Source organism: Sorangium sp. So ce296 (genome assembly GCF_051529605.1).
GTDB lineage: Bacteria > Myxococcota_A > Polyangia > Polyangiales > Polyangiaceae > Sorangium > Sorangium cellulosum_D.
Map to the genome: position 1 here is coordinate 863,975 of NZ_CP150325.1, position 115,343 is coordinate 979,317.

84 protein-coding genes and 1 pseudogene (2 of these 85 running past the window's edge) are annotated in these 115,343 nt (G+C 71.9%); 44 read left to right on the forward strand and 41 right to left on the reverse strand.

Going from position 1 to position 115,343, the window contains the following annotated elements:
* The 9 genes from WME98_RS03275 to WME98_RS03315 all read right to left on the reverse strand — a co-directional run.
* Window positions 1-388, reverse strand: partial view of a SpoIIE family protein phosphatase gene (locus WME98_RS03275; RefSeq protein WP_437949917.1) — the beginning only. It extends 2,087 nt beyond the left edge of the window; only the first 388 of its 2,475 coding nucleotides appear in the window; its start codon is at window positions 386-388; the stop codon falls past the left edge of the window.
* A gap of 17 nt (window positions 389-405) precedes the next feature.
* Window positions 406-783, reverse strand: coding sequence for a hypothetical protein (locus WME98_RS03280; RefSeq protein ID WP_437949918.1), 378 nt, complete (start codon window positions 781-783; stop codon window positions 406-408).
* Between the two features lie 223 nt (window positions 784-1,006).
* On the reverse strand, window positions 1,007-3,484 hold the full coding sequence (locus tag WME98_RS03285; protein WP_437949919.1) for a SpoIIE family protein phosphatase: 2,478 nt from the start codon (window positions 3,482-3,484) through the stop codon (window positions 1,007-1,009).
* Between the two features lie 16 nt (window positions 3,485-3,500).
* Complete coding sequence (locus WME98_RS03290) at window positions 3,501-3,878, reverse strand: hypothetical protein (protein WP_437949920.1); 378 nt, start codon at window positions 3,876-3,878, stop codon at window positions 3,501-3,503.
* Window positions 3,859-4,377 (reverse strand): hypothetical protein, encoded by a 519-nt coding sequence (locus tag WME98_RS03295; RefSeq protein ID WP_437339544.1) that lies wholly within the window; start codon window positions 4,375-4,377, stop codon window positions 3,859-3,861. Before WME98_RS03295 ends, WME98_RS03290 begins: the two co-directional genes overlap by 20 nt.
* Window positions 4,378-4,449: 72 nt before the next feature.
* Window positions 4,450-6,954, reverse strand: a complete 2,505-nt coding sequence (locus tag WME98_RS03300; protein WP_437949921.1) for a SpoIIE family protein phosphatase — start codon at window positions 6,952-6,954, stop codon at window positions 4,450-4,452.
* A gap of 16 nt (window positions 6,955-6,970) precedes the next feature.
* Window positions 6,971-7,348, reverse strand: a complete 378-nt coding sequence (locus WME98_RS03305; protein WP_020738257.1) for a hypothetical protein — start codon at window positions 7,346-7,348, stop codon at window positions 6,971-6,973.
* A complete protein-coding gene (locus WME98_RS03310; RefSeq protein WP_437332102.1) occupies window positions 7,345-7,854 on the reverse strand; it encodes a hypothetical protein in 510 nt (169 codons plus the stop codon). The genes WME98_RS03305 and WME98_RS03310 overlap by 4 nt, the downstream gene beginning before the upstream one ends.
* A 195-nt stretch (window positions 7,855-8,049) precedes the next feature.
* Window positions 8,050-12,696, reverse strand: coding sequence for an nSTAND1 domain-containing NTPase (locus WME98_RS03315; RefSeq protein ID WP_437949922.1), 4,647 nt, complete (start codon window positions 12,694-12,696; stop codon window positions 8,050-8,052).
* A gap of 127 nt (window positions 12,697-12,823) precedes the next feature.
* Between WME98_RS03315 and WME98_RS03320 the strand changes: the two genes are divergently transcribed.
* The 3 genes from WME98_RS03320 to WME98_RS03330 all read left to right on the forward strand — a co-directional run bounded on the left by WME98_RS03320 (window position 12,824) and on the right by WME98_RS03330 (window position 15,968).
* Window positions 12,824-13,411, forward strand: coding sequence for a Uma2 family endonuclease (locus tag WME98_RS03320; protein ID WP_437949923.1), 588 nt, complete (start codon window positions 12,824-12,826; stop codon window positions 13,409-13,411).
* A 177-nt stretch (window positions 13,412-13,588) separates the two neighbouring features.
* Window positions 13,589-14,812: a sigma 54-interacting transcriptional regulator gene (locus WME98_RS03325; RefSeq protein WP_437949924.1), complete on the forward strand. Its 1,224-nt coding sequence runs from the start codon at window positions 13,589-13,591 to the stop codon at window positions 14,810-14,812.
* Window positions 14,700-15,968, forward strand: coding sequence for a protein kinase domain-containing protein (locus WME98_RS03330; protein WP_437949925.1), 1,269 nt, complete (start codon window positions 14,700-14,702; stop codon window positions 15,966-15,968). Before WME98_RS03325 ends, WME98_RS03330 begins: the two co-directional genes overlap by 113 nt.
* A 50-nt stretch (window positions 15,969-16,018) precedes the next feature.
* On the opposite strand, the gene WME98_RS03335 is transcribed toward WME98_RS03330, so the two are convergent.
* The 6 genes from WME98_RS03335 to WME98_RS03360 all read right to left on the reverse strand — a co-directional run bounded on the left by WME98_RS03335 (window position 16,019) and on the right by WME98_RS03360 (window position 22,712).
* Entirely contained in the window at window positions 16,019-16,204 is a 186-nt protein-coding gene (locus tag WME98_RS03335; RefSeq protein ID WP_437949926.1) for a hypothetical protein, read from the reverse strand.
* 26 nt (window positions 16,205-16,230) lie between these two features.
* Complete coding sequence (locus WME98_RS03340) at window positions 16,231-16,530, reverse strand: hypothetical protein (protein ID WP_437949927.1); 300 nt, start codon at window positions 16,528-16,530, stop codon at window positions 16,231-16,233.
* A gap of 327 nt (window positions 16,531-16,857) precedes the next feature.
* Window positions 16,858-17,115 carry a hypothetical protein gene (locus WME98_RS03345; RefSeq protein WP_437953954.1) on the reverse strand — a complete coding sequence of 86 codons (258 nt, stop codon included), beginning with the start codon at window positions 17,113-17,115 and terminating at the stop codon, window positions 16,858-16,860.
* A 55-nt stretch (window positions 17,116-17,170) separates the two neighbouring features.
* A complete protein-coding gene (locus WME98_RS03350; RefSeq protein ID WP_437949928.1) occupies window positions 17,171-17,491 on the reverse strand; it encodes a hypothetical protein in 321 nt (106 codons plus the stop codon).
* 208 nt (window positions 17,492-17,699) lie between these two features.
* The gene (locus tag WME98_RS03355) at window positions 17,700-20,807 is read right to left on the reverse strand and encodes a PKD domain-containing protein (RefSeq protein ID WP_437949929.1); all 3,108 of its coding nucleotides are present in this window, start codon (window positions 20,805-20,807) and stop codon (window positions 17,700-17,702) included.
* 690 nt (window positions 20,808-21,497) lie between these two features.
* Window positions 21,498-22,712 carry an FAD-dependent monooxygenase gene (locus WME98_RS03360; protein ID WP_437949930.1) on the reverse strand — a complete coding sequence of 405 codons (1,215 nt, stop codon included), beginning with the start codon at window positions 22,710-22,712 and terminating at the stop codon, window positions 21,498-21,500.
* Between the two features lie 194 nt (window positions 22,713-22,906).
* Here WME98_RS03360 and WME98_RS03365 point away from each other — a divergent pair, with 194 nt between their 5' ends.
* Window positions 22,907-23,845: a TetR/AcrR family transcriptional regulator C-terminal domain-containing protein gene (locus WME98_RS03365; protein ID WP_437949931.1), complete on the forward strand. Its 939-nt coding sequence runs from the start codon at window positions 22,907-22,909 to the stop codon at window positions 23,843-23,845.
* Window positions 23,846-23,892: 47 nt separating this feature from the next.
* Here the strand turns inward: WME98_RS03365 and WME98_RS03370 are convergent, their stop codons facing one another.
* Together WME98_RS03370 and WME98_RS03375 are read right to left on the reverse strand one after the other, a co-directional pair.
* Window positions 23,893-26,253, reverse strand: a complete 2,361-nt coding sequence (locus WME98_RS03370; RefSeq protein ID WP_437949932.1) for a hypothetical protein — start codon at window positions 26,251-26,253, stop codon at window positions 23,893-23,895.
* A gap of 242 nt (window positions 26,254-26,495) precedes the next feature.
* Window positions 26,496-27,155 (reverse strand): glutathione S-transferase family protein, encoded by a 660-nt coding sequence (locus WME98_RS03375; RefSeq protein WP_437949933.1) that lies wholly within the window; start codon window positions 27,153-27,155, stop codon window positions 26,496-26,498.
* Window positions 27,156-27,247: 92 nt separating this feature from the next.
* On the opposite strand from WME98_RS03375, the gene WME98_RS03380 reads away from it, so the two are divergent.
* The 4 genes from WME98_RS03380 (at window position 27,248) to WME98_RS03395 (ending at window position 31,939) form a co-directional block, all read left to right on the forward strand.
* Window positions 27,248-27,748, forward strand: a complete 501-nt coding sequence (locus WME98_RS03380; protein WP_437949934.1) for a winged helix-turn-helix transcriptional regulator — start codon at window positions 27,248-27,250, stop codon at window positions 27,746-27,748.
* A gap of 274 nt (window positions 27,749-28,022) precedes the next feature.
* Window positions 28,023-28,325 (forward strand): hypothetical protein, encoded by a 303-nt coding sequence (locus WME98_RS03385; RefSeq protein WP_437949935.1) that lies wholly within the window; start codon window positions 28,023-28,025, stop codon window positions 28,323-28,325.
* A gap of 168 nt (window positions 28,326-28,493) precedes the next feature.
* On the forward strand, window positions 28,494-30,101 hold the full coding sequence (locus tag WME98_RS03390) for a serine/threonine protein kinase (protein ID WP_437949936.1): 1,608 nt from the start codon (window positions 28,494-28,496) through the stop codon (window positions 30,099-30,101).
* A gap of 476 nt (window positions 30,102-30,577) precedes the next feature.
* Window positions 30,578-31,939, forward strand: a complete 1,362-nt coding sequence (locus WME98_RS03395; protein ID WP_437949937.1) for an SGNH/GDSL hydrolase family protein — start codon at window positions 30,578-30,580, stop codon at window positions 31,937-31,939.
* Between the two features lie 87 nt (window positions 31,940-32,026).
* Here WME98_RS03395 and WME98_RS03400 read toward each other — a convergent pair whose 3' ends face one another.
* Window positions 32,027-32,482: a GFA family protein gene (locus WME98_RS03400; RefSeq protein ID WP_437949938.1), complete on the reverse strand. Its 456-nt coding sequence runs from the start codon at window positions 32,480-32,482 to the stop codon at window positions 32,027-32,029.
* A gap of 154 nt (window positions 32,483-32,636) precedes the next feature.
* On the opposite strand from WME98_RS03400, the gene WME98_RS03405 reads away from it, so the two are divergent.
* Together WME98_RS03405 and WME98_RS03410 are read left to right on the forward strand one after the other, a co-directional pair.
* On the forward strand, window positions 32,637-33,626 hold the full coding sequence (locus WME98_RS03405) for a helix-turn-helix transcriptional regulator (protein ID WP_437949939.1): 990 nt from the start codon (window positions 32,637-32,639) through the stop codon (window positions 33,624-33,626).
* Window positions 33,627-34,035: 409 nt separating this feature from the next.
* Window positions 34,036-35,988, forward strand: coding sequence for an ATP-dependent nuclease (locus tag WME98_RS03410; RefSeq protein WP_437949940.1), 1,953 nt, complete (start codon window positions 34,036-34,038; stop codon window positions 35,986-35,988).
* Between the two features lie 104 nt (window positions 35,989-36,092).
* On the opposite strand, the gene WME98_RS03415 is transcribed toward WME98_RS03410, so the two are convergent.
* Window positions 36,093-39,425 (reverse strand): protein kinase domain-containing protein, encoded by a 3,333-nt coding sequence (locus WME98_RS03415; protein ID WP_437949941.1) that lies wholly within the window; start codon window positions 39,423-39,425, stop codon window positions 36,093-36,095.
* A gap of 753 nt (window positions 39,426-40,178) precedes the next feature.
* Here WME98_RS03415 and WME98_RS03420 point away from each other — a divergent pair.
* The 6 genes from WME98_RS03420 (at window position 40,179) to WME98_RS03445 (ending at window position 46,998) form a co-directional block, all read left to right on the forward strand.
* On the forward strand, window positions 40,179-41,900 hold the full coding sequence (locus tag WME98_RS03420) for a multicopper oxidase family protein (RefSeq protein ID WP_437949942.1): 1,722 nt from the start codon (window positions 40,179-40,181) through the stop codon (window positions 41,898-41,900).
* A gap of 19 nt (window positions 41,901-41,919) precedes the next feature.
* Window positions 41,920-42,627: an SCO family protein gene (locus WME98_RS03425; protein WP_437949943.1), complete on the forward strand. Its 708-nt coding sequence runs from the start codon at window positions 41,920-41,922 to the stop codon at window positions 42,625-42,627.
* A complete protein-coding gene (locus WME98_RS03430) occupies window positions 42,624-43,007 on the forward strand; it encodes a copper-binding protein (protein WP_437949944.1) in 384 nt (127 codons plus the stop codon). The genes WME98_RS03425 and WME98_RS03430 overlap by 4 nt, the downstream gene beginning before the upstream one ends.
* A 186-nt stretch (window positions 43,008-43,193) precedes the next feature.
* The gene (locus WME98_RS03435; RefSeq protein WP_437949945.1) at window positions 43,194-43,517 is read left to right on the forward strand and encodes a hypothetical protein; all 324 of its coding nucleotides are present in this window, start codon (window positions 43,194-43,196) and stop codon (window positions 43,515-43,517) included.
* Window positions 43,514-44,845, forward strand: a complete 1,332-nt coding sequence (locus WME98_RS03440; protein ID WP_437949946.1) for a hypothetical protein — start codon at window positions 43,514-43,516, stop codon at window positions 44,843-44,845. Before WME98_RS03435 ends, WME98_RS03440 begins: the two co-directional genes overlap by 4 nt.
* On the forward strand, window positions 44,842-46,998 hold the full coding sequence (locus tag WME98_RS03445) for a hypothetical protein (protein WP_437949947.1): 2,157 nt from the start codon (window positions 44,842-44,844) through the stop codon (window positions 46,996-46,998). The genes WME98_RS03440 and WME98_RS03445 overlap by 4 nt, the downstream gene beginning before the upstream one ends.
* A 16-nt stretch (window positions 46,999-47,014) precedes the next feature.
* Here the strand turns inward: WME98_RS03445 and WME98_RS03450 are convergent, their stop codons facing one another.
* Window positions 47,015-48,334: a sigma-70 family RNA polymerase sigma factor gene (locus tag WME98_RS03450; protein WP_437949948.1), complete on the reverse strand. Its 1,320-nt coding sequence runs from the start codon at window positions 48,332-48,334 to the stop codon at window positions 47,015-47,017.
* Window positions 48,335-49,002: 668 nt separating this feature from the next.
* Between WME98_RS03450 and WME98_RS03455 the strand changes: the two genes are divergently transcribed.
* The 4 genes from WME98_RS03455 to WME98_RS03470 all read left to right on the forward strand — a co-directional run bounded on the left by WME98_RS03455 (window position 49,003) and on the right by WME98_RS03470 (window position 53,782).
* Entirely contained in the window at window positions 49,003-49,515 is a 513-nt protein-coding gene (locus tag WME98_RS03455; protein ID WP_061627216.1) for a hotdog fold domain-containing protein, read from the forward strand.
* A gap of 366 nt (window positions 49,516-49,881) precedes the next feature.
* Window positions 49,882-51,348 carry a VWA domain-containing protein gene (locus WME98_RS03460; RefSeq protein ID WP_437949949.1) on the forward strand — a complete coding sequence of 489 codons (1,467 nt, stop codon included), beginning with the start codon at window positions 49,882-49,884 and terminating at the stop codon, window positions 51,346-51,348.
* A gap of 14 nt (window positions 51,349-51,362) precedes the next feature.
* Window positions 51,363-53,039, forward strand: coding sequence for a glycoside hydrolase family 1 protein (locus WME98_RS03465; protein ID WP_437949950.1), 1,677 nt, complete (start codon window positions 51,363-51,365; stop codon window positions 53,037-53,039).
* A gap of 44 nt (window positions 53,040-53,083) precedes the next feature.
* A complete protein-coding gene (locus tag WME98_RS03470; RefSeq protein ID WP_437949951.1) occupies window positions 53,084-53,782 on the forward strand; it encodes a hypothetical protein in 699 nt (232 codons plus the stop codon).
* An 80-nt stretch (window positions 53,783-53,862) separates the two neighbouring features.
* On the opposite strand, the gene WME98_RS03475 is transcribed toward WME98_RS03470, so the two are convergent.
* Window positions 53,863-54,105: a hypothetical protein gene (locus WME98_RS03475; RefSeq protein ID WP_437949952.1), complete on the reverse strand. Its 243-nt coding sequence runs from the start codon at window positions 54,103-54,105 to the stop codon at window positions 53,863-53,865.
* Window positions 54,106-54,571: 466 nt separating this feature from the next.
* On the opposite strand from WME98_RS03475, the gene WME98_RS03480 reads away from it, so the two are divergent.
* Window positions 54,572-55,618, forward strand: a complete 1,047-nt coding sequence (locus tag WME98_RS03480) for a right-handed parallel beta-helix repeat-containing protein (RefSeq protein ID WP_437949953.1) — start codon at window positions 54,572-54,574, stop codon at window positions 55,616-55,618.
* Window positions 55,619-55,725: 107 nt separating this feature from the next.
* Here WME98_RS03480 and WME98_RS03485 read toward each other — a convergent pair whose 3' ends face one another.
* On the reverse strand, window positions 55,726-57,042 hold the full coding sequence (locus WME98_RS03485) for a DUF5690 family protein (protein ID WP_437949954.1): 1,317 nt from the start codon (window positions 57,040-57,042) through the stop codon (window positions 55,726-55,728).
* Between the two features lie 150 nt (window positions 57,043-57,192).
* Here WME98_RS03485 and WME98_RS03490 point away from each other — a divergent pair, with 150 nt between their 5' ends.
* Window positions 57,193-57,693 carry a hypothetical protein gene (locus WME98_RS03490; RefSeq protein WP_437949955.1) on the forward strand — a complete coding sequence of 167 codons (501 nt, stop codon included), beginning with the start codon at window positions 57,193-57,195 and terminating at the stop codon, window positions 57,691-57,693.
* Between the two features lie 138 nt (window positions 57,694-57,831).
* Here the strand turns inward: WME98_RS03490 and WME98_RS03495 are convergent, their stop codons facing one another.
* Both WME98_RS03495 and WME98_RS03500 read right to left on the reverse strand, forming a co-directional pair.
* Window positions 57,832-58,239: a hypothetical protein gene (locus WME98_RS03495; RefSeq protein WP_437954174.1), complete on the reverse strand. Its 408-nt coding sequence runs from the start codon at window positions 58,237-58,239 to the stop codon at window positions 57,832-57,834.
* A gap of 65 nt (window positions 58,240-58,304) precedes the next feature.
* Window positions 58,305-58,628, reverse strand: a pseudogene (locus WME98_RS03500) (class I SAM-dependent methyltransferase); the annotation flags it as partial.
* Between WME98_RS03500 and WME98_RS03505 the strand changes: the two are divergent.
* Entirely contained in the window at window positions 58,566-58,760 is a 195-nt protein-coding gene (locus tag WME98_RS03505) for a hypothetical protein (RefSeq protein WP_437954176.1), read from the forward strand. The pseudogene WME98_RS03500 and the gene WME98_RS03505 overlap by 63 nt on opposite strands.
* Window positions 58,761-59,141: 381 nt before the next feature.
* Here the strand turns inward: WME98_RS03505 and WME98_RS03510 are convergent, their stop codons facing one another.
* On the reverse strand, window positions 59,142-60,422 hold the full coding sequence (locus WME98_RS03510) for a hypothetical protein (RefSeq protein ID WP_437949956.1): 1,281 nt from the start codon (window positions 60,420-60,422) through the stop codon (window positions 59,142-59,144).
* 117 nt (window positions 60,423-60,539) lie between these two features.
* On the opposite strand from WME98_RS03510, the gene WME98_RS03515 reads away from it, so the two are divergent.
* On the forward strand, window positions 60,540-60,971 hold the full coding sequence (locus tag WME98_RS03515; RefSeq protein WP_061627223.1) for a BON domain-containing protein: 432 nt from the start codon (window positions 60,540-60,542) through the stop codon (window positions 60,969-60,971).
* A 222-nt stretch (window positions 60,972-61,193) separates the two neighbouring features.
* On the opposite strand, the gene WME98_RS03520 is transcribed toward WME98_RS03515, so the two are convergent.
* From WME98_RS03520 to WME98_RS03530, 3 genes are read right to left on the reverse strand one after another with little or no spacing between them, the layout of a single operon-like run.
* On the reverse strand, window positions 61,194-62,531 hold the full coding sequence (locus tag WME98_RS03520) for a hypothetical protein (RefSeq protein WP_437949957.1): 1,338 nt from the start codon (window positions 62,529-62,531) through the stop codon (window positions 61,194-61,196).
* Window position 62,532: 1 nt separating this feature from the next.
* Window positions 62,533-63,576 carry a hypothetical protein gene (locus WME98_RS03525; protein WP_437949958.1) on the reverse strand — a complete coding sequence of 348 codons (1,044 nt, stop codon included), beginning with the start codon at window positions 63,574-63,576 and terminating at the stop codon, window positions 62,533-62,535.
* 58 nt (window positions 63,577-63,634) lie between these two features.
* Window positions 63,635-65,098 (reverse strand): serine/threonine-protein kinase, encoded by a 1,464-nt coding sequence (locus tag WME98_RS03530; protein WP_437949959.1) that lies wholly within the window; start codon window positions 65,096-65,098, stop codon window positions 63,635-63,637.
* Window positions 65,099-65,329: 231 nt separating this feature from the next.
* On the opposite strand from WME98_RS03530, the gene WME98_RS03535 reads away from it, so the two are divergent.
* Window positions 65,330-65,587 carry a hypothetical protein gene (locus WME98_RS03535; protein ID WP_437949960.1) on the forward strand — a complete coding sequence of 86 codons (258 nt, stop codon included), beginning with the start codon at window positions 65,330-65,332 and terminating at the stop codon, window positions 65,585-65,587.
* Window positions 65,588-65,651: 64 nt separating this feature from the next.
* On the opposite strand, the gene WME98_RS03540 is transcribed toward WME98_RS03535, so the two are convergent.
* Complete coding sequence (locus WME98_RS03540) at window positions 65,652-66,269, reverse strand: hypothetical protein (protein ID WP_437949961.1); 618 nt, start codon at window positions 66,267-66,269, stop codon at window positions 65,652-65,654.
* A complete protein-coding gene (locus WME98_RS03545; RefSeq protein WP_437949962.1) occupies window positions 66,259-73,008 on the reverse strand; it encodes an RHS repeat-associated core domain-containing protein in 6,750 nt (2,249 codons plus the stop codon). The genes WME98_RS03540 and WME98_RS03545 overlap by 11 nt, the downstream gene beginning before the upstream one ends.
* 663 nt (window positions 73,009-73,671) lie before the next feature.
* Between WME98_RS03545 and WME98_RS03550 the strand changes: the two genes are divergently transcribed.
* From WME98_RS03550 to WME98_RS03560, 3 genes are all read left to right on the forward strand, one after another.
* Window positions 73,672-73,923 (forward strand): hypothetical protein, encoded by a 252-nt coding sequence (locus WME98_RS03550; RefSeq protein WP_437949963.1) that lies wholly within the window; start codon window positions 73,672-73,674, stop codon window positions 73,921-73,923.
* Between the two features lie 226 nt (window positions 73,924-74,149).
* Window positions 74,150-75,007, forward strand: coding sequence for a glycine zipper family protein (locus WME98_RS03555; protein ID WP_437949964.1), 858 nt, complete (start codon window positions 74,150-74,152; stop codon window positions 75,005-75,007).
* 145 nt (window positions 75,008-75,152) lie between these two features.
* Window positions 75,153-77,381, forward strand: a complete 2,229-nt coding sequence (locus tag WME98_RS03560) for a hypothetical protein (protein ID WP_437949965.1) — start codon at window positions 75,153-75,155, stop codon at window positions 77,379-77,381.
* 311 nt (window positions 77,382-77,692) lie between these two features.
* Here WME98_RS03560 and WME98_RS03565 read toward each other — a convergent pair whose 3' ends face one another.
* From WME98_RS03565 to WME98_RS03575, 3 genes are all read right to left on the reverse strand, one after another.
* The gene (locus WME98_RS03565) at window positions 77,693-79,084 is read right to left on the reverse strand and encodes a hypothetical protein (RefSeq protein WP_437949966.1); all 1,392 of its coding nucleotides are present in this window, start codon (window positions 79,082-79,084) and stop codon (window positions 77,693-77,695) included.
* 411 nt (window positions 79,085-79,495) lie between these two features.
* The gene (locus tag WME98_RS03570) at window positions 79,496-81,106 is read right to left on the reverse strand and encodes a DUF1552 domain-containing protein (protein ID WP_437949967.1); all 1,611 of its coding nucleotides are present in this window, start codon (window positions 81,104-81,106) and stop codon (window positions 79,496-79,498) included.
* A complete protein-coding gene (locus WME98_RS03575) occupies window positions 81,103-82,851 on the reverse strand; it encodes a DUF1592 domain-containing protein (protein ID WP_437949968.1) in 1,749 nt (582 codons plus the stop codon). The genes WME98_RS03570 and WME98_RS03575 overlap by 4 nt, the downstream gene beginning before the upstream one ends.
* A gap of 720 nt (window positions 82,852-83,571) precedes the next feature.
* Between WME98_RS03575 and WME98_RS03580 the strand changes: the two genes are divergently transcribed.
* The 4 genes from WME98_RS03580 to WME98_RS03595 all read left to right on the forward strand — a co-directional run bounded on the left by WME98_RS03580 (window position 83,572) and on the right by WME98_RS03595 (window position 91,135).
* Window positions 83,572-87,261, forward strand: coding sequence for a hypothetical protein (locus WME98_RS03580; RefSeq protein ID WP_437949969.1), 3,690 nt, complete (start codon window positions 83,572-83,574; stop codon window positions 87,259-87,261).
* A 321-nt stretch (window positions 87,262-87,582) separates the two neighbouring features.
* The gene (locus WME98_RS03585; RefSeq protein WP_437949970.1) at window positions 87,583-88,446 is read left to right on the forward strand and encodes a fumarylacetoacetate hydrolase family protein; all 864 of its coding nucleotides are present in this window, start codon (window positions 87,583-87,585) and stop codon (window positions 88,444-88,446) included.
* Window positions 88,447-88,491: 45 nt separating this feature from the next.
* On the forward strand, window positions 88,492-88,770 hold the full coding sequence (locus tag WME98_RS03590; RefSeq protein ID WP_061627642.1) for a hypothetical protein: 279 nt from the start codon (window positions 88,492-88,494) through the stop codon (window positions 88,768-88,770).
* A 193-nt stretch (window positions 88,771-88,963) separates the two neighbouring features.
* The gene (locus WME98_RS03595; protein ID WP_437949971.1) at window positions 88,964-91,135 is read left to right on the forward strand and encodes an OmpA family protein; all 2,172 of its coding nucleotides are present in this window, start codon (window positions 88,964-88,966) and stop codon (window positions 91,133-91,135) included.
* 202 nt (window positions 91,136-91,337) lie between these two features.
* Here the strand turns inward: WME98_RS03595 and WME98_RS03600 are convergent, their stop codons facing one another.
* Together WME98_RS03600 and WME98_RS03605 are read right to left on the reverse strand one after the other, a co-directional pair.
* Window positions 91,338-92,099: a trypsin-like serine protease gene (locus WME98_RS03600; protein ID WP_437949972.1), complete on the reverse strand. Its 762-nt coding sequence runs from the start codon at window positions 92,097-92,099 to the stop codon at window positions 91,338-91,340.
* A 534-nt stretch (window positions 92,100-92,633) separates the two neighbouring features.
* Window positions 92,634-93,239, reverse strand: coding sequence for an AraC family transcriptional regulator (locus tag WME98_RS03605; protein WP_437949973.1), 606 nt, complete (start codon window positions 93,237-93,239; stop codon window positions 92,634-92,636).
* 113 nt (window positions 93,240-93,352) lie between these two features.
* Here WME98_RS03605 and WME98_RS03610 point away from each other — a divergent pair, with 113 nt between their 5' ends.
* The gene (locus tag WME98_RS03610) at window positions 93,353-93,760 is read left to right on the forward strand and encodes a nuclear transport factor 2 family protein (RefSeq protein ID WP_437949974.1); all 408 of its coding nucleotides are present in this window, start codon (window positions 93,353-93,355) and stop codon (window positions 93,758-93,760) included.
* Window positions 93,761-93,808: 48 nt separating this feature from the next.
* Here the strand turns inward: WME98_RS03610 and WME98_RS03615 are convergent, their stop codons facing one another.
* Window positions 93,809-93,970, reverse strand: coding sequence for a hypothetical protein (locus WME98_RS03615; protein WP_437949975.1), 162 nt, complete (start codon window positions 93,968-93,970; stop codon window positions 93,809-93,811).
* A gap of 400 nt (window positions 93,971-94,370) precedes the next feature.
* Between WME98_RS03615 and WME98_RS03620 the strand changes: the two genes are divergently transcribed.
* The 7 genes from WME98_RS03620 to WME98_RS03650 all read left to right on the forward strand — a co-directional run bounded on the left by WME98_RS03620 (window position 94,371) and on the right by WME98_RS03650 (window position 103,109).
* Window positions 94,371-95,189: a class I SAM-dependent methyltransferase gene (locus tag WME98_RS03620; RefSeq protein ID WP_437949976.1), complete on the forward strand. Its 819-nt coding sequence runs from the start codon at window positions 94,371-94,373 to the stop codon at window positions 95,187-95,189.
* Window positions 95,182-95,841 (forward strand): class I SAM-dependent methyltransferase, encoded by a 660-nt coding sequence (locus WME98_RS03625; RefSeq protein ID WP_437949977.1) that lies wholly within the window; start codon window positions 95,182-95,184, stop codon window positions 95,839-95,841. The genes WME98_RS03620 and WME98_RS03625 overlap by 8 nt, the downstream gene beginning before the upstream one ends.
* 24 nt (window positions 95,842-95,865) lie before the next feature.
* Window positions 95,866-98,172, forward strand: a complete 2,307-nt coding sequence (locus WME98_RS03630) for a hypothetical protein (RefSeq protein WP_437949978.1) — start codon at window positions 95,866-95,868, stop codon at window positions 98,170-98,172.
* Between the two features lie 162 nt (window positions 98,173-98,334).
* Entirely contained in the window at window positions 98,335-100,203 is a 1,869-nt protein-coding gene (locus WME98_RS03635; RefSeq protein ID WP_437949979.1) for an amidohydrolase, read from the forward strand.
* A gap of 60 nt (window positions 100,204-100,263) precedes the next feature.
* Window positions 100,264-101,205: a pseudouridine-5'-phosphate glycosidase gene (locus tag WME98_RS03640; protein ID WP_437949980.1), complete on the forward strand. Its 942-nt coding sequence runs from the start codon at window positions 100,264-100,266 to the stop codon at window positions 101,203-101,205.
* A complete protein-coding gene (locus WME98_RS03645; RefSeq protein WP_437949981.1) occupies window positions 101,202-102,092 on the forward strand; it encodes a carbohydrate kinase family protein in 891 nt (296 codons plus the stop codon). Before WME98_RS03640 ends, WME98_RS03645 begins: the two co-directional genes overlap by 4 nt.
* A gap of 195 nt (window positions 102,093-102,287) precedes the next feature.
* Entirely contained in the window at window positions 102,288-103,109 is an 822-nt protein-coding gene (locus tag WME98_RS03650; RefSeq protein WP_437949982.1) for an alpha/beta fold hydrolase, read from the forward strand.
* Between the two features lie 15 nt (window positions 103,110-103,124).
* Here the strand turns inward: WME98_RS03650 and WME98_RS03655 are convergent, their stop codons facing one another.
* Window positions 103,125-104,087, reverse strand: coding sequence for an alpha/beta hydrolase family protein (locus WME98_RS03655; RefSeq protein ID WP_437949983.1), 963 nt, complete (start codon window positions 104,085-104,087; stop codon window positions 103,125-103,127).
* A 284-nt stretch (window positions 104,088-104,371) separates the two neighbouring features.
* Between WME98_RS03655 and WME98_RS03660 the strand changes: the two genes are divergently transcribed.
* Entirely contained in the window at window positions 104,372-105,154 is a 783-nt protein-coding gene (locus WME98_RS03660) for a helix-turn-helix domain-containing protein (protein ID WP_437949984.1), read from the forward strand.
* A 43-nt stretch (window positions 105,155-105,197) separates the two neighbouring features.
* Here the strand turns inward: WME98_RS03660 and WME98_RS03665 are convergent, their stop codons facing one another.
* Window positions 105,198-105,773: a hypothetical protein gene (locus WME98_RS03665; RefSeq protein WP_437949985.1), complete on the reverse strand. Its 576-nt coding sequence runs from the start codon at window positions 105,771-105,773 to the stop codon at window positions 105,198-105,200.
* Between the two features lie 346 nt (window positions 105,774-106,119).
* Between WME98_RS03665 and WME98_RS03670 the strand changes: the two genes are divergently transcribed.
* Window positions 106,120-106,476, forward strand: a complete 357-nt coding sequence (locus tag WME98_RS03670; RefSeq protein ID WP_437949986.1) for a hypothetical protein — start codon at window positions 106,120-106,122, stop codon at window positions 106,474-106,476.
* Window positions 106,477-106,527: 51 nt separating this feature from the next.
* Here the strand turns inward: WME98_RS03670 and epsC are convergent, their stop codons facing one another.
* Together epsC and cysK are read right to left on the reverse strand one after the other, a co-directional pair.
* A complete protein-coding gene (gene epsC / locus WME98_RS03675; protein ID WP_437949987.1) occupies window positions 106,528-107,490 on the reverse strand; it encodes a serine O-acetyltransferase EpsC in 963 nt (320 codons plus the stop codon).
* Entirely contained in the window at window positions 107,487-108,476 is a 990-nt protein-coding gene (cysK, locus tag WME98_RS03680) for a cysteine synthase A (protein WP_437949988.1), read from the reverse strand. The genes epsC and cysK overlap by 4 nt, the downstream gene beginning before the upstream one ends.
* Before the next feature lie 372 nt (window positions 108,477-108,848).
* Here cysK and WME98_RS03685 point away from each other — a divergent pair, with 372 nt between their 5' ends.
* Entirely contained in the window at window positions 108,849-109,022 is a 174-nt protein-coding gene (locus tag WME98_RS03685; protein ID WP_437954177.1) for a hypothetical protein, read from the forward strand.
* A 72-nt stretch (window positions 109,023-109,094) separates the two neighbouring features.
* On the opposite strand, the gene WME98_RS03690 is transcribed toward WME98_RS03685, so the two are convergent.
* Window positions 109,095-112,031, reverse strand: coding sequence for a DUF4215 domain-containing protein (locus tag WME98_RS03690; RefSeq protein ID WP_437949989.1), 2,937 nt, complete (start codon window positions 112,029-112,031; stop codon window positions 109,095-109,097).
* A 486-nt stretch (window positions 112,032-112,517) separates the two neighbouring features.
* Here WME98_RS03690 and WME98_RS03695 point away from each other — a divergent pair, with 486 nt between their 5' ends.
* Window positions 112,518-115,343, forward strand: the 5' portion of a protein-coding gene (locus tag WME98_RS03695; RefSeq protein WP_437949990.1) for a DNA repair ATPase. Its footprint extends 2,526 nt past the window's final position; 2,826 of the gene's 5,352 nt are visible here — the first part of the coding sequence; the start codon lies at window positions 112,518-112,520; its stop codon lies beyond the right edge, outside the window.

Below are 115,343 nucleotides of genomic sequence, written 5' to 3' on the forward strand. Positions count from 1 at the left end.
GGTCGTCGAGCAGGTGGCCCGCCGCCATCTCGATCCCGAGGGCGTTGTCGACGAGGATGCTCGGCACGCCGGGGATCGGGATCCCGATGCTGCACACGGGCAGCGGCGCGTAATAGTCACAGAAGCGCTGCACCCCCTCGACGCCGACATAATTGCCGAGCGTCGGCGAGGCGATCACGACGCCGTCGACCGCCTCCGGGCCGACGAGGTGGTAGATGGTCCGCTGGGCGACCTCGGAGGGGCTGTGGCCGGTCAGCACCTCGCCGACGGCGATCACGAGATTGACGTCGTGCGCCTCGGCCGCGCGCTCGATCGCGACCCGCATCGCGGACTGGTACTCTCCGCGCAGATAATCCATCACGAGGGCGATCGTCCGGCGCTTCGTCATGTCCTCGGGCCCCCGGCTCAGGCGTCCACGATCGAGACCAGCTCCGGGGACATGCGCTCGATCGCCGCCAGGCACCGCCGCTGCCAGCCGAGCCGCGCGTCCGTGACGAACACCACCTTGCTCTTCGCGCCCTGGCCCGCGAGGCCGCAGATGAAGCTGATGAACGCCTTCAGACAGCTCGAGTTCAGGAAATAAAGGGGCCTCACGTCGAACTCGACGGCCGGGATGGAGAGGCGCACGACCTCCACCTGGAGGTCCTTGAGGCAGATGCCGAGCGGCGGCGCCGCCGCCATGTCGCCTGTCCCGCTGAGCCTGACGCTGAGGGCGTCGCCCCTCAGGCTCGGCTCGATCCCGAAGCTGTCCGTGACGACAGGCTCAACCCGCAAGCTGCTCATCGACCCTCCATCTCCCGACCGGCGCGCGCGGCGAGCGACCGCACCGCCGCGCTGGCCATCCGTTCACTCCGAAAGAGCGTGACGCGCGAGAACGGTGAGCGGCCCTGGCTCGGTCCGGAGGCTGACACGGCCCGACCAGCGTACGTGGTTCTCGCAGTGGAGCCAATCCCCATGGGTCCGCCGTACGATCCTGTGACCAAACCCGCGACCGCGAGCGCCGGGGCTACTGGGGCGCGCGGTACCTCGCCACGACGATGGTGATGTCGTCGTCCGGGCTCGGGCACCAGCCCTCGACCTCGTTCAAGATCCGATCGCGGATGGCCGAGACGGGCGCGGACTGGGCCGACTCGACGGCGGTGCAGAGCCGCTCGAGGCCGAACTGCTCATGGTGGGCGTCGCGCGCCTCCGTCACCCCGTCGCTGTACAGCACGAGGACGTCGCCGTCCTCCAGGAAGAGCTCGTCGTCTCTTGTCAGCGCGTCGATGGTGGGCAGCGCGCCGATCCAGACGCCCGTGCTCTGGATGCACACGCAGCGGCGGGTGCGCGCGCGGCACACGATGATGTCGTCGTGCGCCCCCGCGAACGTCACCCGGCCGCTCCGCTCGTACCGGAGGAGCAGCAGCGTCGCGTGCTCGTCCCGCAGCAGCCGGCCGCGGACGTTCTCGTACACCGCGGCGTTGACCGCCGAGATCAGCCGGGCCGGGCTCGCCCCCGGGTCCCGGCGCGTCAGGGCCGAGACCATGCTCTGGATCATCAGCATCACGAGCCCCGCCGCGAGCCCGTGCCCCGCGACGTCGCCGATCCCGAGCCACCCGCCCTCGGCGGTCGCGAGCACGTCGTAATAGTCGCCGCCGACCGCGGCCGCCGGCTTCATGACGGCGCAGAGCTCGAGCCCCTCGACCGAGAGCCGATCCGGGACCAGCGTGGTCTGGATCCGCGCCGCGACGACGCTCTCCTGGCGGACCTTCTCCTGCTCCAGCCGCTCGCGCAGCTCCACCTGCCGGATCATCTCCCGGTGCAGCGCCGCGGCCTTGACCGCGGAGCCGATCTGGAGGCGCAGCGCGTCATAGACAAGCTCGTGCGCGCCGCTGTTGAGCACCGCGACGCCGAACTTCTCGAGATCGCCGAAGGCGACCGGGATCGCGATCATGGTGTTGCGCTCTCCCCCGCTCAGGAACCCCTCGGGCGCGAGGAGCCAGGCCGGGAAGCTCGCGGGCGGCGGCTCCACCTCGCGGCCGCCCTCCATGAGGAAGAGCGCCTTCATGGTGGTCTCCTGCGCGTCCGGCGCGCTGTCGTACAGCGACACGGCGACGCGCGAGAACCCGAGGGCGGGCAGCTCCGACGCCATGACGCGCTTCAGGATCGGCAGGCTCAGGCAGGTCGAGAAGCTCCGCGCGCTCCAGCTGAGGTACGTCGACGCGAGCTCCACGTTGAGGCGCCGCTCGCCTTCGACGCGCACCGACGCGCTCCCGATGACGATGCGCGAGGCGTGCCAGAGCCGCTCGAGGGCGTCGTGGAGGGCGCCGCCGTCCTCGGCCGGCCGGAGGAGCCGCTCGCGGAGCACCGCGATCGCGCCCTGGAAGTGATCGAGGATCGCCCCCGCCCGCCCCGCCGCGTCGAGGAGCGCCTCGAGCGCGTACAGGAAGCGGCCCTCCTTCCCCGCGAGCTCGTCCTCCAGCGCCGACAGGAGATCGCCGGGCCAGCCGTCGAGCGAGCCGGTCGGGATCGACACGCTCCGCCGGAGCGCGCGCTCCAGCGACTCCCGCTGTCCGGCGATCAGCGACGCCCCGCCCCGCGTCGAGCTGCCCGGCGGCGGGAGCGAGGCGCTCGCCTGGACGCCGCAGCCGCAGGACTCGCGGCACGTCAGCTCGACCTCCAGGAGCCCCACGTCCTCGACCTCCTCGCCGTCGAGCATGCGCACCAAGCTGTCCACCGCGAGGGCCCCGAGCCGCTTCATGGGCTGGCGGACGGTGGTCAGCGACGGCTTGGAGAAGCGCGCGATGACCGCGTCGTCGAAGCCGGACATGAGGATGTCCTGCGGGACGCGGATCCCGAGCTCCTTGAGCAGCTCCATGGCCCCGAGGGCCATCTTGTCGTTGGCGGCGACCACGGCGTCCGGGTCGCCCCCGCGCGAGAGCAGCTCGCGCATGGCGGTCCTGCCGCTGTCGATCGTGAACGCGCCGAGCGCGAAGAGGCGCTCGTCGAGCGGCGCGCCGCGCGCCGCGAGCGCGCTCCAGTACGCGTCGGCCCGCGCCTTCGCCTCCTCGTTGTTGGCGGGACCGCCGATGTACGCGACGCGCCGGCGCCCGTGGGCGTCGACCATGTGCGCGACCGCGAGCTCGATCCCGAAGGCGTTGTCGACGATGAGGCTCGGGATGCCCTCTATCGCCATCCCGATGCTGAAGACGGGCAACGGCGCGTAAGCGCGGCAGAACTCCCGCATCCCCTCGATGCCGATGTGATGGCACAGGGTGGCCGACGCGATGATGATGCCGTCGACCGTCTGCGAGCCGATGAGGTGATAGATGCTGTTCTGGGCCGCGGCCGTCTCCCCGGGCAGCGCGAGCGTCTCGCCGAAGGCGACCAGGAGATCGACGTCGTGCGCCTCGGCGGCGCGCTCGACCCCGAAGCGCACCTCGGACTGGTAGTCCCCGCCCACGTAATCCATCAGGAGGGCGATCGTCCGGCGCTTCTTGCTCATGGCCCGCGGCTCTCGGTCAGGCATCGGCGATGGAGACGAGCTCCGGAGACATGCGCTCGAGCGCCGTCAGGCTCCGCCGCTGCCACCCGAGCCGCGCGTCGGTGAGGAACTCGATCTTGCACCTGAGCCCCTGGCCCGCGACACCGGAGATGAAGCTGATGAGCGCCTTGAGACAGCTCGAGTTCAGGAAATAAAGGGCCCTCACGTCGAACGCGACGGCGCCGACGCGCAGGCGCAGCGCCTCGGACTGGAGCTCCTTGAGGAAGAAGCCGAGCGGCGCGACCGCCGCCATGTCGCCCGTGCCGGTGAGCTTGACGGTGAGGGTGTCCTCCCTCAGGACCGGCTCGGCCCCGAAGCTGTCCGTGACGACGGGCTCAACCCTTAAGGCGCTCATCCCCCCTCCACCTCCCGACCGGCGCGTGCGCGATGATCGTCAGCTCGTTGCCCTCGATCTTGTAATCCACGTCGAGCCCGCCCTCGGCGCGCACCCGCGCGAGGCCGAGCCCCGACACCCCTTCTACCATCGCTGTCTCACAGATGAGGTCGTCATAATGCTTCACCGGATCCGTCGCTGTCTTCAGCTCGAACAGCCGCCTCTCCACCTCGCGCAGCCGCTCCGGAGAGGCCTCGTTGCGCGCGCAGATCTTCATGACGCACGAGCTCTCGCTCTCCTCCAGCGCGAGCTCGAGGCTGACCCGCGGGCCGGAGGAGTACTTGATGACGTTCTCCGCGAGCTCGTGCGCGGCCATGTAGAACCGCGAGCTCACGTTCGGGTCGTCGAGCACCATGCTGCAGAAGCTGGACACCAGGCGGAGCACGCTGCCCGCCATGCGCTCGGTCGGATAGAACGTGATGCACAGGAACAGTGACCCGCTGCTGCTCGGTTCGGACACTGGCACGATTGACGCATCCTACGTGGTTCTCGGCCCGAATCCAGTCCCTTCCGCCCTCGCGTGGGGTAGCGCTCATGTAGGAAAGCCGGCGGACTGGAGCGAGAGCGCCCGGGGCGCGCTGTACCTCGCCACGACGACCGTGATGTCGTCATCGGGGCTCGGGCACCAGCCCTCGACCTCCCTCAGGATCCGGTCGCGGATCGCGTCGGACGGGGCGTGCTGGGAAGACTCGATGGTAGAGCACAGCCGCTCGAGGCCGAACTGCTCCCGGTGGCAGTTGCGCGCCTCCGTCACGCCGTCGCTGTACAGCACGAGGATGTCGCCGTCCTCCAGGGAGAACTCGGCGTCTCGCGTCATCGCGTCGATGGCGGGCAGCGCGCCGATCCAGACGCCCGAGCTCTGGATGCACACGCAGCGGCGGGTGCGCGCGCGCCACACGATGATGTCGTCGTGCGCCCCCGCGAACGTCACCCGGCCGCTCCGCTCGTACCGGAGGAGCAAGAGCGTCGCGTGCTCGTCCCGCTTCAGCCGGCTGCGGACGTTCTCGTAGACCGCCGCGTTGACCGCGGAGAGGATGTCGCTCGGGCTGGCGTTCGGGTCGGTGCGCGTCAGGGCCGAGATCATGCTCTGGATCATCAGCATCACGAGCCCGGCCGCGAGCCCGTGCCCGGCGACGTCGCCGATCCCGAGCCACCCGCCCTCGGGCGTCGCGATGACATCGTAGTAGTCGCCCCCGACCGTGGCCGCCGGCTTCATGACCGCGGCGAGCTCGAGCCCCTCGACCGCGAGCTGCGCCGGCACCAGCGTGGTCTGGATCCGCGCCGCGACGGCGCTCTCCTGGCGGACCTTCTCCTGCTCCAGCCGCTCGCGCAGCTCCACCTGCCGGACGACCTCCCAGTGCAGCGCCGCGGCCTTGACCGCAGAGCCGATCTGGAGGCGCAGCGCGTCATAGACAAGCTCGTTCGCGCCGCTGTTGAGCACCGCGACGCCGAACTTCTCCGCGTCGCCGAACGCGACCGACAGCGCGATCACGCTCCTTCGCTCCCCGTCGCCCAGAAACCCTTCGGGCGCGAGGCGGCGGGCCGGGAAGCTCGCGGGCGGCGGCTCGACCTCTAGGCCGTCCTTCATCAGGAAGAGCGGCACCATGGTGGCGCGGTGCGGGTCGTCGTAGAGCGACACCGCGACCCGCGAGAACTGCATCCGCGGCAGCTCCGACGCCATCATGCGCCGCAGGACGGGCAGGCTCAGGCAGGTCGAGAAGCTCCGCGAGCTCCAGCTGAGGTAGAGCGACGCGAGCTCCACGCTGAGCCGCTGCTGCCCCTCGGCCCGCACGGACGCGCCCGCGACGAGCACGCGCGCGGCGTGCCAGAGCTGCTCGAGCGTCTCCTCCAGCGCCCCGTCGCGCCGGCCGTCGGGCCGGCGGCCGAGCCGCTCGCGGAGCAGCGTGACGACGCCCTGGAAGTGCTCCAGGTTCGCGCCCTCGCGCCCCGCCGCGTCGAGGATCGCCTCGAGGGCGCGCAGGAACCGGCCCTCCTGGCCGGCGATCTCGTCGTCCAGCGCCGACAGGAGCTCGCCGGCCCAGCCGTGGAGCGAGCCCGCCGGGATCGCGACGCTCTTCTCGAGGGCGCGCGAGAGCGCGTCGCGCTCGCCGGCGGGCGGGGGCGCCGCGCGGGGCCCCCTGCTCAGGGGCGCGCCCGCCGCGCCCACCGGGCTGCCGCAGCCGCAGGACTCGCGCAGCGTGAGCTCGACCGGGAAGAGGTCGCAGTCCGGGACCGGCGCGCCGTCGATCATGCGCATCAGCGTGTCGACGGCGCGCGCCCCGAGCCGCTTGATCGGCTGGCGGATCGTGGACATCGACGGCTTCGTGAAGCGCGCGATGACCGCGTCGTCGAAGCCGCACACGAGGACGTCCTCCGGGACGTCGAGGCCGCGCGCCCGGAGGGCGTCGATCGCGCCGAGGGCCATGGCGTCGTTGGCGGCGATCACGGCGTCGAGCTCCACCCCGCGATCCAGGATCTCGCGCATGGCGGCGCGCCCGGAGTCGATCGTGAACGCGCCGCACGCGAACAGGCGCTCGTCGGCGGGCAGCGATCGGGCGGCGAGCGCCCGCCAGTAGGCGCCGGAGCGCACGTCCGCCTCCTCGTTGCTCGCCGGCCCGGCGATGCACGCGACGCGCCGGAGCCCGTGGCGCTCGACCATGTGGCCGACCGCCATCTCGATCCCGAGGGCGTTGTCGACGACGAGGCTCGGGACGCCGTCGATCGCCACCCCGATGCTGCAGACGGGCAGCGGCGCGTAGGACCGGCAGAACCGCTGCATCCCGTCGACGCCGACGTGGTGGCACAGCGTGGTCGAGGCGACGATGACGCCGTCGACCGTCTCCGGGCCGATGAGGTGATAGATGCTGTTCTGGGCCGCGCCGGGCGACCCGGGCAAGGCGAGCGTCTCGCCGAAGGCGATCACGAGGTTGACGTCGTGCGCCTCGGCGGCGCGCTCGACCCCGAAGCGCACCTCGGACTGGTACTCACCTCGTACGTAATCCATCAAGAGGGCGATCGTCCGGCGCTTCTTGCTCATGCCTCTGGCTCTCGGCTCAGGTATCGGCGATGGAGACGAGCTCCGGGGACATGCGCTCGAGCGCCGTCAGGCTCCGCCGCTGCCAGCCGAGCTTCGCGTCGGTGAGGAACTGTATCTTGCACTTGAGCCCCTGGCCCGCGAGCCCGCAGATGAAGCTGATGAACGCCTTGAGACAGCTCGAGTTCAGGAAGTAGAGGGCCCGCACGTCGAACTCGACGGCGCTCACGGACAGGCGTATCACCTCCGCCTGGAGGGTCTTGAAATAGGAGCCGAGCGGCGCGGCGGCCGCCATGTCGCCCGTGCCGGTGAGCTTGACGCTGAGGGTGTCCTCCCGCAGGCTCGGCTCGATCCCGAAGCTGTCCGTAACGACCGACTCGACCTTCAAGCTGCTCAATCTGCCCTCCATCTCTCGACCGGCGCGTGCGCGGTGATCGTCAGCTCGTTGCCTTCGATCTTGTAGTCCACGTCGAGCCCGCCCTCGGCGCGCACCCGCGCGAGGCCGAGCCCCGACACCCCCTCGAGCATCGCCGTCTCGCTGATGAGATCGTCATAGTGCTTCACCGGGTCGCTCGCGGTCTTCAGCGCGAAGAGCCGCCTCTCCACCTCGCGCAGCTGCTCCGGAGAGGCCTCGTTTCGCGCGCGGATCTTCAGGATACAAGAGCTCTCGGCCTCCTCCATCACGAGCTCCAGGCTGACGCGGGGGCCGGTCGAATACTTGGTGATATTCTCGGCGAGCTCGTGCGCGGCCATGTAAAACCGCGAGCTCACGTTCGCGTCGTCCAGCACCATGGCGCAGAAACTGGACACCAGACGCAGCACCGCGGTGGCCATCCGCTCGCTCGGGAAGAAGGTGATGCAGAGGAAAAGCGAGGCACCCTGGCTCGGTTCGGACGCGGGCACGATGGGCGCAGCGTACGGCGTCCTCGGACGGGAGCCAATCCCTTCTGCTCCCTCGCGGCCCCGGAGGTGAGCGCGCGCCCTACAAGGTTTTTACCTTGGCGGTCCCAAATACCGCATCTTCATCCGTGACATCCGTGACATCCGTGACATCCGTGACATCCGCGCCATCCGTGACATCCGTGACGCGGGTCACGGTCATTCGTGGCGCGCCACGAGCCGCTTGCCCTCGGCCCTGAGGTTCGACACCGCCTCGCCCACGCGCTGGGCCAGCGGCAGGCCCCGGGGCACCACGACGCCGACCGGCCCGCCCACGCGGCCGAACGACCAGGAGAGCGCCGAGCCCTCGGCGTCCCACGCCGCGAGCCGCTCGCGGCCCTCCGACGGCATGGCGCCGACGATCTCGCGCCGCTCCAGGTCGAGCACCGCGATCCGGTCCGCCGACGCGAGCAGCATCGTCCTGCCGTCCGGCGCCACGGACAGGTCCTCCCACTCCGCCCCGCTCACGCCCTCGAGCACCCGCTCCGCGAGGCCGGCGCGGCGGACCAGGACGACGCCGGTCGCGTCCGCGAACGCCACGTCGCCCGGCAGCGGGCCGTCGGCGATCGCGGTCGCCCGCGGCGTCGCGTACCCGAGCACCCGCACCTCCCCCCGCGCCTCGTCGATGCGCGCCACCGCGCCCGAGCTGAACGCGAGCCACAGCCCCGGGCCCACGCCGCCGCGCGCGGGGCTCGGGCGCGCCTCGTAGACGTAGCCGTCGGTCACCGCGATCGTGCGCGACGACAGGTCGCGGAGCGACGTCGCCACGAGGTTGCCGTCGAGCTCCTGCGTGAACAGCGTCCGGCAGGCGGCGTCGACGCCGAGCACGAGCGCGGGCGCCCTCGGCACCGCCTCGACGGTCGCCCCGGTCGCCGCGTCGAACAGCGTCCACACCCCCTCGTCTTTGCGGTACGCGAGCAGGCGGCCGTCGTCGCAGGCGCGCAGCAGATGGCCCCGCCGCGCGGCCGTGCGGCGCCGCGACCCCTCGTCGTAGAGGCGCACCTCGCCGCCGATCTGGAAGGCCACCGCGCCCCCGCGCCGCAGCACCGCGGCGGCCGAGGCGCCCGGCTCGCGGCCCTCCGCGCCGCCCGCCGGGCCCTGCCCCTCGAACCGGAGGAAGCGCTCCGCGGCGGGCGGGCCCGGGCTGAACAGGATGAGGTCGCGCGTGAGCACGCGGCGGTCCGGCAGCCGCCACCCGCCGACGAGCCCGTGCGGGCCGACGTCGCGCTCGGCGATGTCGGCCGCGTCGCCGCGCGCGCGCAGCGGCCGCGGCGCGCGCTGGCCCGGGGGCGCCTCGCACGGCGAGCCCTCGGGCGGCGCGTCGCCCGGGGCGCGGCCGCCCTTCCGGAGGTAGTGCCAGACGCTGCCGCCGCCGCCGCAGACGCCCAGATCGAGCCCGCCCGCGTCCCAGCGCGCCGACGCGGGCGCCGGGTCGGTGTCGAGCTCGAGGAGCGGCGCCTCGGGCCGGTCGAAGGCGTAGATCGACGTCCTGCTCTGCTGCACGAGCGCGATCGCGGGGTCGCGCGGGCTGAAGCGCCCGAGCACGGCGGGCGCGCTCAGGGTGATCTCGGCGCCCGCGCCGCCCTCCGGCCCCCAGAGCAGCGCCCGGCGCCCGAGCACCGCCGCCACGCGGGCGCCGTCGGGCGAGACGCCGAGCACGTTGCCGCGGAACGGGTGGCGGTCGACCGCGCCGGCGCCGCCGCCGCGCCGCAGGTCCCAGCGCGCGATGCCGCCGTCGGTCGAGCACGCGAGGACGGGCGCCGCCTCGGCCGCGTGCACGGCGCTGCTGCACCGCACCGGCGCGATGGCGGCGAGCGCGACCGTGCCGTCCTCCCGCAGCCGGAAGACGCGGACCTCGCCCGTGACCGAGCGCGTCGCCACCGCCGTGTCGAACGCGAACGGCACGCGCTCGACGTGCGGCGCGTCGTGCGGCCGGAGCGCGATCACGCGCGGCGTCTTGGCGCGGTCGACGCTCTCCGGATCGACGTCGAGCGCGACGTCGTCGATGACCTCCGGGTCGGGCGGGCGCAGGTCGGCGACGAGCAGGGCGCCGCCGGGGCCGCCAACGACGACCCAGCGGTCGTCCCACGGCAGCGCCGGGCCCACCACGCTGTCGACCGTCAGGAAGTGCGCGCGCGGCAGGCCCATGGCCGCGGTCGCGAGGTCGAGCGGCAGCGCCGCGTCGTCCGCGCGCCGGGAGAGCGCCGCGGCGATCCACGCGGCGCGGTGGTACGGGTCCTCGGTGCGGCGCGCCTTGCCGATGAGCTCGGCGAGGTCGGCGCGCTCCTCGGCCGCGCGGCGCGCCGCCTCGGCGCTCGCCTGGCGCGCCGAGGCCCACCGCTCCGCCGCGAACGCCGACGCGGCGGCGAGCCCGAGCGCCGCGGCCGCGCCGAGCTTCTTGGCGCGCTGGCGGCGGGCGCGCCGGAGGCTCTCGCGCACGAGGGCCTGCTCGCGCCGCGGCAGCCGCGAGGCGAGGGCGGCGCCCGCGCTCACCTGGTCGAGCAGGTCGCGGCGCAGCAGGAAATCGGGGTTCTCGCCGGAGCGATCCCACACGTCGGCGGCCTCGCGGAGCCGCTCGAGCAGGATGAGCCGGTCCATGTGCAGCGCGCGGGTGGACGCGAGGTGCGGCCAGCCTGCGACGAGCGCCTCGTGGGCGAGCTCCACCCGGAGGTCGCGGCGGACGAGCAGGCGCGCGCGCTCGAGGGCGCCGAGGACCCGGGCCGTGTCGGCGGGCGGGGCGCCCACGGTCTCGACGAGCTCCGCCTCGACCCAGCGGACGCGCGACCCGTCGACGGCGCCGAGGCGGAGCAGCGCTTCGTCGGCGATCGCGCGGTCCTCCGGGGTGAGGGCCAGGGCGGCGGCGTCGGCGTGCCGCGCGAGGGCGCCGCGCACGCCGCCGAGGGCCTGCCACGCCTCGCCGGTGAGGGCGCCGCGCTCGTCGCGCGCGGCGGCCCACCAGTCGGCGAGGGCGAGCGCCACGAACGAGAGGGCGGCGCCGCCGCTCCGGAGCTCGCGCCGCACCTCGGCCTCGACCTGGGCGAGGCCGCGCACCTCGGCGCCGGCGAGCCTGGCGGGGCCGGCGACGAGGTCCTTCACGGCGGCGGCGGCCGGCGGCCCCACGTAGCGCAGCGCCGCCCGGAGGCCCTCGCCGGCCGGCGAGGCGAGGAGGGCGGCGGCGCGCTCGTCGGCCTCGTCGAGCACGCCGATGAGCCGGAGCCCGCGCCGCGCCTCGCCGGTCGCGAGCGCGCCCACGAGGGCGGCGAGCCGCCCGTCGCCGAGGGGCGCGATCGGGTCGACGACGAGCGCGACCCCGACGGCGGACGCCATGCAGAACCGGGTGAGCGCGGCGAGGTCGGCGGCCTCGAGCTCGGGGGAGACGGCGGCGAGCGCGCGGGCGAGTGCGCCGTCCGGGTCGCCTTCGGGGCTGACGCGCGCCTCGATCCAGTCGTCCTTGTGGTCGGCGTGGCGGCGGGCGAGGTGGGGCACGAGGCCGGCGGAGGCGAGCGACGACTTGCCGGAGCCGCGGGGCCCCTGGAGGACGAGGCACGGCTCGAACTCGAGCTCGCGCCCGAGGCGCGCGATGTCGTCGTCGCGCCCGAACAGGAGCCCCTCGTCGGTGGCCGAGAGGGGGGCGAGCCCCTTGTACGGCCGGTCCGGGACGCCGTGGGGGCGCTCCCAGACCTCGTCGAGCAGCTGCTTCAGCCGCCCCGGCGCGACGCGCCGGTGCGCGGGGTCCACCGAGAGCAGGCGCCGGAGGAGCGCGAGCAGGCCGCGCGGCAGGCGCGCCGGGTCGGCCGCGAGGTCGCGCATGGCGCCGCGCAGGGTCGCGGCGCGGAGCTCGGTCCACCAGGCGGAGACGCTCGCCGCGTCGGAGCCGTCGGCCGGCTCGTCGGGCACGGCGTGCGGGAGGCGCCCGGTCGTGAGCTGCGCGATGCAGACGGCGAGGGCGTAGGCGTCGGTGGCGGCGGAGGGCTCGGCCATCTCGAGCACCTCGGGGGCCATGAAGCCGGGCGTGCCGATGACGCTGCGCGCGGCGGCGGGGCTGTCCGCGCCGACGAAGGCGCGGCGGGTGGAGGCGTAGACGTCGCGCTCGGCGAGGAAGGCGGCGGTGCCGAGGTCGCCGCCGCCGGCGCCGTCGCTGCCGCCGTCGGCGCTGCCGGCGGCGCGGCCGCTGCCGCCGCCGACGCTGACGGCCGGGGGAGCGCCGGGGGCGCGCGAGAGGGGGCCGCCGGGCGAGGGGCCTGCGCGCCGCGAGATGCCGAAGTCGAGGACCTTGAGGGCGCCGTCCTGGGTGAGGAACAGGTTGGCGGGCTTGAGGTCGAGGTGGACGACGCCGCGCGCGTGGATGACGTCGAGCGCGCCGGCGACGTCACGGGCCCAGGCGACGACGCGGCGCCAGGGGATGCGGCGGCGGAAGCGGATGAGGTCGGCGAGGTTCCTGCCCTCGAGGAGCTCCATCGAGACGAACGGGGTCCTCGGGGCGCCGTGGAGGATGCCGGCGGCGTAGATCGTGACGAGCGAGGGGTGCCGGAACGAGGCGAGGAGCTTGGCCTCGTCGGCCCAGTCCGCGGCGTCGGCGAAGTCCGAGACGAGGAGCTTGAGGGCGACCTCGCGGAACGGGGCGCCGTCGGGCAGGAGCTCCTCGGCGCGCCACACGTCGCCGAAGCCGCCGCGGCCGAGCCGGACGCGGAGCCGGTAGCGGCGGTCGAGCACGTCGCCGGGGACGTGCGCGAGCCCGCCCGGGGGCAGCGGCACGACGCCCGGGTCGCGGGAGGAGCTGCCCTCGTCGACGAGCGTGCGGTCCATCGCCGGACGACGGTATCAAAAGCGGCGGGAGAGGTGGACGGTCCCGCGCCCTGCGCCCCGGCGCCCCCGCGGCGGCTCGCCCGGCTGCGCGTGGACATCTCCGGCCCGCCACGCGACACTGTCGCACATGGGCGTGGCGGCATCGCGACGGAAGCTCTCGCCGGAGGAGTACCTCGAGCTCGAGCGCGCATCGGAGGTGAGGCACGAGTACGCCGCCGGCGAGATCTTCGCGATGTCCGGCGGCACCTTCGAGCACAGCGCCGTCGCCGCGAACATCGGCCGGCTGCTCGGCAACGCGCTGGGCGAGGGCGGGTGCATCGCGCTGAGCTCCGACATGCGCATCAAGATCCCCTCCGCGGACCGCTACGTCTACCCGGACGGCTCCGTCGTCTGCGGCCGCCCCGAGTTCGAGGACGAGCGGCGCGACACGCTCCTGAATCCGGTCCTCGTGGTCGAGGTGCTCTCCGATTCGAGCGAGGCGTACGACCGCGGCGACAAGTTCGCGCATTACCAGACCGTGGCGTCGATCCGGGAGGTCGTCCTGGCGTCGCAGAAGGCGCCGCGCATCGAGGTCTTCGCGCGCCAGGCCGACGGGAGCTGGGTGCTTCGGGTCTATGGCCCCGGCGATCGCGCTGCGCTCTCGTCGGTGGGGTGCGACATCGGGGTGGACGACGCGTACCGGGGCGTGTTCGAGGCCGCCGGCGTGGCCCGCTGAGGCGGCCCCGCGCTCGACGGGGCTCGCGAGCGCGCGCCGGTCCCAGCGCGCCTGCGCTGGTGGTAGAACGACCCGGTGACATCGGATCGTTCAGGCCGTCATTCACCGGCCGGGGCGGCGCCCGCGGGCGATCGCCCCGCGGCCGGGGACCCGCGCTCTCCTGCGGCGCGGGAGCTCGTGGTCTTCGCCGGCGACGCCGTCGTGGTCCACCCGCTGCCGCCGGGCGGCTCGGTCTCGATCGGCCGCTCCTCCGAGAACGGCATCTGCATCAACCACGCGTCCGTCTCGCGCCGGCACGCCGTCCTGCACCTCGATCCCCCGCTCCGGATCGAGGATCTCGGCGGCACCAACCCGATCTCCGTGCGCGCCGCGCGCGCCGACCAGGCGCGCCTGCCCATCGAGACAGGGAAGACGGAGGACATGCGGCAGGTCTCCGGGCAGACCATCGAGATCGCGCCGGGCGACTGCATCACCCTGGGCTCCGCCCTGATCGTCGTCCGCCTGGCCGAGGCGGCCGTGAGCGCGCCTCCGGCCGGCCCTGGCCGCCCCGCCGCGCCGCCGGACGGCGGCGACCTCGTCCTCCGGGACCCGGCGATGCGCGCGCTCTACGAGCAGGCTTCCCTCGCCGCCCCGGGCCTCATCAGCGTCCTTTTGCTGGGCGAGACCGGCACCGGCAAGGAGGTGCTGGCCCGGGCCATCCACCGCCGCTCTTCGCCTGCCCGCGCGCGGGGGCCCTTCCTCGGGCTCAACTGCGCGGCCCTGTCGGAGACGCTGCTGGAGAGCGAGCTCTTCGGGCACGAGAAGGGCGCCTTCACCGGGGCGCTGCAGGCGAAGCCTGGGCTGTTCGAGGCCGCCGACGGGGGCACGGTGTTCCTCGACGAGGTGGGCGAGCTGCCCAAGGCCACGCAGGTCAAGCTGCTGCGCGTGCTCGAGGAGCGCCAGGTGCTCCGCGTCGGCGGCCGGGCCCCGCGCAGCATCGGCCCGAGGCGCGTCAGCCCACCTCACCGCTCCTCCCCTCACCCATCTCACCGGGTCTCCCAAGCGCTGCCGCGCCGCGCAGCGCGACCGTTGCCGGTCGAGCCCACTTTTCGGGTAGTCTGCGTGGTTGATCATGCCGCAGCACGAGCTGTCCGACATCCCGACCGCGCCCGGCGCCCCACCGGTCCTCGGCGCATCGACGGCCCCCCACGCGCCCCCCGCCCCCGGCGCGGCCGCCGTCGCCGCCCTCGTCCCAGGGCACGTCATCGCCGGTCGGTTCGAGCTCCGCGCCCAGCTCGGCGCGGGCGGCATGGGCGCCGTGTGGCGCGCCCTGGACCGCGCGGTGGACGAGGAGGTCGCCGTCAAGGTCCTCCTCGCCGGCGCGTCGTGCGAGCCGGTCGTGGTGGAGCGCTTCCGCCGTGAGCTGAAGCTGGCGCGGAAGATCTCCCACCCCAACGTCTGCCGCGTCTTCGATCTGGGCGAGGCCGACGGGCTGCGCTTTTTGACGATGGAGCTCGTCGAGGGCAAGACGCTGCGGGCCGTCCTCCTGGAGCGCGCCCTGGAGCCGAGGCGGGCGCTCTCGCTCCTCCAGCAGGTGGCGAGCGGGCTCGCCGCGGTGCACGACCAGGGGATCATCCACCGCGATCTCAAGCCCGAGAACGTGCTGGTGCGGCGCGACGGGCAGGCGCTCGTCGCGGACTTCGGCCTCGCGCGGGGCGCGCTCGCCCAGGCGTCCACCGACGGCATCGTCGGCACGCTCGCATACATGTCTCCCGAGCAGCTGCGCGGCGATCCGCTCGGCCCGGCCAGCGACATCTTCTCGCTCGGCATCCTCGGCTTCGAGCTGCTCACCGGCCGCTCCCCCTTCGGCAGCGGCGCCCCCGCCACGGTCTTGAGCGCCATCCTGCGCGACGCGCCGCAGCGCCTCGAGGGGCTGGCGCTGCCGGCCAGCGCCGTCCGCGCGCTCGACGCACTGCTCGCGCGCGCCATGGCCAGGCGCCCCGAAGAGCGCTTCCCGACCGCCGGCAGCTTCGCGGCCGCGCTCGCGGCGGTGATCGCCGATATGGACGCGGAGCCCCGCCTGGCCGCGGTGGGCGAGCCCCTGGACGCGGCGGGCACGACCCTGCCGCTCGGCCGCGAGGCCCCGCTGGCCGGCGCGACGAGCACGACGCTCCCGGGCGATCGGGCGGCGCTGTCGATCACGCTGGACTCCACGACCGTGGGCGTGCGGCCGTCGGTGCCGGCGGCGGACGCGGCTTCCGCGGGCGGCCGTGCGTCGCCCAGGCCCCGCTGGCGGCGGGTCGGTGCGGCCGTCACCGCGGCGTCGGCGATCGGGCTCGCCGCCGTGGCCTTTCGCGCCGGCGCGGGCGGGCAGGCCGCCTCGCTCCGGGTCGCCCCGCCCGAGGAGCAGGCGCAGGGCGCGCGCTCGGCCCCTCCCGAGGACACATGTTCAAATCCGGCCACCACCCGCGGCACCCGCGGCACCCCTGCGCGCGCCGCGCGGGGCGAGCATCGGCGTCGGGCCGCATGGCGCCCTCCGCGGCGTGATCGGCCGGAGCTCCTCCAGGCAATGCGGTGAGATCCGGCCACCCGGCCGCCCGCTGCCGAGGAGCGCTGTACCCGCGGTATCTACCGCTTCCCGTCGGCCTGCGCGGCGGTGCCGTAGACGACGCCAAGCCGCGGCGCCTCGCCGCGCGCGCCGCCGTGGAGCGACATCGAGACGTACCGCCCGCCCGGCCAGCTCCACGCCACTCTCCTGCGCGAAAGCGCGAAGAGCACGGCGGCGCACGAACCGAGCCAATACCCTCGTTCCATCGATCCCTCCTTGCGGCTCGCGCGCATCAATCGCACCTGTAATGCTGGGCCGTGCTCGGATCGCCGCAGAGGCTCTGCTTCAAGCTCTCACAGCTCTGGGACTCGATGGAGCTCGACATCATGTCGCAGGCGTCGTCCGTATACGTCTCCTGAAGCGCCTCCGCGCAAGCGTCGATCTCGGCGTCCCCCGAGGGACCTCCCAGACCGCAGCTCTGGGTCCTGCCGACGAACGTCTCGCAGACGTCGGCGCAGGGGGAGCTGCACCCCGCGCCGAGCGCGAGCGCCGCCGCCAGGGAGATCACGCCGAGAATGCTCTTGATGATCATCGATGATACCCTCGCCTTTCCACGCACACCGCGTTCGGAGCCGACAATTTCGCGCTCGCGCGAGCGCCGGAGACCCACCACGGTCGGGCCTCGCGCGGCGTTCATCTCGCGTCGTTCCTCTCGCGCCGGCTACCCGAGCACCGCGCGTGCCAGGCGGACGGCGTCACGCGGCGACGGCGGAGCGCGCGGGAAATGGGGCTCCCGGCAGGGCAGCGCTGAGCGGTTGGATCGATCCGATCGATCGAACGATCCAATGCGGGAGCCCGCGTGGGACCCACCGCGGGCGATCGCCGCCGGGAACGCGGCCGTGGCCGGAGCGCCTGCCGCCTAGTTCTTGTCCGATCCGAGCTCGTTCGCGGTTGGTACCCACCCCGTCCGTGGTGCTCTCACCTGCGCGCACGCGGGCCACGACAACGAACCCATGATTCCATTCCTGAGCTCGGTGCGATACCTGCTGTGCTCCCGACGGTTGCACGCGACACTCGACGAGACGAGCTTGGTCAGAACCGACCACAGCTCGCTGAGTGCATGCACGCTCACCACACCGTCGAGCGTCCCTTCGGACACTGCGCTCAGCCACACCATGGCGCGCGCATGATCCCGGTGCGAGGCGACCAGGGCCGCGGCGAGCACCGACGTGTCAAAAGCGACCTTCACCGGAGCCCTTTACGATCGCGTCGATGCGTTCGTCGCGTTCCGAGCGATGATCGGGGATGTCCTCGGCCGCGATCTCGCCGTTGAAGACGAGAAACCCGTGCAGCCGCACGAACCGCGGATCCAATCCTGCCTCGCCCGCTCCCGAGTCGCGCCCTTCGGCGATGCTCGGATCCGGCTCGGCGCAGAGCCGCTCGCGAAGCAGCCTCGAGGCTTCTTTCTCCGGGGTCGTGCCAAGCCGTTTCGCGCGGAGCTCGAGCTTCTCCACGATTTCCGGCTCCAGGTTGTCCAGAACGAGCTGCGCCATCCGTCCTCCGGCGTTCGACGTCACAGTGTACCGGATGTCGTCGCTGACGCGACCTGGATCGTCCCCTGACGATCCAGGTCGCCCTCACCCGAACGCGCAGGGCTCAAGCGCGCTCCCGGCCGAGGTCGACCGCGGAGGCGGCGAGAGCGGCGCGGCGCCCGGAGGCCCCGCGCCGCCCTCTGCCGCGCGTCAGCCGGTCACGAGCCGCTCACAGGCTCATGCACAGCGTGAGCTGGTTCGCGCTCTCGATCAGCACGTCGGTGCAGCCGGCGCCCCCCAGCATGGGGCCCGTCGAGAACGGGCCTGGCATGTTGCAAGCATCCCAATCCATGCCCCAGTCCTGGAGCTCGGTCGATTGCTCGCTGTGCGCGATGCAGCAGTTGCCCGACGGCTGGGTCTTGTACGTCTTGCCCGCGAACCGGTTCGCGATGCTGTTCAGCACACTCTGCGGAGCCAGCGTGTAGCCGGCCTGGCACGCGGCGCCCGAGCCATCCAGGTAATAGCAGCGCCCATCGAACTCGACCTCGGTCGCCGAGTCGCACAGGCCGCTGTCGCAGGGCGCGCACGGGCCGCCGCAGTCGACGCCCGCCTCGCCCTGGTTCTGGATGCCGTCGTCGCACGTGGGGGCGGAGCCGCCCTCGCCCGCGCACACGACCGAGATCGTCTGGCTCGGCGGGAAGCAGGAGTCGCTGTTCACCCCACCCCAGGCCTCCATGCCGATGCACGGCCGCGCGACGTACGTGCTGCTGCAGCTGCACTCGAAGCCGTCCGCCGTGAGCTCGACCACCCCCCAGGGGCCGCAGCCGATCCCGACGGTCCAGGTCCGGCCGTCGCACTCGATCGGCCCGGTGGGCGTCCCGTCGTGGAGCGCCTGGCAGAGCGTGTTCGCCGCCGCGCCCGTGCAGGTCACCCCGTCGGGATCCAGGCTGCCGCGGAGCGTGACGGACGAGTACGAGCCCGTGAGCGACGCGCGGAACGCGTCCCAGGCGCCGCACTGCTCGACCGGCGCCTCGCCCTGGGTGAACTGCTGCGAGAACTCGACCGTGGTGCCACCGCAGGGCGCGCACGGGCCGCCGCAGTCGACGCCCGTCTCGCCCTGGTTCTGGAGGCCGTCATCGCACGTGGGGACAGGACCGCCCTCGCCCCCGCACACGACCGAGATCGTCTGGCTCGACGCCCAGCAGGTGCTGCCGGCCACGCCGCCCCAGTTCTCGTTGCCGATGCACGGCCGCGCGATGTACCCGTCGCTGCACGCGCACGTATCGCCGTTCGCGGAGATCTCGACCACGCCGGGCGGACCGCAGTCCGTGCCGACGGCCCAGCTCCGGCCGTCGCAGTCGATCGGCCCGGTGGGCGTCCCGCTGTGGAGCGCCTGGCAGAGCGTGTTCGCCGCCGCGCCCGTGCAGGTCACGCCGTCGGGGTCCTGGCTGCCGCGGATCGTCACGAACGAGTACGAGCCCGTGAGCGACGCGCGGAACGCGTCCCAGGCGCCGCACTGCTCGACGGACGTCGAGCCCTGCGTGAACTGCTCCGAGAACTCGACCGTGGCGCCGCCGCAGGGCGCGCACGGGCCGCCGCAGTCGACGCCCGTCTCGCCCTGGTTCTGGAGGCCGTCATCGCACGTGGGCGCGGGGCCGCCCTCGCCCTCGCACACGACCGAGATCGTCTGGCTCGGCGGGAGGCAGGAGTCGCTGCCCACGCCGCCCCAGTTCTCGTTGCCGATGCACGGCCGCGCGACGTACCTGCTGTCGCAGTTGCACTCCGCGCCGTCCGCGGTGAGCTCGACCACCCCGTCGGGGCCGCAGTTGGTCCCGACGGTCCAGATCCGGCCGCCGCACTCGACCGGTCCGGTGGGCGTCCCGCTGTGGAGCGCCTGGCAGATCGTGTTCGCCGCCGCGCCCGTGCAGGTCACGCCGTCGGGGTCCAGGCTGCCGCGGAGCGTGACGGCCGCGTACGTGCCCGTGAGCGACGCGCGGAACGCGTCCCAGGCGCCGCACTGGTGGGTCGGCGGCTCGCCTTGCCTGAAGTCCTCCGAGAACTCGACCGCGGCGCCGCCGCAGGGCGCGCAGGGGCCGCCGCAGTCGACGCCGGTCTCACCCTGGTTCTGGATGCCGTCGCTGCACGTCTCGGAGCCGCCCGGGTAATCGAACTCGAGGGCCAGGCCGTTCGTGAGCGCCGGGCTCTGGCACGAGTACACGAGGCTGCTCGTATCGCCCGAGATCCCGGACGTCGCGCTCGCGCCGTGATCGACGGAGGCGTTGTTGACCGCGGTGTTCGCGTAACAGAAGCGGATGTCGTTCGAGCCCTCGAACAGCACCGCGCGGATGTCCAGCCGGTCGCCGCCCTCGATGTGCGGAGTCTGCCACTGCACGACGAACCGGCGCGACGGGGCCGTGCCCAGCGTCTCGTACCAGACGAAGCCGACCGGCGGGTAGAGGTCGTCCCAGAACGGCGCGATGGTCTGCGGCTCGAGGGTACAGCTGTTGCTGTAAGACGTCGTGCCCGGGAAGCCGAGCTTGCCGTTCGACACGATGCTCACGGTCGACTGCGGGGTCCCGTAGTAATTGAACTCGAAGGGGAGCGCGACGCTGCTGAGGCAGTCGTCCTCGTTGCAGGCGAGGTTTCCGGTGAACGAGATGTCATCGCACGACGGGACCTCCTCGACGCGCGAGCAGCCGACGTATCCGAACGCATCGGAGCCGAAGACCTGGCAGTCCGTCGAGCCGCAGTCCGAGGCCGAGACGTGGATGGGGAAGGTCAGCGAGGCGCTGCCGCCCAGGGCGTCCGTGGCCCTCACCCGCACGGTGACGTCGCCGGGGCCGTCCGGAGAGAAGGTCGCGGTGTTGCCGTCGCCGGTGATCGAGCCGGCGCCGGCGGCCAGCTCCCACGTGTACGAGACCGCGTCGCCGTCGGGATCCTCCGCGACCGCGGTGATCGTGGCCGTCTCGCACTGGGTGATGAACTTGCTCGGCGCGACGTCGATGTCCTGGAACGCCGGCGGATCGTTGAGCGCGACGACCGGGTCGAGCCCGCCGTTGCTCGCCCCGAGGCACTGGGAGACGAGGAAGAGCTCGGTCGTCGCCTCGGAGATGACGGTCGCGATCCCCTCGGCGGGCCCGCACTCCACCGACGGTCCGGCGTCGCCCATCGGGGTCGCGCAGACGCGGTAGTCGCCGGGCGGCACCACGAACAGGCCGTCGGCGCCGGCGTGGGTCCCCGAGCCCGGGGGGAGCGCGCCGCCGGGGAGCGCTTCCTCTTCGAGGGGGCTCGTGGTCTCGGCGATGGCCGAATCGCTGCACGAGCTGCTCGCGCTCACGACCTTGTAGTGGACGGCGGTGACGTCGTGTCGCGCGCCGCCGACGGTGAGCGCCGCCTGGATGGATCCGCTCTCGGCCGATTCTCTCGCTGTGGAACCCCCCTTGTCCGCGTCGCACGCGGAAGCTCCTAATGCCAGCGCAATGACCATCGATCCGCACGCGCCTGCGCGTGCATCAAACCGCTGTGCCATGGCTTCTCCTTGTCCAAGGATGATCGACTTAAGACGAGCGCCGCAGTCCCGCGGGGCTGCGGGCGGCTCGAGGCGGCTTCGTCGTTGCCGGGACGCCCGGCGCAGCTGCAAGCACCGTATGTGCCATGAAACCTTCTGGGAAGGTCCGGCCTGGTGCGCGGGTTGGGGGCGGGTTGGGGGAAGAGGGCGCGCGTTCTTGCGTCAGGGTTTTGCCGGATCCCGCAAAACGCTGCGCGGGGGGGCGGCGTGGGGGATGGCGCGGCGCTGGGCCGACGCCGGAGTTGATCCATGGGCGGGGTCGTGCGGTGCGCGCGCGCCGCGGGGCGCGGAGGATGACGCTCTCACCGGAATGGCCACGGTTCGCCGGCGCGCCGCGACGCGATGCGGTCGTCGCCGGGGGCGCGCCGCCTCGGGGCGGCGACGGCCTCGTCGGCGTCGGTGGTCGCGACCCGGATGCCCACGTCGTCGCTGCTGCCGCAGGCTGCGCCCACCGCCCGGTCAAGAGCTCACGAGCGCCTGCCTCCCGGGCGCCCACCGGACTGCATACTCGGGGAGCACGAAGTCGGTCGCCGCGTCCTTCACCAGGCGCTCGAAGAACCCGACCAACCGCGGCCCCGTGAGCACGCCATAGAGGGTGTTGCGGAGCCACAGGCCGGCGCCGGTCCGCGGGGCGAAGAACGAGCCGGCGCGCCGCGCTCCGGTCTGGCATCCCGTCGCGTAGGGGCGGAGCATCGATTCGTATCGCGCGAAGGCGGCGCCGGGATCGCCGGCGCGGGCGAGCTCGCCCGCGAGGACGTACGCGCCGACGATGGCGAGCGAGGTCCCCTGTCCGCCGAGGGTGCCGCCGTAGGCCGCGTCGCCGAGCAGCGCGACTCGCCCTCTGGAATAGCTCTCCACATGGACGGTGGCGATCCCGTCGACGTAGAGATCGGGCGCGCGGTCGAGCGCGTCGAGGACGCGAGGCACCACCCAGGACATGCCGGCAAAGGTCTGACGGAGCGACCGCTTCAGCTCGCCGCCGTCGCGGCGCTCGGCGCGCGTCAGCGGCCCACCCGCGTGGATGAGGAGCGCGCGCGCCCCCTCCGGCGATGTCGGAAATACGCCGACCGCGCGCCCGGGGACGCTGAGGATCTGCGCCTCGCGCGCCCCATCGAGGACGTTCGGCAGCGCGAACGTCGCAATCCGATAGCCGTGATGGCGGAGGAAGCGCGACTCGTCGCCGAAGACGAGCGCGCGGACGTTCGAGTGGAGGCCGTCGGCGCCGATCACGAGATCGAACGTCGCCGGCGCGCCCCGCTCGAACTCCACCGCGACCGCGTCGCCGCGCGCCTCGATACCGGTGATCTGATCCCCGAAGCGGTAGTCGACCGCCTGCCGCGTGCGCTCGTAAAGGATGCGCACGAGATCGCCGCGCAGGATCTCGACGTCGCCCGACGCCATCACCGCCGGCAGGGTCACGCGCGGCCGCGCGGCGGGATCGAGGAGGACGATCGCGCTCGCTCGGGTGCGGTGGGCGTGGATCGGCGCCCAGAGGTCGAGCCGCTCGAGGACGGCGCGGTGGACCGGGCCGCGAAAGTCGACCGCCTGCCCACCTTCGCGGAGGGCGGGCGCGCGCTCGACGACGGTGACCGCGAAGCCGAAGCGGTCGAGGCAGAGCGCGAGGGCGGGGCCGGCGATCCCTGCGCCGGAGATGAGGACATGGGGTCTGTTCATCGTGGTTCCTCCAGGACGCGTACGCTGTACCAGAATGTCCGTACACTGTGCGCATCGCCCTCGACTCCGCCACTCCCATGTGCGGCTCACGCGTCGATTTGCCGGAAATGTACTAGATCAGCGCTCGACACGCAGCTCGCTCGCGCGCAGAAGCTCATGCGTCTTCGGTCCATCTGTACTAGAACAGGCGCTCCATGGAACGAACAGGCGCCGAACCTCCGTACCGCCGCATCGCCGCCGAGCTCCGGCGTCGGATCGAATCCGGGGAGCTCCGCCCGGGCGATCGGGTGCCGTCGACCCGCGAGCTCGCGCGGGCGCACCGCGTCGCGACCGCGACCGCGGCCCACGCGCTCAAGGAGCTCGCCGACGCCGGCCTCGTCCGCGGCGTCGCGCGCGTCGGCACCGTCGTCGCGCACGTCCGCCAGCGGGCCCCGCGCGAGCACGAGCTGACGCGCGCGCGCATCGTCGAGGCCGCGATCGCGATCGCCGACGCCGAGGGGTTCGGCGCGCTGTCGCTCCGCGGGGTCGCGGCGAAGCTCGGCGCGCCGGTGATGTCGCTCTACCGCCACGTCGCCAGCAAGGAGGAGCTCGTCTCGCTCATGACCGACGCCGCGTTCGGCGAGGCGGCGCTGCCGGCGACGGTGCCGCTCGGCTGGCGGGCCCAGCTCGAGGCCTCGGCGCGCGTCCAGTGGGCCGCCTTCCGCCGGCACCCCTGGCTCGCGCGCGTCATCAACATGACCCGGCCCGAGCCGCTCCCGAACGCCATCGCGCACGCGGAGTGGATCCTCCGGGCGCTCGACGGCCACGGCCTCGACGCCGCGGAGCGGATGAAGCTCCACATCATCCTCTACGGTTTTCTCCAGGGGATCGCGACCAACCTGGAGGCCGAGGTCGACGCGACGAGCGCGACGGGGATGACGGACGACGAGTGGATGGCGGGGCGGGTCGCGCAGTTTCATGCCCTCGCGGCGTCGGGGCGCTACCCCGCGTTCGCGCGCGTCCTCGACGCGTTCGCCGGGACCGGGGGCTTCAGCCTGGACTTCGATGAGCTGTTCACCCTCGGCTTGCGCGCCCTGCTCGACGGGTTCGCCCGCGTGATCGAGCGCGCGCCTAAGGGAGCCCGCGCTCGCTGACGCAGGCGGAGCGCGCCGCCCCCCGTCGCCCCGGGGCCCTCAGGCCCTCACCCGCCCGCCGCGTCCACCATCGCCCGCAGGAGCGGCGGCATCCTCCGCGCGTCGCACGGCGCCTTCACGGCCCTTCCCGCCACGACCGCGCTCATCTGGCACATCCCCTGTCGCGGCAGGTGATCCATCCAGTACAGGTCGAACCTGTCCTCGTGCAGCACCCGCCGCACCATCGGCTCGAGCGGCAACATCAGCCCTTCCCGGAAGCGCGCCAGATACACCACGTTCGACAGCCGCACCGGCGAGTTCAGCCCGATGCGCCGCCGCGTCCCCGACGCGAACGGCCCGGTGTGATCGATGAACTCCACCGTCTGGAGATCGCCATAGAGATCCGGCTCGGTCTTCTCGACCGTCACCAGGGTCCACGCGCAGAGCGGCCGCTGCGCCCGCAGGAGCGCGCGGGTCATCTGCTCGAAATCGGGCAAATCCGCGGCCGCGCGCGCCTCGGTGTAGTGGCCGTGCGCGAACTGGTTGCGCTCGGCCTGCATCAGGTTCGAGAGCGTCTCGAACGTCTGGTTGTGCGACAGCTTGACGTCGAGCACCTCCCTCGCCATCGAGCCGATCGGATCGTCGCGATCCCCGAACGCCCGCGCGGCCGTGCGCGCGAGCTCGCGCCACGCGCCGAGCGCGAGGCCGTCGCGCGTGCGCGTGCGGCCGTAGAAGTCGAGCACCGCGCCCCACCCGGGCGGCGGCCCGCCCGCGCCGGCACCCCCGCCCGCGCCGCCGCCGCGCCCCGACCCGGGCGGCGCGCTGCCGCCGCTGAAGAAGGCCGACACGAGCACCGTCGCGATGAAGCGCCACGTGCCCTCGAGCACGTCGAACAGCATCTTCACCCGCTCGATCGCGCTTGACGCCCCGATCGCCGCCCGCACCCTCCCCGCGATCGGGTACGGCAGCCCGCCGCTCAGCGCCGAGAGCACCCCGTGCGGATCGCCGCACTCGCGCGCGATCTCCGCCGCCCGCGCGCCCGCGTCGGCGCCGTGCAGGAGCTCCCACGACAGCGTCCGCGCGTGCTCGACCCGGCCGTCCAGGATCGGCGGCCGAGCGTGCCAGTCGCACTGCACCGCGCTCGCCATCGCCGCCGGATCCGCCTTCCGGGGCACGCACGCGGCGACCACGCCGGGCGCGAGCGGCGCGATGAGCGCGCCGGCACCCGCGTGGCTCGCGACGACCGCCGCGAGCTCCTGCGCGAGCGCGCCGATGACGTGCGGGCCGACGCCGGACAGCGCGCTCTGCTCCTCGATGCCGAACAGGACCGTCGCCCGGCGCCCGCTCCGCGACGCCTCGAGCACCTCGACCGGCGCGGCGAACCGCGCGCTCGCCGCGCCGTCGCGGAGCTCCGTCACGGGGGTGGACGCCCCGGGGCCGCTCCGCTCGCGCTCGGCCGCGAGCGAGGCGATGGCGTGGAGGCCGAGCTCGACCTCGCGGCCGGCGACGTCCGCCTCCCCGGCGATCGCGAAGGTGCCGCACGCGAACGGCCCGAGCCCGGAGGCCTCCACGGCCTCCAGCGCGCGCCGGGCCGACGCCGCCGCCTCCGCGGCGCCGCCGCGCACGAGCGCCACCGCGGTGCCGTCCGCGTCGCCGACCGGCAGGTCCGGCCAGAGCCGGTGCACCGCGACGAGCGCGGCCGCGGCGCGCGGCGGCGCGCCCGCCCCGATCGGCCGGAGCAGGACGAGCGCGCCCTGGCCTTTGCGCGCGAGCAGCGACGCGCACTCCTGCTCCAGGCCGGCGCGCGCGAGCAGGCCCGTCGCCGGATCGACCGCGCCGGCGGGGACCGACAGCGCGGCGTAGCGGCGGTCGAAGAGCGTCGCGCGCATGCCGCCGACGCAGACGAAGGTGCCGTGCACGAGCGGCGACTCCTCCCCGCGCGCGAGGTGCCGCGCGCCGACCTGCACGGGCACGCTGCACTCCTCGCGGCGGCGCAGCCACCAGCGCACGCCGTCGTGGCGCAGCGTGGCCGCGAGCCGCGACGCGACGTCGGGGTAGACGAGCTCGTTGCGCTCGTCGCCGACGCGCTCCGCGCGGCCGAGCCGCAGCACGCCGACCGGCTCGAGCCGGAGCTCGTGGAGATAGCCGTCGTGCCCCTCGATCCGCAGCCGATCCGGCGCGGCCACCTCGCCGCGCCACAGCGAGAACCCGGGCGACTGCGTGAGCCAGAGCGTGGCGCCGCCCGCGGCGACCGAGCGCAGCTCGGCCCCGGGCGCGCCGTCGGGGGCGCTCGCCGCGGGGGGCGAGGCGCTCTCGGCAGGCGGGAGGCTGTCGGCGGGCGGGAGGCTGTCGGCGGGCGGGAGGCTGTCGGCGGGCGGGTTGGTCGCGCCCGCCGGGAGACCCCGGCCGCTGTCTCGTGCGCCCGTCACGCGTGCCTGTCCATGAGGATGCCCAGGGGCCGCGCCGTCCGAGCGCCCGGCGGGCCCTTCGAGCGATTACCGCACCGCGCCACGGCAAATTCAACGCAAATGTGCCGCGGCACATTCCGCGAGCGCTGCCCGCCCCCTGCCCGCTCGCCCGCATCGTCCACGGCGGCCGGCTGCCTCGACTGCGATTGACGCGCTGGAGGTGCGTCGACCGCGATTTGCGCCGACGCTCGCGGCGCGGAGCCTCAATCCCGGTCCGGCGCTCCCAGGGGGAAGAGCGGCCGGAACTGCCGCGCCTCCTCCACCGCGCGGGCGAAGGACGGGCGCGCGAGCAACCGCGCGCGGTAGGCGCGCAGCACGGGAAACGCCTCGGAGATCCGATGCGTCCAGTCCGCGTAGAACAGCGAGGGCGCGGCCGCGCAGTCCGCCATCGTGAAGTCGGCGCCAGCGGCCCAGGTCCTGCCGGCGAGCTGCCCTTCGAGCCAGCCGTAGGCGAGCTCCAGCTTCGTCGCGGCATGGGCCAGTCCTTCCTGGCGCTTCACCGGATCACCCGTCAACGCGCCGTCGACCGCGCGCTGCATCGGCGTCATGACGTGCAGGTCGAAGAAGCGGTCGAGAAAGCGCACGTCCAGCGCGGCCATCGGGTCCGCGGGCAGCAGGCGCGCTGGCCCGGGATGCGCGAGCTGCAGGTACTCGATGATGATGCTGGTCTCGACGACGTTGCGCTCGTCGTCCACAAGCAGCGGGAACTTGCGCAGCGGCCAGCGCTGCAGCCACTCGGCCGCGTGCTGCGGCGTATCCGGCCCGAGGCAGCGGAACTCGAAGGGTGTGCCGTTCTCGTACAGCGCAATGAGCACCTTCTGCGTGTACGAGGAGAAGGGGTGACCGTACAGCGCGAGCGACATCGTGGGACTCCTGGTTCAGGCCACTTGCAATTTGCAACTGGTCCGCACCCTACGCCTACCGCTTGCGGTTTGCAAGTACTAGTCTCAGGAGCATGGCCGTGCCGCAGACAGGACGATCCGGCTGCCCGATCAACCTGACGCTCGAACAGCTCGGCGACCGCTGGAGCCTGATCGTCATCCGCGACGTCATGTTCGGGAACAGGCGCAGCTACGGCGAGCTGCTCGCGCAGAGCGAGGAAGGCATCGCCTCGAACATCCTCGCAGACCGGCTGAAGCGCCTGACCGCGTCCGGCCTGCTGACGCGACGCTCCGATCCGAAGCACCGGCAGAAGGGGATCTACAGCCTCACGGAAGCGGCCATCCAGCTCGTGCCGCTGCTCGCGCACATGGGCGCCTGGGGCCGCCGCCACACGCGCCCGAGCAAGGAGCTGTCCGTGCGCGCGGAGCTGCTGGAAAAGGGCGGCGCGCCGCTCTGGGACGCCTTCATGGACGAGCTGCGCCACCTGCATCTCGGCGCGCCGCGTCCGGCGCGCTCGGTGTTCGGCGAGCTGCAGGCCGCCTACGAGAAGGCGCTGGCGCGCCGCGCCCGCTGAGGGACGTCGAGGGGGGGCCGCCCGCCGGCTGGCAGACCCCGAGCTTCGGCAGGCGCGTCGCCTCGGCCGCCGAGATCTTCGCGGGCCCTTCGAGCTTTTGCGCGTCGGAGATGAGCGCTCGGTTCTGATCGAACAACGTCTGGCAAGCGCGCCGGTGCGACACGACGGAGCCGGACCATTCCAGCTTCGCGTTCGTCCCGTCGATCTGGAGCTCGTAGCGCGTATCGGTCGAGCGCAGCGAACTGCCGTCGCGGGCTCGAGGAGCGGCCGCGGCGTGTGTCGGGGCGGCCACGGCGGCGTGTTCCGAGCGCGCCGGACGAACCGCGCTCGACTCCGGTCGACGCATCACGGCTTCGACGAGCTCGCGCTGCGGGTGCGCTACGACCGCGCTGCGGAGCACTTCGATACGCGGATCCAGGTGGCCCAGTACAACGCGAAGGTGGTGATGACGAGCCGCTCTCAGCACTTCCTGTCGGACCGGCAGGTCCCGATGGCGCTGGCCCAGCGGGCAGCGCTCATCCAGGGCCACCGCCTGACGAAGCTCTTGCCGTTCACGAAAGAGCAGATTCACCGTTAGATTGGGATCGCGCACGGGCCAGAAAGCCGTGCATGAAAGTTCGAGGGTGCTCGGCTCCTGGATTCAGGCCCTGCCTGAGCGCATCGAGTAAGCAGGGAACCTCGACCACGGAGACACCTGAACCCGTCGAGGTCGCTGGTGGCGCGGTCAGGAGCCAACGCCGCAGGTGTGGGCGGAACGCTGTTGCGTCCGGGCGCCCGCATCCTTTACGCTATCCATGTCTTGATCGGCCAGCTCCACGACGGGAAGTACCGGATTATCCGCTTGCTCGGGCAAGGCGGGATGGGCGCGGTCTACGAGGCCGAGCACGCAGAGACCGGTGAGCACGTCGCGCTCAAGTGCATGGATGGATCCCTCCTGGTCCCGGGCAAGAGCAGCGTGGAACGCTTCCACCGCGAGGCGAAAGCCATGGGCGCCATGGACACCGAGCACATAGTCCGGGTGCTCGATTCAGGCACGGATCCGGAGACCAAAGCGCCTTATCTGGTGATGGATCTCCTGGAAGGGGAGGACCTCCAGCAGCTGCTCGATAGGGTCGGGTGCCTCGAGCCCGACACCGCCCTCCGTATCGCGGCGCAGGTCTGCCTCGGCCTCCAGAAGGCTCACGAAGCGGGCGTCGTGCACCGGGATATCAAGCCTGCCAACCTCTTCCTCGCCCGGCACCGTGAGGGCGAGATCATCGTCAGGATCCTCGACTTCGGGATCGCCAAGATCAAGCGTGAGCCCCATCAGGTCGGCCCGACCACGGGCCTCACCCGCACCGGAGGGATCCTCGGCTCGCCGCTCTACATGTCGCCCGAGCAGGCCCGGGGGCTCAGCGACATCGACTACCGCACGGACATCTGGTCGCTCGGGATGGTGCTCTACCGTGCCCTCGCGGGGAAGCTCCCATACGAGCATATCGGCGGCTTCGGCGACCTGATCATCGCGATCTGCTCGCAGCCGCCGCCCTCGATCCAGGCGCTCGCGCCCTGGGTCCGAACGGAGGCGGCGTCCGTGGTGCACGGCGCGCTCCGGCTCGACACGGGCGAGCGATTCCCCACCGCGGCGGCGATGCTCGACGCACTACGATCGCTGCTGCCCGGCGGCTTCGATCTGCGGGACGAGCTCCTGGTCCCCGTCAGCGTGGCGACGCGCGCAGCGGTGACGGCCCCGCTTTCGACGGTGCGCACCGCGGACGACGCGGACCGGCCGCTCGTGAGCCCCGTCGTGCGCGGGGAGCTCGGCGACGACGACACGACCATCGTCGCGGAGTCTCCCAGCCTCGGCTCCAGCACGACGGTGCACGTCGAGCCCTGGCGCCTGGTCGCCCAACACACGGACTACATCCTGGCGAGCTGGCGCCAGATCTTCTGCGTCATCTGGCGCCAGGAGACGACCGAAGAAGGCGTTCGCCGCTTCTCCGACGCGTGTAAGAAGTTCTCAAAGCAACATCCGCGCGGCATAGGGCTGCTCACCGTCATCGAGCGCGGGGCGTCGTTCCCTCCGGCGCGTGTGCGCGAGGCGATTTCGGCGTTCCTCGCGGAGGCGAGCGCGTTCGTCAGATGCTCGGCAGTCGTCGTCGAAGGAGCAGGCTTCCAGGGGGCAGCGATGCGCAGCATCGTAACAGGACTCACTCTCGTAGCCCGCCAGCGATACCCGCACAGGGTGTGCGATCTGAGGAAAGCCGCGCTGATGTTCGCCGAGAGCTTGCCCGCGGCGACGGGCGTCGGCGTGAGCGACGACGCTTTCAGAGCGTCGCTCGACAGGCTGCGCGAGACCGTCGGCCGCCGGTGAGCCGTCGATGCTGGATCGACTGCTGAAGAGTGACGTGCCGGCAGTCGAGATCGTTGCGCTCGTCGACGAGCTCTATGCGTCGCTGCGGTGCCATGTAACGGCGTGCCCCCCCACACGGCTCCGGGCGGTGGGCTCCGCATCGGCCTGCTGGGCCGCGTCGGACGGGCTCCCCGCAGGCCGTGCGCCGGCGGCGGCTCCCTTGATACGGGCAAGGTTCGATACAGCGTCACTTTTCCAGCGTGGAGGGGTCAAATCGCGGTACGAACGCGCTGTCCACCCGGCGCCGCTCGCCCAGCTCGGGCTTGACGCCCCCGAGGCGTTTGCCTCTCCTGCTTCCCGCGCCGGCATCCTGCCCGCCGGGCGCGCCCATGGCGACAGCTCCGACCCAGCGTGTGCAGATCCGGGCCAATGAACCTGCATCCCCCAGAACCAGGGGGAGTTTCCCGCGTTCCACGCGAACCACCGAGAGAGAACCGATGGCAGATCGACAGACACCCCACGGAGTCACCCCAGAGCGCCGCAACACCGCGCGCACCTCGCTCAAGCTGCCGGGGCCGAAGCTCGGCCGCCCGCCGCGCGCTTCCTTCCTCGCCGCGGTGGTCGCGCTGATCGCCGGCGCATGGGGCCGCCCCGCCCTGGCCGCAGACCCGGCGGCCGACGGGCGGTGGGTCTCCTCATGGCACGCCAGCGCGACGCCCGGCGGCACGTTCAACTCGCAGGATTGCCCCTCGGACGTCGGCCTCTCCGGCCAGACGGTCCGGAACATCGTCCGCCTGAGCGCCGGCGGGAGCTCGGTGCGCGTGCGGATCTCCAACGCCGGCGGCAGCGAGCCGCTCCGGGTGGGCGCGGCGTCGATCGCCGCCTCCGCGGGCGGCGCTGCCACCGTCGCCGGGTCGTCGAAGCCGCTGCGCTTCGCGGGCCAGGCCTCGATCGTCATCGCCGCCGGCGGCGAGGCGGTGAGCGACCCCGTGGCCATGAACGTGCAGGCCCTCCAGACGCTGGCGGTGAACATCCACCTGCCGGCCAATACCGGGCCGGCCACCCAACACTACTTCGCGGCGCAGGACAGCTTCCTCGCCGCGGGCAATCAGACGGGCGCCGGCGCCGACAAGCAGTTCACGCGGAAGATCTCGTGCTGGATGTTCCTGTCGGGCGTCGACGTCAAGGCCGCACCGAACGTCGTCGGCACCCTGATCGCGCTCGGGGACTCGATCACCGACGGATACCTCTCGACCAAGAACACCAACCAGCGCTACCCCGACTTCCTCGCGCAGCGCCTGGCCAGCCGGAAGGGGCAGACCCTCTCCGTGGTCAACGCCGGGATCATCGGGAACGAGCTGCTCACCGTCCGCCCCCAGCTCCAGTTCGGCTACCCCGTCCCGGCCCGCCTCGCGCGCGACGTGCTGACCCAGCCGGGCGCGCGCGCCGTCATCCTGCTGGCGGGCATCAACGACATCGGCGACCGCTCCGCAAAGGCCGCGGATCTGATCCCGGTCTACCAGCAGATCATCCAGGCGGCCCGCGCCGCCGGGCTGAAGATCTACGGCGGCACCCTGGTGCCGTTCGCCGGCTCGACCGGGACCTACAAGGGCGATTATGGAACCGCCAAGGGCGAGCAGGAGCGGCAGAAGCTGAACACCTGGATCCGCACGAGCGGCGCCTTCGACGGCGTGATCGACTTCGACAAGGCGGTGCGCGACCCGGCCGACCCGAGCCGCCTGCTCCCGGCCTACGACGCGGACAAGCTGCATCCGAACGACGCCGGGTACCAGGCGATGGCGAACGCGGTGAACCTCGACGCGATCATCGGCGACGTCCTCAAGGGGACCTCGCCGTAACGTCACCCTTCCCGGCGCCGCGGGCGCCGCAGCTCCGAAGGCCGGCGAGCCGCCTCATCTGCGGGATGGGGCTCGCCGGCCCCCGACTCAGGCCCTCTTCGCGGCCGTGACCGGATCCACGTACAGCGCGATGGCGAGCTGCTCCCAGGTGTCGTGCAGCCCGTCGAGATACATCACCGGCACCCCGGTGAGGTCCGCGCCGTCGAGGCAGTTCAGGTTGACCGAGCAGTACTCTCCGCCGAGCTCCGGCAGGTTTCCGTGCCCGAAGACGCGGACACCGCAGGTCTTGCAGAACCGGGCGTGACCGGCCTCGGACCGCGAGCAGTCGCCGAGGACCTCCTCGCCGGCGACGAGGCGGAAGGCGCTCGGCTTCATGATGACGCCCCACCACCGCGTCTTCGTGCAGATGGTGCAATTGCACTGCGTCGTCCCGGCGCTCGGGTCGAAGTCGGCCTCGAAGCGAACGGCGCGGCAGGCGCAGCTCCCCCGGTAGGTGCCCATGCCGGGGGTCGTCGTGGTGTGCGCGGAAGCGGCGTTGCTCATGGCGATAGCTCCAGGGGGTTTGGGGGGCGGGACGCCTCCGAGCGCCTCGCCCGCGGGATGAGAGGAAGCTACACTCAATTGCGGACAGATTCGGTCCGCGATGTCGCGCGATGTCGCGCGACGTCGCGCGACGTCGAACGACGAGGTGCGGCGCATGATCCAGACCTCCGCGCGGCTGCTGAAGCTGCTGTCGCTCCTGCAGTCCCGGCGCTTCTGGACGGGCGGGGAGCTCGCCGGCGCGCTCGAGATCACCGAGCGCAGCCTCCGGCGCGACGTGGACCGGCTCCGGAGCCTCGGGTACCCGGTGCACGCGGCCCCGGGCGTCGGCGGCGGCTACCAGCTCGGCGCCGGCAAGGAGCTGCCGCCGCTGCCGCTCGAGGACGACGAGGCCGTCGCCGTGGCCGTGGGGCTGCGCGCGGCGGCGACCGGCCCCGCGCGGGGGCTGGAGGAGGCGGCGGTCCGCGCGCTCGCGAAGCTCGAGCAGGTGCTCCCGAAGCGGCTCCGGCGCAAGGTGAGCGCGCTCTCGGCCGTGAGCGTGCGGCTCGGCGACGGTGGGCCCACGTTCGACGCGGACGCGCTCGCCGCGCTCGCGAACGCGTGCCGCGACGCCGAGGTCCTGCGCTTCGACTACACGAGCTACGGCGGCGCGGCGAGCGCGCGCGCCGTCGAGCCCTACCGGCTCGTGCACACGAGCCACCGCTGGTACCTCCTCGCGTACGACCTCGATCGCGCGGAGTGGCGGACGTTCCGCGTCGATCGCATCGAGGGCAGGCCGAGGCCCGGGGGGCGGTTCAAGCCGCGCCCGCTGCCCGCCGAGGACGTGGCCGCCTACGTGTCGCAGTCGGTCTCGGTCGACGCGTACCGCTTCCGCGCGCGCGCGACGGTGCACGCCCCCGCGGACGTGGCCTCGGCGCAGCTCTCCGGCACGGCGTGGCGCGTCGAGCCGCTCGGGCCGGACCGCTGCGTGGTCCACACCGGCGGCGCGACCCTCGACGCGCTCGCGTTCCACTTCGCGTTCCTGGGGTTCGAGTTCGAGGTGCACGAGCCGGAGGAGCTCATCGACCTCCTCCGCCGCCTCTCCGAGCGCCTCGGCCGGGCCGCGGCGCGGGCCGGAGCGGCGACAGAGGGCGGATGCGCTCGGTGAGGCGGCGCGCTGGGCCCCACGCAAGGGGCGCGACCACCCGGACCAGTGCGGGCAGCGCCGGTGAGCGGGGCGCGATGTCAGATCCGGTCGCAGAACTCGAGCGAGTTCAGGTCGGAGGTGGCCTGGACTTCCACTTCCGAGCAGCCGACCGGCTCGCACGGGTCGAACTCACCGTCCGGCCCGTCAACACAGTTGCCGCAGCCGCTCCTGACCGGGAGGCTCCGGACCAGCCGACGCGCGGTTCTCCCTCCTCGGGTTGACCGTGGCGGATACGTCGAGCGCCGATCACGTCGCCAGAGTCGTCCGGGCGGTGGGGCTCCTCTCGGCGTCGTGTGCGGGATCGGCCCGCCGCTGCCCGAGCCTGCCCTCTCCAGCCGCCCCGCGGCTGTGCTAGCGTCGCGAGCCGTCGATGATCACCAAGCTCAAGCTCCAGCGTTTTCGCGGATTTCGCGCGCTCGACGTCGACCTGAGGCCGCTCACCGTCGTCGCCGGCCCCAACAGCTCAGGCAAGACGTCCATCCTGCATGCTGTGCGCATGGCGGTGGACGCGCTCACGATTGGCCTCGATGAGGCCAGCCCATACGCGGGGACCACAGACGGGTGGGTCGGGATATGTAGCGATCACATTGTCTGGGATCAGGAGCGACTCTGTCCCGTCGCTAACTGGGAGGAGCTGTTCACCGATAGGGAGGTGCGCGAGGGAGCATCAATCTCCATCGCCCTCCAATTCGAGGAAGCCGACATCATTCAGGGCTTGAACGTCGATCTCGCATATGCGCGCAACTACCAGCTGAAGATGACCGTGCGCGCGCGCAGCCGCTCCGCCCGCGAGCAGGTCGACGAGCTGCCGAAGAAGTCGAGATTCCGATCCCAGAGGCTCCGCGACATTCTGAAGGACGGTCTACCCAAGGCCGTCTTCGTGCCGGCGTTCTACGGCGTCACCCGCACCGAGGAATACCGGACGCGCGCCCTTGTCGATGGCTTGCTCGGCGGTGGCGATCAGAGCCGGATCGTGCGGAACCTGGTCGCCCGGCTGGAGGGCGCGGCCTTCGATCGGATGAACGATTTCTTGCGGCGCTCGATCGGTGCGATCCTCGTCCGCCGCACGACCGCCCAAGCCGCTGAGGACGTCCGTCACCTGGAAGTATACTTTCGAGATACCAACGGAGATCTCGAGCTTTCTTCCGCGGGCGCCGGCCTGATCAACCTCGTCGCACTGTATGCGGCGATGGAGCGATTTCGTCCCACCCGCCAAGCTGGCGGAGGCGGTCCCGTGATCTTCTTGCTCGACGAGCCGGAAGCCCACTTGCACCCCAAGCTCCAGGGTGATGTGGGCGAGGCGCTGGGGAGTATTCGAGCGGAGTTCGGCGCGCAGCTCGTCATCGCGACTCACTCGGTGGAGATGATGAATCGCCTCGGCCAACGCGCGGACACGCTGCTACTCGCCGTGGATCGCGCTGCTTCGACGGTCACGGAACTGGGCTCCGAAGCGGCGATGGTGCGCGAACTCGGGCGATGGTGTGACCTCACCCCCTTCTCGAGCCTGAACTTCCTCGCGTCGCGTCGCATCCTGTTTCACGAGGGCCCCAGCGACGCGGAGATACTGACACGGTGCGCTGCCCTCTACTACCGGAATGATACGCCGCGGCTACTCCGATTTCGCGCGTGGACCCTGGTCTCACTGGGCGGCGTGGGCAACGCCAGGGCGCAAGCAATGCTCCGCGCCGTCCTGACGCCAACGCTGTTTCCGTCATTGACAGCGACGCAGAAGGTCCGCGCTGTCTGCCTCTTCGATCGAGACGCCGAGCGGACGCCAGGTCTGAGGCAGATCCCGGAGATGACGAAGGACCATTTCGAAGGGTTCGAGATGGTGTGGTCGCGGTACAGCATCGAGTCGCTGTTCCTCACGCCTGCTTGCTTCGCGGCCTGGATATCGCTGGTTCTACCGGTTGGCGCGATCTCGGACGACGACCTCCGAAAACGCGTCGAGGAGGGGCTCGCGCTCGCCGACAAGGATCAAGAGTTGGAGGATGCGGCGATCACCGGGTTGTTGCAGGCAAAGCTCCGAACGCGGCCGGACCCGAGCGATCGTTCGAAGCGCGTCACGACGTCGCCCGAGCACGCGCTCAAGGAAGCGCGAGAGGAGGCAAGGAGTAACCCCGAAGTCTGGCAGCAAGGTAAGGGTCGCGCCAACGTCGTGCTCAAGCATGTCCGCGAAGGGCTGCCAGGCAATCTCCAAAACAAGGTACGCGGGAGCATCGCCGGGCTGGTGGACGCAGCATCCGTTGACAAGATCGGTGACCTCAACTTGCTGCTGCCCGACGAAATACGAGGGCTCCTCGACCACATGACCGCCGGCTGACGCCCTGGAACACAATGGCGTCGCAGCTGGAAGGCCCGTTTCTAGCACGGTCCGCTCGATCGCGTAAACGCTGATCCGGCTCGCTCCATCGAGCGCAACCCCGCTCAGTCCGAGAGCGCCGCCGCCACCGTCGCGTCGAGCCCGGCCTCCCGGCCCTCGGCGAGGCGCGCGTCGTGGACGGCGGCCCCGAGCGCCGCCCGCGCGGCGTCGGCGCACGCGGCGAGCGCCGGCCGCTCGATGGGCGGCACCGGCGTGCCGATGGCCTCGCGGAGCGCCGCCGCGCCGCCGAGCAGGCGGGCGCCGCGCTCCGGCCTCCCCGCCCGCACCGCCGCGCGCGCGAGCGCCTCCAGGACGCTCGCCGACCGCCAGAGATCGCCGAGCTCCCGGTGCAGCCTGAGGCTCGCCCGCAGCCGCCGCCCCGCGAGGGCGAGATCGCCGCGCTCGATCGCGACGAGGCCCAGGATGTTGCTCGTCCAGGCGATCCCCTCCTTGAACTTCACCGCCCGCGACAGGCCCTCGCTCTCCTCGCAGAGGCGGGACGCCTCGTCGAGATCCCCGCGGTAGAACGCCGCGCAGCCGAGGTAGAGCAGCGCCGTCGCGGTCCCCTCGCGATCGCCCCCGCGCCGGAGCTCGGGCAGCGCCAGGCGGCACGCGCCCTCCGCGCGCGCGGTGTCGCCCGAGAGCCACGCCGCGAACCCCGAGTAGCCGAGCGCGCGCGCCGCCTCGAGCGTGTCGCCGCGGCGCGTGGCCAGCGCCAGGCTCTCGCCGTGCAGCGAGAGCGCGCGCTCGTAGTCGCCCTGCTCGCGGGCGACGCTCCCGAGGATCTGGACCACCGAGGCGAGCCCGCGCTCGTCCCCGAGCTCGCGGTAGAGCGCCGCGCCCCGCTCGAGCAGCGCGCGCGCCTCGCGGTAGTCGCACTGGAGGAGCGCGAGCGTCCCCGCGCCCCGGAGCGCCGCGGCGACGTGCTCGGGCGCGACGCCCGCCGCGCCCGCGAGCGCCCGGGCGAGCCACGCGCGGCCCTCCTGGTAGTGCCCGTGGATGTACCAGAACCGCGAGAGCGCGGCCGCGAGGCGGACCGGCGCGCCCGCGCCGCCCGCGTCGCCGGGCTGGAGCGCGAGCTCCAGGGCGAGGCGGAGGTTGTCGTGCTCGAGCTCGAGGGCCGCGAGCCACGCGGCCTGCTCGGGCCCGCGCAGCGCCTCGGCCGCGCGCTCGGCGAGCTCCAGCGAGAGCTCCACGAAGCGCCGGTTGCACGCCGCGGCGGCGCCCTCCTCCGCGAGCCGGTCGAGGCCGTACTCGCGGAGGATCGCGAGCATCTGGAACCGGGGCTCCTCGCCCGCGACCGGGAGCAGGAGGCTCTTGTCGACGAGCGACTCGAGGATCGCGAGCGTGTCGAGCGCCGCGTCGCGGAAAGCGCACATCTGGTCCGCCATGGCCAGCGAGAAGCCGCCCGCGAACACGGCGAGCGTGCGGAAGGCGAGCTGCTCCTCCGGCAAGAGGAGGCCGTAGCTCCAGTCGATGGCGGCGCGCATGGTCTGCTGGCGCTCGGGCAGATCGCGCGCGCCGCCCGTGAGCAGGCGGAACGAGCCCGCGGCGGGCGAGGCGCGGCCGGCCGCGCCGCGGTCGCGGAGGCGCGCGAGCAGCGCCGCGGGGGTGAGGACCTTGAGGCGCGACGCGGCGAGCTCGATCGCGAGCGGCAGGCCGTCGAGGCGCGCGCAGATCTCCACGACGTCGGCGACGTTGTCGGGGCCGAGCTGGAAGCCGGGCTTGATCGCGGAGGCCCGGCGGCAGAACAGGCTCACCGCGGAGCTGGCCAGCGCCGCAGAGGCGGTGACCTCGCGCGGCTCGGGCACCTCCAGCGGCGGCACGACGTAGCGCCGCTCGCCCGAGAGGTTCAGCGCGGCGCGGCTCGTCACGAGGAGCGACAGGCGCGGGCAGCTCGCGGCGAGGTGCGCGACCACCGGCGCCGCGGCGGTCAGGTGCTCGAGGTTGTCGAGCACGAGCAGGTGCCGCCGGTCGCGGAGGAAGTGCGCCACGCGCTCCAGATCCGGCCGCGCGCCGCCCTCGCCGAGGCTGAGCGCCTGCGCGATCGCCGAGGGGACGAGCGCCGGCTCGCGCAGCGACGCGAGGGGGACGAAGCAGACGCCGCCGGAGAACGCGGGGACGAGGTCCTCGGCGACCTGGAGCGCGAGCCGGGTCTTGCCGGTGCCGCCGACGCCGGTGAGGGTGAGCAGGCCGGCCTTCGGCTCGAGCAGGAGCGAGGCGATCTCGGCGCGCTCGCGGGCGCGGCCCACGAACGGCGTGCGCTGGACCGGCAGGTTGTGGCGCGGCCGCTCGGTCGCCGGAGAGCCGCCCAGCGGCGGCGAGGCGCCCAGCGGCGGCGAGGGCAGGCCGGGATCCCGGGGGTTGCTGGCGACCTCGCGGAGCGTGCCGCCGGCGAGCGGCTCCGGGGGGGCCTCGACCGTCCCCGCGAGCTCCATCGTGTCGGTGCGGAGCATGTCCGTGGCCGCGGGGCCTCCCGGCGACCACGGCTCCCCCGCGCCGGGCGGCTCGGCGGGGGCGCCGGCCGCCGCGAGCGCGGCGCCCAGGGCGAGGCTCTGCTCGCGGACCGAAGGGAAGCGCGCGGCCGGGTCGCGGTCGCACGACCGCAGGAACCACGCGTCGAACGCGGGCGGGAGCCACCGCCAGCGCGACGACGGCGGGTAGAGCCGCATGACGAGCAGCGCCACCATCAGCTCGGCCATGCTGTTCGCGGTCCAGTAGATGTCGCCGGTCAGGAGGCGCACGGCGATGAGCCCGATCGCCCACACGTCCGCCGCGGGGCCGAGCTGGTCCGAGCGCCCGCGCGCCTGCTCGGGCGCCATGTAGATGGGCGTGCCGATGGCCGTGCCCGTCGCCGTGAGGCCGCCCGACGCGCCGAGCGCGCCGGGGTCGACCTCCTTGACCAGCCCGAGGTCGAGGATCTTCACGCGCTCCCGCCCGTCGTCGCCGATCGCGAGGAAGAGGTTCGCGGGCTTGAGGTCGCGGTGGAAGAGGCCCTGCGCGTGGGCGACCTCGAGGGCGTCGGCGACCTCGCCGAGCCAGCGCTGCACCTCGGCGGGCGAGCGCCTGCCGTGGGTGGTGACGAGGTGCTCGAGGTCGTGGCCCCGGAGCAGCTCCATCACCAGGAAGGGCGCGCCGTCGAGCTCGGGGGCGACGCCGGCGTCGAGCATGCGCACGAACCCGGGCGCGTCGAGGAGCCGCATCGCCCGGATCTCGCGCTGGAAGCGGGAGGCCGCCGCCTCGCCGGCCGACGGCGTCCGGAGCAGGACCTTCACCGCGACCCGGCCGCCTCCGTCGAGGTCATCGGCCATGTAGACCGCGCCCGCGCCACCCCGGCCGATCTCGCTCAGGAGACGGTAGCGGCCACCGAGGACGGTCAGGCGGTCTGGGGAGCGCATGGGGCGGCCGCGGTGGGGACGATTTCGCGAGGGCCGCGGCCTCGGCAGCCTACCACACGGCGCCGACGCGCCGCCCTCGCCGCTCCAGCTCCACGGCGAGGGTTGCTCGGGACGAGCCCACCCGCGGAGCCCCTCGCCGCGCGCTCGAGCGGCGCCTGGGGCGAGCCCGATCGCGACCTCGGTCGTGGAGCTATGAACGACCGCTCGGACCGGGCACATACGGGGCTCGCGGATGGAACCTCGGCCGAGCGTCGTCGGCGTGCAGCTCGCGAGGCGGCGGAGCCCCGGATGGGCGAGTTCGTTCCTCCGGAGCGGTGCTCCGACGAGGAGGCGAACCGCGAAGGCGCCGAGGAAAGCAACCGCAGAAGGCTCCGGGCTCTCACGGCGTCGTCGTCGCCGTTGGCAGCCTCCTCGTCCGAGCCGCCGCATCCGAACGAGCCGAGCGCCGCTCCGGACCAGACACCAACGACGCGTCGCGTCATTCCCCGACGTCCCGCGCTTATGTCAATTTGGTGCTATCTGCAATTCGGTTGCGAAAAATGCTTCACCACGAGCACCCATTGGCAGTATAGGAAGCGCGCACCTTAAAGCGTTAAACCACGAGATGGCGGGCCTCCGCATTCGCGCCCTGGCGAGCCTGCGTTCGGCCGCCGGGCATGCGTCGCAGCACGCTCCTGGCGCGTTATTGCCGCGCTCGGCCCGGATCGGCGGCGGACGAGTGAATCGCTCGTGTCGCCCGCTCAGGAGAGATGGATGCGACTGCTGAAATACAAACCCAGCAAGCTGGCCCTCATCGCCCGGAGGAACCGACAGGAGATCATCCAGGCCGGGCTCACCCGGCGCGATCTCGTCAAGATGGGGCTCATCGCGGGCAGCGGGTACCTGGTCACCAAGACCGGACTGAGCGCGCGCGCCAGCGAAGAGCCCGAGAGCCCGCCCACGACGCCGTGGTCTCAGCCGCTGGTCGTTCCGCCCGTTGCCTCGAACGTCACCTTGACGCCGGCGCCGGCGGAGCTCGCCGTGACCGGGGAAGCGGCGCGGGCGGCGCACCCGTTCTGGACCCGCTTCTTGCCCCAGAAGAGGTATGAGCTCCGGGCCCAAGTGTTCCAGCACAGCTACCACCCCGAGCTGCCCTTGAACACCGCCTGGGGCTGGGGCGGCACGCTGCCGGGCAAGACGATCATGGCGCGCTACGGCGAGCCCATCTCCGTGCGGTTTCGCAACGAATTGCCGGCGGTCTCGGCGCACTCGGGCTTCGGCCGGCCCGAGGTCTCGACCCACCTGCACAACCTGCACACGGCGCCGCCGAGCGACGGCTTCCCCAACGACTTCTACGCCACGGGCCTGTTCAAGGACCACCATTACATCAACGCGTACGCCGGCTTCGACACGCCCGCGTACTTCCCGCTCGGCGACCCGCGCGAGGCGCTCGGCACGCTCTGGTACCACGACCACCGCGCCGATTTCACGTCGCAGAACGTCTACCGCGGCCTCGCCGGTTTCTACCTGCTCTTCGACGACGTCGACTCGGGCGACGAGCAAGACACGAGCCCCACGGCGCTCCGGCTGCCGAGCGGCGAGTACGATGTGCCGCTCCTGTTCACCGATCGGGTCTTCGACGAGAACGGCCAGATCTATTTCGACATGTTCAACTTCGACGGCATCCTGGGGGACAAGTTCCTCGTCAACGGCAAGATCCAGCCGTTCTTCAAGGTCGCCCGACGCAAGTACCGGTTCCGCCTGCTCAACGGCGGACCGTCCCGTTACTACCGGTTCTACTTGAGCAACGGGGCCAACTTCAAGATCATCTCGAGCGACGGCAACCTGCTGCCGGCCCCCATCACCGCGCAGAGCGTGCTTCTCGCCGTGGCCGAGCGGGTCGACGTCATCATCGATTTCACGAACACGAATCTCGGCGACAAGATCATCCTCGAGAACCGCCAGGAGCAGGACGACGGCCGCGGGCCGGATGAAGATATCCTGCCGGCAGGGCAGGGCAATGCCGTCCTGCGCTTCGAGGTCGACCGCGACGCCCCCGACCCGAGCCAGGTGCCCGCCTCGCTGCGCCAGCTGCCGCCCATCAACCTGAGCGAGGTCGTCGCGACGCGCACGTGGGAGTTGGAGCGAACGAACGGCGCGTGGGCCATCAACGGCCAGTTCTACAACCCGAACGTCGTCCGGGCGAACCCGACCCGAGGCACCGCCGAGATCTGGACCCTGCGCAACTCGTCGGGCGGCTGGTCGCACCCGCTCCACATTCACCACGAAGAGTTCCGGATCCTCAGCATCGACGGCGCGCCGCCGCCGCCGCGCCTCGCCGGGCGGAAGGACGTCGTCGACGTGGGTCGGCTCACGGGCTCGGAGATCCAGATCTTCATGCGGTTCCGCGACTATGTCGGGCGCTACGTGATGCACTGTCACAACACGCTCCACGAGGACCACGCCATGATGCTCCGCTGGGACATCGTCCCCTGACCGGAGCTGGAGACGTCGCATGTCGAACCGTGTCCGGATACTTCGCTGGGGCCTGTACGCGCTGTGCGCGCTCGCCCCGGCGGCCTACGTCATGGCGAGCGAGGGGCTCCCGGCAAAGCCGCGGACGACGGCGCGCTTCGCGCCCACCCCGGGCGGCTTCGGCGCGGACTATTTTCCCAACGTGACGCTGCGCACGCACGAGGGCAAGGAGGTTCGCCTCTATGACGACCTCCTCAAAGACAAGGTCGTCGTCATCAACTTCATGTATGCGCGCTGCGAGGGGATCTGCCCGGGCACCACCGCCAACCTGCGCAGGGTGCAGAGCAGGCTCGGGGCCGCGGTCGGCCGCGACGTCTTCATGTACTCGTTCACCCTCAAGCCCGAGGAAGACACGCCCGACGTGCTGCGCACGTACGCGGAGGCCCACGGCGTCGAGCCGGGCTGGCTCTTCCTGACGGGGAGCGCGGGCGATCTCGAGCTCGTGCGGCGCAAGCTCGGCTTCGTCGATCCCGATCCGGAGATCGACGGGAGCGCATCCTCCCACATCGGCGTGGTCCTGTACGGGAACGTGGCCCACCAGCAGTGGGCCGCGTGCCCCTGCCTGACGAACCCCGACGTCATGCTGGAGCAGATCCTCTGGATGCTCCCGCAAGAGAAGCGCCCCGGCATCGGCGTCGCGCCCCGCGCGCCCTCCGAGGTCAGCCAGCTGCCGCCGGTCCAGCCGTGACGCCGCCCCGATGCGCCCTCGCGATGCTCGTGCTCGCCCCGCTCATGGCCGTGCTCGCCTGCCGCGGCGAAGGCGGGGACGGCACCCGGTATCACAGCCGGGGCGTGCTCCGCAACATCGCGCATCCGAACGGCCAGCGGGTCTTGCTCATCCATCATGAGCCGATCCCCGATTTCGTGAGCCGCGACGGCCGCAAGAAGGGGATGGCCTCGATGGCGATGCCGTTCGGCGTCGCGCCAGAGGTGTCGCTCGATGGCCTGGAGATCGACGACAAGATCGAGTTCACGTTCGCCGTCGACTGGGAGCGGTACCCCACGTCGTTCGTCACGGACGTCAAGGAGCTGCCGCCCGACACGCCTCTGCAGGCGTGGCCTCCGTAACACACGCCCTGCCGATCCGGACGCGGCGCCCCCGCTGCGCGACGCGCTCCCGCGCGCCGCGCGAAGCGGGTATGCTCGAGGCAGCGTGAAGGGACGGCGCCGAGCCCCCGGAAGCGCCCGCGCCCCATCCAGCGCGGCGCGCGTGCCGGGAGCCGGCGCCCCGCGCCGCTCGCAGGAGAGAGCGCCATGACCAGCACCGTTAGCACCGTTGACGAGAGCGACGTGTTCCTCATCCCGATGCCCGGCAAGCGCGTGGCGCGCGTCCCCGTCGCGGTCCTGGAGCGCTACGTCGATGAGGGGACGCGCGCCGTGCACGACCCCGGCGAGCCGGAGGACGACGTGACCGCCCACGGGATGTCCGTCGATCCCGCGACGGGCGCGAGCGTCTGGCACACCGAATGGGAGCTCGGCCCCTGCGACTACACGGACGAGAGCGGATTCCCGCAGAGCGCCTACGCCTGGCACCGCCACCCGCTCGGGACCGAGTACACCGAGATCTACCAGAAGTGATCGCCCCCCGACCGGCCGCGCCCCGCTCCTTCCCGCGCGCGCCCCGCTCCTCCCCGCGCCGCGCTCGCCGCCCGCGCCGGCCGCGAGCGCCGCTCCTCGCGGCCGGCGCCCTCGCGCTCGCCCTCTCCGCCGCCTGCATCGAGCGCGGCTACCCGCTCGCCGGGAGCGGGCAGGTCGAGCTCCGCGCCGACGTCGCCGGGCCGCTGTTCGCGGCCGACACGCTCGACGCGGCCGGCCGGCCAGTGCTGCCCCGCCAGAGCCCGTGGCGCACCGAGGTCTCGCTCAAGCTCACCGAGGCGAACGAGCCGGCGTACGGCGCCTACGTCGAGGTCCGCGTGGCCCCGAGCGAGGCGCTCGCGCTGCGCCCGGCGGGCGGCGCCGAGGACGACGGGGCCTCGTGCGGCGTGAAGGACGGCGCGTTCCGCTGCACCGCCGGCACGCAGGGCTACGCCCGCTTCACCGCCGCCTCCGAGGGCGACTGGTCCGGCGAGGCGCGCCTCGTCGTCGCCTGGGCCGACCGCACCGAGGAGCTCCCGATCACGGTGCTCCCCGCGGGCTTGCCCGGGGACGCCACCAACTTCGCGCTCATCGCCGGGGGCCTCGGGGACAGCGACCGGGTGCTCGCGACGTACGTGCCCCTCACGTGCACGATCGGGCCCCTGCCGGACGACCTCGGCGCCACCTGGCGGCCAGGCGCGATCCGGTCGCGCGAGGCGCGCGTCCGCGCGTCGCCCCCCCAGAACGCGCCGGGCGTGGTGGAGCACGCCCCCGTGATCGTCGAGTCGCTGCACAGCGAGGCCGCCCTCTCGCTCGACCCCCAGTGCCGCGAGCGGACCACGCGCCTGCGCGTGCTGCTGGGCGCGACCGGGGAGAGCCCGCCGTTCACCCTGTGCTTCAGCGACCTCGGCGGCGAGGTGACGCTCGCCGTGAGCTCCGGGCAGAAGGCGCTCGAGCCAAACCCCTCCCTCACCGTCGACCCCGAGCCGCGCCTGCTCCGCGTGCGCGCCCTCCGGAGCGCCGTGACCGCGGGGACCCCGGGCGATCTCTTCGAGGTGAGCGCCTACAACGCCGAGCGCGTGCGCATCGCCGTCCCCGTCGACCTCACCGTCGGCGACGACCAGGTGATCGCGCTCGGCGAGGCGTCCGTGACCCTGCGCGGCGAGGACAGCGAGGCGACGATCATCCAGGGCGTCGCCGTGGGGCCGGGGACGACGGCGCTCCGGGTGACGCCCCGCCTGCTCGCGAGCCCGGAGTGCTCGTCCGAGCCGATCACCGTGGTCGCGCCCGAGCCGAAGCCCGAGCCAGGAGACGAGGAGGGCTCGCCGTGAGCGCGCGCAGGCCCGCGATGCTCCTGTCGGCCGTCGCGCTCGCGCTCGCGCTTTCGGCGCCCGCCGCCGCGCCGGCGCAGGACGAGCCCGAGACGGACGCCGGCGAGGCCGAGAACGGCGCGCCCGCGGGGGGGCCGGCCTCGGCGCGGAGCGCTGCGCCGCCCATGGCCGTCCCCGCCGACTTCGGCGGCAGCCTCCAGGTGGTCCGCGCCCCGGCGGGCGCGGTCGGCGCCGCGACCTCGTCGGCGGGCGGGCCGGAGATCTTCCCGGACGCGCGCCGCGTCTGGATGACCGTCCGCGACACCGATCCGGTCCCGATCGAGGCCGCGCGCCGCGGCGGCCGCTGGCTGTGCAGCGGCGGCGGCTGCGCGGCGCAGACCGGCGACCCCGGGCAGAGCCCCGTCGGCGACCAGATCCTGCGCTCGATCAAGCTCCAGACCCCGACGCTGCCCCTCCCGCTCACGGTCTGGGGGCGGCTCAGCGAGGACGGCCAGCGCCTGCTCGACTTCGATCCGGTGCTCCTCGGCCGCCGCTCGTACCGGCACGTCTGCGCCTACCGGCCGGTCGCCGAGCCTGCGAGGTCCCCCTCGGGCGCGCCGGCCGCGCCGCCGCCCGAGCGCGTCGACGCGTGCCGCGACGGCCGGCCCGAGCCGCCGCCCGCCGACGCGGGCGAGCTCACGCTGGGCATGCAGTGGCCGAAGCAGTCGGAGATGGCCGACTTCCACTACCTCGCCATCGTCGACAGCTGCGGCAACGCCCGGGTGCAGCCGTTCCAGCGCACGTTCACGGTGCCGGTCCTCGAGGTCGCCTCCGGCGCCTGCGGGCGCCCCGACGGCAAGGTGCTCCGCGTGTTCCCGGGCGGCGGCTGGCTCCGCGTCACCGCCTTCAACCTGCACGCGCCCGCGGCGGGCAACGTGGTCAACGCGACGTACCGGGTCACGATCCCGCCGCTCGAGAACCTCGTCGAGTCGAACCCCGCGCGGCTGCTCTTCCCCGATCCGCTCGCCGACGACCTGAAGGTCGACTGCGGCCCCACGCCGATCGCGGCCCCCCGCGCCGAACCCGGGAGCGCCCCGCCGCCGGGGAGCCCCCGCCCGCCCGGGCCCCGCCCGCCCGCCGCCGCCCCGGCGGCGCCGCAAACGGGCCCGCCGGCGCCGCAAACCGCGGCGCAGGCCCCCTCCCCGGCGCCGCGCGCCGCCCTGCCGCGGCGGGCGCCCGCCGTGGATCCGTCGCGCCCCGGGCCGCAGCCGCTCGCGCACGGCGCGGTCGTCATCTCGCCGGCGCCGCTCCGGCTAGGCAACTGCCGGATCCGGCTGACCGGCCAGACCAAGCACCGGCTCGTGGCGCCGCTCGCGCTGCACGTCTCGCTGACCCGCACCGACCAGATGCGGGGCGGCGCGCCGATCGAGCTCCTCCGGGACGGCACGTGGATCGTCACGCCGAGCAGCGCGGAGTTCCCGCTCCCGCCGCTCGCCGACGATTTCGACGGGGACGCGCGGCTCCGGCTGGCCGTCTACAGCGATCCGCTGAGCCCGCAGGGCAAGGTCGTGCTCCTCTCCGACGCCGGCCGCGTCGCGAGCTCGCTCCGCTCGAACGAGCCCGGCGATCCGGAGCGCGCCCGGCGGCTCGTGGGCTCGGTGGCGATCCACTCGGTCCCGCTGTGCGGCGAGGACAACTTCGAGACGCTCGACGCGGCGGGGAACTGCTTCCGCGCCTACCTGACCGTCCCGGCGATGCTCGCGACCCTCCAGGTCACCCGCGCGCCGTGGGTCGAGAAGCCCCTCGTCACGCGGAGCGTGCTCAGCGCGGTCGGCGTGGCGCTCGCGATCGACCGGTACGATCCGGTGGAGCGCCGGGCCTTCCCGGTCGCGGCGCAGGTCGGCGGCTTCGTGCAGACGCTCGGCGAGGGGCGGGTCGGGCTGCTCGGCTACGTGGGCGTCGCGCCGACGGTCCCGATCCTCGGCTCGGGGGGCAACACCACGTCGTTCGGCTTCCTGGCGGGGCTCGGGCTGGAGTACATCACGAACGAGGCCGGGCCCGACGAAGGGCTCAAGCCGGCCGCGTTCCTCTCCGCGGTCGTGCAGGTGGGCCAGGCCGCCCCGCAGGTCTCCACGAGCGGCCGCGCGAGCTTCGGCACGTACGCGGGCGAGTGAGCCGCCGGGGCGCCGCTCACGGATCGGGCATGGAGTCGTCCAGCTCGTCGAGCAGGCGCCGATCGATCGCGGGATCGAGCCGGGCCTCGTCGAGCAGGGCGCGCGCCTCCGGGAAGCGCCTCGCGAGCACGAGCGCCTGGAGCCAGAGCACCTTCCGCTCCACCGCGAAGGCGCTCTGCGGCACCTCGCGCTCGTAGCGCTCGAGCGTCGCGATCGCCCGGTCGGGCTCGCGCCGCCGCACCGCCGCGCTGCACGCCTCGAAGAGGTCGATGTCCCGGCTGCTGCCGGGCACCCCGATCTCGAGCGCCGGCGCTTGGGGCGCGACCGGCGCCGGCGCGCGCTCCTCCCGGTCGGGCGCTCGCCGCTCCGGGGCGCGCCTCGGAAGCGGCGCCACGGGCTCCGAGCCCGGCGGCGAAAGCGCCGAGGGCGGCGCCGGCTCCGCGGGCGGCGGCGCCGGCTCCGCGGGCGGCGGCGGGGCCACGGCGGTGATGATCGCCGGCGCGACGTGCCTCACCGTCGGCGGTGGCGGCGGGTCCTCGGTCCGGAGCGCCAGCCAGAACGCCCCCGCGGCCGCGATGGCCGCGATGGGCGCCGCGACCGCGGCCCCCGCGCCCACGGTCGGCACCAGCTGCTGGACGAGGCTCACCACCCCCTTGAGCCAGGCCGCGGCGTCGTTCAGCGCCTTGCCGACGCCGGCGGCGGCCTTCTCGACGTTGCCCTCCTTGAGCGCCCGCGCCGACTCGTGGACGCCGCGGAGGATCGACAGCCGCACGTCGTCGGGCATGCGCGGCGCGAGCCTGGCGGTGGCGAAGAGCGCCGCCAGATCCAGGGGCAGCACGAAGCGCTGGCCCTCTTTCTTCCGATCCTCGCGCCGGCGCTTCGCCACGACGTCGTGGAACATGGCCAGGGCGCGCGCGCGCCACTTGTACGCCGTGGACAGCGGGATGCCGCGCTGCTGCGCGAGATCGGCCATCGGGATCCCGTCGAGGTCGTGCGCGACCAGGATCGAGTGCGCGTCCACGTCGAGGTGGTGCAGGAGCTCGAGCACCATGAGGCGCTCCTGGTCCGAGATCATCAGCTCGTCCGGGGTCTTGGACTGGTCGACGAGGGTCGGGAACTCCTCCTCGGGCACCAGCTCCTCGTAGCGGTGCTGGGCCCGCTCCCGGTAGTGCGCGGCGGTGTGCACCGCGATGCGGTTCAGCCAGCGCTCCGGACGGGAGATCTCGGGCTTGTAGTTGTCGAAGCTCAGGTAGGCGGAGAGCAGGACGTCCTGCGCGAGATCTCCGCGGTCGCGCAGAGGAACGCCCAGGCGCGTCAGCCAGCGCCAGATGAGCATGAATGTCTTTTCACGAAAGAGCAGCTCGAAGGCCCGCTCTTTTTCGGGTGGACCACCTTGGCCCGGGCGGCGAGGTCGCGTCATACACAACAAAAATTCCGGGCGCAGATGAGCGCTTGCCGCTCGCCGCAGCCCGCGAGCGGCGGGCGCACGGGCCTGTCGGCCGCTCCCCGGCGCGTGGGGAGCTCAAGACCGCGCGAAATCCTCGCGTCGGCGGCGCGCCGAGGCGTCCGTGGACCATCCGAATTTTGAATATATTTTTACCGGAGAATTCTCCTGGAGAATTGCACCCTCCTGCCCGATTCGGCGGTCTGAAGGAGGCCTTTGGGACGTGAGCGTCCACCCGCGAGAGCCACCGGATCGCCTTGTGACCGCCGTCCGGAGCGGGGCGCGGCGGACTGCCGCGGCCGCGCGGCCGCTCGCTCGAGCGCGGCACTGCCCACCATGCTCGCGGCGGCCTCACCGCGGCGCGGGGCTGCTCGGCGTGATTACGGGGCGTCTGCGCCGCTCGTGGCGCCGAATGCGCCGCTCTCGTGGCCCCTTGACGCGGCTCGCGGCGTGTCGGACGGGCTGTCGCCTCGCTGTGCGGCGGGAGCGCGGGGAGCAACATTCCGGGTGCGTGCGCGGGCGACTTGAGGCACGCTGCCGCTGCCACGCGGGTCCAGCGCATGAACCTCTCCGACTTCTCTCTCGCATCCATCGCGGCGACCTCGCGCCGCAACACCATCCGCGACCTCTGGGACAAGCTGCACCTCCTGCCCGGGGGCAAGCGCGTGTTCAGCCGGCTCATCGGCGCGATGGCGCCGTACACCGGGACGATCCGGGCCCACGTCGAGGTCCTCGAGCGCGGCCGCGCCGAGGTGTGGATGCGCGACGTGCCCGGGCTGCGCAACCACCTCCGCTCGGTGCACGCCGTCGCGCTCGTCAACCTCGCCGAGCTCACCGCGAACACGGCGCTGGCCTACGCGCTGCCCGACGACGCCCGGTTCATCGTCGCGGGCCTCTCGATCGAGTACCTGAAGAAGGCGCGCGGCACGATCCGCGCCGTCTGCGAGTGCCCTGTCCCGGACACGAGCGAACGCAGGGAGTACCCGATCCCCGTGAGCCTGCTCGACGCGACGGGGGCCGAGGTCGCCCGCGCCGTCCTCCGCAGCCTCGTGGGCCCGAAGAAGCAGCCCTGAGCCGGAAGCAGCCCTGAGCCGGAAGCAGCCCTGAGCCGGAAGCAGCCCTGAGCCGGAAGCAGCCCTGAGCCGGAAGCAGCCCTGAGCCGGCGGCATCGAAGCGCTCCAGAGCACCCCTGTGCTCCGGAGCAGCCCCGATTCGGGCGCTCGCCTCTGCGCCAGAGCACCCCGGGTGCTCCAAAGCACGCTGGCCTCGAGCCCTCCTGTGCTCCAGATCCCTCCTGCGCGCTGAACCACCCCTGAATTGCGGGGTTCCACGCACCTCGCCGGAAGACCTCTCACCCCGCACCACATCGGGCCAGATTCCAGACGAGCGTCGGATCGATGCGCTCGACAAGGACCGGTCAGGGTGTTTGGATTCTGCTCATGGAGAACCGCTCAACGATGGTGGCGCTCGCCGCGACAGGGATCTGCGTGATCTTCGCGGCGTGCGGTGGGGCCGATGGCGGCTCGGTCTCCGGCGGCGGGACCGGCGGCGCGTCGACGGGGGCCGGCGCAGGCTCGGGGACGAGCTCGGAGAACGGCTCGGGGACGAGCGCGTCGACCGGTTACGGCGACGAGCCGGGAGGGATCAACGCCGCGAGCAGCAGCGGCGCGGGCGAGGGCGCCGGCGGCGACGCCTCGTGCGCGGGCGAGACGAGCACCGCGGAGCTCGTGCCGCTCGACCTCTACATCATGCTCGACGCGTCGGGGTCGATGGACGAGCCGCTCAGCCGGGGCACCACCAAGTGGGACGCCGTAACCGACGCGCTCGAGGCCTTCTTCACCGACGAGCAGTCGGTGGGGCTCGGCGTCGGGCTCCAGTACTTCCCGCAGCCGGACGACGACGTGCCCCTGAGCTGCACCAGCAACGAGGAGTGCGGCGACAACGGGCCGTGCGCGCTCCGGGTCTGTCACGACTCGTTCTCCACGACGGTCACGGTCTGCGTCACCGACGCGGACTGCGGCGCGGGCGACACGTGCGTGGACCTCGGGGTCTGCTCCCGGAGAAACCGGCTCTGCGCCGACGTGGGCGAGAGCTGTGAGGGCAACGCGGGCACGTGCATGAAGGTGATCCGGAGCAACTGCGCGAACCCGGACTCGTGCGTCGTCGAGGACTACGCGACGCCCGCCGTGCCGATCACGCCGCTCGACGCCGCGTCGGCCGAGGTGCTCATCCGGTCGATCGACCGGAAGACGCCCGACGGGGGCACGCCCACCGCGGGCGCCCTGTCCGGCGCGCTCGCGCAGGCCCGCGCCCACGCCGAGCAGAACCCGACCCACCGGGTCGTCGCCGTGCTCGCCACCGACGGCATGCCCACCGAGTGCAGCCCGAAGGACGCCGCCGGCCTGGCAGAGCTCGCGGCCGGCGCGGTGGCCGGCTCGCCGAGCATCTCCACCTTCGTGATCGGCGTCTTCGACGGCAACGACGACGGCGCCCAGGCCACGCTGGACCGCATCGCCGTCGGCGGCGGGACCGAGTCGGCCTTCTTCATCGACACGAGCTCGGACGTGACGCAGGCCTTCCTCGACGCGCTCACCGAGATCCGCGGCAAGAGCCTGGCGTGCGAGTACCAGGTCCCGGCGCCGTCCTCGGGGCAGACGCTCGACTACGACACGCTCAACGTCCAGCACACGCCGACGGACGGCGGCGCCGCGACGACCATCTTCTACGTGGCCGACGAGGCGCGCTGCGACGCGGCCGCCGGCGGCTGGTACTACGACGTCGACCCCGCGACCGGCGGCACGCCGACGAAGATCGTGATGTGCCCCGCGACCTGCACCCGGTTCCAGGCGGGCGGGCAGGTCCAGCTCAACGTCGGCTGCAAGACCGAGATCCCGCCGGTCAACTGAGCCCCGTCCTCGCCATGCACGCCCGCGGCACGCGAGCCCACGACGCCCGCCGCGCCCGCGGGCTCCCTGCCCTCGCCGCGCTGGCGCTCGCCGCCGCGGCCTGCTCGTCCGAGGAGGCCGTGGCGCCGGCGCCGCCGCCGCAGCCCGACATCGCGTACGCCGGCCCCGGGCCGCTCGCCGGCGCGTCCGGCGCGGGCAGCTTCCGCCTGGGCGCCGCCAGCGCCGCGACCCAGATCGAGGACCGCAACCCGACCACCGACTGGTACGTGTTCACGCTCCCGAGGGCCGAGGGCGGCCTGGGCCGGGGCGCCGAGTTCGTGGGCGACGCCGCGCGCGGCTTCTCGAGGGCGATCGAGGACGTCGCGCTGCTCCAGGAGATGGGGCTCGACTCGTACCGGTTCAGCGTGGAGTGGGCCCGGGTCGAGCCGCAGCGGGACGTCATCGACGAGGAGGCGCTCGCCCATTACGACCGGCTCCTCGACGCGCTCGTGGCCGCGGGGATCCGCCCCGTGATCACGCTGCACCACTTCTCGAACCCGGTCTGGGTCGACGATCCGCGGCGCACCGACTGCGCGGATGGGCCGGGCGACGACAACCTCTGCGGCCTCGGGCACCCCGAGGGCGGGCCGCTCGTGATCGAGGAGATGGCCGAGCACGCGGCGCTGCTCGCCGCGCGCTTCGGCGACCGGGTGGACGACTGGGGCACGCTGAACGAGCCGTTCAACTACCTGCTCGCCGCCTACGGCGTGGGCGTGTTTCCCCCTGGGAAGGCGGCCCTGCTCGGCGACCTGCTCGGCGAGTTCGTCCCGGTGCTGCGCGACTACCTGCTCGCGCACGCGGCGGCGTACCGGGCGATCAAGGAGGCGGACGCCGTCGACGCGGACCGGGACGGCGGCGCGGCGGACGTCGGGCTGTCGCTCTCGGTCGGCGAGTGGGTCCCGGCGCGGAGCCACCGGGTGAGCGACGACCCCGAGGACGTCGCGGCGCGCGACCGCATGGCCTACGTCTACAACCACCTCGTGGTCGACACCGTCCTGAGCGGGCGGCTGGACGTCGATCTCGACGGCGCGCCCGACGTGGAGCTGCCAGGCCTGCGGGGCGCGCTCGACTGGCTCGGGGTCCAGTATTACTTCCGCGCCGGCGTGACGGGCGACGGCGGCCTCGTGCCGGTGCTGAACCTCACGCCGTGCGTGAACGGGCTCGATTTCGGCGCGTGCGTGCCGCCGGTCGACAAGACGTTCTGCGTGCCGGCGATGCGCTACGAGCACCACGCGCCGGGCCTGTACGGCGCGCTCACGGACCTCGGCGCGCGCTACCCCGGCCTGCCGCTCGTGGTCACCGAGTCGGGGATCGCGACGCGCGTGGGCGAGCGGCGGGCCGAGGTCGTCGTGCGGGCCCTCGAGCAGATCGAGCGCGCGCGCGGCGAGGGCGTCGACGTGCGGGGCTATTACCACTGGAGCCTCTACGACAACTTCGAGTGGGCCGAGGGGTTCGCGCCGAGGTTCGGGCTCTACACCGTGGATTACGGGTCTTACGAGCGCACGGCGACCGAGGGCGCGGAGGTCCTGGGCGAGATCGCGCGGGGGCGCGCGCTCACGGGGGCGCTGCGGGCGGCGTACGGCGGCGCGGGGGCGATGACGCCGGAGCCGGAGGCGGCAGAGGGGTTCGAGGGGTGCAGCGGGACCTGGTGACGGGGCGGCCAGGGGCGGGGTAGGCGGGGAGTGAGAAGAAAATGATGTTTGAAGGGCTTCCCATCCTGTCGGAGTACGTTATTTGCATCAGCACGGTAGCTCAGAAGCGTCCTTGCGGCTCGCTGGCGCTCGTCGTCTACCACCTGCTCGGGGACATGGTGAACGCTGCCGAGCACGCCCTGAGCCACTACTTCCCGCTCACGTTGACCGAGCCATTCCTTCAGAATTCTAGCCTCGGGAGCCCTTACCAGAAGTGGGCCAGATTCACGAACGAGGACTTCAGCATGCTCGACGCGTGCGCACGTCGCGTCGTCCTCGCAGGATGGAAAGCCTATGAAGAGGCTGTCGGCCCTCTCGAACCCGATCGGAGCAGGAAGGACGCTTGGCGCTGGTTTCACTCGGTATACACGCAATACGCCAGCTGCGTCATGAGCCGCGAGGAGCCCTCGCTGACGCTCTCGACCGTCAGCCTCATGGGCTGGGTAGAGCCGGGAGCACATAGGTTCATGAACGTCGCCAATCGGCCCGATCCGCCGGAGTCAACGCCGCCGATCGTCGCCCTCACGACGCGAGACATCTCGGACCGGACCGCGATCGCGGAGCTGCGCGAGGTCGGCCTGGGGAACCTCCGGGAGCTGCGCAGACTGAACCACCAGTTTGCGCTGTGGCTCCGCAGCAATTGCACGATCGAGGACCTAACCGCTCCCCACAGCGGCACTCTGTCGGACACGCCCCTCGAATGACGGCGATGGCCAGGTGAACGATGCGCGCCGCCATCTCATCCCCGAGCGCGACGGCGCGGGCCAGGGATGCGTGGCTCGGTTCACCCGTCGCGCACGAACTGACGTGCAGTGACGTGCGGCCACGACGTCATTGTCTCCGCGCGGGCGAGTTGCGTTTCTACATTGCGAGCATGCCTGTCCAGGCTTATCCTTGCTCCGCTCTTCGACATCTCCAGAGATTCGACGGATTCCACGAAGCGGTCTTCGTTCAAAACAGACGCGGATGTATCCGCCTCAGTGCCCGAGACGGCGTCGATGGCCAGGTCTGCGATATAGCGCGACACGACCTCTTCGCTGAACCGTCTACGGCGATGGGGTCTCGGACCGTGCTGAGCGCACGTCGAGCGCGACGCCGATAGCGCTCACCGCGCCGCTGGACGCCGGCGTCCAGGGACGCTCATGAGAGCTCGCTCGTCCGCGTACGTTCGCCCGTGACGTTCAACCTCCTTCGCAAGGAGCCAGAAGATGAATACGAACGGCGCTCTATCCCTGTTGACCTTCGTCGCAGTCGCCCTGACCCACGGGGCGGCGGCAGCTGCGACATTTTACGTCGATGACACCGGCAACGACACCAACAACGGCTTGACCCCGAGGACGGCATGGGCGACGCTCCAAAAGGCGGTCGACACCATCCGCCCTGGCGACACCATCAAGGTATTACCGGGGGTCTACGCGGGGTGTCGTATTCGAAAGTCAGGCGCGCCCGGCCGGCCCAAGACCCTGCGGGCAGAGCCTCCCTGGGGAGCCGTGGTGAACGCTCCCGGGCCGATCAACCGGCACGGCAGCAACATCGAGGTCGAGGACTCCGACGACGTCGTCGTTCATGACTGGGTGATCGACGGCTTCGAGCTCGCGAACGCCGCCAGATCCGGCGTCGACGTGCGCGTCACGCGCGACATCACGGTCCAGAACTGTCACGTTCACGACAGCGGGAGGACCGGCATCTTCACGGCGTTCAGCGACCACGTGGTCATCCAGCACAACGAGTCCGAGTTCAACGGCGAGCACGGCGTCTACACCAGCAACAGCGGCGACTTCCCCGTGGTCCGCGGCAACCTCCTCCACCACAACCGCTCTGCCGGCGTTCACATGAACGGCGACAGGAACTTCACGCCCGGCGATGGGCTCATCAGCTTCGCCGAGGTCGAGGGCAATATCATCTGGGAGAACGGGCTCGGCGGCGCCTCGGCGATCAACTGCGACGGGGTGAGCGACAGCGTCATCCGGTACAATGTCCTCTACGAGAACCACGCGAGCGGGATATCCCTCTTCGCGATCGACGGCAGCGAAGGCTCCAGCCGCAACAAGGTCTACAACAACACCATCGTGATGGCGGAGGGGAGCCGCTGGGTGGTCAACATCCCCGAATCGCCGGAGGGCATCTCCAACCCGAGGTGCAACAAGATCGTGAACAACATCCTCTATACGCCGCGCCTCGACAGGGGGTCTATCCTGATTTATGAGGGCGGCGCGGAGGACCCTTGCTTCTACAGCGATTACAACGTGGTCGTGGATCGCTTCAGCAGGGACAACGGGGAGACGATCATCAACCTCGCGACCTGGCGACGAACTACAGGGCAAGACAGGCACTCGATCCTCGCCCCGCCGTGGGCGCTGTTCGTCGATCCTGCGAGCGACGACTATCGCCTGAGGGGCGGCTCGCCGGCGATAGACCGTGGGCTCTTCCTCTGGGACGCCCTCCCGGACGCTCTGGAAGGGACCCCTCCGCCCATCGGCGCGACGCACGACATCGGCGCGTACGAGGCCGACACCTCGTCCGAGCACGGTCCACGTTGACGTTGAACGGCGGCGAGCCCCGCGGCCGGCGCCGCCGCCTCGCGGACCTGCTCTCTCGATCGGGGGGCAGGGCTCGGCTTACTGATCCTCCGGCGACGGGCGGCGGCTCAGGCGTCGAGCGCCGGCCGGGCGGCCGGGACCGGGGCGCGCGTGCGCAGCCAGAAGTACCCCGCCGACGCGGCGAAGAGCGCCGCGCAGAGGAACGCGGTCGCGTAGCTGAAGCCGAGGAAGAACTCGAGCCACGAGAGCTTCGCCTGGCCAAAGCTCTTGTAGAGCAGCAGCACCACGCTGCCGAGGTAGCCGAACGCGTCGGCCGCGGTGATCAGGAACCCCGCCGTCGCCACCGAGCCCACCGCCGCGATGAGCCGGTCGAAGAGCACGCAGTTGTAGGGGACGTACCCCACGTAGAGCCCGAGCCCGACGCTGATCATCCAGCCCACGGGCCCGATGACGCCCGCCTGGTAGAGCGCCGTGCTCAGCCCGGCGAGCAGCGCGCCGCCGAGCATGATGCCGTGCACCGCGAGCAGCGCCTTGCGGTTGCTCCGGATCCCCATCATCACCGCCACCGAGAGCAGCGCGCCCATGGCCACGGGGATCTCGGCCGTCGTCAGGATCGCCGGCTGGTCGGCGAAGCCCAGGGCGTCCCAGATCTCGCGGGCGAAGTTGTCCCGGAAATCGCGGTACGCGGTGAGCACGATGTAGCCGAGGACCAGCGTCGCGAGCCCGCCCGCGTTCGCCAGCACGAACGCCCGCCGCGCGGCGCGATCCATCGGCGCGCGCCGGGTCCGGTGCGCCTCGTCGGTCGCCGTGGGCGGCGGGATTTGCGCGAGCATCCACACCGAGGCGAGCAGCGGCGGAAAGAAGAGCGCGCCCGTCACCGCGGGCATCCAGACCTCCGGCACGCCCCAGCCGAGCGTGAGCTTGCCGACGGTCTTCACGAAGCCGCTGGCGACGATGAAGCTGGCGCACAGGCCGGCGCCGAGCAGGTCGCTCACGAGGCGGCCCTCGAGGAAGCCGAAGACGAGCCCCCAGACCATGCCGAGCGGCAGCCCGTTCAGCACGAGGAAGAGCGCCGCGTACGGGGCGGGGGCGAGCGCGAACAGGACGAGCGCGGCCTCGCTCACGCCGATGCACGCGAGGATCGCGAGGGCGCGCCGCTCGGGCCGCATCTCGGAGACGACCTTGATGCCGAGGAACTTCGAGGCGCAGTACCCGAGCACCTGCGCGATGATGTAGAGGCTCTTCAGATCGAGGTCCGGGAGCAGCGGCAGCGCGACCGCGCCCTTGAAGGTCCCGACCGCGAACGGCTTGCGGAAGGCGTACATGCAGAAGTAGGTCGCGAACGCGGCGAACACGGCGAAGGCCGTGAACACCGGGGCGGGCGCCCGTTCGAGCCATCTCGTCACGCTTCTCTGGGCCGTCATGGGAGCTCCGAGGAAGGCGCGAGGGTAATCGCGGGCGCGCGTCGGGCGCATGAATTTTCGGTGAGGCGCGCGGCCCGTTCCCTCCGACCCGCGTCCGTGCGAGACATGCAGCCTGCGCCGTGACCCGCGGCGCGGCCGGGAGGGCACGCCTTGGGAGATCGATCAGCGCTCGCCGCGAGGGAGATCGTGGACGACGCCGCGGCCGCGGCCCCTCTGCGCGGCCGGGACGAACGGCTGCGCGGCGCGGTCGCCCTGCTCGCGCTGGGCCTCGCCGCCGGGGGCGCGGGCGAGCTCTCGTACGACGGGCTGAAGCAGCGCTTCCGGAGCGCGATGACGCGCGACCCCCTCGACGCGCTGGCGGTGATGCTCGTCGGGTGCTCGACCCTGTTCTACCAGGCCGAGCACGGCGAGAACCCGCGGTGCGCGAGCTTCCTGGACGCGCTCCTGTTCATCTCGACGTGCGTGTCCGGCGGCTACGCCGACCGGCTCGCGCAGACCGCCGCGGGCAAGGCGATCGCCGCCTTCGCGATGACGATGGGCCCCGCGCTCGCGGCCTCCGCGCTCGGCGCGCCGCAGGGCGCGCACGACCAGGGCCGGGCGGTCGTCGAGCGGCTCGACGCGATCCTCGAGGCGCTGCGCGCGCCGAGGTGAGCGCGGGCGCCGGCGGGCCTCCGGGCGCTCACCCGCCCGGCTTAGGGTGGTGGCCCAATTTGCCCCGGAGCGATTCCCATGAAGGCGGGAAGGCAGGAAGATCATTGATCTTTTCCTCCCGCCTTCCCGCCTTCATGTTCAAATCCGGCCACCTCCCGGCTTCGTCCCCTCGACCGCGCGGAGGACCATGACCAGGCCCTCCGCGACGTCGCGGCAGAAGTCCGCGTAGTCGCGCCGCGCCTCGGCCTGCTCGGGCTCGGTGAGCGCGCCGGCCGAGATCATCGCGGGGCCGCAGCCGTCGATGACGTGGAGCCAGATGTCGAGCGCCGCCCCGAAGCCCGGGTCGCCCCGCCGGGAGCGCTCGTCCTGGTCCGTGACGCGGACGGCCTCGAGCCCGTGCGCCGCGAAGCGCCCGGCGAGGTCGTCGGCGAGCGCGTTGTCCATGCCGAGCCCCGCGCGCCACGCGAGGAACGCCGCGTAGAACCGCCGCATCGACGCGGGGGGCTCGGGATCCCAGCGCAGGCGCTCGTGGCTGTAGTCGAGCACGACGACCAGGCCGCCCGGCTTGTCGCCCGCACCATGCGCGCGAGCGCCTCGTCGAGGCGAGGCACCCACTGGAGCGCGCGCGCCGCCGTCACCACGTCGAACCGCGCCTCGGCGTCGAACGCGAGCACGTCGCCGCACGCGAAGGACAGGCCGGGCCGGCCGGCGAAGCGCGCCGCCGCCCGCGCGAGGAGGTCCGCGTCTCGGTCCAGGCCGAGGACCTCGCCGCCCGGCTGCACGGCCTCGGCGATGCCCGCGGTGATGGAGCCCGTCCCGCAGCCGACGTCGAGCACCGACTGACCCGGCCGGAGCAGCTCGGCCAGGCGGCGGTGATCGCCCGCGAGGGTGCGGCGATCGAGGACGTCCTTCGACGATTGATGCTGCTGGCTCATGCGCACGGCATGGTCGAGTCCGGACGCCTGGATGTCAACGCGCCGGCAACATCGCGCCCGGTCCGGAAGGTCGCGGCGCGCGCCCGGCACGGCAGCCGGGCTCTACCGCAGGAGCGGCTCGGCACGGAATGAGCTTCAGAAGAGACCGGGCAGCCCGAGCCTTTGCGTCGGGCACCGAGCTCGGCAGCACGTCGACGGCGCGAATCGGCGTCCGGGGCAGCTGCTCGGGGTCGTCGCCCGCGGCTTTCCATGGCCCGATCGACCGAGTCCGCGCCGCTGAGAGAGAGCATCCGTGGGCTCCCTAGGTATTCTCGGGAGGAGCCCTAACTCGCGATGTCGCTGTGGCACAACGTCTCGATGGGACGCTTTGCCGCTCCGACGTGAGGCACTTTGCACCTCGGCGCGTGCGCGGCGGGCGTGATCTTCCTGAAAACGTACCGAAACACCGCCCTGCCTGTTCTGGAATACCCCTTGCGACGCGGGGCCCCGCTGGGGCATCGAGGCCTCGGTTCTTCAGGTCACGCGGCAACGGACGGGCGCGCCAGAGCGGGCGGCCCGATCACGGTTGCCCCTCGTGCCCTCGAGCGTCGACTGGACCACGCAAGGGGCGAGGCGGTTTCGCTGCCGTGTCGCTCGTGTCGCAAGAAAGGCGGAGGAGTCATGCCGAATCGTCAGGGATGGATCGACGAGGAACATAACGACGGCCGGGGGCGCGACGAGGAGAGGTTTGGGCGACACCAGGGACAGCGAGGCGATGAGGGATATCGAGGCGAGCGCGGAGCCGCCGGCGATGCTAGCTACGGGCATCGTGGCAATTACGAGCAAGTCGTCCAGCGAGACGATCAGCGCCATGCCCGAGGCGGCCAGGAGGACTTCCGCGGCGGATGGGATCAGCGGGAGTTCGGCGGCCGCGGTCACGAGGGTGAGCGCGGCTTCAGCGGCGAGCGCGGCTACGGCGGCGAGCGCGGCTGGGAGGGCCGGCAGGATCGCGGCTGGTCCCAGCGCGAAGATTTCGGAGGCCAGCGCCAGGCGTCGGGCGGCTACCGCGATGACTTCCAGCGAGGAGGTCGCGACGATCTTGGCTCCAGGGGTGGCTACGGCGGCGGCCAGGGCGGCTTCGGTGGCGGCCAGGGCGGCTTCGGCGGCGGCCAGAGCGGTTACGGCGGCCAAGGTCACTTCGGCGGCGGCCAGAGCGGCTACGGCGGCCAAGGCGGCTTCGGCGGCGGCCAAGGCGGTTACGGCGGCGGCCAGGGCGGATTCGGCGGCGGCCAGGGCGGCTTCGGTGGCGGCCAGGGCAGCTTCGGTGGCCAGGGTGGACTCGGCGGCCACGGCGGCGGCCAGAGCGGATTCGGCGGCAGCCAGGGCGGCCATGGCTACCACGGCGGTCAGGGCCACTTCGGCGGCGAGCGCGACCTCGGCGGCCGGGGCGGCTACGGCGGTCAGGGTCACGCCGGCGGCCAGAGCGGATTCGGCGGCGGCCAGGGCGGCTATGGTGGCGGCCAAGGCGGCTACGGCGGCGGCCAGGGCAGCTTTGGCGGTCAAGCCGGATTCGGCGGCGGCCAGGGTGGCTATGGCGGCCAGGGCTACCACGGCGGCGGCCAGGGTGGATTCGGTGGCCAGGGTGGATTTGGTGGCGGCCAGGGCGGCTTCGGTGGTCAGGGAGGCTTCGGCGGCGGCCAGCACGAAGGCTACGGAGCCCGGGGCGGCCTCCGGCAGTGGGCCGACGACGAGCGCGGCTGGAGCGAGCGGCGCGGGTACGAGGGCCAGGAGCCCCGCTACCGCGATCAGGGCCATTCCCCTTACCAGTCCGGCGGGCAGGGCTACCGGTCCGGCGGGCAGGGCTACCAGTCCGGCGGACAGGGCTACCAGTCCGGCGGACAGGGCTCCGGCGGCCGGAGCTTCCTCAGCACCGTGGGCGGAGACGTCGGGGGTTCGCGCGGTCGTCCACCCAAGGGATACAAGCGCTCCGACGAGCGGATCCGGGAGGACATCTGCGACCAGATCTCCGATCACCCGGATCTCGACGCGAGCGACGTCGAGGTGAAGGTGCAGAACGGCGAGGTCGTCCTCACCGGCACCGTCCGCGAGCGCCGCTTCAAGCACCAGCTGGAGACGCTCGCGGAGCGGATCTCGGGCGTGACCGACGTGCGGAACGAGATCCGGCTGTACCGCGAGCAGCAGCAGCAGGGCGAGGCGAAGACGGGCGGGCTGTCGTCGAGCGAGCGCTCCACGGCGGGCGCGACCGGCGCCGCCGCGGGCACGTCCGGCGGCGCGACCTCGATCGGCGCCACGTCGTCGACGTCGGAGACGAAGAACAACGAGTCGCGCCGGAACGCCTCGTAGCTCCGCCCGCCCGGGGGTCCGGCCACGGATGGCGATGGCCGGACTCCTGCGCACCCCAGGTCTCGGGTGGTGGCCGGATTCGAACATGAAGGCGGGAAGGCGGGAAGAAAAGATCAACGTTCTTCCTGCCTTCCCGCCTTCATGTGAATCACTCCGGGCCAGATTGGGCCACCACCGGATCTCGCGACCGCATCCAGGGCGAGCGCGGCGCGCTCGCGCTCCTTACAGCGCGCAGACAAGCCGCTGGCCGCGCACCGAGGTTGCGCCGTCGTGTTGCTCGATCCAGGCGACGAGCAGCTTGGTGCCGAGCTGCGCGACGGTCGAGCCGAGGATCTGCGCGCTGCTGCCGTCCGGGAGGGAGAAGATGTGCTCCTGAGGGAGCAAGGACTCACCCGTCCGCGTGAACCAGCCCAGATTCACCGTCTTTCCAGGGTGCGGCACCAGCGTCACATACACGTTCTCGCCGTCGCTCATGGGCGGGCCCGGTGGGTTGAACTGGCTCACGTTCTGGAGCTCGAAGACGGGGGTAAAGCCAGGCGGGGGGACCTCGACGAGCGACGAGAAGTCCCTCACGACGCCGACCTCCGCCGAGACGGCGAGCCTCGGCGGAGGTACGATGTGCGCGATCAAGAGCGTGACCCCATCGCCCTCGGGCAGCGGGAACGCGCCGAAGAACGACTCCACCTCTTCAGGAGATGGGCTGAACTGGATCTGGTGCGCCACGCCGAGATCGGCGGCGGCGGCGCCCGTCCTGAAGAACGCTTCTCCGGTCGCGCCGTCGTCCAGCAGGAGGAGATGCCGGCCGCTCGTGACCGTGTAAAAGCGCACGTTGAGCGAGGCATCGGTGCGCGGGCCCTGGGCCACCAGGGTCGGCGCGGCCGCGGCCGACCCGCCGACGACGAGCGCTCGCGTCGAGCCGCCCGGCGCCTCGCAGGTCGCCGCGTAAAAGACCTCATCGCCCGCTCGGGCGAACGCCATCGACGCGGCGACGTTGGGGCTCGAGCACTCCGGGGCGAGCGCGGGGAACCGCTGGAACGTCCCCTCCGACGAGACGCCCTCGGTGGTCGTGAGGAAGAGGAGCTGACCGATGTCGGACCCCACCCTGCCCAGCAGGGTCAGCTGCCCTCCCGACTCGTGGCCGGTGACAAAGGCCGCTCCGTCGGGGAGGGGGAACTCCGCCTTGGATCCGGCAGGGTCCCGGAGCTCGCGCACCGTCCCGATCACGAGCCGGCTCGCCGTCTTGTCGATGACGGAGACGAAGGCGCGACCGGGGCCGCTCGCCAGCACGAGCGAGGAGGCGTCGACCTCATGGCCTCCGAGGTCCTCGGACGTGAGGATGTCGAACGGATCGAGGTCCCGCACGCACGTCGCCCCGGCCGGCTTGCAGACGCCGCCCTGACAGACGCCGCCCGGGCAGTCGGAAGGCACGCTGCACCCTTTGCCGCCGCTCCCCTCTTGGTCCAGCTCCGCGTCGGTGCGCACGCCCGCGACGAGCTGGCAGCCGGCGACGAGCAGAGCGCCCCCGGCGATGACGAGCTTCCATGGTCGCGTCTCTCGCATCTCAAAAACTACCTCGCAGCGACATCCCCGCCGTTCCCACCCCGACCGCGGGCTGAAGGCGCACCTCCAGCGCCGCCTTCGGCGCGGCCTCGCTCGACGGCGCGGTCAGGAACACGACCAGGCCCGCGATGAGCGCCGCGCCCCCCGCCGCGAACGCCACGTTGGAGATGTTGGCGGTCGTGTTGGCGGCCTGATGGAGCCTGATCCCCTCGGCGTCACAACGGGGAGGGTCGTCGTCGGTGCACCCGTGCTGGCTGCGCGCCTCGCCAACTTTCAGGAGCGTATCGACGCCGAACACGGCGCCTACCGCGATCCCGGCCAGGCTCACCCCGCCCAGCACGAGCCCCACGGTCTTCTGCGCGCTCCACGCGCTCGCCGCGGGCGGGGCGCTCGCGGCCGCACGCGGGCGCGACGGCCGCTCCGGCGCGGGCGCGGTGGCCGCTTCTGGCAGGGGCGCGTCCTCGAGCCGAGGGACGCGCACCGTGCTCTGCCCTGCCTGCGGCGCGATGAGCACCTTCGCGCTCCATGCCTTCTTGCCAGGCGCCGCCGCCTCGATCGTGTGCTCGCCCGGATTGACCGGGATCGCCGAGCCGAACAGCGCCGCATCGAGCAGCTTCGTGTTGCGCCGCACCTCGAGCCCCTCGATCCGGGCCTCCGGCGCCACCTCGATGACGAGCCTCGAGAGCTGCGGCTCGAGGAGCCCCGCCCGCCGCGCCGCTTCCTTCGAGCGCCGCGGATCGCCCGCTTTGCGCGCCATCGCCTCGGCGTCGTTGAAGGTCGCCCAGGCGCTCGCCGTCTCGCCATTGAGCTCGTAGCAGTCCGCCAGGGCGAGCAGCGTCCCGGCCATCGGATCCAGCTTCTGGCTGGCGGCGAGCTTCGAGCACCCGGGGGCGTACCTGCCCTGCTTGATGAGCGCGCGCCCCTCGCGGAAGAGCACGTCGGCGGCCGCCCGGTCCTCGGCGGTCGGGTCCGCGAGGGCGCGCGGCGCGAGCGATAACGAGAGGACCAGCGCACTGGCGGCGATGACGCTGCGCTTCACACGCATCGGGCCTGGGCCACGCACCTCCCGGAGGATATCGGCCCCCCTCGCCCTTGTCCCAATGTCAGCGCCGCTCATCGTACGAAATCGTCGGCTCGGGCTTCGGGGTGCGAGGGCCCTCCGCCGGGGGCTTCGCCCGCGGGAGGGGCTTCGTCGCCTTCCGCGTGGACTTCGCCGTCGCCGTCGCCGTCGCCGTCGCCGAAGGCGAGGTGGGCTCCGCCTGCGCCGTCGCGCTCGCGCCGTGAGGGGCGCTCGTGGAGGGGGGAGCCTGGGGCGCATCGGGCGCCGGCGGGGCCGCGTCCGGCGCCCCCAAGGCGGCCGCCGGCGAGCCTGTCGGAGCCGGGGGTGGCGCCCCCTCCTGCCCGCCGCCAACGAGCGCCGCGAGCGCAGCGCCCGCGACGAGCGCGCCGGCGAAGAGGAGGAGCGCCCGGCGGCGCGGCTTCGCCCCCAGCAGCTCGTAGGACGACGAGGTGCTGCGCGGCGGGGACAGGGTGTGCGCCGTCTCCTCTGCGGAATTCAGCGGGAGCGGCGCCGTCTCCTCGGCGGCTCCGGCGCTGGCCGGCGGCGGAGGCGGCTCGATGGGGCGCGCCCCCGGCTCGTCCTTGGATCCCGACAATGACAGCCGCTGCATGTCGAGCACGCGCGAGACCCGCTCCGGATAGCCCCGCGCTCGCGCGGGCGCGTGGGGCGCGAGCGCGCCGGCGAACGCCGCCACGTCGCGCCAGCGCTGCTCGCGATCGTGCGTCAAGCACCGCTGGATCGCGGCGTCGAGCTCCGGGGGCACGTCGCTCCGGCGCTCGCGGAGCGGCGTCGGCCGGGCCGCGAGGATGCGCCCGTAGAACTCCGGCAAGCTGTCCGCGTGAAATGGCGTCTGCCCGGCGATGAGCTCGTACAAGAGGATGCCGAGCGCCCAGAGGTCGCTGCGCGCGTCGACGTCCTTCGACGAGATCATCTGCTCGGGCGACATGTAATAGGGGGAGCCGAGCGTCTGGTCGTCATCGGTGAGGGCGAGGTCCGCGCCGCTGATCTTCGAGATGCCGAAGTCGAGGACCTTGATGCACGGCGAGCCGCTGACGTCGTGCGTGACGAAGAGGTTCGCCGGCTTCAGGTCGCGGTGCACGATCCCGGCGGCGTGGGCCTCGCCGACGGCCTCGCACGTCTGGAGGACGTACTCCACGGCGTCGTCGAGCGAGAGTGACCCGCGCTCCCTGAGCAACGCGGCGAGATCCCGCCCTTCGAGGAACTCCATGACGATGTACGGCGCCCCGCCCTCGAGGGTGCCGACGTCGAACACGCGGGCGACGTGCTGGCTGCGCAGCCGCACCGCCGCGCGCGCCTCGCGCAGGAAGCGCGCGCGCGCGCCGGCGTCGACGTCGTGGGCCGAGCGCATGAACTTGACGGCGACGCGCTGGCCGAGCTCGACGTGGACCGCCCCGACGACGACCCCCATGCTCCCCGTGCCGAGCAGACGCTCCACGCGGTACTTGCCCGCCAGGATGTCGCCGGGCTGGACCGGGACGGTGCGCATGGCTCCCCATGTGGTCTCAGCGGCTCCGCGAGGTCAAGCGCCGCTTGATGGCCTCGCGCGCCCGCCGCCGCCCTGAAACTCGCTGGCAACCCCCGCATGCCCGGGGGAGAGGATGCCGCGGGCAGCAGGAGCGTCCCCGATGTGGGACATGGTGTACACAACGCAGGGCGCGAGCACGATCACGTTCGCGTCCTGTGACGTTCGGCGACGCACTTCAGTACGTTTGGCAACGTGCGCGCCGAAGGAGCACCGACCCGCTCGGCGGCTCCACGCGCTTCCGCTACTGGCCTGATCGACATGTGCGACCCAGGCCTACTCAAGACGGTCAAGCTCGCAAGCGACAAGAAGAACGTCTGTGAGACCTGCGCCGATCGGGCCGCCCAGGAGGGCGCCACCGCCGAGGAGAGCGAGATCGTTATGCGCTCCGGCAGATCGAACGGCGTAAAGCGCACCGTCGTGCCGCCTGGGCACGCGAGCTGCGCGATCTGATTGCCGACGGCGTCGGTCGATGCACCGCTGCATGTGAGCCCGGTGCTACCGGACAGGCAATTCATCATTCGAACTTGACGCGCTTGTATGGGGCACCAATGGCGCCAGCCGGAGTCCTTACCAACATCGGCTGCTTTGTGAATGGATTGATTATCGCACGTTCGTGAAATACGAACATCTTCCCAAACAATTTTTCACCGGCGAGCCAATCGAGCAGCCACGTATGCAAACGCCAGGGCGTCTCAGTAAGGCCGCTTTCGTCCAATGTGAGCACGGCACCCGTCTCCTCGTCGATACAAGACCAAATGGAGTCGCCCCAATCGCACAAAGCGAGTACATTTTCTGGCAATCCTGCGCTCTCCGGGCCACTCCATAGAACGTGCCGAAGCTCCACGATAGACCGACCATTGTCATCCAAACGTCCGCCGGGAAGACCAATGAGACCATCACCAGGACCGAAGCCACCGTTACCGACGTCGATCAGCAACCGCCTGTGGAGTGGATGCAGCGGGAAGCCCAGCACGGACTCAGCCTGGGCCACGGCGTATGGCGCTGCTGGGGGCGCTAGCTCAGGACAGTCCCGGTCCGCGTAGTCCGTGCGCGTCCGCACGTCCTTGACGCGCTGTTTTAGAGCGTGGATCAGCTCGTCTTGGCTCATCGAGATGTCGACCTCAGAACTCATAGCTATACTTTCCGACTGTAGCGCCTAAACCACGGAGAAAGTCGGCGCACCCTCCCGGACCACTGCAGATGATGGTGGACGTGGCTCCCCTCGTCGGGGTCAAGCCCAGCTCTCCAGCACCAGCAATGGCCGTCTTCTCAGCGTGAAAGCCTGGCATCGGGGGCGCGGGGATCAGCCCTAGCCGATGGGCCTCCGCAATCTGAGCGGCTGACAGATCGCTTGCGCCCCCTGCAACGAGTGTTGGCCCTTCTGCCGTTTCTAGGACAGTGACCGTCCGGCTGAAGTTCATCGGCGCGCGCTCGACGTTCGCGACTTGCTGCGCCAGTGCGCGTGTCGCCGCTGGTCCTCTAACGACTCCGGCCGCCGCCGAGCCCTCCGCCGCTCCCCCCAGCCCTCTTCCCGCACCGTACACCGTTGCCGCGCCGAGGAGGATCGCCTTCACCCCCGCCGAGCCCGCCGCTCGATAGTCGCTCCGGTCGATGGCGAGGGCCGTGTCCGCCCCGTGGCGCCCAATCTCATAGAGCGGGTTGAGTGCGTTGATCGCGCCGAGGAAGCCGGCCGCCTGGTAGCCGTCCCACATCGCGCGGCCGTGCTGGTAGGCCCCGTAACCGCCGAGCGTCATCGCACTCAGGACCAGCGATTGCGCGAGGCCGAGCGCCAGCTCGCCCGTCCCCTCGGCAGTGCCGAGCAAGGTGTCGCCGACCAGGCTGGCGGGGCTCGTGGCCTCCGCCGACGACAGCGCCGGCTCGGGCACGAAGCCCGCGCTGGTCCCGAGCACGCTGACGTCGATCGGCGGCGTGGCGCCGCCCGTGTTGGCAGCCGTGGCGTTGGTATCGGCGTCGGCGCGCGCCTCGTGCTTCGGCAACGGGACGACGCGCAGATCGAGTCCGATCGGCGCCAGGTCGAGCACTTCCCACCTGAGCTCCGTGCCGGGCGGCGGTGGCGAGCGAGCCCCGGCCTCCGGGAGCGCTTCTTGGAAGCCGCCCGGGTCGACGTACGCGAGGGGATTGTTCAGCACGTAGCTGTACGGATTCCAGCTCTGCCCGAAGGACGGGATCGAAACGATCGGGTCCGTGGTCAAGAACCGTCCGATGCTGGGATCGTAGAGCCGGCCCTTCATGTTCACGAGCCCGAGCTCGTCGTCGCTCTCGTGCCCGGTGAACCCCTGCGTCGTCTCGCTGGAGAACGAGGCCGGCGCGCGCTCGCCCCACACGGGGTTCCTGCGCTGGCCGAACGGGTCGTAGCTCCGCCGCTCGATGACGTCGCCGTCCTCGTCGGTGAGCGCATCGACGGAGCCGAGGTGGTCGACATGCACGTAACGGGTGCCGTCGTCCGAGCCTCCGCGGGTCACGATCGCCACCACGCGCTCCGGCGAGTGGACGTGGTACCGATGCTCCACGGTGCCCGACGCCGCCTTGGTGACCCGCTCGTACAGATCGCCGAAGTAGAGCGTCTCCTGCTCCGGGGTGGTCTTGCGGATCCGCTGCTGGTCGCCGTCGTAACCGAACGTGATGGTGCTCGCGCCCTGCGTGATGCGCTCCGGCAGGTCGAACGGCGTATAGCGCACGGTCGTGCCTCCGGGCCGCGCGATCTGATTGCCGACGGCGTCATAAGCGAAGCTGTCAGCGCCGACGCCGGTTACCGCGTGCGGGTGCAGCGGGTCATCGTACGAGAGCGTTCCGATGTCCGATTTGAAGGTGAGATTGCCGTTCGGATCGTGGCCGTACCGGAGCGCGCAGGGCGCCGACGCGCGCTCGACGTCGCCGAAGTACGCGCAGGTCAGCCGCTGGAGTGGATCGTAACGGAAGCGCTCCATCGTGTTCTCGGGCTGGAGCGCGTCGGTGCGGCGCGTGAGATTGAGGAGATCGTCGAACCCATAGTCGAGGTCCTGCACCTCACCCGCGCCGCTCTGCGTCGCCATGTGCCTCAGGCGCTGCTTGTCGGCGAAATAGCTCCGCTCCGTGACGACGCCGTTGCCGAACACCTCTTCCCGGAATCGCCCCGCGTTGTCCACGTCCGTCAAGCGCCAGTAGGCGGAGCCCGTTCCGCGGTCGCGCACGGCGAGCACATGGCCATGCGCGTCGTGGTCGTGGGCCACGACGAACGGCGCCGCGCCGGCCGGCGCCGGATACGTGACCGCCTCGACGCGACCGAGCTCGTCGTAGCCCAGCCTGGCCTCCAGGGGAGCGCGCTCGCCGTCGATGCGGAGCGAGATCGCGTCGAGCTGGCCGCGGTCGGTGTACCCGTACGTCTTCTCCGCGTCGGGGCTCGCGAGCGCGTGGAGCTTTCCGATCCCGTGCGCCGCGGTGTCCCACGTCCACGTGGTCGTCAGGCGCTCGGCGCCCTCCTGGTCGACGCGGGAGCGCGGTCGGCCGAGCGCGTCGTACGCCCACGTGGTTTCTCGCCCGAGCGCATCGGTCGACGAAACCAGCTCGCCGAAGCCGTCATGGTTCGAGACCGTCGTGCCCCGATCGGGGTCGTCGAGCTGCCGGACGCGGCCGAACGCGTCGCGCGTCGTGCGCGTCACCGCATCGCCTGGATCGGTGACCGTGTGCAGCATGCCGAACGGGCCGTAACTGTAGCGGGTGATCCCGTCGGCTGCGTCGGTGATCGACTCGGTTCGCCCCAGCGGATCCAGCTCGGTCACGGTCACGTGATCGAGCGGGTCGGTGACGCGCACGTGCAGGCCATCGTACTCGGTCGTCGTGACCGCGTTCCACGGCGTCGTATGCCGCACCTCGCGGCCTACCGCGTCGTACTCGAAGCGATCGTACAGCCTCTCGCTCTCGGGGGTATCTTCGCGGACCGGCACGGAGCGCCGCGCGATGTGCTCGCCCAGCGCGTCGTAGCCAATCTCTTGCAGGATGCGCTTCGCATCGCCCGACCCCTGCGCCGGCTCTGGCTCGGGCCCGTGCCACCACCAGCGGATCGGGCGGCCGAGGGCATCGAGCTCGATCGTATCGTCGGCCCCGCCGGTCGTGGTGCTTCGCTGCCTCACCCGCCACGCGTCCTGCTCCGGGCCGCCGTCCTTGGTGCGGGAGAGCGTGACCGTCGTCGTCGTGCCGTCCGGACGCGTCTCGACGCCGAGACGCCCGAAGCCGTCGTGCGCCCACGTCGTCACGAGCTGATTCGGATCGACCCGCTCGAGGAGCACGCCGAACGCGTCGTCGAACTCCACGAGCGTGGTGTGCCCGGCCGCGTTCACGTACTTTTCGGGGAAGATACCCTCTTCGTCGTACGCGGCTCTGGATGCCCGCTGGTGCCCGAAGGCGTCCTCCGCCGTGACGCCGGTGATGTTCCCGAAGTCGTCGCGCGCATAGGCGATCGTCAGCTTCGTGTCCGGCAGACCGTCGTCGCTCTCGGTGGATTCGGTCTCCACCTCGCCGTAGATCGTCGTGGTCCGCGTGACGTTCCGGCACTGCGAAATCCCCGCCGCCGCGCTGCACTCCTGCTGTGTCAGGAGCTGGCCGAGGACCCAGCGCTCGGGGTCGTTCTTGAACGTCCGCGTGACCTTGAACGTCAGGTCGACGCCGCCCGTCGAGACCTCCTCGGCGCGCACATTGCCGAACGTGTCGAAGTCCGTCACCGTCGACACCGAGTCGCGCAGCAGCGTCACGTCGTCGCCGCCGCCGCGCTCGATCTCCCGCACGTACGCCTCGATGCCTGTCGTCGCGCCGTTTGGGGGCCGATAGACCCCTTGCGCTCGCCTCACCCGGCGCTCGGTCGGCAGCGTGAAGTACGTCGCGCCGTCGTTCGTCGGAACGAGCGTCCGCGTCACGTCGACGAACGAGAGCTCGATCTGCTCCGGCCTGGGCTGGCTCGGCAGCCCAGGCGCCCAGCGCCACGTCCGCTGGACGCTGTCCGCGAAGGGAAAGACCTGGAGCTCGTCGTCGAAGGTGACGTGATCGTACACATCGAGCGTCGCGGCGCCCGTATCCAGGTCGGTGACGAGCCGCTCGCCGAAGCCGAGAAATCCGCGGCCCAGCCGATGGTAGCGCCCGTCGCGGTAGCTGACCTCGAAGCGCCGCGGTCGATCGGCGCCGTTGTTGAGGGCGTACGCGCTGACCACCCGCCGCGGCCCGACCACGCAACGGCGCGGATAGCCGCAGTCGTCCGCCGCGCCGGAACGCGCGAGGTACAGCGGGCTCTCCCGCGCCGGATCCTCCGCTCCGTCGCCCGTCGCCGCCGACGCGTCGGTCAGATGCCCGTACGAGATGCTCACATTGGGCACGAAGCCCGGCTCGGTCGGGTCGTGTGCGTTCATCCCGTCGGAGACCGCGACCAGGAGATCCTGATCGGCCGAGAGGTTCCGGAACACGTTGAACACGCCGCCGAGCGACAGGATCACGTCCTGCGCGCCGTCCCCGTCGACATCGCCGGTGCGCGGCCCGCGCGGATCCGCCAGGGTGACCGCGTCGCCGAGGCTGGCCTCGAACGGCAGCCCCGGGTCGACGAGCCTGAAGGGCGGCCCGGCGCGGTCGCCCGTCGCGAGCAGGACGGCCCACGACGGGAGCGCGTCGGAGCCGCCCAGCAGCATGCCTGGTGGAACCGGCATGAGGAGATCCTGCCGCCCGTCGCCGTTGACGTCGAGCGGCACGGCGAACCGGAAGAACGCGTCCTGATCGGGAAGACCGAACAGATCGCCGAAGCTGAACGCATCGACGGTCCGGAACGGCGAGGCCACGAAGGTCGGCCCCGTGTTGAAGTAGGTAGTGAGCTGGTGGTCACCCGGACCGGATTCGACAGCATCAGGCAGGCCGTCTCCGTTCACGTCGAGAAAGACGACGCGACCCCCGGGCCACACGACGGGGAGCTCCGTGTCGATCACCTCCCAGCGCCCCTCGCCCCGGCGCATGATCGCGTCGTAGCTCGATCCGACGAGGACCGTCCCGTCACCGAACCGTTGCAGAGCGGGCACGACGAGATCGATCTTGCCATCGGCGTCGATGTCGAGCGTGTGGAGCTCCGTATCGCAGGGGTAGCCGGTGAGCAGCTCGATCGATTCGCCCGCGGGGTCGAAGCCCGCGGGCGTCGTGCCGCGCGCTGGTCGCCAGGGGTGGACGGTCCACACGGAAGACGTCGGGAGCGGTGCCTGTCCCTCGCGGGCGTGGTCCTCGCACTGGATCAGATCCGGCACGCCATCGCCGTCCAGATCGGCGAGGTGCATCGACGCGCCGGGGCTGCTCAGGCTCGGCGGCGCGGGCGTAACTCCGAGCGGGAAGGGCCGGCGGATCCCCGTGTCATGGAGCGCGAAGGTCCAGTCCGGCCGGGACAGGAGCACATGCCACGTCGTCTTGGCATCGTAGACGTCATGGAGCAGCACGTCCGCCCGCCCATCGTCGTCGTAGTCCAGCACCGTGCCGAGCTCGGGCTGAAGAAGGGCCGGATCGGAGGACCCCATCGGATCGGCGACCGTGGGCCACTCTTCGAGGAAGGCGAGCTCCGCCGGTGCGAGAAAGGACGGCGAGGCGCGCGCCCCGACGTTGCGCGCCACCCGCCACGCGGTGATCGGATTCCCCGGCGTGCTGAGCCCCGCGACCATGTCCGGGATCACGAGGTCGTCGAGCCCGTCGGCGTCGATGTCGAACACCATCGGGCTCGCCCTCTCGGAGACCGGCTCGTCGATCTCCGTCGTCACCCGCTCGAATCCGGGCTTCGCGTGGCTGTACTGAAAGCGCGTGGGAGGCTTGCAGACCTGGTCGCTCGCGCATTCCTCGACCTGGGTCAGGAGCGTGCGGCTCGTCGTCGGGCTGAGCTCATAGCGGAACCCGTAGCTCCGGACCAGCGCGTCGCCCGGACCGAGCATCTGGATCTCTTCCAAGCGAAGCGAGCGCTGGAGCGCCATGCCGCCCGAGTAGCCGGTGCGAATGGCGGCCGGGTCCTTGGTCCCATACACGAAGCGTACCGCCCGCGAAGGCTCGATCGACGGCGTTCCCTCGAAAGCCGTGTAGCGGATCTCGTCGACGGCGTACTCGGCGGCATGGCCGTCCTCCGCCTCGGCGAGGCAATACGCGTACGTCATGGCGTTGCCACGGCCGTCGCGGGCCTTGTTCGCGAGCCAGGCGCGCGGGACGCCGCCCCGCGCGAGCGGCTTGCTGCCCTTGGTGCGCCCGTACTCGACCACGCGGCCGGTGGGCAGGGTTGCCTCGAAGAAGAGCGCCTCGGCGGGCGCTCCGCCTTCCGGACCGTAGCGCCCGACCACCTTGACCAAGGTATCCGGGAACGTCCGGTACTCGATGGTTCCCGGCCCGTCTCCCACGGGGACGAGGCGCTGGCCGTCGAGGCAGAGCGCGTCGTCGCCGTCGTACCGCACGCCGCGGATCTCCCCGTCTTGCGCGAGGCTCTTCGGACATCGCGTGATCGCGGACAGCCCGGCGAGCGAGAAGCCGGCGCCAAGCACGCCGTCGCCGCCGTCGCTGCGATAGACGAGCTCGATCCGAGGACCCATGCCCGCGCGCGGCGGAGGGGAGGCCAGATGCATGGTGTACACCGCCTCCCCGGTGCTCGTGATGGAGAACGCCCCCGGGATGGTGCCGGCGGCGACGGTCTCGACCTCTGGCGCCGCGCGCGACGTGGCAGGGCTGCGTGCGCTCTGGGTCCGGCAGGCGATGACGCCCCGAGGCGGCTCCTGGGGCGGGTCGCCGACGGTGCAATGGCATCCCCCTTGCGCGAGCACGCAAGCAAAAAACATCAAGAGCGGGATGATCGCTCGGGGCACACATCGTGGAACGGGCGCCATTGCAGCCTCCCTCGCACCGAGGAGGCCATGGCGCTGCACCGCGCGTCAAGCGCTGCACACAACCCGGCTCCCTCTCTCGATGCCAATGTCGAGGCATCGTGCGCGACACCAAGAGCACGGCGGACTTCGGCGGCAGGAGCGGTGACGGCGGGGAACCCAGTTGCATGCCGCCAGCACCCCGATGGCGATGGCGACGACCAGCAGCAGAGTTTTTTGAGCGTTCCTCTGGAAATCCATCGAAGCTCGGGACCGGCGGCGACAATCACCGACATATAGCCCGGAAGCATGAGGCTGCCCCCGCCGACCCAATCCACGTTAGTGCTCACCGACACGCCGAGCGGTCCTGCGAAGTACGCGCTGGTTTGCGCGTGCCCGCCCACGGCCATCCCGCGACGAGCCCGCACAATTACCAAACCGCGCCTCCTGCGCAGCCCCGCCGCGCCTCCTGCGCAGCCCCGCCGCGCCTCCTGCGCAGCCCCGCCCCCCCTCCTGCGCGCTCCAGTTGTGTCCTATGCAACACGTTCCCGCCTCCTACGCATCCCCCGGCCCCCCGGCCCGCTGCCCGCCGCGCGGCGCCGCGCACGCGGCCCAGCTCGACTCCGCGGCACACCACCTCTCTCGCGACCCTCAAGCCCGCTATCTCCCTCGCGACGTGAACGAAACGTGCTCTCCCATGGCTCGTGCCTGCACCCGCGAATCCCCTCGCCGATCGTCCAGCCCCTCATTGACTACGCGCCCTTCCCCGTCTCCCGCGGCGCCGCCTCCATCGGAGGTGAAGAGGAAGGCGAAGCCCGCGCAGAGGACGACGGCGCGCCGGACGAGGACGAATCGAAGGGCGGCTCGCCGGACGCGGGCAATCAGGAAGACGCGGCGCCGAAAGACGTCGCCCCGGGCGAGGACGCGGGCGACCGATAGCCGCCCTGCACCCGCCGCAGGTCGCTCGGCCCCGGCTCCGACCGGCTCGCCTCGGGCGCCCGTCCGCACATGTCAAGCCTTTTCGGCGGCATGCTGGGGCATCCCGGACGGCCGAATTTGGCCCCATCCCTCCCCTCCCTGTGATCCAATCGAGGCGCCGGTCGCGGGCGCCGCATCGCACATCGCTTCCCCTCCGCCTGCGCCTGCGCCCTGCCCGCGTCTTCCTATGGCCGAGGTGCTCGCCGCTTCGCTCGCGTTCCCCGCCGTGATCTTCACGGTCCTGCTCGCGCTCGCGCTCATCTACTGGCTCTTCGTCGTCCTGGGCGCGCTCGACCTCGACCTGCTCGGCGGCGCCCACGGCGACGCGACGCCCGACCTCGGCGGCCTCGAAGGCGCCGCCAAGGGCGCGCTCGAAGGCGCCGCCAAGGGCGCGCTCGAGGGCGCCGCCAAGGGCTCGCTCGAAGGCGCCGCCGACGGCGCCGACGCCCCGCACGGCGTCGGCGCGCTGCTCGTCGCCCTGGAGCTCCACCGCGTGCCGGCGACCGTGACGCTCACGCTGATCGCGGCGTTCGGCTGGTTCACGAGCGCCCTGTCGACGATGCTCGCCGCGCCGCTCTGGGCCGGCGCCGGGCTGCCCCGCTGGGCCCTCGGCCTCGCGGCGCTCGCCGGGTCGCTCGTCGTCGCCGTGCTGCTGACCTCGGTCGCGGTGCGGCCGCTCGCGCCGCTCTTCGTGACCCGACACGCGACGTCGAAGAAGGACCTCGTGGGCCGCGTGTGCGTCGTCTCCACCGGGCGCGTCGACGAGCGCTTCGGCCAGGCGGTGATCGACGAGGGCGGCGCGAGCCACATCCTCGACGTCCGGTGCGACACGCCCGGCGCCCTCCGCCGCGGCGACCGCGCGCTGCTCGTGAGCTGGGACCCACACGGGGAGGTCTTCAGCGTCGAGCCGCTCGACGGCCTGCTGGGCCCACCCCCTCCCCTCGCCGAGCGGCTTGCGTCCCGCGTGGAAGCTCCCCCGGACGGCGCCGAGGACGAGGCCATCCCCGCGGCGCGCGCCAGGGACGAGCACCGGCGCGGCGGCTGAACGCCGCTTTCGCGCTGCTGGTTTCGTGTACGCTCTCCCCCGAGGGGGCATCGTGCGGCCCCCGACCCGGCTCGGAGCGGGCCCGGGCGTCGACCCTCGCTGGCGCGAGGATCAGCGCCCTCCCCTCCGCCGAATCGCGAAGGAGATGCGCGTGCCCACTGTGACCGTCCCCCTCATCCTCGTCCTCGTCGGTGTCCTCGCCTTCGTCGCCCTCGGGATGCTGGTCATGTACGCCAAGTTCTACCGCCAGGTGGATCAGGGCAAGGCGCTGATCATCAACACGCGAGGCCAGGACCCCATCGTCACCTTCACCGGGACCCTCGTCCTGCCGATCATCCACCGCGCCGAGTACATGGATATCTCGGTCAAGACGATCGAGATCGACCGGCGCGGCAAGGAGGGGCTCATCTGCAAGGACAACATCCGCGCGGACATCAAGGTCACCTTCTTCGTGCAGGTGAACAAGACGCAGGACGACGTGCGCACGGTCGCGCGGACCATCGGCTGCGTCCGCGCCTCGAACCCGGAGACGCTCGAGCAGCTGTTCGCCGCGAAGTTCTCCGAGGCGCTCAAGACCGTGGGCAAGCGCCTGAACTTCGAGGACCTCTACAAGGAGCGGCAGAAGTTCAAGGACGACATCATCGACGTCATCGGCAAGGATCTCAGCGGGTTCGTGCTCGCGGACGCGGCGATCGACTACCTGGAGCAGACGCCCATCGAGCTGCTCGACAAGGACAACATCATGGATGCCGAGGGCATCCGGAAGATCACCGAGCTCACGGTCGCGCAGAACGTGCTGACGAACGAGCTCCGCCAGAAGGAGCGGATGGAGATCGGCAGCCAGAACCTGAACTCCGACGAGGCGATCTTCCGCTTCGAGCAGCGCCGGGCCGAGGCCGAGGCGAAGAAGGCGAAGGAGATCGCGGTGGCGCAGGCGCGCGAGCAGAACGAGGCCGCCCGCATCACGAGCGACGAGCGCAAGAAGACGGTGCTCCTCCAGGAGAAGAACGACGAGGAGGCGTTCGTCGCCCGCGAGGCGAAGGAGCGCGGCGTCCAGGTCGCCCAGAAGAACAAGGAGCGCGAGGTCGCGGTCGAGACCGAGCGCGTCTCGAAGGCGCGGGAGCTCGAGATCGTGAGCCGCGAGCGCGACGTGTCGCTCCAGAAGATCGCGCGCGAGAAGGAGATCGAGCTCCAGAAGAAGGACATCGCCGACGTGGTCCGGGCGCGGATCGCGGTCGAGAAGACGGTGGCCGAGGAGGAGGAGCGGATCAAGGACGTGCGCGCCGTGGCCGAGGCGACGCGCCTCAAGGACGTGACGCGCATCAACGCCGAGGCGGAGGCGCAGGAGCAGCTCGTCAAGCAGATCAAGGGGGCCGAGGCGAGCGAGGAGGCGGCGAAGTTCCGGGCGCGCGAGAAGCTCGTCATCGCGGACGCGGAGCTCGAGGCGAGCGACAAGGCGGCGCGCGCGAAGATCCGCCTGGCCGAGGGCGTGCAGGCCGAGTCGGCGGCCGAGGGGCTGGCGCGCATCCGGGTGAAGGAGGCCGACGCGCAGGCGATCGAGAAGCAGGGGTTCGCCGAGGCGCGCGTGGCGCTCGAGAAGATGAACGCCGCCGCGGTCGGCGAGGAGAAGCAGGGCCTCGCGCGGGTGCTCGTGAAGGAGGCGGAGGCGCAGGCGATCGAGAAGCAGGGCCGGGCCGAGGCGCTCGTCGCGCGGGAGCGGCTGCTCGCCGAGGCCGCGGGCATCGAGCAGAAGGGGCTCGCGGCGGCGCGGACGCGCGAGGCGGAGGCGCTGGCGCTCGAGAAGACGGGCCTGGCGGAGGCGACCGCGATCAAGCAGCGGCTCCTGGCCGAGGCGGCCGGCACGGCGGAGAAGGCCGCGGCCATGAAGGCGCTCGACGGGGTCGGGCGGGAGCACGAGGAGTTCCGCCTGCGGCTCGAGAAGGAGCGGGCGGTGGAGCTCGAGGCGCTGCGCATCCGCGCCGACATCGCGCGGGCGCAGGCGGAGATCCTGCGGGGCGCGTTCGAGCAGGCGAAGATCAACATCGTGGGCGGCGACGGGGCGTTCTTCGACCGGTTCGTCAAGGCGGTCACGCTCGGCCAGTCGGTCGACGGGATGGTCGACCAGAGCGCCACGGTGCGGGCGCTGGTCGGCGACTACCTGAACGGCAACGCGAGCCTCCCCGAGGACCTGAAGCAGCTCGTCGCGCACCCCTCGCCGCTCGCGAGGTCCGCGGACGGCACGCTGTCGGGGATGCTGACGTCGCTCTTGCCGAGCGCGGACGCGGACGGGAAGAAGAAGATCGAGGCGCTCGCCCAGAAGGCGCGGGAGCTGGGGCTCGATCAGCTGGCGCAGCAGCGGACGCCGCGGACCTGAGGGGAGACGAGGCCGACGCGGCGCTCGGCGTCGCGTCGGTCATGTCTCGCGTCCCCCGTCCCCCGTGCCCATTCTCCCGTCTCCCGTCTTCCCTCCCCCGTCTCCCGTCTCCCGTCTCCCGTGCTCGTCTCTCGTGCGCGTGCGCGTGCGCGTGTCCGTGCTCGCTCGTGCACGGACCGGAGCGACCACGGGAACGCGCACGCGCACGCGCACGAAGAGGGATGAGGGAAGACGGGAGACGGGAGACGGGGGACGGGAGGGAAGACGGGAGACGGGAGCTCCGTGCTCGCGAGAGGCGGAGCTCGCGCTCGTTATTGTCTCTTGGTCAGGTAGATCAGCGCGGCGAGGCACATCTCGTCGAGCGTGCTCTCGCCGAGGCGAACGTCCACCGGGCCAGGCATGTTCTGCTCCTGGAGCGCCTTCACGAGGAACGGATTGCTGTTCGAGTTGTTGTACGTGCACCGCATCGTGAGCAGATCGCCCCCGTGGATGCGCGGGAGCTCCGCGATGGGAGCGTCGTAGTAAAACCCGCGCTGCCACGAGAAGTCCCACCTCGGCGTCTGCACGAGGCACTCCTTCGCAGCGTTGTCGGGATCGCCCCGCGTGTGCTCCAGGGTGACCTTCATGTCCGTGCCCACATAGTGCATGTGCGTTCCGGCGCCATAGAGGTACACCTCCGCGTCAGACATCGACTCGGGCATCCGGAACTGCATGGTCTCGACGTGATCCTCCGCGCCGGCCGGGATCAAGAACTCGGCGTCATCCCCATCGTTGGGGCCGGGCAAGAGGCCGCCGCCCTCGCCCACCGACGACTCGAAGTTGCCGATCAGCGCGACCCCCATCGAGTACTCCGGCACCCCCTTCGTGAAGCGCATCTGGAGGCGCGTCGTGTCCGGGTCCGCGGTCGTCCCCGCCGGGTGGTAATGCACCTGCATCACCAGCCGCGCGCCGGCCGGGAGCTCGGCGCCGATGTTCGGCTCGAACTCCAGCGGGACGCCCCCCGGCGCCCACGCGGCCACGAGCTCGCCCGAGAAGCCGGGACCGCCGAAGCAGTCGTATCCCCCGTGCTCGTCCGCGAGCTCGTCCGCCGCGCCCTCCCGGTCGAGGAACACGAGCGCGTGGTGCACCACCTTGCTGTTGCCAGGAACGATGTGCACGCCGTTGATGTAACGCGTCTCCGCGAGCCCAGGATCCATCACGAAACACCGGAACTGGTCGGCATCGCCGCTCGCGACGAACGGCTCCTCCGGCGCGACCTCCAGCTCGACACCGCTGAGCCCGCCGGCGCCGGGGACGAACGGCGGCGGCGCGTCGGCAGGATCCCCCTCGGGGCTGCCCGCCGCAGACCACGCCTCGAGGACGGCGATCTCGGCCTCGCTCAGCCGGAGATCATCCTTCCAGCCGTACGGGGGCTGGCACTCGTCGGTCTCCTCCGCCCCCCACGGCGGCATCGTGCGCTCCCGCGTGGCGTGCGCCATCAGGCCCGCCACCGAGCGCGCCTCCTCGTACGTCGTCAGACCGAACGGGGCGATGTTCCCCGGGGAATGGCAGCTCATGCAGTGCTTCTGCAAGAGCGGCTCGACGTCGCGATGAAATGTTGGCGACGTCCCCGCCGAGCCCGGCGCCTCCTCGCCAGAGCAACCCAGGAGCAGCGCCGGCAGGAACGCCAGCGGCGTGAGCACGAACGACATCGACTTTCGCATGAAACTCCTTCTCGACAGCGTCCGCCGCGCAGACGCGCCGTCGGGGTCGTGATGGCTTCATCGCGCAGCGGCGCGCCGGCTCGACCGGAGCAGCCGACGAAAAATCGTAGGGCAGCCTACGAGCGGTACGGCATGTCCGGAGACGGAAAGCGATCACGGGGGCGCAGAATAATTCCCGAGGAGACTGGAGGCCCCGACGAAAACGTGCGCACCGCGGAGATCTGGAAGCAGGGGTCTGCAGAGGCGCGCGTGGCGCTCGAGACGAGGAACGCCGCCGCCGTCGGCGAGGAGAAGCAGGGCCTCGCGCGGGTGCCCGCGGAGCTGGCCCAGGAGGCGCGGGAGCTCGGTATTGCTGAGCTCGCCAGGCGAGGCCCGCGCGCCCGAGCGGCGCCGCGAGGGCCTCCCCCCGCCTCACGCCTTGATGGCGTCGAGCTCCCCCGGATTGCTGATGCCGGGCCCGTCGATGACCTTGCCCGCGCCGTCGGTGGTGAACGACGGAGCGCTGCCGCCGAAACCAGCCGAGACCGCATCCGACACGCCGAAGCGATCGACCGGTTCCCAGTCGGGCATCCCGGCGCCGAGCGCGTTGATCAACGTCGTGTAGAGCTTGTTCAGCGGGACCGTCCCGCCCGACGAGCCGGTGTTGCCGCTGTTGTCCTCGCCCTCCGCGCCGGTCGCGCAGCTGGCCTCGCTGTTGCCCACCGCGAGGTTCCCGCCCGCGACGTTCACTGACACGCCCTGCTTGAGGTAACCGCCGGCGCTGCCGGCGATCACGATGGGGAGGTTGTTGTTGTTATGCGCGTTGCCATCGGCGAGCTCCGGCAGCCACATGACCGCGGAGTTGTCGAGCATGGTGCCGTCCCCCTCCGCGATGCTGTCGATGGTCTTCACCAGCTTGGCGTAGCGCCCCGCGTACCAGCGGTCGATCTCGTGGATCTGCTCGATGACGCCGCTCACGCACTGGCCGCCGGTGGCGGCGCTCCCGTTCCGGTGCGAGAGCCCGTGATGATCGTGGGTGTGGGCGATGCCGTCCCAATTGAACGTCACGTAGCCCGGCCACTGGAGCACGATGGAGCGGTTGCTGTCGCACATCATCGTGAGGGCGATGAGGCGGATCATCATCTCGCTGCCGAGCGTGTACACCTTCTCGCTGTTGGGGAAGCCGCCGCCGCGGGCGGGGTAGCCCGCCTCGGTGAGCGCGGCGTCCGTGACGCCGAGCGCGACCGCGGCCTCCTCGGTGCAGGCCGAGGGGACGACCTGCTGCTCGGTCTCGCGGAGCAGCGAGAGCCAGTCGTCGACCTTCCTCCGATCGGGGGCGCTCATCTTGCGGGCCTTGAAGGCGCTGAGGTCGGCGCTCACCAGATCGATGATGCTCTCGCCGCGCGCCACGCGATGATCCGCCTCGGTCTCGGCGCCGCTCGCGAAGAGCCCGGTCAGGCTGCTGTACACCGTGCGAGCGTTGGTCACCGGCGCGTACGGCGTCTTCGACGCCGAGTACGACACGATGCCCTTGACGTTCGTGAACGCGTTGCCGACGGAGAGCACGAGCGGGGACTTGTTGGTGCCCTGGTTGAAGCGCTGCGCGATCTCGTGGTCGAGCGAGTGCGACAGCGCCCAGTGCTCCCCGGCGGGATCGAGGGGCGCGCAGGTCAGCTTGCTGCCCATGCCCTGATCGTGCGGATCGAAATGCACCACCCCGTCCACCTTGTTGTTGAAGCCGTTCAGGGGCATCGCGAGCCCGCGCGGGAAGAGCAGCTTCGCCGCGAAGGGGGCGAGCGCTGCGAGGGTCCGGGGCTTCCCGTCCGCCTGCACCGCCTCCAGGGACGCCGCGGTGACGCTCCCGGACCCGCTCTCGATCGTCGGGAACCAGCGGTTCGTCAGGCAACCGTTGTTCGTATAAAAGATCACCAGGCGCCGCGGCGACGGGACCTCCTGCGCTCGCGCGGAGCGGACGAGCGAATTCAAGAAGGGGACCGCGAGCGCTGCGCCACCAATTCCGCGTAGGAATAGCCTTCGGTTCACGGCGCCACCTCCGTCTGCAGTGCACGAACTCGGAACGATTGACTCTGTGTGAGGTCCGCGATCAGGTCGAGGACGGTGTAGCCGCCCTGGGTGAGCTTGGCGCTCAGCTCGTCCACGGTGCAGGCGTCTTCGCTGTTGAGCTCGCGCTCGTAGGCGAACGAGACCCACTTTCTCACGTAGCACTTCTGCGCTTCCGGCGAGCTCGCGATGGCCTCGGAGAGCGCCACCGGGCCGTCGAGCTCCACGACGCTCTGGCCCATGTCGACGCTCACCCGCGTGTCGATCGGCGCGCCCGAGAACGACTCGGTCTGCTGGTAGGCCCCCACGGCGTCGTACGCCTCGAGCGCGAAGCCCGTCGGGTTGATGTACGTGTGGTGGCAGAACTTGCACGCGTCCGGGGCCGTCTGCGCGTCGACGCGAGCGCGGTTGGTCGTGAGGTCTTCGTCCGTGGGCAGCGGCGTGCCCTCCACCATCGGCGGCGGCGGCGGGATGTCGGCGCACAGGACCTCCTTCTGCAGGAACGCGCCGCGCAGGATGGGCGACGTCCGGTCGTACCCCGAGTGCGACACCAAGAAGCCCAGGCGCGTGAAGAGGCCCGAGCGCTGCATCGGGTCGAGATCGACCGGCACGAGCTCCGCGCCGTTGAACTGCGCAGGATCCAGGCCGTAGAGCGGCGCCAGGGAGGCGTTGACGAAGCCCACCGGCGTGGTGACGAGCTCCTGGAACGCCCCGGCCTGGTCGAAGACCACGTGCTCGATGAAGCGATCGGTCTCCTCGGACAAGAGAGGGACCATCGAAGCGTCGAAGTCCGGGAAGGCCGCCGGATCGCGCTGGATGTTCGACCAGCGGGTGCCCGGGCCCATGTGCAGGTAGTGCTCGTGGAAGGCCTTGACCATGCCGCGGCTCTTGGGATCCGCCAGCATTCGCCGCGCCTGCGCGAGGATCTGCTCCGGGGTGAGCAGCGCGTCGGCGTCCGCGGCGGCGAACAGCGCGTCGTCCGGCATGCTCCCCCACAGCAGGTACGAGAGGCGCGACGCCACTTCGTGGCTGTTCAGCGCGAAGTACTCGCCCTCGGGCGTCTCGTTGATCTCCGCGCGCATCAGGAAGGAGGGGGAGACCAGGAACCCTTCGATGATCAGCTGGGCGCCGTCGTCGAACGAGCCGGTCTCCGTGAGCTCCTGGCGACGGGCGAAGAGGGCCTGAAAGCGCCCCCTCTCCTCGTCGGTGAGCGGGCGCCGGAAGGCGCGCCGCCCCAGCGCATCGATGAGCTCGTGCGCGCACGCGGTGCCGTCGCCCTCCGGGGTGCAGGGGATGGCCTTGGCGCGCGCGCCGGGGTCCGCCATCACCGCCGCCGCCACCGTCGCTGCCGCGGTTTTGTATCCATCCCACGCGCGCTGATCGACGCTCCCGACGCCGTCCGGCGCGAGCATCGACGAAGGCTGGCTGTCGATGCCGACCAGATCGCGAATCATGTTGTCGTACTGCGCCTTGGTCAAGCGCGGCAGCGCCGACGTCCGCGGGACGCCCGGCACGCACACCGTCGGCTCGACGCCGGGGCCGGAGCCCGTCGAACCGCTCCCGCCGGTGCCGGCGGCGGCGCCAGGCCCGCTGCCGGGCCCGGCGCCAGGCCCGCTGCTCTCCTCTTCGTCATCCAGGCCGCCGATGTTCGCGATGCACCCGAGCATCGCCGCGCAGCTCGTCGTGAACAGCGCAGGAACGATGAACCGCCTCGCCCACGTGTACATGGCACTCACCTCGTCCGGCGGGGCGCTCACATCGGCCATCGCCCAGACATAGGATGCCTTGTCATGGGCTGCAGATCACTCGTTTTCTCGTATTTTCGTTATGGCGCAAGTTTGTTTTCTGCGCCGAAATGCCCCTGGATAAAACGTTGTCACCGGCGGCGCCCGGACGCGCCCGAGTCCAGGGAACCGGCGGCTCGCTCGTGCTGCTGAAACGACCCGAGGAGAACGTCACAACGCGAGCGACCCGTGGAGTCGGGCCCGACGCGCAGCGCGCCTCATCGTCAAAAGAGAGGACAGGGTAGTGCTCAAATTTGCCCGGAGAGAGTTCACATGAAGGCGGGAAGGCAGGAAGATCATTGATCTTTTCTTCCCGCCTTCCCGCCTTCATGTTCAATTTTCAGCACTGCCGAGGACAGGACCCGGCCGGCCTTGGCGTCGTGGACGATCCGGCGCGACCCCGGAGCGCCGGTCGAGCTGGGCAGGCGCCCGCGACGCGCGGTGCGCCCCACGCGCGTCAAACCACGGCCGGCGGCCCGCCGCCCGAGGAACGCGGCGCGTCCAGGCGGCCGGCGGGGTGACGCTGCGCAATGCGGCGAGGTGCGATATTGGCCTCCATCCATCGGGGACGCAGGGAAGGCCAATTCCGCCATCGCGCCAGGTCTCGTTCCGGCGGCCGCGAGATCTGTAGACAGCGTAAGGCCTCTGAGCTCCACTGGCCTTATGGCGCGCGATAGGAATTTTCTGCGTCCGAACCTCGCCACGCTGTTCGTCCGGGTGGCGCCGCTCGTCCCCGTGCTCGCTTTGGTCGCCTCGCTCGCCGCAACCGGCTGCGCGGGGGGCTCGGAGGTCCCGACAGGGCCGACCGGGACCGGCGGCGCGGGCGGCAGCGGAGGCCTCGGCGGCGCGGGCGGCGGCGGCGGCGGCGACGGCGGCGGCGGCGGCGCTGGCGGGGCCGCGAGCGGGAAGCTCGAGCTCTGCGTCCTCAACGACGGAGGGCCGACCGGCGCGTGCGCGAGCCCCGAGGTCCTCGACTTCGCGTCGGTGCCGGCCGGCCGGCAGCGGACACGCTTGTTCCGCGTCGAGAACCAGACCGGGAAGGACGTCGTCTTCACCGAGGCCGGCATCGCCAGCGCCGACTTCGCCGTCCAGCCGGCGCGCTACGAGCCCGATCCGGCGAGCCCGGGCGCGTGGATCCGCGCCGCCGAGACGCTGCCGGCCGAGACCGAGCCGGGCGGCGCGCTCTATTTCGAGGTGACGTTCACCTCGAGGGGCGTCGCCGGGCCGCTGCCCGCCGATCGGGTGACCGTGGAGGCCGAGATCGGCAGCGCGCGCGCGCCCGACGTGGTGGTGCCCGTCATCGGGCGGTCGGGCAGCTGTCCGGTGGGGACCGCGGCGTGCGACGACGAGCCGGACAACGGCTGCGAGACCGACCTCCTGACCAGCGCGGCCCACTGCGGCGCGTGCGAACAGCTGTGCGTCTCCCCGAACGGGACCACCGGCTGCATCGAGGGGGTCTGCACGGTGTCGTCGTGCACCGACCACTTCGCCGACTGCGACGGCAACCCCACGAACGGCTGCGAGACCAACCTGCTGACCGACGTGGGGTCGTGCGGGGCGTGCGGGACGAGCTGCCTCAAGGAGCACACCACGGCGTTCTGCAACGGCGGCAACTGCAACATCATGGGGTGCGCGGAGAACCACGCCGACTGCGATCTCGACCCGCTGACCGGCTGCGAGACCGACCTCCTGACCAGCGCGGCCCACTGCGGCGGCTGCAACGTCGCCTGCGACTTCGCCCACGCGAGCGAGGCGTGCGTGGCCGGCGCGTGCGAGTTCGGGGCGTGCGACGCCGGCTACGCCGACTGCGACGGCGACCTGACGAACGGCTGCGAGGCGAACATCGGGGCGAGCCTCGCGAACTGCGGCGCCTGCGGCGCTTCGTGCGGCTACCCGGGCGCCGCGGAGGCCTGCCTCTCGGGCGTCTGCGTGATGGGCGCCTGCGACAGAGGCTTCGCCAACTGCGACAACGACCCGGCGAACGGCTGCGAGGTCAACACCGGCACGAGCCTCGCGAACTGCGGCGGCTGCAACATCGCCTGCTCGCTCCCGCACGCCGCCGAGTCGTGCCTCGCCGGCACCTGCGTGCTCGGCGACTGCGAGGCGGGGTATGCCAACTGCGACGACAACCCGGCGAACGGCTGCGAGGTCGACACGAACACCAGCACCGCGCACTGCGGCGCCTGCGGCGCGACGTGCGACCTCCCGAACGCCACCGAGTCGTGCGTCGACGGCGGCTGCGTGCTCGGCGCGTGCGCCGCGGGGTACGCCGACTGCGACGGCGACCCGGCGAACGGCTGCGAGGTCAATCTCAACAGCAGCGCCGCGAACTGCGGCGCCTGCGGCGTCGCGTGCGACCTCGCGAACGGCGCGGAGTCGTGCCTCGGCGGGACGTGCGTCCTCGGCGCGTGCGACCCGGGGTTCGCCAACTGCAACGCGAGCGCCCTCGACGGCTGCGAGGTCCACACGGCGAGCGATCTCGCGAACTGCGGCGGCTGCAACATCGCCTGCGCGCTCCCGCACGCCGCCGAGTCGTGCCTCGCCGGCAGCTGCGTGCTCGGCGCCTGCGAGGCCGGCTTCGCCAACTGCGACGGCCAGGCGGCGAACGGCTGCGAGGCCGACACGCGCACGAGCGCCGCGCACTGCGGCGCCTGCGGCGCGGCGTGCGAGCTCGCGAACGCCGCCGAGGCGTGCGTCGCGGGGGCCTGCGGCCTCGTCGCCTGCAACGCGGGGTACGCGAGCTGCAACGGCATCGACGCCGACGGGTGCGAGATCAGCACCGCGACGGATCCGGCGAACTGCGGCGGCTGCGGGATGAACTGCGCCGCGGCGATCCCGAACGCGGCGGTCGGGTGCGGCGCGGGGGCGTGCACCTTCGAGGGCTGCCTGCCGGGCTTCTACAACGTCGACGGGTCGCTCGCGAACGGCTGCGAGTACGCGTGCACGTTCCTGAGCGACGTGGACCTGCCGGACGACGCGTTCGTCGACGCGAACTGCGACGGCATCGACGGCGACGCGAGCCAGGCGATCTTCGTCGCCACGGACGGGAGCGACGCCATCACCACCCCGGGCACGATGGCGCAGCCGAAGCTCACGGTCATGGGGGGCATCAACGAGGCGGTGGTGCGGGGGAAGACGCAGGTCTACATCTCGCAGGGGCTCTACAACGGCCGGGTCACCCTCACGAGCGGCGTGTCGCTCTACGGCGGCTACAACCGGGCGCTCGGCTGGGCGCGATCCGCCTCGTCGATCGTCACCGTGCGCTCGGGGAGCACGGATGGCGGCTACGCCGCGGCGGTCGAGGGGACGAACATCAACGCGCCCACGACGCTCGATCGGCTGACGATCATGACCTTGGACCTGGGCGTGTCGGCGGCGGGGACCTCGAACTACGCCATGCGGTGCGTCAACTGCACGGCGGTGACGCTGAAGAACAGCAGGCTGGAGGCCGGCAACGGGGCGCCGGGCGCGGCGGGCGGCAGCGGGGCGGCCGGCGAGGCGGGCGGCAACGGGTCGACCGGCGGGGCGGGTAGCTGCGACGACCGAGGCACGCGCACCGGCGGCGCGGGGGGGACGTCGACCTGCGGGCGCGCCGGCGGCAATGGGGGCAACGGGGGCCCCGAAGGGGAGCACGCGGGTAGCGGCGGCCAGAACGGCGTGGGCGGGTCGCTCGGCGGGAACGGGGGCGCGGCGGGATACGACGCCGCCGGGAAGCCGGGCGCAAACGGCCAGAACGGCGCGAACGGCGGGGCCGGGCTGAACGGCACCGGCGGCAACGGCGGGACGATCACCGGCAACCTCTGGCGGGCGAGGGTGGGCAACACCGGCGGAACGGGTGTGCACGGCAACGGGGCCGGCGGCGGCGGCGGCGGCGGCGGGCAGGGCGGCATCATCGCGAACGACGGCGCCGGCAACGGCGGAGGCGGTGGCGGGGCCGGGGGCTGCGGCGGCCTCGGAGGCGTCGGGGGCAACGGGGGCGGCGGCTCGTTCGGGCTGTTCCTGGTGAACTCGAACGGATTCCAGCTCATCGCCAACCAGATCTCCAGCGGCAACGGCGGCAACGGCGGCGCGGGAGGCGTCGGCGGCGCCGGCGGCAACGGCGGCAACGGCGGCAATGGCGGGACGGTGTGCACCAGCGAGGTCGGCGCCGGCGGCAACGGCGGCCGCGGCGGCAACGGCGGCCAGGGTGGGTACGGCGGCGGCGGCGCGGGCGGCGTCTCGTATGGCCTCTACCGCGTCGGCAGCAGCTCGGTGACGTTCGGGGGCAACGTCCTCGCGGCCGGCTCGGGGGGCGCCGGCGGCACCTCGATGGGGTTCCCGGGCAGCGCGGGGGCCTCGGGCAACTCCCTCTGAGAGGCCACGACGGCCGCCCTGCCGCCTTTCGGCTTCACCGCCTCCAGCTCGCCGCACGAGCTCCGCGGCGGGTGGTGGCCGGATTTGAACATGAAGGCGGGAAGGCGGGAAGAACAGATCCATGATCTTCCTGCCTTCCCGCCTTCATGTGAATCACTCTGGGGCAATTGGGCCACCACCCCGCGGCGCTCCCGCGGGCCGGACCGGCGCCGTCGCCGTCATCGAAGCACAGGACAAGCGAGCTATCAGATGAGATTCTGCACCTTCAGTCATCCGCCGCGCGGGACCATGCGGCCAGGCGTCCTCACCAGCGATGGCGCGATGATCGTCGATCTCGGCGATGCCTTCCCGGAGATGCTGTCGATCATCAAGGGTGGCGCGGAGGCGATGGCGCGGGTACGCGACCTGCATGCCAAGGCCGAGATCCGCGTGCCTCTGTCGGAGGCCGAGCTGCACGCGCCCGTGCCGGTGCCAGAGCAGATCCGCGACAGCATGCTGTTCGAGAAGCATGTTCAGCAGGCGATGGAACAGATCGCCAAGATGCGCCATCCCGTGCTCGGCCCATGGTTGGTCAAGCTGGGCATGGTCAAGGTCGCGCCGGCCTGGTATCGGATGCCGATCTATTACAAATCCAATCGCTTTTCGGTGATCGGTCCGGATGGCGACGTCATCTGGCCGCGCTACAGCCAGGTGATGGATTTCGAGCTGGAGCTCGGCTTCTTCCTCGGCAAGAAGGGCAAGGACATCAAGCCGTCGGAGGCGCGCGACCACATCTTCGGCTTCACCATCTTCAACGATTTCTCCGCTCGCGACGCGCAGAGCATCGAGATGCAGAGCATGCTCGGCCCCTGCAAAGGCAAGGATTTCGACACCGGCAACAGCATGGGGCCGTTCCTCGTCACGACGGATGAGATCGGCGATCCTTATCGCTTGCGGATGCAGGCGCGGGTGAACGGCGAGACCTGGTGCGACAGCAACTCCAGCACGATCCACCACAAATTCGAGGATCTGCTGGCGCGCGTCTCGGCCGACGAGACGGTCCATCCCGGTGAGTTCTTCGGCTCCGGCACGGTTGGCGACGGCTGCGGCCTGGAGCATGGGCGCTATCTCAAGGACGGCGACGTGGTCGAGCTGGAGGTCGAGAAGATCGGCGTCCTGCGCAACCGCGTGGTGCGGCAGAAATAATCAGCCGTCGAAGGGTTGCAATCGCGAACGCGACAGAAGGTGCAGATGAGCATGATCGAGCTGAGGTATCAATTCAAGGGCGACGCACCTCGGGACATCACGGTGCGGCTGTTTGATGTCAGACAGGTGCGCGACGCCGACGATCCCGCGCCTTGGGGCATCAACGTAACGATTGTGTGGGGCGCGGAGATCGCGTTCGATCGCCCGCTGGCCGGTGCGGATCCGCTCCACGCTGTGGAGCTGGCTTGTCAGTTTGCCGCCAAGTACATCCGCGGCCGAGCGGAAGACGAGGGTGGCACGCTCGAGCCACCGATCTCGCCCTGAAGGCGACCAGCCCCCCGAACGCGGCGTTCTTCCAACCCACGCCTCGCCCACGGAGACCTCGCAGGAGCACCCAGGCCATTCGAGACCAGGAGCCGCCGCGCCGCCACCGTGCTCCACCGCCTGCCGTCGATCTCCGTCGGGTACACTGCCGGCGCCCCCGCGCCTCCACCTCCTTCACGGAAAGCCCGCCCCCATGAAGCACGCCTTCCTCGCGGCGCTCTCGCTTGCCCTCACCGCGTGCGCCGGACCGCTGGCGAAAGGGCCCTCGCCCGACCTCCGCCTGCGGCACGTCGTCCTGTACCAGAACGGCCTCGGTTACTTCGAGCGCACCGGCGTCATGTCGGGCGAGCGGCTCTCGCTCCGGTTCCGGGAACGCGAGGTCGACGACGTGCTGAAGAGCATGGTCGTCGTCGAGCAGAACCTCGGGCCGAACGACACCCCCTCCACCGTGAGCGCGCTCTTGCCGCGCTCCGGGCAGGCGAGCGGGCCCGAGGATCCCGCCGAGGTCGAGCTCGTCTTCTCGCCGGCCGCGAAGAGGCCCGTGTCGATCGCGTACGCGGTGCCGACCGCCGCCTGGAAGGCGACCTACCGCGTGATCCTGCCGGCCAAGGGGCAAAAGGAGAAGCGGGCGCTCCTCCAGGCGTGGGCGCTCATCAGCAACATCGGCGACGAGGACTGGAGCGAGGTCAACGTGACCCTCGCGACGGGCGCGCCGCTCTCCTACGCCTCGAACCTGCGCACGCCGGCGATGCTCGACAGGCCGGAGCTGAAGGGCGTCTACGACGGCGAGGGCGGCGCGCTCGCCCCCGTGCTCGCGGAGAGCTCGCCCGGGCCCGACGCCGACCGCGACGGCGTGTTCGACCACGAGGACGCCTGCCCGCGCGAGCCCGGCTCGGCGAGCCCGCAGCCCGGCCATCACGGCTGCCCGAAGGCCGTCCGCGCCATCAGCAGCGAGATCCAGATCCTGACCACCGTGCCCTTCGACAAGGGCTCGGACGTCATCCCGCCGCGCGCGAGGCCGCTCATCGAGGAGATCGCGCGCACGATCAAGGGCATCCCGCACATCCGCGTGTTCGAGGTCGAGGGGCACGCGTCGGCCGACGAGGCCGGCGCGGCGGATCTCGCGGCCCGGCGCGCTGCGGCCGTGCGCGCTGCGCTCCTCCAGCTCGGGGTCACGACCGAGCTCGTGACGCGCTCGCAGGGCGCCGCGATGCCCCTCGCCGCCAACGACACCGAGGAAAACCGGCAGCGCAACCGCCGCGTCTACCTGCGCGCCGCGGACGTCGGGCAGGCGCAGGCCCCCAGCCCGGAGCGCGAGGCGCCGGCCGTCACGCCCGAGGCGATGGCGAAGGTGCCGGAGGGCGCGGCGAGCGTGGACGCCGTCGCCGGGGCCTTCCGGTACGCGATCGCGAACCCGGTGACGCTCCCGAAGAAGTCGTCGGCGCTGATCACGCTCATCAACCGCCCGGTCGCGGGCGAGGACGTCCTCCTGTTCCGCCCCGATCCCGCGGCGCCCGCGAGCGCGACCCACCCCTTCCGCGCAGCGCAGATCGAGAACCGGAGCGCGCTCGGCCTCCAGCCCGGATCCGTGTCGATCTTCTCCGGCGGGACGTTCGTGGGCGAGGGCGTGCTCGCGCGCCTTCTGCCCGGGCAGAGCGCGACGATCCCGTACGCCATCGACAGCTCGACCGAGGTGCGCGCGACGAGCATGACCACGGAGGTGCCGGTGCGGGTCGTGTCGCTGTCCCGCGGCGCGCTGCGCGTGGAGGATCGGTACCGGCGCGTGACGGTCTATGACGTGAGGCCCGGCCGGGACGTGCCGGAGACCTTGCTCATCCGCCACGCGCGGGCGTCCGGGTTCGAGCCGCTGGGCCTCCCGGGGTGCACGGACGCGACGCCGCACGCGTGCCTCGTCGAGAAGAAGCTCGCGCCCGGCGCGCCCCAGAAGGTCGTGGTCGAGGAGACGCGGCTGTCCCAGCGCGAGATCCCGCTCGTCCAGGCCGACAGCGAGCGGCTCTCGCTGTACCTGAAGGGCTCGAGCCTCCCGGCCGAGCTCCGCGCGAGGCTGGACCGCGCGCTCGCGCTCCGGCGCGCGCTCGACGCGGCGAACGACGAGCTCGACCCCCTGCGGCGGAAGCGCGCCGAGCTGATCGACCGCGCCGCCGAGCTGCGCGAGAGCCTGAGGACCATCGAGCGCACGCCCCAGGCGGGCAAGCTCCGCCAGACCTTGCTCGACCGGCTCGCCGAGGTGGCCCGACAGTCCGAGGAGACCGGCGCGAAGATCACCCAGCGCGTCGAGGACGCGGCCATGGCGCGCGCCGAGCTCGACGACACGCTCCGCGATCTGGTCATCGAAGGCCGGTGAGCGCCGGAGGACGATTTGGGGAGACCGCGCGGCCGACGGGGAGCCCGAGCGCGCTGTCGAGATCGATCACGGAGACGTCGCGCGTGAAGCGGTCGTCGTCTCCATCACGTACGGCATCACGTACGGCGCCGCGCGGGTACGGCGCCGCGCGGGCGCCGCCGACCTCGGCCTGCGCGATCTCTCGGAACGGCTCGTTCAGCCGTTACTCACTCACGCTGTTGATCGTGTTCCGCACAGTCGAGACCAGGTTGTGGTCCGATTCGCAAATGTGGTACTCTCCGCCCACCAAGCAGAAACGCCCGCCCTCGACGATGCCGGTGAGAACGTACGAGTCACCGTTCACCTTGTAGCATGGGCCGCCAGAGTCTCCCGGCGCCGTGATCTGTCCGAGCGAGTTCGGGACGATCGTGTAAAATTCCGAGTTCGCCCGAGCTATCGAGAGCGACGCGTACCGCCAGAGCCCACCGCCGTCGGTGTCCGGACCGCCGTCGACGTAATACGTGTCGCCGCGCCCGTAGCAGCGCACGGCCGTACCCGGCAGCGTCGATGCCGACGCCGAGGAAAGGAGGTTCGTGTTGGAGTACGGCGTGGTTCCGTCGCGAACGACGAAGTTCGTAGGAACGCGGAGCATACCGATGTTGTTTCCGGCGTTCACCTTCTGCACGGCGGTCTGCGTCACGTCCGCGAGCGTCACCTGTACCGAGCCTCCCGTGCAGTGCTGCGCCGTCAAAACCCAGTTGTTCCGATACAACACACCCGAGCACGAGCCGCCGGAGTGCTGCACGCGCACGAGCCCGCGTAGGATCTGCGTCCCTTCTCGCGCCCGGGCCGACGCCGCGGCAATGATCGCCGATTCGTCGCTCTCGACGTCCTCGATCTCGGGCTCGAGCGCTTCACTGCCACAGCCGAGCGCGAGGCTCGCGCTCGCAATCAAAACGCACCACGAACGATTTCGCTCACGCATGGGTCCCTCACGGAGCAGAGTAGAGCGCGCTCGCGTTCGTGTCTACGGAGCGGAGCGACTGCAGTTCCGGCCCAAGTAAGTACGCGCAACCACGCGCGATCGCGCACCCAGAAGACTCAGGGGCTAGGAAATCCAAACGCGATCCGAAAGTCAATCTCCTCGTTACGGTGGGACCGCTGATGCCGCGGGCCCTTCACCGCGGGCGACGCGGCGGTGCAGGGCGCCCCGCTCGGCCACACCGGAGCCGCCCTCGGCAGCGCAACAGGCGGGGTCGAGGGCGTACGCGGCGAACCTCGATCGAAGCGGTTCTCCAATATTCCACAGCCTACGGCACGAACGCCGAACGGTCCGACAGCGCGAGCGTGAACGCAGCCTTGGACCTCACCGGGGTGAAGTCCTGCGTGAAGTCGAGCGTGCGCTGAATCTGCGCGAGCGACCCGGACAAAGGACCGCTCAGCAGCGGCGGACGACCCTGAAACGGCGAGCACGATTCGGCTACGCAGGATCGATGCTGATCTGGCCTCGTTCCGTGCGTCAGGCGCGCATCCACGCGGCCGCCCGATAGGCGCGCGGCGCCATCCCCACCTCGCGACGAAAGGCGGTGCTGAACGCGCTCTCGGACTTGTACCCGAGGTCGAACGCGATCTGGCCGATGGAGCGCGCCGGCTCACGGACCAACGCGTCCCGCGCCAGGCTCATGCGCCACGCGATCGCGTAGTCGTACGCCGGTCTCCCCACGAGCGCCTTGAAGCGCGCTGCGAACGCGGTGCGCGACATCCCGGCCGCGCGCGCGAGCTCGCCCACGACGATCGAGGACGCCGGGTCGCGGTGAATACACCGCAGCGCGACGCCGATGTGCGGATCGGCGAGGGCGGCGATCCACCCCACTCGCTTGCGCAGCTTCGTGCCGTCCAGCGACCGCAAGATGCTCACCAGGATGAGCTGCGCGATCCGGTCGAGCACGAATCCACGCGCCGCTTGATTCTCGACCACCTCGCGCACGAGCAGCCGTGCCAGCTCGTGCGTTGCCCCCGCCGCGGTCGCCGGGATGCGCAGCAGCGGCGGCAGCACGCTCGTCACCAAATGGGCGTGCTGGGGATCGAAGTTGAAGTATCCGCCGATGATTTGCACCTCGGCCACACCCCGCTTCGGACCGATGCGCAGCGTCTACGCGATCGCCCCACTGCTCGATCCTCACTTGCAAGAACAATGGCGACGCCTGCTTGGCGTCGGCCACTCAAAAGGGAAATAACATGACGACTCAAACGAACAAGCGTCTTGTTGAAGAGTTCTTCGCAAAAGTCAGCAACAATGACCTGGCCGGCGCATTCGCGATGATCCATGACGACGTTGCCTGGTGGAGCGCCGGGGGCGAACATCTTCCATTTTCCGGCGTCAAAAATAAGTCCGAATTTATTGAGGCGATGAACGCCGTCGGCGCAATTTTTCCAAGGGGGCTGAAACTCGTTCCCACCGGCTTGGTCGCGGAAGACGACCGCGTCGCTGTGGAATTGGCTGGTCACGCGGTGACGGCGGATGGCCGCAACTACGACAACCTTTATCATTCCGTGATCGCGTTCAAAGACGGGAAGATTGTCGCCGTAAAGGAGTATCACGACACGTTGTACGCAAAAATCGTTCTCGTCGACGGCCAACGGTGACGGCTGAGCAGGGAACCGGATCGCGCTGGAAAAGCGGGGCGGAAACCTCTAGATGGCATGGCCGACGTGGTCGTCCTGCCCGAACGTCGTCGTCGCCATCGTCATCGCGTTGAGCATGGCCTCTTCCGCCGCCTGGAACAGCGGGTTCAGCCGCCCGTCATATAGGGTACGATCCTGCCGACTGAGGCGGTCATGTAAGGAACTGGTCAAGGACATCTACCTTCCCCCGGACCTTCCCGTCATCGTCGCCTGCGCGGTCGCGCCAGCGAAGCGGCCCGAAGAGGAGGGCCACGCGCGACAGATCGACGTGTTCGAGCCGGGCCATAACGTCGAGCTTGCTCGACAGGAGCGCGGCGCCTGCCCTCCCCGAGCCAGGCGCAGGCCCACGCCGGAGCCGCCGGACGCCGCGCATCGGGCTCTGCCGGCGACGTCAGGCGCCCGCCGCGCTCGGGAAGCGCCGCGCCGATGTTAGGATGGCGCGCATGCCCCTGCCGCCCCGCGCTCCCGGAGCGCTCGCCGCGCTCGCCGCAGCGACCGACGATCCGCACCCCACGGAAGCGCTCCGCGCGCGCCGGCGCCCCGCGCGCCGCCACGGGTGAAGAACGCTCCCATGGACCGAGAGTGGCCGCTCGACGCAGAGGACTTCTTCGCCTACTACGCCTTCGCGCCCGCGGCGCTCGCCATCCGCGAGTGCGTGCGGCTGCGCGCCGTGCGCGAGCTCGACCTGCCGGAGCCGCTGCTCGACGTCGGCTGCGGCGACGGCCTGTTCGCGCGCCTCGCCTACCCGCAGAAGCAGGCGTGGGGCATCGACATCAACCCGACCGAGGTGCAGCGCGCGCAGCGGACCGCGTCGTACCGGACGCTCATCTGCGGCAACATCGTCAGCGTCCACCTGCCCGAGGCGTTCTTCGGCAGCGCCATCGCCAACTGCAGCCTCGAGCACGTGCCCGATCTCCACGGGGCCCTCGTGAACATCCGGCGCGCGCTCAAGCCCGGCGCGCGGCTCGTGCTCATCGTGCCCACGCCCGACTGGACGTTCCACCTCGCGCTGCCCGAGGCGATGCGCGCCGTGGGCCTGGTCGGCCTCTCGCGGGCGTACGGCGACGCGCTCGACCGGGTCTTTTCGCACGTCCACCTGTACGACGAGGCGGGCTGGCGCGATCACCTCGCGCGCGCGGGCTTCGACCTCACGGAGACGCGCCCGATCGCGGGCAGGCCGACCTCGTGGGCGTTCGACTTCATGCTGTACCCGAGCCTGCTCGGCTACGTGATGCGCAAGCTCACCGGCCGGTGGATCGCGATGCCAGCGCTCCGCCCGCTCACCGCCGACCTGGCGCGCGCCGTGGTCAACGCGGTCGGGCGCCTCGCCCCGGGCGGCGACGCGGCCGCCGAGTACCTGCTCGTGGCGCGGGCGCGGCCCGATGGCTGACCCGGCGGCGCCGCCCGGCGACTACTTCTCGAACCACCGGCGCCGCGAGCGGTTCCCGTGGTCGCTCTACCACGGCGCGCTCACCCGCCCCCTCGCGCGCGCCATCGCCGCGCGCGGCCCGCGGCCCCGCGTGCTCCTCGTCGGCTGCGGCCTCGAGGGCGAGATCCCCGGCGCTCCGCCCGCGACCGAGCTCTACGGCTGCGATCTCGACGCGCGCGCCATCGAGGCGTGCCGGCGCCTCTACCCGGCGCGCGCGGCGCGCTTCGCCGTCTGCCCGGGGCCCTACGAGCTGCCGACGGGCGGCGGCTTCGACGGCCCGTTCGACGTCGTCCTCGCGAAGGAGGTCGTCGAGCACACCCTCGATCCGTCGCGCTGGGCGCGCGGGCTCTCGGCGCGCCTCGCGCCAGGCGGCACCCTGCTGCTCACGACCCCGAACTACGGCCGGCTGTCCACGCTGCCGCTCCTCGAGGCCACGGTGCTCGAGTGGATCGCGCGCCGCGACGGCTTCTCGCGCAAGCACATCCACCCGAGCAAGTTCGACGCGCGCCGCCTCGCGGCGCTCGACGTCGGGGAGCAGATGCGGCTCGTGTCGGTGCGGCGGACGCTCACCGGCTGGTCGCTCCTCGGGACCTGGCGGCGCGCCCCGGGCTGACGCGGGCGCCGGCGAGCTCTATCCATGCTCCTCCTCCTGATCGCGCTCGGCGTCCTGGTCCTCCGGCTGGCCGAGCTCCGCGCCGACGCGGCCTCGGCATCCGCCGCGCCCGCGTCCGCCGCGCCCTCGCCCGCGCCCGCCTCGCCCGCGGCGCCCGCGCCCGCGCCGCGCCTCGCCTGGCTCGCCGCCGCCGCGGCGGTGGCGGCCGCGCTCCTGCCGGCGCTGCGCGACGCGCGCGCGCTCGCCGGGCCCGGCGCCGCGCTGTGGAAGGACGCGAGCTCGCACCTCGCCATCGCCTACGACATCGCGACGAGCGGCCTGCCGCACGGGTGGATCGACACGAACAACGGCGGCTTCCCGGTCGCGCTGCACTACCCGCCGGTCGGCTGGCTGCTCACGGCGGCGCTGATCCGCCTCGGCGTCGCGCCGGTGGTCGCGGCGAAGGGGCTCGGCCTCGCCGCCTTCGTCGGCGCCCCGCTGGTCGCCCTCGCCGCGGCCCGCGCGGCCGGCGCGCGGCCGGCGTCGGCGGCCGCCGGCGCGGTGGCGCTCGCGTGGGTCGCGCCGTACGTGCAGTTCGCCGGCGGGTGGCCGTCGTTCTTTCTCCTCGGGCTGCTCTCGCAGATCCTGGTCATCCCCCTCGTCGTCGCCTGGGCCGCCGCGGTGATCCGCCCCGCCCGCTTCGAGCTCGGGCCGGCGCTCGCCGCGGCCTGCGCGGCGACGCATCCGCAGGTCTTCGCGGTGAGCGCCGCCGTCCTCGCCGCGGCCGCGATCGCCGCGTGGGATCGGCGGCTGTGCGCGCGGGCGCTCCGCTCGCTCGCGGGCGGCGGCCTTGTCGCGGCCGCGCTCTACGGCCCCGGCATCGCGTCGATGGCCGTGCCCTTCGGCTGGCCAGCCGGCCTCGGGTGGCGGCACATCGGCTTCGGGCCCGAGCGCGTGCTGCCGTGGACGCTCGAGGGCGACCTGCTCGACTACGAGCACGCCCCGGTGATCGGCTCGGCGTGGATCGCCGCCTGCCTCCTGCACGCGACGCGCCTCCGCGCCCCGGCGTCGCGGGCCCTCCTCGCGGCGTCGGCGGCCGCGCTGCTCCTCTCGATGAGCGGCGGCTGGATCGCCTCCGCGGGCCCGCTCGGCCGCGCGCTGCTCTCCGTGTTCCAGCCGATGCGCGCCCTCGCCCTCCTGCCGCTCGTCGCGGCCGCGGCCATCGTCGCCGGGCTCGACCTCGCGGCCGCGGCGCTCGCGCGCATCGGCGCCGCGCTCGCCGCGCGCCCCGCGCTCGCCGCGCTCCTCCCGCGCCCCGCGCTCGCCGCGCACCTCCCGGCCGCGCTCGCCGCGCTCCCGCCCGCCGCGCTCGCGCTCGTCGCGGCGCTCGAGATCCCCGCCCGCGCGGCCGAGCTCCACGTCCTCGCGGAGAACCAGGCCTCGCTCGTCGCGTCGCGCGGCTGCCGGCCGCACGTCGAGGGCTTCGATCCCGATCTCATCGCCCGCTGGCTCGCCGAGGCGCCTCATGGCCGCGCGAGCTACGGCGCCGAGGACACGTTCGCGGCCTGCTCCAAGGTGCACGCCGCCGATCTCCGCAGCGCGGTCCCGATGGCGTTCTCGACCGGCGCGGGCGCGCACGTCGGCGCCCACGCCGCCGCCTTCCTCAAGCTGGCGCCCGAGCGCCCCGGGAGCGCCGCGCGCGCGGAGGCGCTCGGCGTCCGCACGCTCATCCACCTGACCGCGCAGAGGCCGGGGCCGCCCGAGGCGTGGGCGCTCGTGGACAGGCGCGGGCAGGTCGAGCTGTCGCGGCGGGTGGGCGGCACGGACTACGTCGGGCTCGGGTGCGTGCGCGAGGTGTGGCGCGGCCGCGAGGCCGATCTGCTCGCGGCGCTCTTCGAGCACCTGGCGCAGCCGCGCACCGTGCTCGACGCGCCCGGCGAGCTCGTGGCGCTGGAGGCGGCCCGCGGCCCGCTCGAGCGCCTCACCGCGGCCGACGACGGCTGCGACGCGTCCCGCGCCCGCGTGCGCGAGGCGCCGCGCGAGCCGGGCGCGTACGAGGCGATCGTCGACGCCGAGGCGCCGGTCGACGTGGTCTTCCGCGCCACGGCGTACGGCGGCTGGCGCGTGCGCGACGGCGGCGCCGAGCTGGTCCCGCGGCGCGTCGCCCCGGGCTTCTTCGCGGTGCGCGTCGGCCCTGGCCGGCACCACCTGGAGGCGGTGGCGGCGCTGCCGCGGCTTTACCTGCCCGCGCTCGCGCTCGCGTGCGCCGCCGCCCTCGCGCTCGGGGCCTCGTGCCTCCGGCGGCCGCTTTCGCCGCGACCGGCTCCCCTCCCGCCGCGGCGAGGGTGCTAGGATGGCGGCCCGACTCATGACCTCTCGAGCGACGCAGGCATGGCCAGAGCGGAGCTCTCATGGGCCGCGACGACGAACATCTCCGTCTCTGATGACAAGCGAGCCCATCGGACCACGGCGACGCCGTGTCGCAGGTGACGCCGAACGGGCCCAGGAGCGCTCATGAGGAACAGGTCTCGATCTGCCGGGGACAGCCGCGTTCCCCCCCGCCGTCGTCGCGCGTTCGGCGCCGCGTGGGCGGCGTCGCACGCCCTCTTCGCGATGCAGGTCGCCTGCGGCGCGTCCATGCCGCCGGCCGCCGACACGGTGCTGCGGAACGGCTTCGTGTACACCGTCGACGGCGCGGACTCGGTGCACCAGGCGGTCGCGGTGCGCGACGGCAAGATCGTTTATGTCGGCGCTGACAGCGGCGCGCAGGGGTATGTGGGTCCTCGGACCGAGGTCGTCGATCTGAAGGGCCGCATGCTGATGCCGGGGCTCGTCGACGGCCATTTGCACGTGATGTCCGGCGGGGCGCAGCGCCTGATGTGCAGCCTCGAGTACAAGACGCACACCATCGCGCAGCTCCAGCAGAAGATCCAGGCTTGCCTCGACAGCGAGCCGGCCAAGGGTCCCGACCAGTGGCTCGAGGTGACGAGCTGGGATCGGCAGGGCACGGTCTCGGTGGACGCCGACCCGACGCGGGCCGCGCTCGACGCGCTCAAGACCCAGCGGCCGATCCTCGTGCACTCCACCGATCACCACAGCGCGCTGACCAACTCGCGCGGCATGGCGCTGGCGGGCATCACCGCCAAGACGCCCGATCCGGTCGGCGGCAAGATCGGCCGCGACGCAGGCGGCCAGCCGACGGGCATCTTCGAGGATGCCGGCATCGCGCTGGTATCGGCGGCCATGCCGCCGCCGACGCCGGAGGACGACGTGCGCAGCGCCAAGGCGGCGCTCGACGCGATCCGCCGCCAGGGCGTGACCACCTTCATGGATGCGTGGTCGGACGAGCGCGCGCTGAGGGCGTTCACGGCCGTGCAGCGCAGCGGCGAGCTGACGGCGAGGGCGCTCTTCGCCATCATGCTCGATCCCGACCAGGTGGCGAAGGGTCCGGAAAAGGCGATCGCCGCGATCAAGGCGCTGGCGTCCTCCTACGATCAACCCGCCGCGGCGCCGGCCCCTTCCGTCACCGCTCGCCACATCAAGATCATGCTGGATGGCGTCCTGCAGGCGCCGGCCCAGACGGCGGCGATGCTCGCGCCGTACCATGTCAACGTGGGCACGGACGGCGCGCCGCAATGGGTCCCGGGCAAGCACAGCGGCGACGTGTACTATCCGCCGGACACGCTGAAATCGGTGATCCTCGCGGCGGTCGAGGCCGGGCTCGATCCCCACGTCCACGCGATCGGCGATCGTGCCGTGCGGCAGACGCTCGACGCTTACGAGGCCGTGCGCGCCCGGCTGCCGGGCAACGACGTTCGCCCGGCGATCGCGCATTGCGAGACGGTCGACCCGGCGGATTTCGGTCGCTTCAAGGCGCTCGGCGTGATCCCGGTGATGTCGTTCCAGTGGGCGCAGGAGGCCCCGTATTCCGTCGATGCGATGAAGCATCAGCTCGGGCCGGAGCGCTATGCCCGCCTGGAGCCCGAGGGCAGCCTGCACAACGCCGGCGCGAGGATCGCTTACGGCAGCGACTGGCCGATCGATCCGTTCGCCGAGTTCCTGGCCCTCAAGATCGGCGTCACGCGCAAGGGGGACCCCACGCATCCGGCCAGCTTCGGTCCGTCCTATGCTGGCCGGCTCAACGACGACCCGCTCCTGCCGCGCAACGTCGCGCTGCGCGCGATCACGATGAACTCGGCCTACCAGCTGCGGCTGGAGAAGGTCGTGGGCTCGATCGAGCCGGGCAAATTCGCCGACATGATCGTACTGGACCAGAACTTTCTTCAGATCCCCGAGGATGATCTCGGCAAGATTCAGGTGCTCATGACCATGGTCGGGGGGAAGATCGTCTACACCGCCGATGCATGGCGGCCGAAGGGGTAGAGGGCCGCGTCGCCCGAGGCCTCCCGAATCGCAAACCCCTCGCAGCCGGAGGATTTCAGCGTGTCGATCAAGGACCACCTCTCCATCTCCTCCGAGGTCAGGAAGGCGCTCGCGGCCGGCCGGCCGGTGGTGGCGCTGGAGTCGACCATCATCACCCACGGCATGCCTTATCCGCAGAACCTCGGGATGGCGCAGCGCGTGGAGGCGGTGGTCCGCCGGAGCGGGGCCGTGCCGGCGACGATCGCCATCATGGACGGCAAGCTCCGGGTGGGCGTGAAGGCGAACGATCTCGAGCGGCTGGCCAAGGCGGGCGGCAAGGCGGCCAAGGCCTCGCGGCGCGACGTGGCGGCGCTCCTGGTGTCCGGCGAGGTCGCCGGGACGACGGTGGCGACCACGATGATGGCGGCGGCCTGGGCCGGCATCCGGGTGTTCGCCACCGGCGGCATCGGCGGCGTGCATCGCGGCGCGGAGACGACGTTCGACATCTCCGCCGACCTCGAGGAGCTGAGTCGGACGCAGGTGGCGGTGGTCTGCGCGGGGGCCAAGTCGATCCTCGACATCCCCAAGACGCTGGAGACGCTCGAGACCAAGGGCGTGCCGGTCCTCGGCTACAAGACCGGGGATTTTCCGGCGTTCTGGGCGCGGCAGAGCGGGCAGAAGGTGGACCACAGGATCGAGAGCGCCAAGCAAGCGGCCAGGGTCATCGCGCTGCAGTTCGAGCTCGGCCTGGGCGGGGTCCTGGTGGCCAACCCGATCCCCGAGAGCCATGCCCTGGACGCGCGGGAGATCGAGGCGCGGATCGAGGAGGCGATCCAGGGCGCCGAGGCCGAGGGCGTGAGCCGCAAGGACCTGACGCCGTTCCTCTTGAAGCGCATCGTCGAGCTCACCGGCGGCAAGAGCCTCGTCGCCAACATCGCCCTGGTCGAGAACAACGCGGCGGTGGCGGCGGAGATCGCGGTGGCGTTGAGCAAGCTGAAGGCGAAGACGAAGGCCAAGGCATGAGCGCGGCCGGCCGCGTGCTCGTGGTGGGCGACGTGATGACGGACGTCATCGTCCGCCCCGAGGGGCCGCTGGTGCGCGGCTCGGACCGGCGCGCCAAGATCCAGCGCCGGCCGGGAGGCTCGGGGGCCAACCAGGCGGTGTGGCTCGGCGCGATGGGAGCGCGGGTGTCGTTCGTCGCCCGGGTGGGGGCCAGCGACAAGCCGCAGCTCGAAGCCTATTTCAAGGGCTGCCAGGTGGATGCCATCCTGGCGGCCGATCCGCGGGAGCCGTCGGGCGTGCTGGTCGTCCTCGTCGACGCCGACGGGGAGCGGAGCTTCCTCACCGATCGAGGGGCGAACCTCGCGCTCGAGCCTTCGGACATACCGCTATGGCTCCTGGACGACACGCGGCTGGTGCTCGTCTCGGGGTATTCGCTGTTCACCGAGGGGCCTCGGCGGGCGGTGCTGTGGCTCGCCGGAGAGGCGCGGAGCCGCGGCATCCCGGTCGCCATCGACGCCGCGTCGGTGGGCTTCCTGCGGGAGGTGGGGGCCGGGGCCTTCCTCGAGTGGACGAGGGGGATGTCGACGCTGCTCGCCAATGCCGACGAGGCGGAGGCGCTCTCGGGCACCGGCGACCTCGCCGCGCAGATGATCGCGCTGGGGGCCTGTTTCGAGCGGGTGATCATCAAGCGCGGGGCGCGGGGCGCGGCGCTCGGCGGACGGCGCGGCGTGCGCCTCGACGCGCCGGCGCCGCTGGTGGAGGTGGTGGACACGACCGGGGCCGGCGACGCGTTCGCGGCCGGGTTCATCGCCGCGGAGCTCGAGGGCGCGGGCGAGGCGGCGTGCCTGCGGCGCGGGATCGAGGCGGGATCGACGGCGGTGACGCAGCTGGGCGGACAGCCGGGGTAGCCAGCGTCCTGGGCCGCTGGCTCCCGGCCCCCTCGCCTGCCCATCGGGCGCCGTCGTGGCGCTTCACGTGGCCGCCGGCTCGTCCGCCCTCCAGCCGCTGTCGTGCTCGCGGTCCGCGCGGGGGCTCTGGTAGCCTGCGGCGTCGGTCGAGCGCGGGGTGCGCGGCCTCGCCAAGGACCGCCAGGAGGGAAGACCGTGTTCGTTTCCGTCAAAGGGGCTGAGCTGTTCTACTCGGTGCAGGGCGATGGGCCCGCGTGCCTCGTCCTGTCCAGCATCGGCACGCGGCCCTACGAGCGGCAGATGCCGGCGCAGCTGAGCGACCGCCTCAAGCTCGTCCATGTCGACCTGCGGGGGAGCGGGCGATCGACCGGCGATCCGGCCGATCTCACCTTCGATGCGCTCGCCGAAGATCTGGAGTCCGTCCGATCCGCGCTCGGGCTCGAGCGGATCGCGGTCCTGGGCCACTCGATCCTCGGCGCGCTGGCGGTCGAGTATGGCCGGCGTTGCCCCGGGAGCGTCTCGCACGTGATCGCGGTGGGCACGCCGCCCAGCGGCGACATGGCCCTGCTCTCGGCGCGCTCTGCGTCGTTCTTCGAGGAGGACGCGTCGGAGGAGCGAAAGAGGATCCTGCGAGACAACCTGTCCAGGCTGCCCAAGGACGCGCCGCCGGGCCACGCCATGCTCGCGCAGACGCCCTTGCGCTTCTTCGACCCGCGCATCGACGCCGCCCCGCTGTTCGCGGAGGCGGACGTCAAGCCCCAGTTCTTCGCCCATCTCCTCGGGAGGCTCGCGCCGGCCTGGGACATCCGGGTCGACTCGGGCTCGCTGCGCGTCCCGATATTCCTCGCGCTCGGGCGCTACGACTACGCGATGCCTCACGTCCTCTGGGAAGGCGTCGCGCCGACGCTGCCCACGCTCACGCCGCACCTGTTCGAGCGCAGCGGGCACCAGCCGTTCTTCGAGGAGCCGGAGCGGTTCACCGCGGCCGTGACCGCCTGGATGGATCTGAAGCGCTGACTCCGGCGGCCCCGCTTATCTGGATTCGACCCGTCCGAGCGGGTTGGGTGCGCCAGTCAGCGCGTTTTGCGCTTCCTGCCAAGCGGGATCTCCGGGGTAGAGCTCGGTGCGGAGGTAGGCCCAGGTGAGACGCTGGACGGCAGCCACTCGCTCGGGGTTTTCGTCCGTGGTCTCGGCGACGTCATATCCCGAGACGCCGCCCAGCCCGTGCCCTGCATCGAACAGGGTGACCAGGGACTTGGGGCTCGGGGAGAGGAAGTAGGGATCGGCGTGCCAGTCGGCGCCTGCGACCGTCAGGTGGGGAGAGGCGTCTTTATCGCCGGCGATCACGAGCGCGGGCGCCGTCATCGTGGAGAAGTCGATGGTCGAGAAGATAGGATACTTCTTGGCCGCGAGCTCGCTGAGGGCGTCGCCGCCTCTGCCGGGCGCGGCGAGCAGCACGCCCGCCTTGATCCGAGGCTCGGCGAGGTTCACCTCCGTTCCGTCGTGGGGATCTCTGAGCCGCGCGCCCAGCAGCACGCTCGCGGTGTGCCCGCCCATCGAGTGCCCGACGACGGCCACCTTGCTTCGGTCCAAACGCCCGGCGAGCGCAGCGACGGCGCCCTCGATCGCGTCGAGCTGGTCGAGGATGCGCTTCATGTCCTCGGCCCGCGATCGCCAGTACAGCGGCGCCTCGGGGTGATCGGAGTCCCTGAACGGGAGCGTCTTCGAGTCGAGATGGGTCGGCTGGATCACGACGAAGCCGTGTGCCGCGAAGTAGTTGGCGAGCGGGGCGTAGCCGTTCAAGGAGGAGAGGTGGTTGGAGGGGCCGTGGCCGTGCGAGAGCAAGAGGATGGGCAGCGCGCTTCCGGTCACGGGCGCGGAGACGCGCACCTGGAGATCGACGGCGCGGCCGGGGGCCGGCAGCACGACTGGGCTGACCGAGAGGACCGGCGTGGGTGCGCGGGGGATGTCGGCTGCGGGAGTCGGTTTGCTCATGATGTTGATTTCCTTTCGTGGGCTCGGCCCCGTGAAGAGGGCCCTGGCGCCATCGGGACGCCCCGGCCTCACCCCGGCTGCTTCTCCAGGTACTCCCGCACGCGCGCGAACGCGTTCGGCTGCGTGTAGACGTCCCCGCGGCCGCTCAGGGCTGCGTCGCACACCAGCCTTCGTACCTCCCGCCGCCGCCCTCCGGTTGGAAGGATCGGACATTTTCGTCGGCCCTCCCGCGCCGGCTTGACCGGCCGCGGTGCGCGCGCGAGACTACGAGGGTGCCGCGCACGATGGACTCTGCAACCTCGACGTTCTCGCTCTCCCGCTTCGTCGAGGAAGTTCGCGCTGTCGTACCCGTCGCTGGACGCGCACTCGACGTCGAATGGCTGCCCAACGGGAGGACGACCCTTGTCTTTCGAGTCATCGAGGAGGGCCGGAGAGGGGATGTGGCCGTCGCGGGCACGCGGACGCGTGCGCTGTTCAAGAACGCAACCGGCGTCGCGCGGGCGGTGATGCTTCAGTTCAAGCCAGGCTGGTCGGGGCCGCTGCTGGGCGTGGCCGCCAACGCGCTGACGGACCGGATCGTCCCGCTGGAAGACATCTGGGGCCGTTCTGGCGGCGACCTCTGCCTCGATCTCCTCGCGGCGCGCAGCCTGCCGGAGGTGCTCGACCGACTCTCCCACGCGATCGCCCTTCGTACCCACGAGACCTCCGAGCCGGCGTCGGCGCGGCTCGCTCGCCGCGCGGTTCGCCTGCTCGAAGGAGACGAGGTTCGGGTGGAGCGCGTGGCGGAGCGGCTCGGCGTCACGGCGCGGCATCTCCGCCGCGCCTTCACGGAGAGCGTCGGCATCGGGCCGAAGGATTTCGCGCGGACCGTTCGCCTGCAGCGCGCCGTGCGGAGGGCGGCGAGCTCGAAGGACTGGGCACGCATCGCCGCGGACGCGGGCTATTACGACCAGGCGCACCTGATCGCCGACTTCCGGGAGCTCGTCGGGCTCACGCCGGGCGCCTTCCTGAAGCGCGCGGGCGCTCGGGGCGGCGAGGCCATGGCCGGCTGCGCCCCCTCGCGCTGACGCCCGGCCACGGGGCGCCCCGGCCCCCCCGCCCGCGCGCTGCTCAGATGCCCGAGGCCGACGCGAGGCAGGCGTCGAGCTCGGGGGTGTCCCGCCAGCCGCACTGGCCGGACGCGTCGCGCTCGCAGACGCCGTGCTCGCCGTAGCACGCGTACTCCTCGCGCCACTCGCACGTCGTGAGCACGTCCTGGTCCGCGCAGACCTGCCCGCTGCAGCCGGTGACCACGCAGCGCGCGGGGCCGCCGCCACGCGCCGCCTCCAGCACGCCCCCGCCGCCGAGGCACGCCGCGAGCTCCGGCGTCTGTCGCCAGCCGCACTGGCCGGACGCGTCGCGCTCACAGATGCCGTAGTCGCCGTAGCACGCGTACTCCTCGCGCCACTCGCACGTGGTGTACACGACCTGGTCCGCGCAGACCTGCCCGCTACAGCCGGTCGGCCTACAGCGGCCGGGCTTGATCCCCCCGGCCGCCGCGGAGACGAGCTCGGCGGGCGCGCTGTCCACGCCGTCGACCTCGGGGACAGCCTGGCCGCAGCCGTCGTCATTCGCCCCGGCCAGCAGCGGGACGCACAAGAAGAGCACAGAGAAGGCAAACCGATGACGCGTGGTGAAAGAATTCATAAGACCTCCTTAACAAACCAAAAATAAAGTACGGAGTGCCCGGAACCGGCGAGCTCCTGTCCTTAGATCACACGGCGGCCCAGCGCAACCCGCGGCGTCGATCGCACGATCCAGCGTCCCGGGGTCGGCGGCTGCTCGCGATCCGCGCGGCCTCCTGGACGGCCTAATCGGGTCATGCCGCCGTGGCCATGGCACACATCGCCGTGGGCACACAGCGGCACACTCGCGGTAGAGTCGGCCCGAAAACGCCGTCTTATCATTCGTTCAAGAGTGGCACGCTTGTTGACTGGAGGCGTGTTCGGAGGCGATGATGATTCGACCAGCGACAGCGATCTTGATGGCTCATGTGCTCGTTGGATGCGGCGGCGAAGCCAACGATGGTGGTGAGGCGGCCGCCGGCGGTGATGAAGCGGGCGCGGCCGAGTGCGGAGTCCTGCAAGGGCCGCCCAGGGGGGCGTGCAGCGCAGGTGAGGAATGCAGCTTCCACGACGCCGGCTGCGACTACGATAGCTATTGCAAGGATGGCTCTTGGGCCACCATCCGCACCTGCTCGGCCACGAAGACGTGCCCGCGGGGAGGCTTGACGGCCGGCGGCTCGTGCTCGGACGAGGGCGCCGGGTGCCGCTACGACGAGGGCGGCGCGTGCGTCAGCGATCTGACCTGTACCGGCGGTGTCTGGACCGAATCCGACCCCGGCTGCTGAGGAGATCGCCTCCGCCGTCGGTCGGGTCGGGCTGGCGCGCAGGGGACGGGGCTAGATGCCGCCGCCGTCCTCGAAGACGTCGCTCCGCACGTTGGCCTGGCTGATCCGGCTGTTCGGCGGGACGCTGCGCGTGAGCCACACGTTGCCGCCGATGCTCGAGCCGTGACCGATGGTGATGCGCCCGAGGATCGTCGCACCGGCATAGACGACCACGTTGTCCTCGACGATGGGGTGGCGATCGATGCCCTTGATGGGGTTCCCGCCCCCGTCGAGCGGGAAGCTCTTGGCGCCCAGCGTGACGCCCTGGTAGAGGCGCACGCGATCGCCGATCCGGCACGTCTCCCCGATGACGACGCCCGTCCCGTGATCGATGAAGAAGCTCGCGCCGATGTGGGCGCCGGGGTGGATGTCGATGCCGGTCTCGGCGTGGGCGATCTCGGAGAGGATACGCGGGATGAGCGGTACGCCGAGGGTGTAGAGCAGGTGCGCGATCCGGTGGTGAAAGATCGCGGTGATGCCCGGATAGCAGAACACCGCTTCGTCGATGCTCGTCGCCGCCGGATCCCCCTCGAACGCCGCGCGTACGTCGGTCTCGAGCAGCGCCCGCACGGCCGGGAGGCCAGCGACGAAACCGCGCACGATCTCGGCCGCGCGGCCCTCGCGCCGGGCGAGCTCGCGCGCGTCGAGATCCCGAGAGAAGCCGAGGCCTCTCCGGATCTGCTCGTGGAGCGCGAGCAGCGCCGCGTCGAGCGTCCGCCCGACGAAGTAGTCGGTCCCCTCGTCGGTGAGATCCGGAGGCCCGAAGTGCGCCGGGAAGAACGCCGCGCGCAGGTCGCGGACGATGCCGACCAGCACCTCGCGCGACGGCAGCGCCGGCCGTCGCCCGAGCGGACGGCGCGCGCCGCCGGTGTCCGGGGCGGCCGCGCGCAGCTCCGCGACCACCGAGCCGAGCGCCCAGGGAGCCCCGGCCGGCGCGGGAGAGCCCCAATCGGCCTCGCGATCGGTCGCGCTCACGTCGCGAGCCCCCCCTCGTCGGAGGGCCCGTCGAAGAGCGATGTGCTCAGGTAGCGCTCGCCCGAATCGGGGAGGACGACGACGATCGTCTTGCCCTCGTTCTCCCTGCGCTTCGCGATCCGCGCCGCGACCGCCGCCGCCGCGCCGGACGAGATCCCCGAGAGGATGCCCTCCTCCCGCGTCAGCCGCCGCGCATAGGCTGCCGCCTCGTCGTTGGCCACCTGCTCGACCTGATCGACGATCGAGAGATCGAGCACGTCGGGCACGAAGCCCGCGCCGATCCCCTGGATCTTGTGCGGCCCGGGCTTGAGCGGCTGGCCCGCGCGCGTCTGCGTGAGCACCGGGCTGTGCGTGGGCTCGACCGCGACGGAGGTGATCGCCTTGCCCTTCGTGTTCTTGATGTAGCGCGAGACCCCCGTGATCGTGCCGCCGGTCCCGACGCCGGATACGAGGACGTCGATCTTCCCGTCCGTGTCCTCCCAGATCTCGGGGCCCGTCGTGCGCTCGTGGATCGCGGCGTTCGCCGGGTTCTTGAACTGATGCAGGAGCACGTACCGGTCGGGGTTCGACGCGGCGATCTCCTCCGCCCTCGCGACGGCGCCGCTCATCCCCCTCGGCCCTTCGGTGAGCACCAGGTTCGCGCCGTAGGCCGCGAGGAGCTTGCGCCGCTCGATGCTCATCGTCTCGGGCATGGTGAGCGTGAGCCGGTAGCCGCGCGCGGCCGCGACGAAGGCCAGCGCGATCCCCGTGTTGCCGCTCGTCGGCTCCACGATCTCCTTCCCCGGACCGAGGAGCCCGCGCTTCTCGGCGTCCCACACCATCGCCGCGCCGAGGCGACACTTCACCGAATAGGCAGGATTGCGCCCTTCGATCTTGGCGAGCACGAGCGCGCTCGCGCCGTCGAGGACGCGACGGAGGCGCACGAGCGGCGTGCGGCCGATCGACTCTGCGTTGTCTTCGAACCAGCGGCGTGTGACGTTCGACATGGTGCCTCTACGATGCGACGACGTGCGACGGTGCGCCTACACGCGTCCTCGACGGTCGTGGGGACCTCGAGCGGGCAGCGGACGCCGCTCTTGAAACATCAACGGATATCTATCTTACATAACGGAAATCCAGCGCAAGCACTTTGTCTCGCGCCGCCCCGCTGCCGTGTGCCGCCGCCCCGGGCAGGCGACCGTGTCAGCGGCGCTGAGCGACCCGGGACCGGCGGACGGCGTAAGCGACGCTTCGCCGCCGAATCCGCGGTGTTTCGCGCCGTGCCCTGTTGAAGCTGTCAGGGGAGATAGTACATCAAGATCGCCCTGACCGAGACGTGCCTCACCCCCCACGCGTCAGAGCGCTAGGAAGAGTTTGTCATGAACGATGGAGCCCACTCGCTGAGCGAGCGCGCCGCGCGCCAGCTAGCGAATACGACCAAGTCCGCGCCGCAGTGGGTTGGAGTCACCCCACGCTGGCTCGTCCAGCTGCTGCGCTGGGTGCCGCTCGAGGCGGGCGTGTTCCGGCTCGACCGGGTCGTTTGGACGATGTGATCCCCGGCGGCGCGCAGCGCGGCGGCTCACCCGAGCCGCCGCGCGCTCCTCTCGATCACGGTTCGACCCGGGTCATTTGACCTCGGTGCGGCACGTCGCGCTGCAGTCGTCGCCGCTCGCGGTGTTGCCGTCGTCGCACTCCTCGTACGGCTGCTGCCGCACGCCGTCGCCGCAGTGCGGACCGAACACGCAGCCCGGAGCGCACTCGCCGTAGCCGCCGTCGTTCTCCGCGTCGTCGCACTCCTCCTCCGGCATCTGCGTCACGCCGTCGCCGCAGCGCGGGCCGTACACGCAACCCGGCGCGCACTCGCCGTAACCGCCGTCGTTCCTGCCGTCATCGCACTGCTCGCCGAGGTCCTGCTGGGGCACCCCGTCGCCGCAGACCGCGCCGATCCGGCAGCCGAGGCACCCCATGCTGCCGTCGTTCACGCCGTCGTCGCACTCCTCGCCCCACTCGTCCTGGGTCACCCCGTCGCCGCACTGCCCCGCGTCGCGGCACTCCGGCGTGCAGCCGCCGTAGCGACCGTCGTTCACGCCGTCGTCGCACGTCTCGTCCGGCATCTGGACCAGCGCGTCGCCGCACCGCGGCCCGACGAGGCAGTCCGTCGTGCAGCCGCCATACCGGCCGTCGTTCACGCCGTCGTCGCACGTCTCGCCGAACTTGCTGTCGATCTCCGCGTCGCCGCAGCGAGGCGCCGCAACGCACCCCGGCGCGCAGGCGTTCGAGCCATAGCCGCCCAGGTTGGCGCCGTCGTCGCAGATCTCGTACGGCATCGTCCGGACACCGTCGCCGCAGTAGAGCCCGAGCTCGCACCTCGTGGAGCACTTCCCGTAGCCCGCGCCGTTCTCGCTCCCGTCGTCGCACTCCTCGTCCGGCGTGACGATCCCGTCGCCGCACACCGGCTCGCAGCGGGACGGCGCCGCGTTGAAGCCGCCGAGCGTCAGCTTGTAGCTCGACCCCGTGACGTGGCGCTCCGCCTGGAACACGACGACCTCGTAGACCCCACCCACCGTGAGGCCGAGCTCATCCATGAGCAGCGTCCCGCGGTTGTCCGCCACCCCGGCGATCTCGCCGGTGCCCATCGGGGCGTGGATGCCGCCGAGGTCGATGCGGAGCCGGTTGTTGAGGAACACCCAGACGTCGTCGTCTCCGTAGAAATCGAGCCGCTCCCCGCCGTGGTACTCGAACCAGTAGCGGACCTCGCTCGTGAAGTAGAAGTTGTGGTTGCCGGCATTCGCCCAGTTGTTGAACGGATCGCCCGCCGCGCGGCTCGCCTCGCGCTGCGCCGCCGGCAGCGACGGGTCCTGCCAGCCTCGGTCGTCGAGCGGGAAGAAGACGTGATCCTCGAAGAGGAACACGTCCGACGTCCCGATCCGGTCGAGCGTGAGCCAGTCCACGACCGTCTTCGAGAGGGTCGAGTCGTTGTACCACCGGTTGAAGTCCGCGGCGTTCGTGAGGAAGGCGTTCGGCCGCGCCGCCGCGAACTGCGGCTTGTTGTCCGCGCCGAGGAGGTTCTGCACGATGCCCGTCACGACGGCGTTCGGCGGATTCGTGTCGGGCTCGAAGTTCGGCGCGTTCTCCTTGAAGTCGCGGTACACGATCGGCACGCGGAGCTCGTCGCCGAGCGCGACGTCGTTGGTGCAGCTGTACCCCGGCTCGACGGTGCACGTGGACGAGCAGCCGTCCCCGTCCGCCGTGTTGCCGTCGTCGCACGCCTCGCCGCCCAGGCGCAGCCCGTCGCCGCACGCCGAGGTGCAGCCGGTGTCGCCGCAGTCCGGCTCGACCTGGCAGAACGGCGTGCAGCCGTCGCCCATCGTGTTGTTGCCGTCGTCGCACGGCTCGGAGCCCTCGCGCTCCCCGTCGTTGCAGACCGTGTCGCGGCAGATGTAGCCGCCGGGCGCGGGCTCGCACACGACACCGTCCTCCCACTTGCACGCGGCGTTGCACCCGTCGCCGTCGTCCGTGCGGCCGTCGTCGCACTCCTCCCGCCCGACGACCATCCCGTCGCCGCAGACGGCGGTGCAGCGGCGCCCGGCGCGCGCGCAGTCGAACCCGGGCTCGGTCTGGCACGTGGCGGAGCACCCGTCGCCCGAGACCGTGTTGCGATCGTCGCACCCCTCGCCCACGCCGATCTGGCCGTCGCCGCAGACGACCGTGAAGACGCAATGCACGCCGTCCTCGCACGCCCAGCCGGCCTCGACCTGGCAGCTCGGCGAGCAGCCGTCGCCCGGCGCCACGCCGCCGTCGTCGCACTGCTCGCTCGGCCGCAGCAGGCCGTCGCCGCAGCGCTCGACCGGCCTGCACGGCTGCCCCGGCCGGGGGCAGGTGATGTTGCCGGGGTCCTCGAGCGCGCAGACCTCGGAGCACCCGTCCCCGCCCACCGCGTTGCCGTCGTCGCAGGTCTCCCCGCCCGAGACGCGCCCGTCGCCGCACGAGTGGAGCCGGAAGCACGGCTCCCCGGGCCTCGGGCAGATCCAGTCGCCCTGCTCCCGCTGGCAGCGATCGTCACAGCCGTCCCCCGAGGCCGTGTTCCCGTCCTCGCAGCTCTCCCCGGGCTCGATCGCGCCGTTGCCGCAGGCGATCGTCGTGCGGCAGGGCTCCCCCGGCGGGCACTCGCAGTACGGCTCCACCTTGCAGGCGCCGGAGCAACAGTCCCCGGGCAGGCTGTTGCCGTCGTCGCACGCCTCGGTGTCCTGGTTGATCTCGCCGTCGCCGCACGCCGCGTCGACCGCGTCGCACTCGGGCGGAGGATCCGGCGACTCGCACGGATCGCCCCCGCTGCCGCCGGTCCCGGAGCCGACGGTGATGAACCCGCCGAACGCCCCGGAGCTGTCGTCGGTCCCGCCGGTGCCCGACGTGCCGCTGCCGCCCGCACCGCCCACGCCGCTGCCCGCGCCGCCGTCGCCGCCGCCGCCGCCGTCGTCCCCGCAGGCGGCGAGCGGACCGGCAAGCAGGACGAGGAGCACGGAAGAAGTAAGTCTCTTTCCCAAGCGCATTGATGCCACCATCCCAACTCGCTGAAGAGCGTCGTGTTGTTCAGCCCGCGCCGCCACAGGCGCGCACCGGCCTTCGGGTGCGCCGCCGGAGGCGGCGTGGGCGCGCGCCGCACAGCGCTCGCGCGCGTATGCGCGCGTAGGTCGCCCTCGTTACCGGCACATCGCAACGCAACACCCCCCGTGCGGCAAGCGGATTTGACGCCGCAGCGGCTTTGCGACGCGCCGGTCGCCGGGTGGCGATGAAATCGGCGGGCGGCGCGCGGGCCGGCGGGGGGCAGAGCGAGCTTGACATCCCGGCGCGCACCGGCGGTGCGGTGCTCCACAGCGCGCCCGGGCAGGGCGCGCGCCGGGGACGCGACCGCGCCGCCCCGCCCGGGCGCGCGATCGCCATCTCGCCCCCCGGGCGCGGCGAACGGCGGTAACCTGGCCGCCGGCGAGCCGAGGCCCGCGCGGATTCGATGCGGGGGCGGGCCTCGAGCCTGACCACACGGAGCATGCATGGTGTCGACAGGGGCCTTGGACGGCGCGGCCCAGACCGCGGGGGCTCCCCCCCCGCAGGCGGCAGAGTCGCTCGATGGGGGCAATTACGAGGTCATCCGCCGGCGGCTCGTCGAGCGCGCCGAGGAGCTCGGCCGCCGCGCCGAGGCGCTCAACGCGCGGCGAAAGCAGGTGTTCGGCGGCGCCGACCTCGCGCTCCTCGAGAACGCGCGCGTCCGGACCGAGAACAACTGCCTGCCGCGCGACATCGTGAGCATCCGGGGCAAGCTGCTCGTCGGCTACCTCGTGTTCATGGGGCTCAAGGAGGTGAACGTCGGCGACGTCTTCAGCCTCCACCGCTTCGCGAAGGACGGCGGCGTCCTCGACCTGACGCACGTGCCGCTCGACGAGGGCGACGCGTTCCTCGGCGACCCCGCCTTCGTCAAGGAGTTCAAGGACCTCCACCGCTACGTCAAGGAGCCGCGGCTGCTCCAGCTCCGGCGCAGCGACAGCAGGCTGCTCGCCATCTTCCAGGTCGGCGCGACCGAGCGCGACGCGAAGGTGTTCCGCTGGAGCATCGACGCGACCGGGCGCATCCGCTACCTCGACTCCCGCGGCGACGAGGACAACGTCCGGCCGCGGGCGCACGACTTCGCCTGGACGCAGACCACGCGCGACGACCACGTGCAGGGCAAGCACCCGCACGTCGCCATCCTCGGCGAGATCTTCGTCGAGACCGTCGGCGGCGACCTCACGGTCAAGGTCGAGAACAACACGGCCACGGGGCTCGGCATCTACCGCGAGCCGGTCGACGACGCGGGCCAGGCGCTCGACGACGCCGACATCCAGTACGCGCGGCTCGGGCCGCTCATCCTGCTCAAGATCAAGCCGTTCCGGGAGCCGTCGTACCGCTACCTCGTCTACAACGGCCGCACCCGGAAGGTCGCGCGCATCGACGCGATCGGCCTCGCCTGCCTGAGCCTCCCCGAGGAGCAGGGCATCGTCTTCCCGAACGGCTACTACCTCATCACCGGCGAGACGAAGCGCTTCGAGGGCAGCACCGACAGCCTCGTCTTCGAGCGGGTCATCCGCTCGCCGAACGGGGAGGACGTGCTCTACGTCTTCCACCAGGTCGTGGAGGGGCGCTACGTGCTCTTCCCGTACAACCTGATCCGCAAGGAGATCGCGACCCCGATCCAGTGCCACGGGTACAGCCTCTTCGACGACGGCAAGATGGTGATCTTCCGCGCCGCGAGCGAGGAGCCGACCCGCGTCCACCCGATGCAGATCTGGCAGACGCCGTTCATGACCGCGGAGTTCGCGGCGTCGGCGCCGACCGACGGCTCGTACCTCGCCAAGGTGGGCAACGCCGACCTCGTGCGCGGCATCTCGGACGCGCTCAGCATGCGGCGCGCCGCGCTCGAGGCGTCGCCGACGCGCCAGACGTACGAGGACCTCATCCGGACCGCCGAGCGGATGACCGACGCCTTCTACTGGCTCGGCCACGCCGAGGCGGGCGACCTCCTGTCGACCGTGAACGAGCTCCGGGCCGTCTCCGAGAGCATCGTCGACGAGTTCGAGAAGGTCGAGGCCATCAAGGCGCGCGCGGCGAGCGCGCTCGCCGAGACCGAGGCGGCGCAGCGGCAGCTGCTCGGCGGGGTCCGGCCGGAGGACGCGGCGACCGTCGACGCGTTCCTCGGGGCCCTGACCGCGCTGCGGCGGCAGCGGGGGCACCTCATCACGCTCCGCGAGCTCAAGTACATGGACCTCGGCCGCGTCGACGCCCTCGAGGCCGAGATCGTCGGGCGGTCCGACGAGGTGAGCCGCGCGTGCGTGGCGTTCCTCCTCGGCGACCACGCGTTCCGGCCGCTGGCCGACCGGCTCGCGGGCCTCATCGCGAAGATCGAGGCGGTCGCGAAATCGTCCGAGCTCGCGCCGTTCGCCGCGGACCTCGACGCGGTGAGCGAGGGGCTCTCGGTGCTCGCCGACATCGTGGCGGGCCTCAAGGTCGACGACCCCACGGCGCGGACCCGCATCCTGGAGGGGATCAGCGAGGTCTACGCGCAGCTCAACCGCGCGCGCGCCACGCTCGGCGCCCGCGGCAAGGACCTCCGGGGCGCCGAGGGGCGCGCCGAGTTCGGCGCCCAGTTCAAGGTGTTCGGCCAGAGCGTCGCGAGCGCGCTCGCGGTCTGCGACTCGCCCGAGCGCTGCGACGCCGAGCTCTCGAAGCTCCTCGTCCAGCTCGAGGAGCTCGAGGGCAAGTTCGGCGAGTTCGACGAGTTCCTGGGCGAGCTCGCGGCGAAGCGCGAGGAGGTGAACGACGCGGTCGCCGCGCGGCGGCAGGCGCTGCTCGACGAGCGGCAGCGGCGCGTCGCGAACCTCGTCGCCGCGGCGGACCGGATCGTCCAGGGGGTCTCGCGGCGGGCGCGCACGTTCGCGACGGTGGACGAGCTCAACACGTACTTCGCGTCCGACGCGATGGTCGCGAAGATCCGCGAGCTCGCGGCGAGCCTGCACGCGCTCGGCGACAGCGTGAAGGGGGACGAGGTCGAGGCGCGGCTCAAGTCGGCGCGGCAGGACGCGCTCCGGGCGCTGCGCGACCGCGAGGACCTGTTCGAGGGCGGCGGCGACGTCATCAAGCTCGGCCGCCACCGCTTCAACGTGAGCACGCAGGCCCTGGAGCTCACGCTGGTCCCGCACGGCGACGGGCTCGCGCTGCACCTCACCGGCACCGATTTCTTCGAGCCGATCGAGGATCCGGCGCTCGAGAGCGCGCGCGACCTCTGGGGCCAGGAGCTCGTGAGCGAGACCGGGGACGTGTACCGGGGCGAGTTCCTCGCGGGCTCG

Bases quoted from the DNA above. Each gene is read 5' to 3' on its own strand.
- WME98_RS03530 (WP_437949959.1), bottom strand. From the start codon at position 65,098: ATGCGCACCGTCCCGGTCCAGCCCGGCGACATCCTGGCGGGCAAGTAC.
- WME98_RS03690 (WP_437949989.1), bottom strand. From the start codon at position 112,031: ATGGTGGCATCAATGCGCTTGGGAAAGAGACTTACTTCTTCCGTGCTC.
- WME98_RS03625 (WP_437949977.1), top strand. From the start codon at position 95,182: ATGGCTGACCCGGCGGCGCCGCCCGGCGACTACTTCTCGAACCACCGG.
- WME98_RS03525 (WP_437949958.1), bottom strand. From the start codon at position 63,576: ATGCGTGTGAAGCGCAGCGTCATCGCCGCCAGTGCGCTGGTCCTCTCG.
- WME98_RS03540 (WP_437949961.1), bottom strand. From the start codon at position 66,269: ATGAGTTCTGAGGTCGACATCTCGATGAGCCAAGACGAGCTGATCCAC.
- WME98_RS03290 (WP_437949920.1), bottom strand. From the start codon at position 3,878: ATGAGCGCCTTAAGGGTTGAGCCCGTCGTCACGGACAGCTTCGGGGCC.
- WME98_RS03510 (WP_437949956.1), bottom strand. From the start codon at position 60,422: ATGGCCCTGATCGCGGTAGCGGGGCTCCTGGCCCTCGTACCCGCGCCG.
- WME98_RS03395 (WP_437949937.1), top strand. From the start codon at position 30,578: ATGGCAGATCGACAGACACCCCACGGAGTCACCCCAGAGCGCCGCAAC.
- WME98_RS03575 (WP_437949968.1), bottom strand. From the start codon at position 82,851: ATGTACACGTGGGCGAGGCGGTTCATCGTTCCTGCGCTGTTCACGACG.
- WME98_RS03415 (WP_437949941.1), bottom strand. From the start codon at position 39,425: ATGCGCTCCCCAGACCGCCTGACCGTCCTCGGTGGCCGCTACCGTCTC.
- cysK (WP_437949988.1), bottom strand. From the start codon at position 108,476: ATGTCGAACGTCACACGCCGCTGGTTCGAAGACAACGCAGAGTCGATC.
- WME98_RS03645 (WP_437949981.1), top strand. From the start codon at position 101,202: ATGAGCGCGGCCGGCCGCGTGCTCGTGGTGGGCGACGTGATGACGGAC.
- WME98_RS03350 (WP_437949928.1), bottom strand. From the start codon at position 17,491: ATGGCGCAGCTCGTTCTGGACAACCTGGAGCCGGAAATCGTGGAGAAG.
- WME98_RS03660 (WP_437949984.1), top strand. From the start codon at position 104,372: ATGGACTCTGCAACCTCGACGTTCTCGCTCTCCCGCTTCGTCGAGGAA.
- WME98_RS03320 (WP_437949923.1), top strand. From the start codon at position 12,824: ATGGGCGTGGCGGCATCGCGACGGAAGCTCTCGCCGGAGGAGTACCTC.
- WME98_RS03340 (WP_437949927.1), bottom strand. From the start codon at position 16,530: ATGATCATCAAGAGCATTCTCGGCGTGATCTCCCTGGCGGCGGCGCTC.
- WME98_RS03335 (WP_437949926.1), bottom strand. From the start codon at position 16,204: ATGGAACGAGGGTATTGGCTCGGTTCGTGCGCCGCCGTGCTCTTCGCG.
- WME98_RS03435 (WP_437949945.1), top strand. From the start codon at position 43,194: ATGACCAGCACCGTTAGCACCGTTGACGAGAGCGACGTGTTCCTCATC.
- WME98_RS03580 (WP_437949969.1), top strand. From the start codon at position 83,572: ATGGCGCGCGATAGGAATTTTCTGCGTCCGAACCTCGCCACGCTGTTC.
- WME98_RS03565 (WP_437949966.1), bottom strand. From the start codon at position 79,084: ATGCGAAAGTCGATGTCGTTCGTGCTCACGCCGCTGGCGTTCCTGCCG.
- WME98_RS03380 (WP_437949934.1), top strand. From the start codon at position 27,248: ATGGCCGTGCCGCAGACAGGACGATCCGGCTGCCCGATCAACCTGACG.
- WME98_RS03600 (WP_437949972.1), bottom strand. From the start codon at position 92,099: ATGCGTGAGCGAAATCGTTCGTGGTGCGTTTTGATTGCGAGCGCGAGC.
- WME98_RS03425 (WP_437949943.1), top strand. From the start codon at position 41,920: ATGTCGAACCGTGTCCGGATACTTCGCTGGGGCCTGTACGCGCTGTGC.
- WME98_RS03460 (WP_437949949.1), top strand. From the start codon at position 49,882: ATGGAGAACCGCTCAACGATGGTGGCGCTCGCCGCGACAGGGATCTGC.
- WME98_RS03485 (WP_437949954.1), bottom strand. From the start codon at position 57,042: ATGACGGCCCAGAGAAGCGTGACGAGATGGCTCGAACGGGCGCCCGCC.
- WME98_RS03300 (WP_437949921.1), bottom strand. From the start codon at position 6,954: ATGAGCAAGAAGCGCCGGACGATCGCCCTCTTGATGGATTACGTACGA.
- WME98_RS03410 (WP_437949940.1), top strand. From the start codon at position 34,036: ATGATCACCAAGCTCAAGCTCCAGCGTTTTCGCGGATTTCGCGCGCTC.
- WME98_RS03375 (WP_437949933.1), bottom strand. From the start codon at position 27,155: ATGTCGCTCGCGCTGTACGGTCACCCCTTCTCCTCGTACACGCAGAAG.
- WME98_RS03345 (WP_437953954.1), bottom strand. From the start codon at position 17,115: ATGGTGTGGCTGAGCGCAGTGTCCGAAGGGACGCTCGACGGTGTGGTG.
- WME98_RS03555 (WP_437949964.1), top strand. From the start codon at position 74,150: ATGGCCGAGGTGCTCGCCGCTTCGCTCGCGTTCCCCGCCGTGATCTTC.
- WME98_RS03545 (WP_437949962.1), bottom strand. From the start codon at position 73,008: ATGGCGCCCGTTCCACGATGTGTGCCCCGAGCGATCATCCCGCTCTTG.
- WME98_RS03665 (WP_437949985.1), bottom strand. From the start codon at position 105,773: ATGAATTCTTTCACCACGCGTCATCGGTTTGCCTTCTCTGTGCTCTTC.
- WME98_RS03455 (WP_061627216.1), top strand. From the start codon at position 49,003: ATGAACCTCTCCGACTTCTCTCTCGCATCCATCGCGGCGACCTCGCGC.
- WME98_RS03280 (WP_437949918.1), bottom strand. From the start codon at position 783: ATGAGCAGCTTGCGGGTTGAGCCTGTCGTCACGGACAGCTTCGGGATC.
- WME98_RS03585 (WP_437949970.1), top strand. From the start codon at position 87,583: ATGATCGTCGATCTCGGCGATGCCTTCCCGGAGATGCTGTCGATCATC.
- WME98_RS03465 (WP_437949950.1), top strand. From the start codon at position 51,363: ATGCACGCCCGCGGCACGCGAGCCCACGACGCCCGCCGCGCCCGCGGG.
- WME98_RS03590 (WP_061627642.1), top strand. From the start codon at position 88,492: ATGAGCATGATCGAGCTGAGGTATCAATTCAAGGGCGACGCACCTCGG.
- WME98_RS03620 (WP_437949976.1), top strand. From the start codon at position 94,371: ATGGACCGAGAGTGGCCGCTCGACGCAGAGGACTTCTTCGCCTACTAC.
- WME98_RS03400 (WP_437949938.1), bottom strand. From the start codon at position 32,482: ATGAGCAACGCCGCTTCCGCGCACACCACGACGACCCCCGGCATGGGC.
- WME98_RS03330 (WP_437949925.1), top strand. From the start codon at position 14,700: ATGGGCGCCGTGTGGCGCGCCCTGGACCGCGCGGTGGACGAGGAGGTC.
- WME98_RS03450 (WP_437949948.1), bottom strand. From the start codon at position 48,334: ATGCTCATCTGGCGCTGGCTGACGCGCCTGGGCGTTCCTCTGCGCGAC.
- WME98_RS03685 (WP_437954177.1), top strand. From the start codon at position 108,849: ATGAACGATGGAGCCCACTCGCTGAGCGAGCGCGCCGCGCGCCAGCTA.
- WME98_RS03610 (WP_437949974.1), top strand. From the start codon at position 93,353: ATGACGACTCAAACGAACAAGCGTCTTGTTGAAGAGTTCTTCGCAAAA.
- WME98_RS03360 (WP_437949930.1), bottom strand. From the start codon at position 22,712: ATGAACAGACCCCATGTCCTCATCTCCGGCGCAGGGATCGCCGGCCCC.
- WME98_RS03365 (WP_437949931.1), top strand. From the start codon at position 22,907: ATGGAACGAACAGGCGCCGAACCTCCGTACCGCCGCATCGCCGCCGAG.
- WME98_RS03595 (WP_437949971.1), top strand. From the start codon at position 88,964: ATGAAGCACGCCTTCCTCGCGGCGCTCTCGCTTGCCCTCACCGCGTGC.
- WME98_RS03520 (WP_437949957.1), bottom strand. From the start codon at position 62,531: ATGCGAGAGACGCGACCATGGAAGCTCGTCATCGCCGGGGGCGCTCTG.
- WME98_RS03285 (WP_437949919.1), bottom strand. From the start codon at position 3,484: ATGAGCAAGAAGCGCCGGACGATCGCCCTCCTGATGGATTACGTGGGC.
- WME98_RS03405 (WP_437949939.1), top strand. From the start codon at position 32,637: ATGATCCAGACCTCCGCGCGGCTGCTGAAGCTGCTGTCGCTCCTGCAG.
- WME98_RS03420 (WP_437949942.1), top strand. From the start codon at position 40,179: ATGCGACTGCTGAAATACAAACCCAGCAAGCTGGCCCTCATCGCCCGG.
- WME98_RS03315 (WP_437949922.1), bottom strand. From the start codon at position 12,696: ATGGACCGCACGCTCGTCGACGAGGGCAGCTCCTCCCGCGACCCGGGC.
- WME98_RS03630 (WP_437949978.1), top strand. From the start codon at position 95,866: ATGCTCCTCCTCCTGATCGCGCTCGGCGTCCTGGTCCTCCGGCTGGCC.
- WME98_RS03635 (WP_437949979.1), top strand. From the start codon at position 98,335: ATGAGGAACAGGTCTCGATCTGCCGGGGACAGCCGCGTTCCCCCCCGC.
- WME98_RS03470 (WP_437949951.1), top strand. From the start codon at position 53,084: ATGTTTGAAGGGCTTCCCATCCTGTCGGAGTACGTTATTTGCATCAGC.
- WME98_RS03560 (WP_437949965.1), top strand. From the start codon at position 75,153: ATGCGCGTGCCCACTGTGACCGTCCCCCTCATCCTCGTCCTCGTCGGT.
- WME98_RS03655 (WP_437949983.1), bottom strand. From the start codon at position 104,087: ATGAGCAAACCGACTCCCGCAGCCGACATCCCCCGCGCACCCACGCCG.